Origin of the sequence: Aliidiomarina celeris, assembly GCF_003316875.1 — a bacterium.
Classification (GTDB): Bacteria; Pseudomonadota; Gammaproteobacteria; order Enterobacterales; family Alteromonadaceae; genus Aliidiomarina; species Aliidiomarina celeris.
Genome location: NZ_QMIL01000002.1, coordinates 402,248 through 517,590, shown reverse-complemented (window position 1 = coordinate 517,590; position 115,343 = coordinate 402,248). Strand labels below are relative to the sequence as shown.

Here is a 115,343-nt window from a genome sequence, read left to right as displayed (position 1 = left end):
GCCGAACGCTTCATTGCCACCGGTTCGCCCGCCACCTATGAGCAAACCATTGAGCTCGGTATGCGGGTAACTGCCAGCGCCGACAAAATAACCTACAATGCTACCGAGCGATTGCTCACACTCGACGGTAATGCAGAATTAATGCAAAGCGGCAACTCCGTGCGCGCATCACGCATTAGCTACGACCTAGAAAAGCAACAAATTACGGCACTACGAGGAACAGAAGACGGGCAGCGTGTGCGCACACGGCTACAGCCTCGTGATCCGAACGACACCAGCAACCAAGGGAATAATGAATAGCTATGGCGCAATTGCGGGTTGAACATATTGCCAAAGCCTACAAAGGCCGTACCGTTGTAACCGACGTAAGCCTCAGCGTAGATGCGGGCCAGGTGGTTGGTTTGCTCGGTCCAAATGGTGCCGGTAAAACCACAACGTTCTACATGATTGTAGGTTTAGTACCTAACGACAAAGGTAAAATTTGGCTTAATGACCAAGACATTACATTGTCGCCCATGCATGAGCGTGCACGCCGCGGTATAGGTTACTTACCACAAGAATCGTCGGTATTTCGTAAACTTACCGTGCGCGACAACATTATGGCGATATTAGAAACACGTAAAGACCTCAGTGCCGACGAACGCGAAAGCAAGCTCGACAGCTTGGTGAGTGAATTTAGTATTGGTCATATTGTAAATAGTTTAGGAATGGCGCTGTCGGGCGGTGAGCGTCGCAGGGTAGAAATTGCCCGTGCACTCGCCGCTGATCCCAAATTTATTTTGCTCGACGAGCCTTTTGCCGGGGTAGACCCTATTTCTGTGATCGACATCAAGAAAATTATTAACCAACTCAGGCAACGTGGCATTGGCGTGCTGATTACCGACCACAACGTGCGCGAAACCTTGTCGGTTTGTGAACAAGCTTATATTGTTAGTCAAGGGCAATTGATTGCACAAGGCTCGCCACAACAGGTACTGGCGAACCAAAAAGTAAAAGATGTTTATCTTGGTGACCAGTTTTCCTTGTAATTCACGGCAAAATCGCAATCATATAAAGTAACTGCCATCTCATTTGTGAGCGAATAAGAACTCGATATATGAAACAAAGCCTGCAGCTAAAATTTGGTCAACAACTTACAATGACGCCCCAGCTGCAGCAGGCGATTCGTCTTCTCCAGCTGTCGTCGATGGATCTTCAGCAAGAAATTCAAGACGCCCTCGATTCCAACCCGCTATTGGAGGTTGCAGAAGAATACGACGGCACTCCAGACGAGCCACAAGTTCGTGAAAAAGACACCAGCACCATGGAAACCTCAGACGCCATGGCCAGCAATGACATGCCCGACGACCTGCCCGTTGACTCCACCTGGGACGACACCTGGTCGGCAGGGTCGAGTTCGCGAACAGGGGGTGCTGCCGGCGTCGCCACCGACGAAGACTACGTTTACCAAGGCGAAACCAGCGAAAGCCTGCAAGACTATTTACTCTGGCAAATGCGTTTGTCACATTTCAGTCCCACCGACGAAGCCATTGCCGAAACCATTATCGACGCCATTGACGACGCCGGTTATCTAACCCAACCATTAGAAGATATTCTACTAGCGGTGCAACGCGACGACCCCGACATTGAGCTCGACGAAGTGGCAGTAGTGCTTAAACGCATTCAACATTTCGACCCATTAGGAGTTGGCGCGCGCGACGTAGGTGAATGCTTACTTATTCAGCTAAGCCACCGCCCCGAAAACACGCCCTATTTAGCCGAGACCCGCGACATTCTAAAGCACCACTTAAGCTTACTTGGCAACCGCGATTACCGTACCCTCGCGCGTAAAACGAAACTGAAAGAAGACGAACTGCGCGAGGTGATGAAACTCATTCACGAACTGCAACCTCGCCCTGGCGAAGACTTTATTCATCATGACTCGGAATATGTAATCCCAGACGTGTCGGTCACCAAACGCAACGGCCGTTGGGTAGTAGAGCTTAATCCAGACGCGTTGCCGAAGGTGAGAGTAAACGAAGAATACGCCGCACTTTCGCGCAATGCTCGCAACGCAGAAGACAGCCAGTACATTAAACAACACGTACAAGACGCCCGTTGGTTTATTAAAAGCTTAGAAAGCCGAAATGAAACTTTATTAAAGGTTGCTAATTGTATTGTTCAGCGGCAACAGGCATTCTTTGAGTATGGCGAAGAAGCAATGAAACCAATGGTGTTAAATGATGTCGCAGAAAGTATAGAGATGCATGAATCCACCGTGTCACGAGTGACTACACAAAAATTCATGCATACGCCGCGCGGCATTTATGAGTTGAAGTATTTTTTCTCAAGCCACGTCAGCACGGAAGACGGCGGCGAATGTTCCTCTACCGCCATTCGAGCCTTGGTTCGAAAGTTGGTAGCGGCAGAGAATCCCGCAAAGCCATTGAGCGACAGCAAAATAGCCGAACTTATGGCCGAGCAGGGAATTCAAGTGGCAAGGCGTACTATTGCGAAGTACCGGGAAGCATTAAATATCCCGCCTTCCAATCAACGCAAAAGTCTATTGTAACTCAGGCAACATAAGGAAGAAGCACTATGCAAATTAATCTGACAGGCCATCATATTGAAATTACAGAAGCGCTACGCGACTACGTAGACAACAAATTTGCGAAGCTCGAACGCCATTTCGACCACATTAATAATGTTCATGTGATTCTAAATGTTGAAAAACTCATTCAAAAAGCGGAAGCTACCCTGCACTTGAACGGTGGCGAGGTGTTTGCAACCTCAGAACATAGCGATATGTATGCCGCCATCGACGGCTTAATCGACAAACTTGATCGGCAAGTGATTAAGCATAAAGAGAAACTTAAACAACACTAGGTGAGTATGGAACTCCGTGACATTCTCAGCTTGGACTGCACACGTTGTGCAGTCCAAGAAACAAGCAAAAAGAAAATTTTAGAACTCATTGCGCACATGGTCGCCCCTAAGTTGGGTGGCGTTAGTCGCGACGATGTATTCGACAGCCTCTTACAACGAGAGCGTTTAGGAAGCACCGGCATTGGTTTAGGTATTGCCATTCCACATGGCCGTTTGTCGAATGCCAGCCATCCTGTAGCAGTGCTTATAACACTCGAGTCGGCTATCGACTTTGAAGCCATTGACAACCAACCGGTTGATATTATTTTTGCTTTGTTGGTACCTGAAAACGAGCCAGAAGCGCACTTAAAAACCTTACAAGCGGTTGCGCAAAAGCTCAATAATAGAGACTGCTGCCGTAAATTAAGGGCCGCCAAAACAGTCGACGAACTCTACCACCAGTTTCTAGAAAGCGACGCCACATGCAGCTAATAATTGTCAGTGGTCGTTCTGGCTCAGGCAAAACAATCGCCCTTCGGGTACTTGAAGATCTCGGTTTCTACTGTGTCGACAACCTCCCGTTACCCTTACTTCCGGCTCTTATTCACTCAGTCAGCGACTACGAGTCGGTTGCTGTAAGTGTTGACGTACGTAACGTACCCGAAGACGACGCAGCACTTGCCGACGCACTGGACTTTTTACCCGACCAAGTAAAGCCTGAAATATTTTTTATCGACGCGCAGCTCGACGTGCTGCTGCGCCGCTACGGTGAAACCCGGCGTGTGCACCCATTGTCTTACCTTGAAACGTCGCTACCCGACGCAATAGCGTTAGAAAGCAAAGTATTAGAGCCCTTAATAGCGCGTGCCACATGGCGAATCGACTCCAGTACGATGAGCGTTCATGAACTGAGTGAGTTAGTGCGCGAGCATGTGCTGGGGCATAAAACCAATACGCTCATTTTAAGCTTTTTATCCTTCGGTTTTAAATATGGTTTGCCGGCCAACGCCGACACTGTGTTCGACGCTCGTATCCTGCCGAACCCGCATTGGGTGCCGGAGTTAAAGCCCTACACCGGGCTCGACGAACCCGTTGCCCATTATTTAGCGGGCCAGCCGTTGATTACCAAGTTTATTCACCAAGTCGAAACCTTTATCGACACGTGGCTACCGTACTTTGAACGCAGTAATCGCAGCTATTTAACCATCGCGATTGGTTGCACTGGGGGCCAGCACAGGTCTGTTTACATTGCCGAAGAGCTCGGCAAACGCTTCCAAGACCGTATTCAGTCGCTTAAAGTTAAACACAGAGAGCTCGAGGCAAAGCATGCCAAATCTTAGCCGTACCGTAACCATTCGCAACAAACTGGGTTTACATGCACGCGCCGCTACAAAGCTAGCGAAACTGTGTCACCAGTTCGACGCCAGTATTAAAATTCGCCAAGATGGCAAAGAAGTGGACGCAAGTAGCGTGATGTGTTTAATGCTGCTAGCGAGCCAGCAGGGGCGGCAAATCGACATACTCACCACAGGCCCAGAAGCAGAAGCTGCCCTCAACGCCGTAGAGCAGCTTATTGAAGCTAAATTCGACGAGGAAGCCTAGCCTCCTCGTTCTCCTTATTCACCCGCTATTTTCATTTGCGCTAACAAAATAGAGCCAGTTTGCACGCCATGGCGATGGTCAACATCGTTGCCTACCGCAACAATTGACCGCAGCATGTCTTTCAAGTTGCCGGCTATGGTAACCTCGGTAACAGGAAACTGAATTTCGCCTCCTTCCACCCAGAACCCTGCAGCGCCGCGGCTATAGTCGCCAGTAACCATATTTACCCCTTGGCCCATTAATTCAGTGACCACAAGGCCGGTGCCCATACGTTTACAGAGTGCGGCAAAGTCGTCAGTACCGTGTTCCACCAGCCAATTATGAATACCACCAGCATGGCCAGTGGGCTCCATTTTGAGCCGACGTGCGGCGTAGCTGGTGAGTAAATAAGTTTCCAACACGCCGTTACGAATGATTTGCCGTGGCTGTGTGGCAATGCCCTCGTGATCAAACGGCGTGGACGCCAAGCCACCTTTAATCATCGGGTCTTCAAAAATATTGAAACTGTCGGGCAACACTTGTTGGCCAAGCTGGTCGAGCAAAAAACTGGTTTTTCGATACAAATTCCCACTGCTGATAGCTGCGACTAAATGGCCAATCAAACCATGGGCAATGTCGCGATGAAAAATAACCGGTGCATTGGTGGTCGCGAGTCGGCGCGCACCCAAACGTGCCACGGTCGCCTCAACGGCCTCTTTTGCCACCAACTCAGGCGCCACTAAATCACTTTGTTTACGCGCCAAGGTATACGCATAATCCCGTTCCATGCGATCGCCCTGTTTTGCAATAGGCATACAGCTTAAACTATTACGAGAACTTAAATAGTGGCCCAAAAAACCGTGGGAGTTGCCGTACATACGAAAACCACAATGGCTGGCATAACTCGCCCCGTCGCTGTTTACAATACGCTCGTCGGCATTCAGCATTGCACGCTCGCAAGTAAGTGCTTGCTCACTTGCAAATTCAGGGCTTTGGTCGGCAGGATAAAACAACTCTGGGTCTGCGTAGTCTTTTGCCATTAACTCTGCGGCTGCTAGCCCAGCGTACGGATCGGCTTCGGTCCAGCGTGCTATTTCACAGGCTTTCTCTACGGTAGCGGCCACCGCCTGCGGTGATAAATCAGCAGTACTTGCGCTGCCTTTTTGTTGGCCCCGATAAACCGTAATACCTAACCCGCCGTCTTGGTTAAACTCAACGGTTTCAATATCGGCCATACGCGTGCTTACCGACAACCCACGGCTATAGTTTAACGCGCATTCAGCCGCTGTGGCGCCGCGTTTCTTGGCCAGTTTTAGTGCTTCAGAAACAGCGCTCTGCGCTCTTTCTACATCTTGGTGTAATTGTTCTTTACTACTAATCACAAAAGCCTCTCTGCTTTGCTTCCTGTTTTCACAACCATAACACTCTCAAGTGCTTTCCTGATAAACTACAGAACTTGAACGTTCATGTTAGCCACGGAATATAATCATGTCCCAGGACGAATTTTTTGAAGACGACGATTCCCGTCTAAATAAGTCAGCGCGTAAACGCGAAGTGCACGCTATTACCGACCTTGGCGCCAAGCTCGTTGACATGCCACCGAGCCAAGTTGCTGAATTGCCTATCGACGGTCATATCCTTGAAGCCATTACCCTTGCGCGTAAAATTCGCAACAAGCATGTGGGCTTTAAGCGCCAAATTCAGTACATCGGCAAGCTACTTCGCAACAGCGACCCCGAACCCATTTTTGAGGCGTTGGCCGAGCGCGAACGAGCTCACTTACATGAGCAACAGCAATTTCACGCCCTTGAAAAATGGCGCGACCGGCTCATGGAAGAAGGCGACGACTGCATTCAAGCCGTTGTTGACGAATGGCCTCATGCCGACCGTCAACACCTACGCCAACTGATTCGTACCGCGCGCAAACAACGCGAGCTGAATAAGCCTCCAGCAGCATTTCGCGAGCTCTTTAAGTATTTGCGCGAGCTCGCAAGCCAATAGCTGTTTTTTAGTCGGTGCCACCCACGGTCATGCCGTCGATTTTCAAGGTCGGCTGGCCGACACCTACGGGCACACTCTGGCCGTCTTTACCGCACACACCAATACCGCTGTCGAGTTCTAGATCATTACCAACCATCGACACGCGGCGCATGGCGTCTGGGCCATTGCCAATCAACGTCGCACCTTTTAAGGGTGCGGTAATTTTCCCATTTTCAATCAAGTAGGCTTCCGACGCACTGAATACAAATTTACCGGAAGTAATGTCCACTTGCCCTCCCGAAAATTGCGGCGCATAAATGCCATACTGCACTGAGGCTATAATTTCGTCACGGGTGTGGTCGCCACCCAGCATATAAGTATTGGTCATGCGCGGCATCGGTAGATGGGCGTACGACTCACGCCGTCCGTTACCGGTAGGATTCACCCCCATCAGCCGAGCATTCATTTTGTCTTGCATGTAACCCACCAAACGGCCATTCTCAATCAATACATTGTTGCCGGTTTGGGTACCCTCGTCGTCCACCGATAACGAGCCGCGACGGTTCGCCAAAGTGCCGTCGTCAACAATGGTGCAGCCTTTTGCCGCCACCATTTCGCCCATCATACCCGAGTAGGCTGAAGCGCCCTTGCGGTTAAAGTCACCCTCTAACCCATGACCAACCGCTTCGTGTAGTAAAACGCCAGGCCAGCCTGCACCGAGCACCACCGGCAGTGTGCCGGCAGGCGCAGGGCGCGCTTCGAGCATAACCAAAGCTTGCCGTACGGCTTCTTCCACATAAGCCAAATAACGCGGTTTGTCGCCCACTTCAGGCGCCATAAAATAGTGGTAATCCATTCGCCCACCACCGCCGGAACTGCCTCGCTCTCGGCGCCCGTTTTGTTCCACTAACACAGTGCAATTCAAACGCACCAAGGGGCGAATATCCGTGGTAAAGGTACCGTCGGTTGCAGCCACTAAAATATGTTCCCAAACACCGGTTAAACTCACCGCAACTTCGCATACCCGCGGATCGAGCTTGCGTGCATGTTTATCCATACGCTGCAGTAATTCGATTTTCTTTGCTTCCGACAAACTCGCCAAAGGGTCGTCGGCCACATAAAGTGGCGCATGCACGGTTGGGGTTAAAATACGTACGCTTTTGTCTTGCCCTTGTTGTGTAATACCGCGCGCCGCATTGGCCGCGTCCAACAACGACTGTTCGGAAATACTGTCGGCATAGGCAAAACCCGTTTTCTCTCCGGTAATAGCACGAATGCCTAAACCCGCTTCAATGGTATAGCTACCACTCTTTACAATACCGTCTTCCAGCGCCCATGCTTCATGCACACTGTGCTGCAAGTAAATGTCGGCAAAGTCTATCGCCGAGCTGTACAGGGTTTTTAATCCTCGCTCTAAAGACGCTGCGTTCATGTTATTGCGCGTTAGCAGCAAATCAGTCACTTGCCGTTGCGCGCCGTTCGTAATGTCATTCAGGCTCAATGAATTTCACCTCAAATTGGTTATGTTGCTGCACAGGCATTTTTTCCCGCAGCGCGTGTAAAGCATTTAAGTCGAGTGTTGCTGAAACAAGGCCTTCACCCGCTTCCAGTTCATTCACTACTCGCCCCCAAGGGTCTACGATCATCGAATGGCCCCAGGTTTCCCGACCGTCGGCATGCTTGCCTTCTTGGTCTGGCGCCAACATATAAACTTGATTTTCGATGGCTCGGGCTTGTATCAGCGGCTGCCAATGCGCGGCTCCCGTAACCCGAGTAAAGGCCGAAGGCAGTGCAATAAGCTCAGCACCTTGTGCTCGAAGCGCGCGAAAGAGTTCTGGAAAGCGCAAATCATAACATACTGCTAGCCCAAGCTTACCCAAGGGTGTTTCAACCACCACAAGACGATTCCCCGGCCGAGTGTAGCGCGACTCTTGGTAGGTTTTTGTGCCGTCATTCACGGCTGCGTCGAACAAATGTATTTTATCATAACGCGCGACTTGCGCGCCGTTCGCGTTATAAAGCAAAGACGCAGCAGCATAACGTTCGCCTGCTTGCACCGGAATGGTGCCGGCCACTACCCAAACGTTATAGGTTCGCGCCAGCTGCGCAATAAACTGCTGCACCTCGCCACTGCCCTCGGCTTCTGCATAACGGCCAAGTGCCGACTCTCCAGCGCCAAAATGCGAGAAAGCTTCTGGAATGAGCACCAATTGGGGGCGTTCTGCGGGTAACTGGGCAAACAAACGCTGCAAGGTAGCCTGATTCTGTGGCCAATCGGCAGCACTGGTAAACTGCAATAAGGTTACAGTAGCCATCAACTAACCTCCTTCTTGCTCTGGCTCTTGCTCTGGCTCTGGTAAAACAGGTGGCTGCACGCTTTGTTGAATACGCTCAAGTTCTTCTTCTGGAATTTCTACGTCACGGGCGTCACGCTGAACCTCCGAAATAACAGGGTCGTCAATCGTTCCGGTTACCTGATACTGCAAACGCGAGATCACTTTCGCATCGTACAGCATGCGGTCAATAACCAAAGCCGCGATACCACTTGGCGGATTCACCATCCAGGCTAACAGAATTGGCAAACTTGAAGTTACCTTCGGGGTATAAGTGAGCTGGTAGTTCAAGCCTTGGCCAACTAAGTCGGTGGTTCCCCGTACCTCAAGGTCACCGGCCGAACCAATCATTTGGGTGTTGTCGGTCGACACCACCCCATTGTTCAACTTGAAGTTGCCATTAAAGCTCGAAAAGAACATTCCACGGGCAAAAATATCGCGAAAATCGAGCGTGAGTTTTCGCACTAAACTGTCGAGGCTTAAAATCGAGAACAAGCGCGCACCGCCGTCACTCACGTCGCGTAAATACCCAGCGCCTAACTCACTTTTAACCGTTCCGTTCAAATTTGCGACCTCTACGTCGAGCGGTGCGCCCAACCATTGCAAATCCACATCAACTTTCGCACTGGAGTCGCGCACCACAGAATTAAACCCCCATTCCTGCAGCAAAGCGCTAATGTTATTGCTATTAAATTGGCCTTTTAAATAGCTACTCAATTGGTTGTTATCAGTACCCCAGCCGCCACTCAATTCAAGCCGAGTGCCCGAACGCAGCAAACGAATATGACGCAGCTGATCCTGCTCCAAACGTGGGTCAATTCCCAAAGTCACCCGGCCTAGATCGCGCCCGTCATAACGGCAAATGCGGCACACAAATTCAAAGGGAGGTAAACGTGCTAGCCGATTAACGGTGTTCTGCTCGCTATTACTCGACTCATCCTCAGCAGCGGTTAAATGCTCTTTTTCAAAACGTTCAAGCTCAAGAAAGTCGGCGGTTATCAAGGTTGCGTCGCTATAGGTTGCCCGCTCTACTGTAAGGCGTGTTTGCGCCGCATTCACTTCACCCTGCCAGCCCTGCTCGGGATTATTGCCCTGCGCTAATTCACCTTTTACTTCAGTGAAGTTTTGCCCAAAGAGCTGAACGCTCTCAATATCGAAAGTAAGCTTATTCAATGCCGGAATACCCAATCCTGAAGTAGGTTCGGTATTCACGCTTTCCGGAGTTTGTAGCCCCAACAAAGGTCGCCATTCGGCATACCGAAACTCCGACAGGGCAACACCTAGCTCTAGGCCTACAGCGAGTGGTTCACTCGGTTCTAGTGCGTTACCAAGGCCCACCCACACCGACTGAAATTGCTGTTCGCCAATCGGCAAGTAGGCTTTTGCACGAAACTGTTCGTTCACTCCGGTGGTAAGGAGCAGCCGTTGCTCGTCACCCGTTATTTCCGTATTCCAAAACCATATTTCGCCCGGCGCTTTGCCGAACGGCAGCGGTAAACTACTTTCCAGCGCAGTTAAATCGCTACGTACATTCGCGCTGTAGGTAAATCCTTCGCCCGGCAGCGTTAACACGAACGAGCCTTGAGTGGCTAGTTCACCCTGCACTTGGTCGAGCCACGTTGCAGACGGAAAAGCCTGTTGAACCTGTTGGCTATTGTTTATGCCATTAAAAGCAACATTCACTTCGTAACCGGGAGGTGTTGCAGTTGTGGCAGAGCCCTCAGCTAGGGGTGGCGTGAGCAAGCCACCCGTAACCTCGAACGAAACGGGCAAGCCGCGATACAAGGCGTTTTCACTGTTAAATTGAATATTCGCGTTGTCGAAGTTTAAGGTGCCCGACACATTGTTCAATTGAGTTTGAATAGCGGCAATGGTTAGAGTTTGGTTGCGTAACCGGGCACTGCCAAAAGCACGCAGTTTACCATCACGGAATAACGGAATATCCAGCTGGAATTCGCCTGCAATAGCGCCGGCTACGGTGACCTGTTCAAGCGCAGCACCGACCGAGTTCGCCAGTGGGCTTTGGTCAAAGAGCGCCTTCACTTGTGCTGCTTCAGCCTCAGTTTGGGCGCGAATATGCAGCCAGCGATTGGGCGTGAGCATGTCGGGAAATTCAGCGCTAAGTGAGGTTGCAGCCACACCGGCAACTTCAGCGCCTTCACTTTGTATTTGCAGAATATCGTTTTCGAATAGAATGACGGCTTTGTTGGCACTTAACGCAGGCCAATCCGGCCTGAACTTAAATTCTAAGTCTTCAATTTCGGTGCGCGCTTGAAAGATACCTTCGCCCGAACGATAAGGAAAATCGGCTAATCGACCACGCCAGATCATATTCAACGAAGATATTTCACCACCTTGCACAGCGTCTACCAAATAGTTTGCTAAATCCTCACCAAGTTGCAAGGGAATCAGTGCCAAAGCGTCGAACGCGTTCATTGCACTTCCGCTGTCGGCAATTGACCACTCTAACCGAGGCGAACCTTGCCCGCCGCCGTCGAGCCGAAAACTCTGCACCACCTTCGCGTCGGGCAGGCTAAAACGCGCTTCCGGCATACGAATAGTCCAGCCACTTGCGCTGCGCTCCCAATAGCCCTGCCAATACAACTCCGAAAGTTGCTGTGCATCGGTGTATGTGCGCGGCGAATACAACGACACTTGCTCGCCAGACACTTCAAAACGGCCCGCGTTGCGATTGCTCCACATTTCAAAGTTTAGGCCAGAAACACCCGGAATACCCACGTGCGGTTGCCAGCTCAAATCGTCAGCAGAAATGTAAAACTGCAGCTCGCGTTCAGGTGTAAGCTGAACCTCAAACGCCGAGAGCGTACCTTGCGGTTGCAAACCTGCCGACCAGCTTCGCACTTCTTCGCCTGGCGACCCAAACAGGCTCCACACAGGCCCCATGTCGAGAATTTTAATGTTGTCGAAGTTCCACCGATGTCGACGGTTCAGATAATCCCAACGAATACCATCAACGGGCCATTCCATGCCGTCAATGTCAATGCGAATTGGCATGGAGTTCATTAACCAACCATTTTCTTGTGGCTCAAGTACCCAAGTGGTTGGGCTGGTGGAGAGTCGATGCCGGTCATCACCACGTCGCCATTCTAAAAAATTCTCGTCGAAATGCGCTTGGCCGCTAATAAATTGCCCTTGCTCAAAGTCCACCCACCCCCGCACGTTAAATTCCGCCCGTTCAATTTGCGCGGTAGACGTAAGCTGTTCCAGCCAAGGAGAAATGTCGAGGCGCATGGCTTCTAAATACAAACTGCCACTCAGTGCGTCCAAGTCGGCATTGTTAATTTCGGCAATAAAGTTGAGTTGGTTCGCAGTTACGTCGGGGACTTGCAATTGGCCGGTCGCTTGCCGCTTCCCGTTTCGGTTCAACCACCGCAAGTTGTCAACCAAAATAGTGCGCGTAGATCCATCGGTGCTATGAATGCGCACTTCGCTGTTACGTACCTGAAAATGCTCAAGTTGCCGCAACAAGAGGTGTTCAATAGCGTCAATAAAGGGCTGCTCGGGCAAGTTACCGCTACCCGAGGCAAAAAAATCGATACTCACGTCGTCGAGTACAAAGGTTTCAAATACCCATGCGCGCTCTACCAAAGACGACCAAAAAGACACCCGCAATTCGGTGCGGCCAATTTCAAAATTAACCGGTACATCGTCTTCCGTTAAAACCGCTAGCTCTTCGAGCACTAACACAGGCCCGCGCGAGCTCCACGCTGCGTCTAAACCACCAATGCGTACTTGCTGGCCATAATTTTGCTCAACCCAGGTTTCAATGTCTGCACGGAAATGATCAAGGTGCGGCAAGGCAAACCGCGCGGCAGAAAGTAGCACCGCAGCAATCACCACCACTACGGCTAAAGTGAGCCACAGTTTGTTGATTATGTATCCGAGCAGCCGCCAAAACTTCACTACATCATTACCACGTCGAATTGTTCTTGGTGATACATGGGCTCTGTTTTCACTTTCACCTGTTTGCCGACAAACACTTCAAGCTCTGCAAGTGCATGCGACTCGTCGTTTAGCAAACGTTCAGACACCTCGTTTGAGGCATACACCACAAATTGGTCGGCGTCGTAAGCGCGGTTCACCCGTACAATTTCACGCATAATTTCGTAACACACGGTTTCTACAGTTTTCATCGTGCCGCGGCCTTTACACACGGGGCACTCCGAACACAACACATGCTCTATACTCTCGCGCGTGCGCTTGCGAGTAAGCTCCACGAGGCCCAATGAGGTAAAACCGCTAATGCTCGTACGGGCGCGATCTTTGGCAAGTGCCACTTCAAGGCTGTGTAACACGCGGCGTTTGTGATCTTCATTTTGCATATCAATAAAGTCGACAATAATAATACCGCCCAAGTTCCGTAGCCTTAACTGGCGAGCAATTGCTTGGGTAGCTTCAACATTGGTATTGAAAATAGTGTCTTCAAGATTGCGGTGCCCCACAAAAGCACCGGTGTTAATGTCGATAGTGGTCATGGCTTCCGTTTGATCAATAATCAAACTACCACCCGACTTCAATGTTACACGGCGATCAAGCGCACGTTGAATTTCATTTTCAACGTCGAACAAGTCAAAAATAGGGCGGTCGCCCTCGTAAATTTCAACTTTATGGGTTAAGTCGGGAATAAACTCTTCCACAAACTCCTTCAGTTGCTGGTGGGCAAGGCGCGAGTCTACCCGAATGCGCTCTATTTCAACGCCTACCATGTCGCGCAGAACCCGTGCCGCAAGGTTTAGGTCTTGGTACAACATGCCGCCTTTGGCTTTGGTTTTCTTACGCTCTTGGATTTTCTTCCATAAACGCTTTAAAAACTCGGCGTCTTGAATGAGCTCCGCCTCTTCAGCCTTTTCTGCCGCCGTTCGCACAATAAAGCCAACTTCATTGTCGGCCTGCGCTGCGGCAATTGTTCTTAAGCGGTCGCGCTCATCTTCCGTGTCTATGCGTTGCGACACGCCAACTTGCTCAGAGCGCGGCATTAGCACTAGATAGCGCGAGGGAATGGTCACGTCGGTGGTCAGCCGCGCACCTTTAGTGCCAAGCGGGTCTTTCACCACTTGCACCATAATATGCTGGCCTTGCCGTACCAATTGCGAAATGTCTTTTACCGGCACCTGCTCACGGCTCAGTTCTTCTTCATGATCAATCTTAGTTAGAATGTCGGAGGCGTGTAAAAAAGCAGCTTTCTCCAAGCCAATATCGACAAAAGCCGCCTGCATGCCAGGTAGCACCCGGCTCACCTTGCCCATGTAAACATTACCCACCAAACCGCGGCGCGCTTCACGTTCAATATGAACCTCATGCAAAATGCCATTCTCAACCACGGCAACACGGGTTTCACTCGGCGTTACGTTTACAAGTATTTCTGCCGTCATTTCGTTTCTCCGCTTACCTTCGATGAGGTTGCTACAATGCCCACGCGCTCTAATAAGGCTTCGGTTTCGCACAACGGCAAACCCACAACCGCCGTATAACTGCCATTTATACTGCAAACAAAGCGTGCAGCTTTGCCTTGAATACCATAGCCACCGGCTTTGTCGAGCGGCTCACCCGTTTGCCAATACCATTCTAGGTCAGACGCCAAAAGTGGTCGAAAATTCACTTTTGTAACCATCAATTCAGTGTACTGCTGCGCGTTACTCACCACACTTACAGCTGTTAAAACTTGGTGCTCACGTCCCGAAAGGCGCGACAGCATACGCAAATAGTGTTGTTTATTTTCAGGCTTTTCCAAAATATCGCCGTCACAAACCACAATGGTGTCGGAGCCCAGTGCCACATCGGCCCCCGAACGCGCTAAACCGGCCATGGCTTTTTCGAACGCCAACCGCTGAACATAATCGGCAGCGCGCTCTTGCGGGTGAGGAAACTCTGGAATATCAACCGGTAATACATTGAACTCGACACCGAGTAAGGCGAGCAATTCGCGCCGGCGCGGGGAGGCAGAAGCCAAACATAAAGATTTCATTTCATTGCGAACCGACGTCTTATTTTGCGCAGAATTAAAAACAACCACGGCCACATTACCGCCGAACTCAAAACTGGCCAGAAGTAAGTGGGTGCTAACTGCGCGTCGTTCAAATAATATTCAAGCAGAAAAACCAGCGAGCGTTCAAGACCAATCAGAAACCCAATCAGCAGTGCTTGGTGTACCAACGAAAAGTTGCGAATACGTTGGTAATGGCGGGCAATAAAATAGGCCACCAATGCATATACGCCGGCATGAATGCCAAAGGTAGAGCCTAGTAAAATATCAACCGCCACCCCAAACAAAAAGGTAATGCCAATGCTCACCCGGTGCGGTAAAGCGAGCACCCAGTAAAGCATAATCATTAATGGCCAGTCCGGCCGCCACGGTGCTAAACCTACCGACATCGGGATCAACGCTAATGTTAGGGCAATGACTAAGGTAAGAAAAATCACTCCACGCTGAGTAAAGCTACTCGCCGTATCAATCATTCGTATCCTCCACGGCGTCGCTTGGCTGCGCATTCAATGCGTCTCTCAACGGCGTAAACACCGGTTGTCGTTCGTCGTCTGCACGCCACAGCAATAACAACATACGCAACCGGTCTAATTGCGCCACTGGCGAGGCGTACACTTCTGCAAAGGGTAAGCTTTCGTCGCGCACAATGCTGGTTATCTGCGCTACCGGGTAACCTTCTGGAAACACCCCCCCAAGCCCAGACGACAACAATAAATCGCCTTCAACCAAATCACTTGTATGCGGCACATGCATAAGTTCTAGCTGCTCCATATTGCCGGTACCTTGCACCACTACCCGAATACCGTTGCGCTCCGAGCGCGTAGGAATAGCATGGTTTTGGTCGGAAATAAGCAGTATACGCGCCGACGTTAAGCCTACACTTACCACTTGCCCCACTACGCCTTGATCGTCGAGTACCGGCTGGCCAATAAAAGCGCCGTGCGCAGTTCCCTTGTTGATAACCACTTGGTGAGAAAAGCTATTGGAGTCTACGGCAATCACTTCCGCCACCATGCGTAAACTGTCTTGCAAAGACTCCGACGCTAACAAATTGCGCAAACGCTCGTTTTCACGCAGCAACAACTGGTAACGTTGCATTTGCGCTTTCATGTCGAGCATATCGGTTTCCAGTTCAGCAATGTAAGCACGCATGGAACGGCGGCTTTGCAAGTTCTCACTGAGTCGGTCGAAGGTTTGTTCGGGCACTGTGGCAAGGTATTGCACAGGGCTAACAATGGAGTTAAGCACCACTCGCGTACTTTGCATTACATTGAGCTGGTGGTCTAAAACAATAAGCAAAAACGCTAGCAACAGGGCTAGCGTTAAGCGAAAGCGGAGTGAAATCGTGCGTATAAATAACGTGGTCACAATTAATCTTCGCTAAAGAGATCACCACCATGCTCGTCGATCAGCTCTAGCGCTTTTCCGCCACCCCGAGCCACGCATGTCAGTGGGTCGTCGGCCACAATCACCGGAATACCGGTTTCTTCCATTAGCAAGCGGTCGAGATCACGCAGCAAGGCACCACCGCCGGTGAGTACCATTCCACGCTCGGAAATGTCCGACGCCAGTTCCGGCGGTGACTGCTCCAACGCAACCATTACTGCACTCACAATGCCCATCAGTGGCTCTTGCAAGGCTTCCAAAATTTCCGCACTGGTTAGAGTGAACGAACGTGGCACCCCTTCCGCCAAATTACGACCGCGCACTTCTATTTCACGCAACTCGTCGCTCGGGAAGGCCGCACCAATTTCTTGCTTAATACGCTCTGCCGTAGCGTCGCCAATCAGTGAGCCAAAGTTGCGGCGCACGTAGCTAATAATGGCTTCGTCGAACTTGTCGCCACCAATCCGCACAGAGCTAGAATACACCACGCCATTTAACGAAATAATAGCGACTTCCGTGGTACCACCACCAATATCCACCACCATTGAGCCCGTTGGCTCCGACACCGGTAGGCCAGCTCCAATTGCCGCCGCCATCGGTTCGTCGATAAGCACCACGCGGCGCGCACCTGCACCTAGTGCAGACTCACGAATAGCACGGCGTTCAACTTGAGTTGCGCCATAAGGCACACACACCAGTACCATTGGGCTTGGGCGCAAGAAATTATTGTCGTGAACTTGCTTAATAAAGTACTGCAGCATTTTTTCCGTAACGTGGAAGTCGGCAATAACACCATCTTTCATTGGGCGAATGGCTTTAATGTTGCCTGGCGTACGGCCCAACATTAATTTAGCCGCATGGCCAACTGCCGCTACGCTCTTGTCGCCGCCTGCGCGATCTTGACGAATCGCAACAACCGAGGGCTCGTTCAGCACAATACCTTTATCTTTCACATAGATGAGAGTGTTTGCTGTTCCCAAGTCGATGGATAAATCGTTTGAAAACAGGCCACGCAGCTTCTTAAACATACTGAGGGAACCCCGTTGTTATTCTAATTATCAAAACCCGCTAACTTTAGCAAGGGCGCGGCTTAGGAGCAAGCGCGGAGGGCCTTTGATGGCACATTAATACAAAATGTTTACGCGCTCTTTTAACCTAACAAACGCCATCGCGAATAAAACCCTGACTTTGTACACAAATACTGCGGTTCTCGCTGCCGTTAAATTGCAACTCCACCGACCCTTGCCCGCACTCTTCCGCCACAGTGCTGTGGTTCGACGACACTGGGCAGCCTAACGCATTGAACAGAAAGCTAGACCCCGCACCAGCCAGTGGCGACTGCACCACCACATTCACATTCGGCGGTATGGCGAGCTGGCGATCCGCATTCGCCGCCGCGCCACAGTCGTTCGGGCTCACTTGGGCTGCACTAATTTGCACCCCATAACAAGGGTTCAAGGTGTCTTGCATAGCGCGCTGCTGCTGCAAACGCAGCAAACTAATACTTTGCGCCGCTAAAGTGGCCTCTTTCACCGCTTGGTCACCAAAAAAACGCGGCCCTACCGACACCGCCAAAATACCGAGTATCACGATCACTATGATCAACTCCACCAAGGTGAAGCCCTGCTCATCCGTTTGTGGGTTGTTTATAGTGACCATAGCGCGCCTTTCGTTCATAGAACTTACGGAAAAATGGCTGGGTAAAATTCACACTTCTTGTGTGCAGTTTAACCAAAAAAATGTAGTATGTAGAACACTATATACACTTTATTTGACACCCACTGCACGGTTTCATAGCGAGCAAGGATTATTCATGCCACCTGTGTTGCAAAAAACCAAACACCAACCAGCTCCGAGGGCGGCGCAGGGCGGCTTTACCTTGGTGGAAATTGTGGTGGGTATTGTAACCTTAGGCATTGCGCTGGTTACCCTCAGCGTATTGGTGTTTCCGCAAGCCCAGCGCAGCGCTGAACCTATACTGCAAGCGCGCGCCGCCGCTCTCGGGCAAGCCTTACTCGACGAAATTATCAGCAAAGGTTTTGATCAAAACAGCGACTTTACCGGCGGCATGCTCCGTTGCGGCGAAACCGGCGCCGACCCATGCACTTTGCCCGCTGCTCTAGGCCCAGACGGTGAAACGCGCGATCGCTTTAACGACGTAGACGACTACCATCTGTTGGAAGTGAACTTTCCCACCTTGGAAGACGCCCTCGGTAACGACCTCGCTGCCCGCTATACCAATTTCGACTTTGCCGTAGCCGTTTGCTACAGCAATAACCTTGGCGACTGCGACACCGTGGTTACACCATTTAAACGCATTGAAATAACCGTAACCACACCACTCGGCCAAAGCTTTGTGTTCTCTGCTATTCGGGGGAATTACTAATGCTCGGTACCCGTAAAAATAGAGGCTTTACCCTCGTAGAGCTCATTGTGGTCATTGTGCTGTTAGGCATTGTCGGCACCTTTACCTTTAGTTTTATTGGCACCGGCGCACGCATTTACCAAGACACCACCGAACGAGAACAACTGGTGGCCGAAAGCCGATTTGCCGTTAAACGCATTGCCAGTGAGTTACGCAACGCGCTACCGCGCAGCATTCGCGTATTAACGAGCGACCAAAACCGCTGCGTAGAATTTGTCCCTATTGTGAGCAGCAGCAACTACATTCAAATACCCCGGCCCGGCCCCACCGCCAGTGATGACTTTATTGGCATTTTACCCATTCGCAGCACCGAATTGTTAAACACCTATTTGTACGTGTACGCCACCAACGCTAGCTTTATTTATGGCAACAATGTAACGCGGCGCAAGCAAGTGGACACAGCACTTCTCGACACGCCCAGCGCTGGCCTAATCACACTCGATTACGCCGACACCCCACGCGCCTTTACCACCGAGAGCCCAGCACGACGATTTTATGCCACCAGCGAACCGATAAGCTGGTGCTACAACCAAGCACAAGGGCAAATTATTCGCTTCAGCGGCTACGGCCTACTGCCCACTCAGCCCAGTTTCGCCGCTCTCACCGCGAGTACAGGAAACCGCGAAGTAATGGCAACCCAGCTTGCGAATAACCTTACCGACACAGAGCAGTATCCGTTTCGCGTATTTGAAGCCACCTTACAACGTAGTAATCTAGTACAAATTGATTGGCGGTTTGAACGCGCCAATAGCGGCGAACGTTTACAAGTATTACACGAGGTACATGTTCCCAATGTTCCCTAACCGAAATGCAGCACAACAGCACAGCTTTGCTAAACAGCAACGCGGCAGCGCGCTGGTTATCGCGGTATTCATTATTGTGGTGATGAGCATTATTGGCATTGCCATGGTGCGTATTTTAAACGACAGCAGCCGCGCCACCGTAAGCGACGTATACGGCGCCCGCGCCTACGCCGCCGCCCGCAGCGGCGCCGAAGCTTTCCTCACCGAGTTATTTCCACTGAACGGCAGCACCAACAGCGCCCTGTGCGAGCCAAGAGCCGCCGCTCTGCCCATCAATACAGTATTCACCGGCACCTACAACCAACCCGGCCTAGTAAACTGCAGTGCCACCGTATACTGCGACCGACTCGAACTCAGCAGCCCCTTCAGCGGCACCCATTTCCGCATAATCACCGAAGGCACCTGCAGCGCCGGCACCATGAACTACTCAAAACAAATCATACTGGAGGCCAGCGATGGGATTTTTTAGGCTATTCAGTGGGATTGTTTTTGCTTTCTTCGCGCTTTTTAGTCATGCGGTACAAGCTCAACAAGCAATGCAATGCTCGCCACAAGCGCTCGATGTTTCAATTAACGAGGTATTTGGCGGTGGTGCGGGGCAAGGTAACTTAGAGTTTCTAGAACTCTATATTAATGAACCTACAGACATTTTAAATTTTCAAGTGCACTGGTATCAAAACAATTTTGTCGACAGCTTTTTTCTCGGGCGAGGAGCATTTGACGGTTATGCGGTATTGCCAGATGGAACGATTGTTCCCGATAATAATTGCCCTGCAAACTTATGCAGCACACCGACAACATTCCCGCGAGGCACATTTCTACTCTACGATTTAAAATCGGTAAGCCCGCAACGCGCAGAATTTTTGCTCACGGATAGCTCCAACTATGTTGCAGGAGCAACAGCTGATCAATTACGCAATTCTCTTGCTGCTAATCAGCCGCTTGCGGTCAATCATTTTTACTTTTATGCGAACTTTAATAATCGAATACAGAATTGGGTCACACCATTAGAGCCTGACGGTTGCGGAATTTTCACAGAAAAAGGGTCCAACGAAAGAGACATTTCAAGACTTACCGATGGCTCCGGCGATATGTTCACCGAATATCCAGATGGCTCAGCAGTACAACCAACAACAGGCGCCAGTAATATGGGGGGAAACGACAGTGTCGCTGAACAGTTTGACACCGCAGTTAACCTTGTCAAATTGGCGAATACAACTGAAGCCGCTCCTGGCGAAAGTGTTGAGTTCACTATTTCTGTTACAAACAATGGTCCTGTTACAGCAACCAATGTGGTTGTTACAGATATATTCCCCACTGGGCAGCTTACGTACGACGGCAATATTCGCTCGTTAGATGGGGGAGTCAATCAAAGTTTTGGTCAATTCGCAATCTCAGGCAACACATTCACATGGAGCTTTACCACATTACCCACAGGTAGCATAGCAACTCTAATTATCTATGCCACAGTTAGAGCCGGTGTTACAGGAAATATAACGAACACAGCGTCGGTAGACATAGCGCAAACAAATATTGGTAATCCAACGAATTTTGCAACTATTTCTGTGACTGCCAGTGACTTAAGCTACTTACAATTAAGTCACGTTGGTACAACGTCTGCCTGCTCTAGTTACGAAGTTAGCATTACTGCCTGTACCGGAGCGCTCAGCGAGAATTGCTCTGTACAATATACCGATGGCATCAGTGGAACCTTAGTTGCAGGCGCCAACTCGGTGCCCTTTTCCATTCCGAATGGTTCCAGTTCCACAGTGGTAGATATATTCGTTCCGTTTAACGGAGTTGCTGGCGACGCGCCTCAAACTGTCGTTCTCAGCACTCAAAATGAAACTGGCGTTCCATCAGACTCATCCTCACCTTATTGTCAGAAAAATAGCGGAACAATAAATAATACATCCGCGTGCGAAGTAACAGTGAGTGGAGCCGAACTTAGCTTTGATGTTCCAGATTTTATTTCCGGAATTGAACAAGGGCCTATTCAATTGTCTGCCATTGGGCTCGATGGCGGTCAACAGTGCGTGCCACTTTTCCAAGATGTTACCCGTGACATCGCGTTTACTAGCGATTACGTAAACCCAAGTACTGGAACGCTTCCGCTTGTTTTAAACAGTCAAAACCTAACTGGCTCCTTAATTCTTTCTTTGCCGTTTGACAGTAACGGCGTTACATCGATTGCGTCCTTAGATTACTTTGACGCGGGACTGAAACAACTTACAGCGACATACAATGGTTCTGCTGTTACAAACGACAATGGCATGGTCATTGTCGGTGAAGACAATTTTGTTGTGCGACCAGCCAGTTTCCAGTTCACCGATATTGTTTGTCCCGTAGGCTCTTCAAATGAAGTGACTAGCGCCTCAGGGCCAGGAGGGCTTTCTGCGTTTTGTCGAGCCGGAGAGGGTTTTGGATTTACTATTAATGCTATAAACGCGCTTGGCCAGATCACACCAAATTTTGGTAACGAAAATGTACCCGTAGCAGTTTCACTTTCCGCAACTCCGGTTTTACCAAGCCCTGGGAACGGTACTATTGGTGTGTTTACCAACCCAAGCCCCACCTTTATAAATGGAATAGCAAACGTCACTTCTGGCTATAGTGAAGTTGGAATTATTCAAGCGCAAGCCGAAACAGACAATGCTTACCTAGGTTCACAATTAGTATCTGGGCAGTCGCCCAATATCGGTCGCTTCATTCCAGCATATTTTGAGGTGAGTACAAATGTCCCTGAGTTTTCAGCACATCAACCTGGCGTTTTCCATTATCAGGGCCAGCCTATGGACTACTTCATCGAACCCATGGCCACTCTCATTGCTCGCAATATGCAAGGAAACATTACACTCAATTACTACAACACAAGTACCGGACTTTTTCGCTATGAAGTCCCCGCTATTGCAGAAATTTCAAATGCTAATTACGCAAGCATCCCTAACATCAACAGCGCAGTTCCGAATGTTGGTACTATCGCGTTAGAGCCGATCGTCGGGAATGAGCACGACGTCGTATTGACCCAATCCACCTTTGCTTTTCTGCGCTCTCCGACGGACTTACGCGCGCCCTTCAACCCTGCAAATGTAGATTTAACACTAGAACTTAATGCTGCTTGGTTTATAGACGATGATGGCGTGTGTATACGAAACAATGCAAACGCTGCGAACTGCGAACCCGTTGTGTTTAATGTCGAGTATTCAGAGCAGCGATACGGTAGGCTTGTTTTAGAGAACATTTTCGGGCCAGAAGACCAAGTTTTAGATATTAAAGCCTACATCGAGTATTGGGACGGTACACGTTTTGTACCAAACGAAGATGACGACAACACCAGTCTGAACCCATTACGATTTACTATTTTGTCATCGCCCTTTGTAACCGATCCGACCATTTTAGGAGGAGCGACTACAGTTCAAAACGGGGCCCTACCCCCCCTGTCGATGAGTTGGCAAAATGAGGATGCGCCCGACATTGGCGAATTTGAATTCAGCTATATACTCGGCGACGACAACCTAAGCACCTTATCTTCAACCGACCAGCCATGGTTAAAATTTAATTGGAGTTACACGCCTGCTACTTTAGGTGCATTCGACAACCCTCGTGCATTCGCAAGCTTTGGTCAATACCGCGGCAACGACCGTATTATTTTCTGGTTAGAGCTGCGGTAGACACAAGTTAAGCACACAAGAATATTGTCTATTGCCTCCTCAACGTACGGATGAAAAGCGTTTCACTAGCGAGTTTAGCTCTTCAATTGTATTTTCTAAGCGCTTTGCGCTTTCCAACATAGCAGTAACGTTATCGGACGCCTGCACCGAGCCGTCGGCAATATCCGTAACTTGCTGATTAATATGTTCAGCCACGTTGCTCTGCTGCTCTACCGCTGCCGCCATGCTTTGGTTGCCTTCGGCAATAGTTTGCATGGCAACGCGAATTTCATTGAGCGCTTTTTCCGTTTCGCGCACCATCTTCACACCGTCGTCGGCAGCGTGAATTCCATCTTCAGAAACCTCAACGGCGTTATTGGTACGGGCTCTAAACTCGGCAATGATTTTATGAATCTTGTCGGTGCTTTCGCGAGTTTTCGACGCCAAGGCACGCACTTCGTCGGCAACCACACTAAAGCCGCGGCCATGTTCGCCCGCTCGCGCAGCTTCAATAGCGGCATTTAATGCCAATAAGTTCGTCTGCTCCGCAATAGCAGTAATAATGTCTGCAGCTTGCCCAATAGTGTTAGTGGAGTCCGCCAGCTCATTCACGGTTTGAGAAATGGTGCCAACAGTTTCGCTTAAACGGTCAATAGCGGCCAATGCTTGCTCGGCAGTTTTTGCGCTACTGTTTACATGCGACAGTGCTTCGTCTGACTTGCTAGCGTTAATTTCTACGTTGTCGGCCACTTCATTAATAGACGTGCTCATTTCATGAATCGCCGACGCCGCTGTTTGTGTCGCATTGCCCTGCCGTTCAATAAGCAATTTACTCTCTTCCGCTTGCTCGCGAGAGTCCGTCACCCGCGCATATAACTGCTCAGTAGCGTCTTGAATCCGGGTTAACGCCGTGCGATTACGCGAGAGCTCACTGCGAATCATCAGCTCCGCCACCGACTTCGCACCCACGGATTTCGAGTACGTTCGCGCCACTAAGGGGTTATTAAAGCCCTCGGGCATAAGCTCTAAAATACCCTTCCAATTCGTTTCTTGCTGCAGGCTGGCCGCAATCATTGCCACCAGGCCAGTAACGAGCGCTAAACTTGCTACACCGCCGCCCCACACTAAACCACCAATAAGCGCAGCAATAGCACTTGGAATCCAAATGCTGCTGTGGCTCAGAGCCAACACCTTCAGTTCATGAGTGCGGCTTAGCGGGCGTTTTCCTGCACGCATACGGGCGTATACTTGCTCCGCCATTTGCTTTTGCTCTGCGCTCGGTACTACACGCACCGACTCATAACCCACAACTTCACTGCCCTGGAAAATGGGCGTTACGTACGCGCTCACCCAATAATGATCACCATTTTTCCGCCGGTTTTTCACCAAGCCCATCCAAGGCTTGCCTTGTTTCAGCGTTTTCCACATATTTTCGTACACCGCGGGCGGCATATCCGGGTGGCGAACAATATTATGCGGAGAGCCTGTTAGCTCTTCTGCAGAAAAGCCACTTACCTCACGAAAGGCATTGTTGAAATAGCGAATCACGCCACGGGTATCGGTAGCAGAAATCAGCCGTTGGTGATCAGGGAACGTATATTCACGTTGAGTAACAGGTTGGTTATTTCGCATGGCAAGCCCTTAGTTTAACGCGCAAGGAAGTCGCAAATTACTTCTTTATGAGCATATTAACTAAAGTATCGGCTTGTGGCGATGAAGAATGAGCGAAATATTACAAATGGCGAATATAGTTATTCGTCATTGTTAGTTTTGAATTGAAGTTGCTTTAGACTTTGCTTGCGTCGAACAACATACGTGCCAAGGTAGGCACCGCCGTTGCTTTTAGCATTTTCAGGCGTTGGTCACGATCACTCGGCCGCGTAACATGAATTGCCGTAGCCCCTTCCACCGTAGCCGCAAGGAAATAGACCACCGACATAAAATTTGCGTAACGTTGATCACTTGGCAAAATACCAATAGAACGCGCAAAAGCACACGCCGTGTCGTCGTAAAGTTTATGCATGGCATGAGCAACATCGTCGTTATGATTCGACAGCGCCCATAGTTCTGGAATAACCCCCGCCGTTTTACCACAGGTCGCGTCGTCGATTAACCAGGTTACAATTTGCTCAAAACCTGCAAGATCGAGAGTATCCAGCTTTTCATAAAAGGCAGAAAAGGCAACCGCATATTCCTCCACAATAGAGTCTGCAACCGCCAATACCAAGTCGTCTCGATTCGGAAAATAGTAAGTTAAATTACCCTGCGAAATACCCGCTTGTTTCGCCACACGAGGCGTTGAAAAGCCAGCAAAACCAACGGTTTCTAATACAGTTTTCGCCGCACTGAGAATATGCTCACGAGTAGAAGCCCCACCCGCGGTTAATTTATGCCGAGTCGCCACCGAGTTTCCTTTTAAAAGAACACCAACAAAGAGCCAAAGAACATGCTTATAAAGCGCGTAAAGGGTAGTCTGTTATGCGCAAAACTGCAATATTCTATTTCTTTCGAGGTAGCAATTTATACAACCCACAAAGACTTAGGGTCCGGCAGGTTTCACGCGCGGCTCTTAGTTTTGAAAAACATCCTCAACAGTAGACGCCTGCAACGTGTTCATGAGCCAACGCTCAAGCTCTTCAGGAGAAGCGCTCTCAATTTGTGTAACATACGCATCCGGCAAATGGACAAACTTCGCTTGAAGTAGCGCTAACAGCATTTCGCGCTGACCTTCTGCTCTACCTTGTTGCAGTCCCTGTTGCAGGCCCTTCTGCATCCCTTCAGCAAGCCCTTCCTTTTTCCAGTTTTGTTTCCACTCTACAACCGTTTCTTCTAACATGCTGTGCACTCCTTCTAGGTCATCAACCTGCTCAAAGTCGATATGCTCCCACCTCGAAGGTAATAATACCCCTTTCATCCACGCAAGAAAGGCCTTGTTCAGCGATTTTTGCTCTTCTTGCTCCAACCAATGCTTAACCGCTTCAAATGCATGTAAAAGATCATCTTCCCCTTGGCTGGTTTCCAGCTTGAAAAGCGCCGCCACAAGGTTACGCGTCGCCGGCAGTGGGTGATCTTTGTATTTATGCTCCTCGAGCAACAGAAAATCAAAGCGAGGAATAAACTGCTCAATACCCCCCGGAATTACGTCAATCAAATCGTACAGCTGTGTGGTGAACTTCCACGGTGATTTACCATTGTACAGCACCATCGGCAGCACCGGAGGCAGTTTATCTTTTCGCGTGCAGCCATTCACTTTCACAATTTCTTCGTACAATAAACCAAGGTAAGTCATCATTCGCAGCGGCATCAGCCAATCCGCCTTCGATTGAAACTCCAGCACCACATAAACATACAACCAGCGCTTGGTACCCTGCCACAAAACCCGCCAAATACAGTCGTTGTGGCGTTGGTGCAAACGCGAGCTCACAAAATTGGTCGGCACCTGCTCCAGCGTCGAAAAGTCGAGTTGCTCAATCCACTCCTGTTTTACATAGCCTTTGAGTAAATCAATCACCATCGTGGGCTGGCTAAACAACAACTTATAACTTGCGTCAATGGACTTGCGCTGCTGCTCCCGTGTGCCTTTTCTACTGGTTTTTCTTCCCGTAGGTTTTGAAGCGTCCATGCCACCGTTCTCCGTGTTTAACTAACACAAAGAAGCTTAGAAAAAGGAGTGCGCAAGCGCTAATCAATTCAGCCATAACCCCGTGAATCGAAGGGTAAATGTGCGGCGGTGCGCAAAACGAACCCCAGCCACCGGCACGCGGGCGTGTGAAAGGAGATCCGGTGTTGAATTCAACCTCGGTGTCAATATAAGCGGAAAGGTGGGGCTCGATGCCCTACCTTTTCGCATGATCACCCAACCTTGTTGACCCTCCCATGCAGCCCGCAGAGGGGGATGGGGATCGGGTTGCGCAACGTGGAGCGCAGCCTACGGCACGCGGGCGTGTGAAAGGAGATCCGGTGTTGAATTCAACCTCGGTGTCGACAAAAGCGGAAAGGTGGGGCTCGATGCCCTACCTTTTCGCATGATCACCCAACCTTGTTGACCCTCCCATGCAGCCCGCAGAGGGGGATGGGGTTCGGGTTGCGCAACGTGGAGCGCAGCCACCGGCACGCGGGCGTGTGAAGGGAGAGCCGATGTTGAATTAGAATTCGGATTAAAGCGCGGCGGTGCACGCGCCTACGCATGTGCGCAAAACGAAGCCCAACCACCGGCACGGGGGCGTGTGAAGGGAGATCCGGTATTGAATTCAACGGCGGTTTCACGCGCGGCGGTGCACGCGCCTACGCATGTGCGCAAAACGAACCCCAGCCACCGGCACGCGGGCGTGTGAAAGGAGATCCGTTGTTGAATTCAATCTCGGTGTCAACAAAAGCGAAAAGGTGGGGTTCGCGGCCCTACCTTTTCGCACGATCACCCAAACTTGTTGACCTGCCCATGCAGCCCGCAGAGGGGGATGGGGTTCGGGTTGCGCAACGTGGAGCGCAGGGACGCGCGAAACGTAGCCTACACGGACGTACTTGCGGCGGTGCGCAAAACGAAGCCCAACCACCGGCCAGCGGGCGTGTGAAAGGAGATCCGGTGGTGAATTCAACCTCGGTGTCGACAAAAGCGGATTCGCACGATCACCCAACCTCGTTGACCCTCCCATGCAGCCCGCAGAGGGGGATGGAGTTCGGGTTGCGCAACGTGGAGCGCAGGGACGCGCGAAACGTAGCCTACACGGACGTACTTGCGGCGGTGCTCAAGGGAGCCTTCAGGTTACGGTAAGCGGGCATGTGAAAGTAGATCCGATGCTAAATTCTGAGCACAAAAAAGGGGCCGAAGCCCCTAGATATAGTAAGTTACTCCGCAATTAACAACCAGTAGTATTGATTGATATATCTGGTGGTGTGTTAGCGTTAGCCGCCGTTGCATCATATTCTACATAACACTCTATAATACTAGTGGGAACAGCAGGATCAAAACTAGCGTTACCGGTTCTTCCAGGAATTGCAAAGCGAATCACCTCATTGAGTACCGCGAAATCCCAATCACCAGCGGTAATATTTGCTGCTGCTGTTATCTGAGAAGCTGTTGGATATGCAGGTGTTCCAGCAATCGCATTATTCGCGTACTCAACTTGTGCAGCACCTTGAATTGCACCCTGTAAACCACTTAGCGCAGCCTCTCGAGCCTGTTGCCCAAAATCAAAAAACCGTGGTGCTGCGGTTACCGCCAAAATACCCAAAATAATGATCACAATGATCAATTCGATCAATGTAAAACCTTTTTGTTGTTTCATAAGAGTTTCCCCTGATTTGCCTATTTAAAGTTAAAGTTCCATGGCAGTAACGCCTGCCTGCTAGTTGCTACGATTGAGGTTAACGTTCACATTACCAGTTCGTGGGTTGTACACGAAGTTGTTACCAACCGTAAGATAATCGTCACCCTCTGGTGCTGCTAACAGGCTTTTTAAGGTACTCGCCTGATAATACACGCAGATATCGTTGGTGCCGTTGTTTTCCGCCGTAACAAAGAACCGAACACGTTCAATGTCTGCGAAAAGGGTGCTGGCTGTCGGTGCGCCTTGCAAAATCGCCGCAAAAAGGCTCCGACAGTCGTCTGCATTCATGTTTAAGTCGTGTGCCGCTGGGTTGTTGGTACCACTCACCGGGTAACCGCGGTTGCCGTCTACGTACACTTCAATACCGTCAACCACAACCAGCGCGCCTTCGCCGGTAGTCTCGTCGAGCCCAACTGGGCGGCCGTCGAGTTCCCATTGGCCACGCACAATACCCACAGCGCTGGCTAAACCACCCGCCACGCCTTCTATCGACGCGTCTTCCGCGTCGCCAGCAATATTAATAAAACGGGGAAGGGCTGAGGCTGCCAGTAGGCCAAGAATAACCACCACAATAATCAGTTCAATAAGCGTGAAACCGCGTTGCGCACGAAATCCTTGCAAACTACTTCCGTTCATACTCGTTCCTTGCACGTTATTTTCATTATGTTGTTGCTGCATAACACGAACCCCATATTCCAGTGAGTATATCAATGAAAAGCAATCCTCATCGCTATACCAAACGTTATAAAACACACAATTTTTTGGTACATATACTTAGATAATTTGCTCAACCCTGCCGTTTTCCGGCGAAAACACAAAACGTAAGCGTTTTAAAAAGTAAAAATGACATTGTTCCACTTCAAATTTCACCTTCACTTGGCTGTTCACAACACCCTGATTCAGCTCCGGCCGCCCTAACAAATGCCACAACTCCAAACAGCCCGCCTCGCCCTTTCCGCGCGCCAACGGCCACCCCTCTCGGCTCATGGGAACGCGAGCAATACCCGAACTGCGAATAACCGGTTCATTCTGCGCATTCAGTTCCGCCAAACTTAGCCGTACTTCTGCCGGTTGCCCTTGCCGAATCCATTCCGCACGCGCCAGCATAACGTTGTACTGAAAGCGATTCACCGTAGCTTCAAATTCCGCGTTCTTCCAACTAGCCTCGGGCCGAAACATAAACCATGCAAACCAACTGGCAAACAAAAAAACCAAGGTAACCGCTACCAGCGTAATAATAAGCCTGCGCTGCGCGGGTGGGGCTTGTTCATCGCCACCAGAACTACTTTCACCTGCCGTCGGCAACACCACGGCTTACATGCCTCCAGCCATTTCCATCATGCTCCACATTGGCAGGAAAATACCCATGGCCAGCACACCCACCAAAATAGCAACGCCACCAATCAAAATCGGCTCAATTTTCGACAGTACGTTCTTCAGATCGTAGTCGACTTCGCGCTCGTAATATTCCGCCGCTTCCATCAGCAATTCGTCGATACTCCCCGTTTCTTCACCGACGGAAATCATTTGTAACACCAAGGGGCTAAACATGTTACTTACTTTACTTACTTTCGACAGCGACTCACCGCGCTCTACACCACGGCGCATGTCAATAATACGCTTGCCCATGTAACGGTTGTCCAGTGCGTCGGACACCAAATTCAATGCCTGGGTAAGCGGCACACCGGAATTCAGCATTACACTAAAGCTACGGCAAAAGCGGGCTAATAACGAACGTTCAATAATGTCGCCCACCGCAGGTACTTTGGTTTTCCAATAGTCCCACTTTTCTTGCCCTGGCTCCGTGCGCAGCCAATACTTCACCCCCACAATACTGGCAATTACACCCAAAATAAGCGCCCACCAATACTGAATAAAAAAGTTGGAACTCGCCAACAACATGCGCGTAACCAAGGGCAATTCCACATTCATGCTGGCAAACATACTGGCAAAGTTTGGAATCACCAAAATATTCAATAGCGTAATGGCAATCACCAAGGTTATTACCACAAAGCTCGGATAACGCGTGGCTTGCTTGAGCCGTTTGCGGGTTTCTTGTTCGTTCTCTAAATAAGACGCCAACTGCGAAAAACTTTCTTCCAACCGCCCTGTGTTTTCTCCTACATGCACCACGGCTACCACTAAGCGCGGGAAAATTTTCGGGTGATCCGACATTGCCGCCGACAAACTCCGCCCCCGCTCCAGTTGCGCCGTAATGTCGTTTAAGCCTTTGGCTAACTGCTTATTACTGGTGGTGTCGGCAAGCCCCTGTACGGCGCGCAACATGGAAATACCGGCTTTTGTAAGCGAGTACATTTGGCGAATAAACATCACCAATTCAGGCAAGGGTAACGGCCGTTGTAGCCATTCGCCGAGATCAATATTGAGGCCGCCGCTACTGCTTTTCGCGCTGCCCCCCGGCTGAATGGCCAAGGGTACAATGCCTTGGCGCAACAGTTGGTCTGCAACCGCGCCTTCATTCGCTGCCGACAATACCCCTTTAACTGATTTACCGTTTCTATCCCGCCCGTTATAAGAAAACTCAGCCATGCTCTGAGTCCTCGGTTTCAACTTTTTCAGGGTTCAACAGCTCTTCTTCGTCGAGATACGGCAAACCAGCAACCAGGGTGGTCACTTCTTCAATAGTGGTAATGCCCTGCGCGGCGAATTCCAAAGCAACTTCCGCCAAGCTCTTAAACGACTGATTGGCTTTCACCGCCTCGGCAAAGGCTTGGGTGTCGCTCTCGCGCAGCGCGATCATCATCGGCTCGTCAATTTCCAGCAATTCAAAAACACCTACACGGCCACGATAGCCCGTGTAGTTGCAGCGTTGGCACCCTCGGCCTTTCTTAAATTCGGCATGCTCGGGCACACAACCCACCAAGGCTTTTACCAAGGCTAATTCTTGCCGATCCGCTTGGTGCGCACCCGAGCAGTTGTCGCAAATACGCCGTAACAGCCGCTGCGCGAGTACCGCGCGTAACGCACTCGCTACCAAATAGGGTGCCGCGCCCATGTCGATCAAACGCATAGCGCTGGTGGCCGCGTCGTTGGTGTGCAACGTCGACAACACCAAGTGACCGGTAATGGAACCACGTAGGCCAATTTCTACTGTTTCCTGGTCGCGCATTTCCCCCACCATAATAATGTCCGGGTCTTGCCGCAACGTGGTGCGCAACACACGGCCAAAGGTGAGGCCAATTTTGCTATTGACCTGCACCTGCGAAATCCGCGACATGCGATATTCCACTGGGTCTTCAACGGTAATAATCTTTTTGTTCGGCTGGTTGAGCTCACTCAATGCAGCGTAAAGCGTGGTGGTTTTACCCGACCCGGTGGGCCCGGTAACCAAAATCATGCCGTGCGGCCGAGTAAGGTGGTAGCGCAACCGTTTCATAATGTGCGGCGGCATACCGGTTTGCTCCAAGCGCAGCAAACCATTCGACTGGTCGAGCAAACGCATAACGCACGCTTCGCCGTATTGCACTGGCATGGTCGACAAACGCACGTCTATTTTGTGCTTCTTCACCACCATTTGAAAACGGCCGTCTTGGGGCAAGCGTTTTTCGGAAATATCCAGCCCCGCCATAAGCTTAAGCTTAAGTACCAAGGCGCCAGCAATGTTTTTCTCGTCGAGCACGTTTTCTTGCAGTTGGCCGTCTACCCGTTGGCGAATGCGCAAGCCGTTTTCGTCGGGCTCTAAGTGAATATCCGAGGCGCGAATCTGCACTGCGTCAGCAAAAATAGACTGCAGCAAGCGGGCTACGGTTACGTCGCCTTCGTCGCCTTGTTCGCTTAAGTTGTTAAGGTCGAATTCTTCTTCGGTGCCGCTTTCTTCTTGCAATTGCTGTGCGAACTGCTCAATTTCTTGGGTGCGCCGGTAGAGGTTGTCGAACGAGTCCATAAGCTGCCCTTCGGCAACTACAGCAAGTTCTACCACGCGCGGCGACACAATGGCACTAATGGCGTCTACGGCGTTTAAGTCGGCGGGATCACTCATGCCCACGAGTGCGCGGTCGTCGTCGGCTTCCAATATCAGTGCGCGGTGCCGGCGGGCTTGAACTTCGGGTAAAATACGCGCTACGTTCGGGTCGAGCCGCTTTTCGCTAATGTCGACCAAGGGCACGTTCAGCTGTTGCGCCAAAAACGCCAGCAGCTGTTGCTCAGAAAGGAAACCGAGTTCAGTAAGTACATAACCGAGCTTTTGCCCGGTATTGCGCTGCTCTGCTAAAGCTTTTTTCAGCTGCTCTTCTTTAATCACGCCTTCGTGAACAAGCAGGTCGCCTAAACGCATTTTTAAGCGTGGACGCGCCATAATTACAATGCCTCCAAGCGTTGCTGAATAAAGTTTCGGCTGGCTTGCGTTAAGCGGTTGTCATTCAACGCCTGCATATAAGCCCGCACCGCTTCTTCCGGCTGTTGGTTTTGCTCGTAGGCAATACCCAGCCCCAACCACCAGCGGCCTTCTTGCGCACGCCACGCCACTAAGCCTTCATAAGTGGTAATGGCTAATTCAAAATCGCCTTCGTCGGTGGCTAAGGCGCCACGTAAAATAAGTGCGTCGGCATACTGCGGCAGCCGAATGGGTAATGGCCGTAACACCTCTAACGCCAGCGCTGCTTGGTCTGACCGCTCCAGCAGTCGCGCCTGTAATAACAGAAAACGCTCTTCGTTGGGGCTTATGTTTAAGCCTTGCTCGAGCACTCGCAAGGCGTCGGACAAAAAGCCTTGGCTAAAATAAAGTACCGCTAGCTGCTCACGCGCCTCAACAAAACGAGGCTGTAACAACAGGGCTTCTTGAAAGCGTTCTTGTGCTTCGCGGGTACGCCCTGCCTCTAAGGCACGCATGCCCCGATCAAACTGGCGACTCGCAAGCTCTGCGGGATTGGTGCTGCTACGCTCGATGGTCATTTCGCCGGCGGGCTGTTGTTCAGCGGCCGAGGGCTCTTGCTGCCGCGCTGAAGGCTCTTGTTGGGCAGCTGAGAGCTCTTGCTCACCCGCTGAAGGCTCTTGTTGCCGGGCTGAAGGCTGTTGTTCACCCGCTGAGGGCTCTTGTTCACCGGCTGAAGGCTCTTGAGCGCGTACCAGTGGGGGGACGGGCCGGGTGAATTGGCGCACGCTTGCGCTCTGTGGTTCGCTGGTGCTGACTTCTACTTCCGCAGCGTCTGCGTTCGCATTGCTTACCTCAAGGCCTTGCTCGTTAGCCACTGGGGTTTGTTGTACCTGCACTACTTCAGCATTCTGGCCATTACCATTCAGCGTGCGCAGTACCAATAAAACGATCAACACCACCACCACACTACTAAGCACACCAATAAGCACGAACAGCCATGGCGCTAGCGGTTTGCGGCCAGCTTCGTACACCGAGGTACTGCGCCCAGCCCGTGCATTGTCGCGGCCACGCTCGTCGATGTCTTTTAGCATTTGATTAATTAAACTCATACAGGCAACCACCCTAACACCCAAGCCAGCACAAGCACCAGCGCTATACCTACCGCACAGCCCAATAACAACCACAGCCACGTAGGCGCGCCAAGGCCACTTGCGTCTTCGGTGTCGGCAACCGCGGCTTTAACGTCTTGTGTGAGTACCACATGCCGCCCCGCGCCAAACGCCACCAACAAGGCTTTATGGCAAATCACATTGGCCAAACGGGGCACGCCTCGGCTAGCTTTGTGAACTAAATGCACCAAGGGCGCAGGAAAAAGCGGCGGCCCTTTGTAGCCCGCAATTTGAATGCGGTGGTGTAAATAGCGGCCGAGCTCGTCATTGTTCAGTGTACGCAGCTGATAGGCGAAGGTAATGCGCTGGCGTAACTGGCGTAATTCGCGCGTGGCTAACCGCTCGTCGAGCTCCGGCTGACCAAACAACACCAAATGCACAAGTTTGCGGGTTTCTGTTTCTAAGTTCGAAAACAGGCGCAGGGCCTCTAAACTTTCCGTCGGCAGCGCTTGCGCTTCGTCGAGCAACAGCACAACACTGCGGCCACTTTGGTTAATGCGTAACAATTCCCGCTCAATGGCCTGTGTGAGTTTATGTTGATCGAGCGTGTCGGCACCTTCAATATGCAACTCTGCCGCTATGGCTTGGCGCAACTCCGCCGGCTGCAAATAAGGGTTTGGCACATAGGCGGTAACAAAGTGATCGGGAATTTCATTCAGCAATTTACGGCACAGCAGGGTTTTACCGGTACCCACTTCGCCGGTCACTTTAATAAATCCTTCACCGGTTTTTAGTGCAGTCAGCAGTACTTCTAGTGCCTCATGGTGCACCTTTAAGTCGCAATAAAAACTGGTGTTCGGCGTGAGCGTAAAGGGTAACTCGCGCATACCGAAATGGTATAAATACATAAGCCTGTGCTAGTCCACTTCGTACCAACGGCGCAGCAATTCACGCGACCGTTCGAGTTCTGTATTCCACGTGTCGACACCCACTACCGTTGGCCGCAACATAATCACCAATTCTTTTTTGGTTTCGCGCTGGCGACGGTTGGTGAACAGCTCGCCCAAAAACGGAATGTCACCCAACAAGGGAACTTTACTTACGTCGTCTGAATAGCCACTTTGCATGAGGCCGCCAATAATCACTACCTCGCCGTCGCGGGCGCGAATAATGGTGTCGGACTCGCGAATATTGCTTCGCGCCAGCGGCAAACGGAAGGTTTCTTGGTTCAAAGAAATAACTTTCTCTTGCTCTGTGGTTTCGGTTACTGAGGGGTGCACATGCAAGGTAATTTGCCCGTCTTCGCCAATTTGCGGCGTTACGTCGAGCGCTATACCCGAGAAAAACGGCGTGAGCTGAATGTTCGGCGTTGAAGTGGTGGCGGTACCTGTAACCGTCGTGGTGGAAACATCAGTTACGAAATATTCGTCTTCGCCAATTTTAATCACTGCTTTTTGGTTGTTGGTGGCGGTTACACGTGGGCTCGACAGCACCTGCACCTGGCCTTGCGTAGACAACATTTCGACCATACCGCTAAAGGTTTGGTTACTAAACGACAAGCCAAACACACCACCAATACTGCCCGAACTTAGCTGACCCCCACTCATGGATATTTCGGTAACACCTGAGCCCACACGGCTGGTAATGCGCGACCAGTCGACACCTTGCTGGTAGTCGTCGTTCAGTGAAACTTCCACAATACGTGCTTCCAACACCACTTGCCGCTGCAAACTGGTTTCCGCCACTTTTAAAAAGTCGCGTACTGCACGAATTTCATGTGGGTATGCCCGCACCGTGGCGAGGCCTGCTTGCGCCGACACCACAACTTGGCGACCAGCGCCGTCACCGATAATGCCCTCTAATACCTGTTGTAAGTCGTTCCAGAAGTCGGTTTCCGAGGTTGTAGAAATGCTACTGCCCGCTTGCCCCGTGCCTGATCCCAGCGCACCACCGAGTGGCGGGTTTTGTAAGCCTTGGTTGTTAATCACGTCGGAGCCTGCATAAGCACCTGTAGCACCGCTGGCACCACGGCCACCCACGTTCCCTTGTTGCGCGACACCACCCGAGGTAATTTGCGTTTGGCTATTGCCTTGGCGGCGTAACGCAAGGTAGTTCAAAGGGATAGTTTCAGTACGCAAACCCGCGGGAAATACCCGATAAATACGGCCTTGCTGGCGAATATCGAAACCATAGATGTCCTGCACCACGTCGAAGGTTTCTTGTAGGGTTACGTCGCGCAGGCTTAAGGTAATTTGCCCCCGCACGTCGGGGTGCACCACCACACTGTAAGGGGTTTCAGAAGTAAGCTGAGCAAAAAAGTCGGCCACAGCCATTTGCCGCGCTTGAATAGAGAAGCGCGGCGCTTCGAGTAACGCATTTACCGAACTTTCCCTTGGGTTGATCGACTCACGTAATTGCGCACGTATGTCGCTCGGTAATACATTGCCGGCTTGCGAGCGCTCTGGCTCACCTGTTTGCAGCATGGCTTCGGCTTCACGCGCCAGTTGCTCTGGAGGCCTCGACAAACACCCCGAGAGCAGCGCTAAACACAGCACTGGTATGCTTAATCCTGTAACTACACCTTTCACTGTCATTCTATTTCCCTGCTTCGAGTGAGTGTTTGGAAGTCAAAAACTCGCAGTAATACGCGTTCGTTGTCGCGTTCGAGCTCAACAGACTCTGGCGAGATCACGATCACCGACCAACTACCCACGCGGTCACCCTCGCGATACATAGTGTCGTCGATTTGTGCGCGTGAACGCCCTTCACTATAAAAAATACTTTGCAAATTCAGCCTTGGAGCGCCCCGGCTTGAGGTTTCCCCAACCGGCTCGACTGCGCGCAAAATACGCTCCGGAGGCCGTGTGGGGTCTACGCGTTCACTCGCCGAGCTGGCCTGCTGCGCAGATGCAGGTACAAGCACCGGCGCGAGCAACAAAGAGGCCATCAACACAAGCCCGAGCGCTAATTTCATGACGCCTCCCCAGAATAACTTAAGGTAAAGAGTTCAAGCTTCACAACTGCAGTTGGATACTCTGTTACCTGATACTCAAACCCTTGCCAATAAAACGAAACTGGCAACTCTGAGAGCTGCTCCATGTAGTCTCTTATGGCAAAAAAGTTGCCTTGGAGGGTAACGCTGACCGGGTGCTGATACACCTGCACCAGAATATCGTTACTGGCTTGCGCTTGGGTTTGGCTCTGGCTTTGTAAAAACGGAACCGCTGCGCGCGTATCGAAGGCTTGTAAGCTCAACCCTTCGCTCGACTCGAGCAAGAGCTGCATCCAAACCAGCAGGGTTTCGGGGTCTACAAACTCGGCTTTTTCCGCCAATTGATTGCCTAAGCGGAGTTTTTGCCGTTCAAGTTGGCTGCGCCGCGCCTCTAATTCTTCGTTCGGATTAATCTGGGCTTGCGTACGTAGCTCTGCTAACTGCCCTCTCAGCTCTGCAATACGTTGCTGCGCGGTGGTGTTCTGCGCATCGGTTTCGCTAATGGTCTGCTGCGCCGGTTCAACCAACAACAACCATGCACACCAACCGGTAACCGCCACCATTAAGCCAGCAACAAGCCACTGCTCGCGTTTTTCACGGCCAGCTAACCACTGGTTAAAGCGTTGCAGTAGTGCCTTCATCGTTCGGCTCCTTCTGTACTACCCGCACTCGGCTCTGGTTCTGCTTCTGGTTCTTCGTCGCTTTCAGGAACCGTGGCTACAGTGGCGGTACTGCCTTGATTGCGGCTTATCAATGCAAAATTAAGTAGGTCTTGGTCGTCGCGGCGCAGCTCGACCACAGAAAACTGGAACGGCGACAAGGTTTGGGTGTTTTCAAAACCACGCATCCATTGTGGAATTAACACCGCACTGGTGGTTCGGCCGTGTAACTCAATGCCTTGCGCACTAATGGAAATACGCGTTAACCACAACCCGTCGCGGTGAATGCTGGCCAACTCATGCAACAACGGCGAGTAATTCACATTGCGAATTTCGCCGCGCCGTTGAAACTCCTGCAACAATGCACGGCGCGCGGTTACGTCACGCTCCAAATTCGCAACCTGTGTTGAAAGTGCCCGGTCTAACCGGCGCTGGCCTATGGCTTGGCTCAACGACGTCATGTCGCTGCGCTGCTGCTCTTGCTCTGCGGCCAACGCGCGGGCTTCACTCAGTACCGCACGATGCTGAATTTCTAGCACGCCGCGCCAGCCCAGCATAAGCACCACAACTACAGCCACAGCCAACAGCACTCGGCTCCCAGTAAGCACTTCACGTACAGGCTGCAGCGAACTGTGATAAAGGTTAATGTGCTGCGCTTTCATTTGGCTCATGCAACGGCACCCTCACCCGCGTTTGCCGGGGTGGTTTCGGTTTCATCGCCGTCTTGTTGTACGCTGTCGAATGCATACATAAGCCCCGACAACACCGCTAAGTCAGTGTAATCACCTGCTTTTAAGTCGTTTACCCAGGCGGGATACTTCAATACGCTACTTTGCGTGCCTAACTGCGCACCAATAATTTCAGCGAGCTCCGTTACGCGCGGGTGAGCAACCGCCAATACAATTTCCGCCAAAGGTGGTTGCCGTAACTGGCCGGTGTAAAAGTCGAGCGAGCGCTGTAACTCCAAGGCTAACGCTTCGAGCTCGTCCATGTCGTCTGGCGCTATGCCGCTAATCGGTTTAATTCGATTTAATTCGCGGTACACCACCAATTGATTCTTACTGATAATTTGCAACTGGTTTGACTCTTGCCCTGTATGGCAAACCAACATAAGCCGTTCGTTTGGTTCGAACCATTGCGACATGGCAAGGTCTGCATTCACAATTCCCTGAATCGAAAACTCTGCAGCATGCAGCGGTGCTAAACATTCGGCTAACAGCCCACGACGCGCTGCAACCACATTAATTTTTTTTGCCCCTGCAGCTTGTACAGCGGGGTTGTAAAAGTCGGTAATTAAATCTGCGGCGGGAATGCTCACTAAATCTTTCAAAGTCCATTGTAAGGTTGCAGCAATGTCGGCTTCTGGGAGATCGGGCTTTTCAATTGCGACCTGCTCCACTAACGCGGGGCTTAACACTAATTGTAACGGCTGGTGTTTCGACTCGAAGCGTTCGTAGCGCTGCAGTAAAGCCTGAATAGCATCGCCATAAGCTTCGCCCGTAACCTCAATGTCGTCGTTGACCACGAGTTCCCATTGCTGTTGCTCTTGCGCTCGCGTGGCCGTTAAATAGGCGGCGCTTGAGGAGGCTTCGGCAACTGCTCTTAAAATAGCAATATGGACTGCGTTTTTGTGCACGCTGACAGCATAAACATAATGTTTATTTTGTTTTTTAGTCCATTTAAACACAGTAGCCCCTTTTTGCCGAAACGCGCTGTTCAGCCCTGAACATTCTTATCATTATTTGAGTTTATTATTTATTATGAATTACAAACACATAATTTCTTACAAACACGTTTCTAGCTTATTTAACCTAGTGTCAATTATGTTACCTGTATGACTGTAAAATGTCTTGTTTTTTTAGCATAACGTATAGAATAAACAAAATCGAAATAAACGTTAAAAAAAAGAGCCTGTATAACAACGTATACAGGCTCTTTTGGCTGACATCTCGGGCTAGGTTACCCGTTAAATTCTAAAGCGTTTCACCAACTGTTGTAAGTTACCGGCCAGTTGTTGCAACTGGTGTGCCGTAGCGCTGGTATGGCGCGTGGCGTCTTGGTTCTGCTCGGCGCTCGCCGCGAAGCGTTCAATATGCCCGGCCACTTCTTGGCTCGACGCATTTTGCTCATTGAGTGCCGACGAGATTTCCTGCACCACCGCCACAACACGTTCAAAGCTCTCGCGAATGGTGCCTATTGCGGTACTGGTTTGACGCCCAAGCTCCATGCCTTTGTCGACTTCGATTACGCCATTTTCCATTTCGGTAACAGCGTCTTGGGTGCCTTTTTGAATTTTCGCGACCATGGTTTCTATTTCGTCGGTAGACGCACTGGTGCGCTGCGCCAAGCTCCGAACTTCGTCAGCCACCACCGAGAAGCCACGCCCCTGCTCACCGGCTCGCGCCGCTTCAATGGCCGCATTCAAGGCAAGCAAGTTGGTTTGATCGGCAATCGACTTAATCACATTCACAATCGAGTTTATTTGCTCCGACTGCACGCCTAACTCTTTCACTTCTTCCGAGGCGCTGCGTACCACTCGAGCTATGCGTTCCATGCTATGCACCGCTTGTTCTACCACTGCAGCACTTTGATGCGAGTTTTCACCCGAACTGGTCGCAATGCGTTCGGCTTCATTGGCGTTGTCGGCAACCGACTGAATGCTGGCACTTAATTGCTGAACCGCTGCCGCTATCGACTGCGTTACATTGGTTTGCTCGTCGGAGGTTGCTGACAGTTCTTCCGCAGTGCTCGACACCGACTGGCTGGCATCGTTCAGTTCTATTGCCGAACTATTGATTTCGGTGAACATTTGCCGCAATTGGGTTTGCATATTACTCATCGCTGAGAGCAACACCGCTACTTCGTCGTTACCTCCCTCGTCGATACGGGTAGTCAGGTTGCCGTCGGCTATGGAGCCCGCAACAGAAATCGCCGCGTCGAGCCGCTGGTTTAAGCGTTTACGCACATACAGTGCCGCACCCACCGCAATTAAGAGAATGAGAATGCCGCCAAAAACGGTAATACCACGGGTTTGATTCGCTTGGCTCGCTGCATTCGCCTCGCGCTCACGAATTAACCGTTGCTCAGCCTGTTGAAACGCGTCCATTATGCTCAGAATGCGCTCACGGCCCTCGCGGCCACGTTCTTCGGTAACAATAGCCACCGCCGCGTCTACACCGCGATCACGACGCGCAGTAATAACAGGGTCGAGGCTTTGCATCCAAGTTTGGTAGGCACTATTCACTTCACGCAAACGCTGTTGTTGCTGAGTATTATCTTGCGTAAGTTGCAGTAGCTCTCGGTGCAGGCGGGCAAAGTCTTGTTTGCCTTCCTCATAGGGGGCAAGAAAATTCTCATTCCCAGTAAGCGCAAAACCGCGCTGCCCATTTTGTATGTTTAGCAGCGACTCATTCAGCCGCTCTGTTGCTACCAATACATCGTAAGAGTGAACAACCCGTTGAATTGCTGTTTGGTTGGCCCCCAAGCCAACAAATACGGAAATAATTACTGCCGCAACAACGGCGACAATGACCGCAAACGCGACCATTAATTGCTGAACGAGCTTCATATAGTGGTTCTCCAAGCGCAAAGCTCAGATCAGGCAACTCAGGTCGCTCCAGTCACTGCGCTATGCAAAGTTTAGGTACGGCTGTGGTGTTGTCCTCTTCGGAGGCTTCTTATTCCAACACACCCATCGCAAAGGCATATTGACCACAATTCGACCTAAAGTATATCACTAATTGGTTAATTCCGAACCCGCCACTGCAAGGTTTCGCCTGCCCAATAAGGCACAAAAGGCTCGCCCCCTGCCGTAACGGTGGCGGGCACCTGCCAAGGCGTTTGCACCAGCGTAATCGTGGTTTCGTTCACCGGTAAGCCATAAAATTCGGCGCCAAAACGGCTGGCGAAATTCTCCAATTTATCGAGCGCGTCCATACGGCTAAAGAATTCGGCGTAGAGCTCTATTGCAGCAGGGGCGGAATAACAGCCGGCGCAGCCGCAGGCGGTTTCTTTTTTATGCTGCACATGGGGCGCAGAATCGGTACCGAGGAAAAACTTCGGGCTGCCACTAATCGCTGCTTGTTGCAGCGCCTCTTGGTGAGTGCGGCGTTTTAACACCGGCAAACAGAAGTTATGCGGGCGAATTCCGCCTACTAACAAATCATTACGGTTCATCAATAAGTGCTGGGGCGTAATGGTAGCGCCCACACGCGCATGGGCTTCGTTCACAAACTGTGCTGCGTCGGCGGTGGTAATGTGCTCTAAAATCACCGTGAGTTGCGGGTGCTGAGCAACAATGTGGCGTAAATAGCGGTCGATAAATACTTTTTCGCGGTCGAAAATATCAATTTCCGACTCTGTCACTTCGCCGTGAATGAGCAGCGGTACACCATGTTCAGCCATTGCTTCAAACGCTGGAGCCATGTCATTTACCGCGGTAACACCCGCTGCCGAATTGGTCGTGGCCCCAGCCGGGTAAAGTTTAAAACCAATCACATGTGGATTAGCTGCTGCCGCTCGAATTTCGTCGACCGAGGTAGTTTGCGTAAGATACAGCGCCATCAGGGGCTGAAAACTGTGTTGCGGAGGAACGGCAGCCATAATGCGTTGCCGATATTCAAGCGCGGCGCTCACTGTTGTAACCGGCGGCACTAAGTTGGGCATAATCACGGCACGGTGAAACACCTTACTGGTTTCCGGCACAATGTCGGCGAGTACCGCTCCGTCGCGCACGTGTAAATGCCAATCGTCGGGGCGAAGAATAGTAAGCTGCTGCATGGGCGTCCTCTTTTAGTGAAGGGTTCAGCACAAAGGAGCGCCCAGTATACCTCAAGCCTTACTCGCTAAGAAGCGCCTGCACCGGATCTAGTTGCGCAGCTTTACGCGCCGGCACGAAACCGAAAATAAGCCCGGTTAAGAATGCGCAGCCAAAGGCCATAATAATCGGCGACAAGCTATACACCACCGTGGTGCCGAGCGACGCAATCACCCAAGTAACGGCTACACCAATGGCAACACCCAACAAGCCGCCTATTAACGCCACCGTAACCGCTTCAATGAGGAACTGTTGCTGAATTAGCCCAGGTCGCGCGCCCACCGCCATGCGAATACCAATTTCACGCGTGCGTTCGGTAACGCTTACCAACATAATGTTCATTACGCCAATACCACCCACCAACAGCGAGATCACGGCAATTACGCCCAGCAGCACGGTCATGGTATTTTGCGTTTCTGTGGCGGTTTCAATAATCGACGCCATATTGCGAATGCTGAAGTCTTCTACGCCGTGGCGCTCAAGCAACAACGCATGCACGCTGTCTTGCACCTGCTGCATCATAACGGGGTCAGCCGTTTCGACCGCTACTGTTACATTGCGTAAAAATCGTTGCCCAAAGAGCCTGAGTGACCCTGTACTGTAAGGCACAAACACTACGTCGTCTTGGTCTTGCCCCCAAGGTGTTGCACCGCGCTCCTCCATAACGCCAATAACACGGAACAGGACGTTGTTTATGAGCATAACCTCGCCCAATGGATTGCGGTCCGGGAACAGCTGTCGTTTCACGGTTTGGCCAATCACCGCTACTGTGGCGTACAAGTCTTCGTCTTCCTGAGTAAAGAAGCTGCCCTCGGTAAGGTTCCATTGCCGCGCAATAGGAAACTCTGCATACGTAGCGTTTACCTGTGCTTCTTTGTCGAAGCCTTCCCGGCGTAACGTACGGTTACCAGTTAACTCGGGCACCGCCGCCAAAATATTTGGCAATTCGTTTATGGCGTCTACGTCTTCGGGTACCAGCGTGGCCACCGACCAACGCCCGCGAGAGTTAGGTGCGCCGGGAAATACCGACAACAAGTTCGAGCCCATGGCGCTAATACGATCCACCACTTCTTTTTGCGCACCTTGGCCAATGGCCAGCATTGAAATAACCGCGGCCACACCAATAACAATACCCAGTAACGTAAGTGCGGTACGGAAAATATTGGTGCGCAGCGAGGTTAGCGCGGTAATTAACGAGCGCCAGCTGCTTTGCAAGGCCGTTGGGGCGACGGGTGCCTTGCTAAGTCGCTTGCCCGCAGGCCGCTCTGCCCCCAATTCACCGTCACTTGTTTGGTGTGCTGAGGCATTATTGCGGGTGTCACTTTGAATATGGCCGTCACGAATTTCAATCACGCGGTCGGCATGCGCCGCTACTTCCGCGTCGTGGGTAATAAGAATAATGGTGTGGCCTTCATTGGAAAGCTCTCGCAAAAGCGCCATTACCTCTTTACCGCTAGTGGTGTCGAGCGCGCCAGTCGGCTCGTCGGCGAGAATTATGTCGCCGCCGTTCATCAGCGCGCGCGCAATTGACACCCGCTGTTGTTGGCCGCCAGAGAGCTCACGCGGCCGGTGGTGCATGCGGTCGCCTAAACCGAGGCGCGTGAGCAGCGATTGTGCACGCTCGGCCTGCTCTGTTTTAGAGGCACGGGTATAGTTAGCCGGCAGTTCCGCATTGCCCTGAGCAGTAGCGCCCGCCAACAAATTATATTGTTGGAATACAAAGCCAAAGGCTTCACGTCGCAAGCGCGCGAGCTCGTCGGCCGACATATTCGCTACTTTTTCGCCACGAAACCAGTAGTCGCCGCTGGTCGGTTTGTCGAGGCAGCCAAGAATATTCATCAGCGTAGACTTGCCCGACCCCGACGAGCCGACAATGGCCACAAACTCTCCAGCCTCAATGTCTAAGTTGATACCATGTAGCACTTGCGTACTGAGCGCACCGGTTTGAAAGCTGCGAGTAATGCCTCGTAATTTAATCAGCGGCGTGTTGTTCATACCGACTCCTTAACGCATGCCGCGCGGCATACCGGCTGGCATACCCGCTGCACCTACATTCAGCAGTACGGTGTCGCCTTCTTCAAGCCCAGACTTAATTTCCACATGAACCCTGTCCGACAGGCCCGTCTCTACCGTTATGGTTTCAATTTGCATGTTCGGCGCTGTGCCGCGTTGTACCCGCACTTCCGCTCGGTTCGGGCCGCGCGGGCTCACTGCAGCTGCAGGAACCGACAGCACATTTTCCGCTTGGTTAATCACAAAGAATACTTGCGTGGTCATTTGCGGCAGCAACCGCCGCGCCGTGTTGTCCACGTCGAATAGCGCGTTGTAAAGCACCACGTTGTTTTCCACTTGCGGAGTGGGCTCAATTAAGTCAAGCGCACTGTTCCAGCGCTGGCCACGGTTGCCCAAGGTTGTAAAATACACCTCTGTGCCTTTACTTAAACGGCTAATGTCGGCTTCCGAAACCTGCGCCTGCACGCGCATAATCGACAAATCCGCAATAGTAAGAATGGTTGGCGTGGTTTGCGACGCGTTTAAGGTTTGCCCACGGCGAGCAGCCATGCTCACCACCGTACCGCTCATGGGCGCGAAAATGCGAGTGTAGTTTAGGTTCGCTTCGTCGGCGCGCAACGACGACTCGGTTTGCTCAATTTGTGCTTGAATAGCGCGTACCCGTGCCGCTTCAGCTGCAGCTTGCGCTTGCGCAGCTTCAAGTGCTTCTTCAGAGGTGGCGCGGTCTTCGCGCAACCGCACTTGCCGGCGCAAGTTGAGTTCCGCTTGAGTTTTCAGGGCTTCACGTTCAGCAAGCTGTGCCTGTTGATACTTCAACTGCGCACGAACACCGTCGAGCCGCGCTTCAAGTACTGTCGCGTCTATTTCAGCAAGCAGTTGACCGGCTTCAACATTATCACCCACTTCCACATGAATTTTTTCCAACTGGCCCGAAACCTGGGCACCCACGTCGACGAACTCTTTCGGCTGAATACGCCCGGTAGCGGTAACCACTTGCTGAATGGTACGCACCTCTACTTTTGCAGTAGGCGCTTGCATGCCCTTGCTGTCATTTTCTGGCCAGAACCACCATGCCGCGGCAGCGCCAGCCACCAAAACAACACCACTCCAAACCATCCACTTCTTCATGTTACTACTCCAATCCAGCAGGGTGAGCCCCTACTTCTGCTAATGCCTCTGCCCAATGCTTTCGACAGCATGAGATATACCGTTCGTTACCACCAATAGCGATTTGCTCGCCGTGCTTTACTGCATTTCCGTGCTCGTCGACCCGTAGCGACATAATGGCTTTACGGCCGCAGTGACAAATTGTTTTCATTTCTGAGAGTTTATCGGCAACGGCTAACAGCACAGCGCTGCCCTCAAACGCCTGACCAAAGGCGTCGGTTCGTAAGCCGTAGCACATTACTGGAATATTCAGCTCGTCGACCACCCGAGTAAGTTGCCATACTTGTTCAGCCGACAAAAATTGCGCTTCGTCCATAAGCACGCAGTCGATTCGTTGCTGTTGTGCACTGTTGCCAATGAGCGCAAACAAATCGTCGTTGCGGGCAAAAATACGTGCCTCTCTGTCAATGCCTAAACGCGAATGTATTTTTCCTACCCCTGCTCTGTTGTCGAAGGCAGGCGTAAGCAGTAACACCTGTTGATCACGCTCTTCGTAATTATGAGCAACTTGCAGCAATGAGGTGCTTTTCCCCGCGTTCATTGCTGAGTAGGTAAAATAGAGTGCAGCCATTTTTCGTTCCGTAAAACTGGTGAAAGCTTGGTTATAAAAGGTTAAGTTCACGTTAAGGGCGCACCATACCTAAGCTGCTCCCTCTCTGCAATTCGTTAACCGAGAAACGGCGGTAATTTTGCGGTATACTGCGTGGTTAATAAATTTCTGTTCGCATTCCTTCCCTGCAATCTACAGGAGCACGCCATGGCGCATTCTTCATCCGACAGCCTTCAAACTACTTATTCTCTTGATTTTATTCGTGAAATGCCAAAAGCCGATTTGCATTTACACCTCGACGGCAGCATGCGCATGGAAAGCCTTATCGACATGGCGAAAACCGCCGGCATTACGCTTCCCGCCACCACGGTTGAAGGCTTAAAAGAAGAAGTGTTCAAGTCGCATTATGCCAATTTGGGCGAATACCTGAATGGCTTCCAATACACCTGTGCGGTGCTGCGTAATCTGGAAAATATGGAACGCGCTGCCTACGAACTGGCGGTAGACAACCAAGAAGAAGGCGTAAATTACATTGAGGTGCGCTTTGCGCCGCAATTGCTCATGGATCCAGAGAATAACATTAGCTTCGACGACGTTATGCACGCCGTAAACAATGGCTTAAAACGTGCTAAGAATGAGTACAACGCGCGCCCAGACGTGGGCCTTACCAGCGGCCAAAAACCACCTTTCGAATATGGCATTATTAACTGTGCAATGCGCATGTTCGGTAAAAAGGGCTTTTCGCCCTACTACACGCATTTGTTTAATTTACTGCGTGAACACGACGACATGAGTGTTATTAAAGCCGCTGCTATGGAATTAATTCGCGCCAGCGTACGCATGCGTGACGAAGACGGCCTGCCCATTGTTGGGCTGGACATTGCGGGCCAAGAAAACGGTTATCCGGCGCATAAATTTAAAGAGGTGTACGAGTTTGCACACCAAAACTTTTTGCTGAAAACCGTGCATGCCGGCGAAGCCTACGGTCCCGAGAGTATTTTCGATGCCCTCACGCAATGTTATGCCGACCGTTTAGGCCACGGCTATTCATTGTTTTCTCCCGACATGATTGAAGACCCAAGTATTACCGACAAAAAGGCCTACAGCGCACATTTAGCGTCGTACATTGCGGATCGGCGCATTGCCATTGAAGTATGCTTAACCAGTAACTTGCAAACCAACCCAAGCATTGGCGACATTAAAAACCATAACTTTAAATACATGCTGGAAAACCGCATTGCCACGGTAATTTGCACCGATAACCGGCTGGTGTCGCAAACCACGCTGAGTGACGAGTACAAACTTGCCCTCGACAACTTTCCAGTACCGCTGAAGCGCTTGAAAGATATGGTGGCTTACGGCTTTAAAAAGAACTTTTTCCCGGGCAGCTACATTGAAAAACGCGCCTATGCGAAGCACACCTTGCAGTACTTCGACACCATTGCGCGTAAATACGGCTTTATTTAACCGAGCGGGCTAGAACCATTTGTGCCGCCAGCTCGCAATGTCGAGCGGGCGGTCATAAAAGTAGCCTTGCGCCCACACTCCGTTTTCCTTACAGAAATCAGCTTGGCCGCGGGTTTCTACACCTTCTGCAACAATGCGTAAATCGAGATTCTGCGCCACCGAAATAATGGTGTTCACCATGGCCAAGTCGCCTTTGGCATGAGGTAAACCGCGAATAAAGCTTTGATCAATTTTTAATTCGTGCACCGGCAATTGCCGAATATAGGCCAGCGACGAGTAACCGGTACCAAAGTCGTCGATTGAAAACTGAATGCCAAGGGTACTTAGCGCTTTCATTTTCGCAATACTGCCCGCCACGTCTTCAACCAAGAGCCCTTCGGTTACCTCCAATACTACTTCATGCGGGTTCACACCGGTTTGCGCGAGAATACGCTCAACATCAGCCACAAAGGTGTCGCGGCGAATATGGCGCGGGCTTAGATTGATCGACATGGTGAGCGCCCGCCCTTGATCTTGCCATTCGCGCAGCACCGTTAGCGCCTCCTGCAATACCCATTGGTCTAGTTCTACAATTAAGTCTGACCGCTCTGCGACCGGAATAAAGTCGCCCGGCGACACCATGCCATGCTCAGGGTGTTGCCAGCGCACCAGTGCTTCAGCGCCAGCTAATTTGCCTTTTTCGTCTACTTGCGCCTGCAAAAAGCAGCGCAGTTGATTACTCCGCAAAGCTTCTCGTAGTTCGCCTTCTAACCGAAAGATACGCTCGGCTTCGGCGCCATCGGTGTCACGGTACACAAGGCTTTGATTTCCCCCCTTGTTCTTCGCATTGTGCAGGGCCGTTTCGGCGCTACGAATAATCAGTTCAGCACTTTGCTGCTGATCACCCATAATGCTAATGCCTACGCTTATCGTGAGCGCTACCCGCTCTCCTTTAATATCGAGTGGTTCGCTGCACGCAGCCATAACACTATTTGCAGCTTCTTCCGCTACTTGTTTTGCTTGAATATTGTCGCGATAACGCGCAGGTAAAATCACACAAAAGGTGTCCGCGCCTAAATGCCCAACGGTACCCAGCTTTTGTGGTTGGTCGAGTAGCCGCGACGACAATGCGAGTAGCACTTCATTACCGTAGTCGTAACCGCGAGCGTCGTTAATGCTCTTCATACGGTCGATATTCAACAACAGCAAAGCGCCGCGTCGGTTTGTACGCACACCTTCTTGAATTTCAGCACTGAGCATATCGAGCACACTGACACGATTTGGCAAATGGGTAAGCATGTCAAAATATGCAAGAAAGTGGAGCCGCTCTTGAATTGATTTTTGCTCGGTAATATCCTGCTTCACACCCAAATAATGTGTTACTTCTCCCACGTTATTGCGCAGCGGGGTAATGGTTTGCAGCTCTATATATTCGCTCCCATCTTTGCGCCGATTGTAAAGCTCACCAGTCCAAGCCACACCTTTGCTCAGCCGCCCCCACATAGTTTTAAAGGTACTTTGCGGCGTATTACCCGAAGCCAAAATACGTGGGTTATTACCAATCAGCTCATCGTGGCTGTACCCGGTGTTGTCCACTAATGCTTGGTTAACATATTCAATAACCGCTTCGGTATTGGTAATAATTATGCCTTCGTTGCTTTGCTCTACCGCCGCCGATAGTTTTTTCAGCCGAGACTCGTCGGCCTCGCGTTGGCCGAGCATGGTTCGAATCGCTTTTGCAAGAATTACAAATTCATTGTTGGCGTTTAATCTCGGCACTGGGAATTGCTCTGGCCCGCTACGCTGGTTCACTGCGTTCACCAACAGTTCTGCCGGCCGTGCAATGCGCCGCTGCAAAAATACGAACACTAACGCTGCAAAACCGAGCAGAAATAAAGCAGCCATAAGAATATTAGGCAACCGTGCAATAAAGGCGTCGTACCAAGTGAAGTCGTGAATATAATTAAAAACCAGAACCCCGTTCTCTGTTTCCCCTAATATGTTGCCGCCAGCCACCACAGGTACATACACCTGATAAGCGCGTGACGGCTGATGATAAGCAAACTGAATGAGGCTAGAATTGGCGACACGCACTACAGTGGTGTGGTCTATATTGGGGCGAAAAGCTTCTATGTATTCCGCTCGGTAACCTAAACTTTGGCTGCGCACCAGCTCACCGTCGACCGACTTCATCAGCACCGCGGTTATGTTCCTGTGGGCGGCAATTTCCGCCATAATTTCTTCCACCGCTTCATTTAGGTCGTAGCGCAATGCACGGTTAACCGAGCCTTGCACTAGGGTTGCAAGCATTCGAACCTCGCGAATGGTGTGCCGATGCTCCTGCTGCTGTTGTTCCATAACAATCACAGCAGTAGAGGCCACAATAGAAACCAAGCCAATACCCAGCAGAAGTATAATTAATTGGCCACGTAAACTGGTGAAACTGAACAGGGTGAGCCTTCTCATCATGGTTTAGTCGGCCTCGCTGCACAAGGTTAACGGCTCTGCAGGAAAGGCGCGCCCCTGAGCTTGCATGAAGCTACCGATACGATCTACCGCAGTTTGTAAACTCACGCTTTGCGTTTCATCCGGAGTAATAAAGTGAATGCCCGCTAGCGAGCGCCCGAGCTCAACGCTAGACAATTCGGTCTGCTGGCTCAGCCAACGCATGGTTTCTTCGTTGCCGCTGCTCAGCGCAGCCAGTCCTGCCGGCCAAAAATTAGTTTCTAACCACTGCAAGAGCGGCTTATGCTCGCGCCAAACTGCGCGGGTAACCACCAATACATCGAGCACTTCACCCGGAATATCCGCACTACTGAAGACCACTTGTGCGCCCTGCCCACGCAACAAGGAAATATAGGGTTCGTAGCTGACCACTGCGTCTATTTCATTTTCTAACAGTGCATTAACGTGGGCGCGAGGCACCACAAACTCAGTTTCAATATTATCGCTTGACCACCCAAGCACTTGTGCTGCGCGGCTCGCCATATAGCCACCCAATGCCGTTTGCTCGTACCCAAACCGTATTTTTTGGGTCGCATCAAAGTTCGGTAACGTGAGCACCGCGTCGGCACCCTCGGAGTAACTCAGCACTTGCGCTACGCACAGATCCATATTGGTGCGGCGCTGCAAGTTTAAGGCTTCGTCGAGGGTAAGTAGGGCGCCGTCGAGCTCGCCCGTGGTGAACAAGCGCAGCGTGAGCGACGTAGAAGGGAGCATAGTAAAGTTAAGCGGCACTTCATTGCGATAAACCCTGCGGTGTTCGCAGTTTTTACATAGGTTCATGCCATGGGCGATATACATTGGCTGGTAACCCAACCACGTGTTGCCAGCAATATTTAACGGCGTTTTCGCCGGTGTACAGCCGGCTAAAAATAAGCTGACCACTAACAAAAACGGGGCGCCTAGAGCAATTGATAAATGCTTGGGTTTTGGCATAACGCTAACCTTCATAACAGCCTTTTAATGTGCTTACCCTACGGCGAATCATATACCCATTAGGCACGGCTTCCTAGTGAAGATTCTAGATCGCTAATTTAAGCTTTACCTTATGTATTTCGGCAAGTTATCTGCTTCATTTGTCGCGTAAAGTGTTTTTCCTTAGGCAAAGTATGATAAAAAGCTAGGCAACCTTGTAGTGCTCAGTAACGAGCGAAGTATCGGCCATGACAGGACCTTCATTTATTGACCCGGAACGTCACCAAAAAACCCTCTTGCGGGTTACCCTTGCTGTGGTTATCTCGCTTTCATTACTCGCCGGCAGTATTAACGTGTTTTTCCTCGACTCATTTCGGTTGGCGTTTTTTAATGGCTTGAGCATTAGCTTTGCCACGCTTATTAGCCTATATTACTGGCGCTCGCAAAATTTAAAAATAGCGTCGTGGGCGCTCATCTCTACCATTCTTTTTAACCTCATTGCGGTGATGCTGATTGCCAAAGGTGGTGCTTACTCACTGATGTGGGTAACGGTACTGCCACCCTTTGCCTTTTTTCTTCTTGGCCGCAAGGCAGGTGCTTGGGTAACCGCTATTACCTTTATTTCAGCGGTCATTTACATGTATTTCCAAATGCCGCATTCAAAGCCACGCCCGCTCACAGTAGGCGCCCTGCTCAACGTAATTGAAGTACTCATTGTGCACTTTTTTATGTTTTTGCATTACGAGCGTTCACGCGCAGACGCCTATCGGGAGGTCGAGAAAATGTCCATGCGCGACCGCCTCACCGGGCTCTACAACCGCGGCAAATTAGACAAAGAACTAGCGCACGCCCTTGCACATTTAAAGCGCAACAACCAGCCCCTCTCCATTATTTTGGTTGATATTGACCACTTCAAACAAGTGAATGATAAGCACGGCCATTTAAGCGGCGACCTTGTGCTTGAAGTTTTTGCAAAGCTGTTACTGGCACAGCGGCGCGAAATTGACATTATTGGCCGTTGGGGCGGCGAGGAGTTTTTAATCATTTGCCCCAACACAGATAAGAAAGAAGCTGCACAATTCGCTGAGCGGCTGCGCTCCGCAGTGCGAGATCAGACAATAGCCGAGCAGATTAACATTAGCGCCAGCTTCGGAGTTACCGAAGCCAGCGGCGAACATAGCGCCGAATTAATCGTAAACGAAGCCGACCAAGCGCTTTATCAAGCCAAAGCGCTAGGCCGCGACCAAGTGGCCGTTTACGCCAGCAGCTAATTACTGCTGCTGAATCTGCTCAATCATTTGATCGAGCTGACCAAGCACCTGATCAGACGCCTCCATAAGCTCTTGCGCTAACTCCAGCTTTTTGCCCACTGTGAGGCTACTGCTTTCTTTCACGAGGCGTATGCCGATGTCGTGCACGCGCGGGTGTGAACCACTATGAAGCGCTTGAAATTGGTGAAAATGGGCTACCGTAGCGCGGCCTCGGTCGGAGTTTAAAAATTTACCCAACCGGCATTGGTTGCAGTCACTCAGCTCATTCGCACGCAATGTTTCCTCACCGTACAGTACCTGCCGTAGAACTCGATCCACCCAAATTACATGATCGCTCTTTGCCACCGTTAACAACATTACCGGACTTTCTACCGGCAACATGCCTATAAGTTCAGCCTGCAGCGAGCGCATTTTTGCGTTGGTATTGGCAATCATTTCAAAAGTTGCAACGGCCTCACGAACTTCATTCACACTGTGCTGCAACCGGCTTGCCATTTCGCTAGAAACCTCCGACTGCTCAGATGTTGCTTGCTTTATGGTGCTGGTTAAGTTGGCGTTCTCATTTGCCGCTTCCAAAGATTTATTCAGCGCGTCATTCACTACCGAAGCCGTGTTGCTGGCCTCATCGAGCGATTGGTTGGAGCTATTCACCACATTCTGAATACGGTTCGCCCCGCTCACTACATCGTCGACTATTTTATTGATTTCAATAGCCGCTTGAGCACTGCGCCGAGCGAGTTCGCGCACCGAATCGGCAACCACGGCGAAGCCTCTTCCGGCTTCGCCGGCCCGAGCCGCTTCAATGGCTGCGTTTAACGACAGCAAGTTTGTTTGGTCCGCAATGCCATTCACTACCTGCGCAAGCTCACTAATTTCGCGCGTACGGTCCATAAAGTCACCCATAAAAGAGGTCACTTCATGAATAGACGTGGTGGCCCCTTCTACCGCTCTATTGAACTGGTGAAAGGTGTCGACCCCCTTGCCGGTTTCTTCTAGGCTTTCCTGCGCAAGTTGCCCCAACGATTCGGCTTGCACAGCAACCTGAGACGCCGAATGCGACATTTCCTCTACCGCCGTAGCCAGTTGATCCAGATCCGACTTTAACGATTCTATTTGTTTCTGGAATTCAAGCCCTTGCTGGCCAGAGCGCGACAAGGTTTTCAGCGACTCCGTTGCACGTTGCGCAACTTGAGTAAAAACCCGCACGCAGGCCAGTTCCTTTTTTTGCTCGGCTTGCACAATGATCTGCTCAAGCTTTGAAGAGGTCATCCACATAAAAAATGTCACCTTAAACATTAGGCTTTGATAATTTTTAAACGTTACCTAAATATGTCGGCTTTTTCTAGTCAAACTTAAACAAAGAAAGCCGCAATATATGCGGCTTTCTTTGTGCTCGAGCAACTTGATCTCAATCAAAACGGTATGTCGTCGTCGAAGCTGGTGTCTGGCGCTGTAGGCTGTGGCTTTGGTGCCGGCGCCGGTTGCTGTGCAGATTGTTGGGCGGGTTGCTGCGGAGCGGGCTGATGATAAGTGGTTTGCGGGCTCCCTTGCTGACCACCGTAGTTACCACCCTGTGCACCGCCCTGCTGACCACCGTAGTTGCCACCTTGTGAACCGCCCTGCTGGCCACCATAGTTACCACCCTGTGAACCGCCCTGCTGGCCACCATAGTTACCACCCTGTGCACCGCCCTGCTGGCCACCGTAGTTACCGCCTTGTGCACCGCCCTGCTGGCCACCGTAGTTGCCACCTTGTGAACCGCCGCCGAAGTCGCCACCGCGGCTGTCGAGCATTTGCAGGTCGTTACACACAATTTCCGTGGTGTAGCGGTCTTGCCCGTCTTGGCCCTGCCATTTCCGGGTTTGTAAACGCCCTTCAATATACACTTTTGAGCCTTTTTTCAGGTACTCACCGGCAATTTCCGCGAGCCGACGATAGCAAACCACGCGGTGCCATTCAGTTTGCTCACGTTGCTCACCGGTTTGCTTGTCTTTCCAGCTTTCACTGGTGGCTACGCTCAAGTTGGCAATCGCCTGGCTACTTTGGGTATAGCGAACTTCTGGATCAGCACCTAAATTACCGATCAGAATAACTTTATTAATTCCGCGACTTGCCATGTTGTTCTCCTATCATGCTGTTTACTTGCTATTCGTTACTTTTTTTCACTGCTGCTATTACTGTTCTTGTTCGAAACGCGCCAGCGCGCTTTGCACTTGTTTCGCTTGATAATGATTGCGATCAATTTTTAAATAAGCGGCGTGCTCTTGCGCAATAATAACCGCCTCTTCAATGCCCGGTTGCTGCACGAGTAGATCGGCTAAAGCCGCCGGCTTCGCGAGCATGGCATTGCTTAGGGTTAAGGTAACACGAGTAGTTGCCGAAACGTGTCGCAGCCCTAAAGTTAAAATGAACCAACATAGTAGCAGTGCCACGCAAAAAAACATAACCGCTTGAATGCCCCCGAACTGAAGCAATGCGCCGCCACTTACGCCGCCTAAAAACGCACCGAAAAACTGGAATGTAGTATAGATTCCGCTGGCAGAGCCTTTATTTCCGGCGGGTGCGTGCTGGCTCAGCATTGACGGCAGGCTCGCTTCGAGAAAGTTAAAACCGACAAAAAACAACCAAACGGCCACGACCAATAGGGGTAATTGCTGATCATTTACCGCAATAACCAACAAACTTAACAGCAGAAATACGATAGCAATACGTTGTCCTTGCACCGGTTTCTCTTTGCGGATGCTCCACAACATAAGCGGGATCATAAGAGCAAACGACAACAGTAAGGTGGGTAAATAGAGCCAGCTGTGATGCTCCGCATTCAAACCCGCGTCTACTAATTGTAACGGCAGGGTAACGAACCACGCGGTGAGCACCAAGTGCAAAACAAATACACCCATATTGAGGCGTTGCAATTGCATATTACTCAGCAGCCGTTTCATTTCTTGCGGCACGGGTAAAATGTCGCGCGACGGCACCCGCTGTGTGGGCACCGGTAAAATTTTAAGCACCGCGACAATCGACACCAGAGTTAAGCCAAAGGTGAGCCAGAACAGCCCAGAAATACCCGCCACCGATCCCAACAACGGTGCAATTATCAGCGCCAGCACAAAGCTAAGGCCAATGCCCATGCCAATAATGGCCATAACTTTCGGCCGTTGTTCTTGTCGTGCACTGTCGGCAGCGAGCGCCAGCACTGCACCTGCTATGGCGCCGGCGCCTTGCAATACACGCCCAACCACTACCCACGCAAGGGTGTCGGCGAGTGCGGCCACCGCACTACCGAGGGCAAAAATAGCGAGCCCGGCGAGAATAACGGGCTTACGGCCGAGGCGGTCGGACAACCAACCCATAGGAATTTGCAATAAGGCTTGGGTGAGGCCGTATGCGCCAATGGCGAGGCCTACCAGCATGGGTGTGTAGTCGGGATAGCTTTGACCATAAATAGCCAATACGGGCATGATCAAAAACAGCCCCAACATACGTAACCCGAATATAGAGGCTAAGGCGGCGGCGGCTTTTTTTTCAGTAGCGTTAAGACGGCTAGGCTGGGTCACGCGGGTTACTTTCCTTCATTGCGCTTTCCGCTGATACGGAAATAACAGATTTACGAATAGTTGAGCGTGCAGAGTTTAGCAGATTGAAGCACTCTACGTCAGCCGCAATATCCACCTTCAACATTGTACAAGCAATGTGCGATAATAGCCGATTCTCTTTTCTTCAGGCAGCAGTTGTAGGACGGTATGGATAAGATCGAAGTTCGGGGTGCGCGCACCCACAATTTAAAAAACATTCATCTGGAAATTCCACGCGACAAGCTGGTTGTGATTACCGGCCTGTCGGGCTCGGGCAAGTCGTCGCTGGCGTTTGATACGCTTTATGCAGAAGGGCAGCGGCGCTATGTAGAGTCGCTTTCCGCCTATGCGCGCCAATTTTTAAGTTTAATGGAAAAGCCCGATGTAGACGCCATTGAAGGGCTGTCGCCGGCGATTTCGATTGAGCAAAAGTCGACCTCGCACAACCCACGCTCTACCGTGGGCACCATTACTGAAATTTACGACTATTTGCGCTTAATGTTTGCGCGGGTGGGTGAACCCCGCTGTCCAACCCATGGCGAAGTGCTGGCTGCACAAACCGTAAGCCAAATGGTCGATTTAGTTTTAACCTTACCGCAAGACAGCAAACTCATGTTACTTGCACCAGTAGTGCAGGCGCGTAAAGGTGAACACCAGAAGACCCTTGAAAACTTGGCCGCGCAAGGCTTTTTGCGTGCCCGTGTCGACGGCAATATCTGCGACTTGAGCGACCCTCCTACCCTAGAGCTGCAAAAGAAACACGACATTGAGGTTGTAGTAGACCGCCTAAAAGTGCGAGAAGGCATTGAACAGCGCTTGGCGGAGTCGTTTGAAACCGCACTGGAATTAAGCGGTGGCATTGCCATGGTGGTGCCCATGGACAATGAGCAAAGCTTTGAGCCTATGTTGTTTTCGGCAAACTTTGCCTGCCCCCACTGCGGTTTTAGCATGAAAGAGCTAGAGCCCCGTATGTTCTCCTTTAATAACCCTGCGGGAGCATGCCCGTCTTGCGACGGTTTAGGCGTTGAGCAATACTTCGACGCCGACAAGGTGGTGACCAACGCTGAACTGAGCCTTACCGGCGGTGCCATTCGCGGGTGGGACAAGCGCAATTTCTATTATTACCAAATGCTACGGTCGCTGGCTAAACACTATGAGTTTGACCTTAACGCGCCATTTGAGTCGCTTACCAGCGAAGTGAGAGAAAAAATTCTTTACGGCAGCGGCAAAGAAGAAGTGAAATTCACCTACATGAACGACCGTGGTGACACTGTGGTTCGTAACCATCCATTTGAAGGCATTGTGCCCAATATGCAGCGCCGGTACAGAGAAACAGACTCTAACGCGGTGCGTGAGGAACTGTCGAAATATTTAGCCACCAAACCCTGCCGCAGTTGCGGTGGTGCACGGTTACGCGAAGAAGCACGCCATGTGTTTGTAGCGAACACCACGCTACCCGAGGTGGTGGAACGTTCAATTGCCGACGCCCTTGGCTTTTTCAGTGCCCTCGAGCTGGAAGGTCAGCGCGCTAAGATTGCCGAAAAAATATTAAAAGAGATTAACGACCGCCTTCGTTTTTTAGTAAACGTGGGGCTGAATTATTTAACCTTGAGCCGCAGCGCCGAAACCCTCTCGGGTGGCGAAGCCCAACGCATTCGCTTAGCCAGCCAAATTGGCGCGGGCTTAGTGGGCGTTATGTACGTACTCGACGAACCTTCAATTGGCTTGCACCAGCGCGACAACGAACGCTTGCTCGAAACCCTCACCCATTTGCGTGACTTGGGCAATACGGTGCTGGTTGTAGAGCACGACGAAGACGCCATTCGTGCGGCAGACCATGTGATTGATATTGGCCCTGGCGCTGGTGTGCACGGCGGTGAAGTAGTCGCACAAGGTAAAATGCAGGACATTATTGACAGTGAGCGTTCACTTACTGGCGATTACCTGTCGGGCAGAAAGCGTATTGAGCTGCCGAGGAAGCGGAACAAACCTGGCAAACACTGGATTGAAATAGATGGCGCGCGTGGTAACAACCTTAAGAACGTAAACTTACGACTACCGATTGGTTTAATGACCTGTGTGACCGGCGTGTCAGGGTCCGGCAAGTCAACGCTAATCAACGATACATTATGGCCGCTTGCCCATATTGCGCTGAATGGCGCCACTAGCGACGTTGCCGCGCCGCACGACGAAATTCGCGGGCTTGAGCACCTCGACAAGGTAGTGGATATTGACCAGAGCCCGATTGGCCGTACGCCGCGCTCGAACCCCGCAACCTACACCGGAATTTTCACACCCATTCGAGAGCTTTTTGCCGGCGTACAAGAAGCTCGAGCGCGAGGTTACAAGCCGGGGCGCTTTAGCTTTAACGTGAAAGGCGGCCGCTGTGAAGCCTGCCAAGGCGACGGCATGATTAAAGTTGAAATGCACTTTTTACCCGACGTGTATGTGCCCTGCGACATTTGTAAAGGCAAACGCTATAACCGAGAAACCTTAGAAGTTCGCTACAAAGGTAAAACGATTGACGAAGTGCTGGGCATGACTGTAGAAGACGCTCGCGACTTCTTTGCCGCCGTACCCGCTATTCACCGCAAACTACAAACCCTGATGGACGTCGGCCTTTCCTACATTCGTTTGGGGCAATCTGCAACCACCCTTTCGGGCGGCGAAGCGCAGCGCGTAAAACTTGCACGCGAACTCAGTAAACGCGACACGGGCAAAACACTCTATATTCTCGACGAACCCACTACGGGGCTGCACTTCCATGATATTCAGCAGCTGCTCGATGTACTGCACCGCTTGCGTGATCACGGTAATACCATTGTGATTATTGAACATAACCTCGACGTTATAAAAACTGCAGACTGGATTGTGGATCTCGGCCCAGAAGGGGGTAGCGGTGGCGGAGAAATACTGGTGGAAGGTTCGCCAGAGTTAATCTGTGAGCATAAAGGTTCGCATACTGCGCGTTTCTTAAAGCCGTTTTTGAAACAGGTGTAAGCAATGGAAGGTACTCTGCAACGCCCTAAGCATACCGCCGAGCTCTTGCAGGACATTCTCGAGCGGGCCAAAGCGCTGCCCGAGCAAGGCAAGGTGGCGGATTATATTCCGGCCCTTGCCGAAGTAAATCCCGACTATACGGGCATTGCCGTTGCAGAACTCGACGGCAATGTGCATATAGCCGGCGACGCACAGATTCCTTTTTCGATTCAAAGTATTTCGAAAATCTTTGGCTTAACGCTCGCCATGGAGCGTATGGGCGACGCATTATGGCAGCGAGTGCGCATGGAGCCTTCTGGGCAAGCGTTCAATTCCATTATGCAGTTAGAGTGGGAGCAAGGCATACCGCGGAATCCGTTCATTAATGCCGGAGCCATTGTTGTAGCAGACACGCTGGTGAGTCATTACTCAGCGAGCAGAACCGCGCTCATTCAGTTTGTTCGAAGTTTAGCGAATAACCCACTTATACACGCCGACGAAACGGTATGGCAGAGTGAGCGCGAACATGGTAGCCGTAATGCAGCATTAGCGTACCTTATGAAAAGCTTTAACAATATTGAGGCCGACGTTGAAACGGTTCTCGATCACTACTTTTACCAGTGTTCACTGAACATGAGCTGTGTAGACGTGGCGCGGTCGCTCGCATTTTTGGCGAATCGAGGGCTACAACCCAGCTCCCGCGAGATTATCTGCGACCCACGTTCTACGCACCGCATTAATGCCATGCTCTCGACCAGCGGCATGTATGACCAATCCGGTGAGTTTGCATTTTCTGTTGGCTTACCCGCGAAGAGTGGTGTCGGCGGCGGGCTTGTTGCAGTAGTTCCCGACTACGGCGTGATATGTGCGTGGAGCCCGAAGTTAAATCGGTTTGGTAACAGCTGTCGGGGTATGTATATGGTCACACAATTGGCTGAAGAGCTTGGCTTATCGGTTTATAGTTAATGGCTGTGGTCGCACGGCTGTGTATTACCAAAATACAATGAATCACGAATATTAAAGTCTGCGAACAGCTGCTGCAAAAGGCCCTCGTTAAGCATGTCTTTTAGCAAATTGTCGATAAAAGACGGCGCCAACAAACCACTGCGCTTAACCACGTACCGCGTGTGATAATGGTGGTCCGCCATTTCTGCACCCATAAGCGCCAAAGCACTCGGTTGGCCTAAATGCTGTCGCCATTTTACAAACTCGTCGTTCAGTAATGCCAGTTCAATCCGCTCTCGGTCGAGCATTTGTAACAGCGAGCCCGGCGTGTCGGTACTGTAAAGATTGTAGTCGACTTCTAGGGTTGAGCGATCGGTTTTAAAGTTAGCAAATTCGTAGTGGTAGCCAAGCACTCCGCCAATACGCTGGGCGCCGGGCGTAGAGAATGAAACTTCGCCACTTTCAATTCGCGCTTTCAGCGCGTAAAACCGTTCCGTGCCTGTCGTCAACGCAGAACTCCATACATAGTCACGCGACTGCGGCCAACCCCATTGCGGCGCTTCGAAAAAGAGAATGTCGCAGCAGCCTGTTGGCGACACCGCTTGGTAGCGCTCTGAAGGCCTAATTTCGCGAATAACAAACTGGAATTCGCTTTGCCGTTGATTTAATTGCGCAACGAGTACAGAGGTTAAATCTTGGCTTTCGCGGGTAGAAAAATAAGGAGGAAAGTCATACGCCGCAACATAGACTACCCGTGGTTGCGAAGCGCTTTCAGCATAAAGTGTTCCAGGCAAAGAAAAAAATAAAGCGACTGTAAGAAGTACACGAACAATCGGTTGTTTTAACATGGAGTCAGCCCAGCACTTTAGAGATTACAAACACTGAAATAGTGCCTGCAATCTCTAATCGTTGTCAAGTTAGGCTGAAGGCGGCGTGTAGAAGGTTTCAGCGCCAGGTCCAACTGGCATGCCTAACGCGAATACCCAGATATAGAACAACGCTACCCAACCGACCATGAAGATTAAGGTATAGGGCAGCATAATAGAAATGAGCGTTCCAATACCTAGGTTCTTCTGGTACCGCGCTGCCACCGCCAAGATCAAACCGAAGTAACTCATCATCGGCGTAATAATATTGGTTACAGAGTCGCCAATACGATAGGCCGCTTGAATAAGCTCTGGCGCATAGCCAATCAGCATTAACATTGGAACGAAAATCGGTGCCGTTACCGCCCACTGCGCGGACGCAGAACCTAACATAAGGTTCACGAACGCACACATGAGTATAAAGAGTACAAAAACGCCTGGTCCCGTTAAATTAATGCTCTGTAAGAAGTTCGCACCATTCACCGCTAGGATGGTGCCAAAGTTGGTCCAACCAAAGAAGGCTACGAACTGTGCTGCAAAGAACACCAGCACAATGTAAAGCCCCATAGAGCTCATACTTGCCGCCATAGCGTTAATCACGTCGCGGTCTGAACGCATGGTTTTGGTTACAAAACCATAAACAAAGCCCGGTATTGCGAAAGTAATAAAAATGAACACCACAATACCGTTTAAGAACGGTGAACGTGCAATGCCACCGGTTTCCTGGTTTCTCAGTACGCCATTCTCAGGAATGATGGTAAGCGCAAGAATAGCAAGCAAACCTAAGAAGGTAAGCCCAGCAGCAACCAGCCCCATTTTCTCAGCTCGGCTTAGCTTGTCCATTTTTACATTGCTGTCGATATCCGCATCGGGGTCCATGTCGTTTTTATTGTATGGACCAAGCTTAGGCTCCACAATTTTCTCGGTTACAAAGGCACCCAAGCCGGCAATGAGAAAGGTTGAAACGAACATAAAGTACCAATTCATTTCTGGGCCAACAATGTAGTCCGCGTCGATCAACTGCGCCGCCGAGGTGGTAAAGCCCGCCAGCAACGGGTCAACCGTACCAATGAATAGGTTTGCACTATAACCCGCAGAAACCCCGGCAAAAGCCGCGGCTAAACCCGCTAACGGGTGGCGCCCAAGCGAATGGAATATCATTGCAGCCAGCGGAACCAAAACCACATAGCCTAATTCAGAAGCGGTATTCGACACCACACCGGCAAATACAATAGTTACCGTAACCATACGTGGCGATGCGTTCATGACCATTCCGCGCATCATGGCTTCTAGTAGTCCACTGCGCTCCGCAATACCCACCCCCAAAATGGCGACCAAAACCACACCGAGCGGCGGGAAGTTTGTAAAGTTGGTCACAAGGTTACTCACCATCCAGCGCAAGCCTTCTGCGCTCAGTAAGCTGTTTACGTAGATCTCTTCACCAAAGGTAGCAGGCCGTGGGTCGAGCACACTTAACCCCGCCCAACCGGCAACGCCACTGGCAACAACGACTAATAACGCGAATAGTGCAAACAGTGTAACCGGATGAGGTAAAAGATTTCCCAGCCACTCTACGGTATCGAGGAATTTTGTAAACCAACCGCGTTGCTCAATACTAGTTTTATTCTGCGAATTCGGAGCAGACATTGAATTCTCCTTTTGGGAACGCCGCGCAACGACATATTATTCTAATTTTAAGAAGGCGAAACATTCTAACGGAAACACATGACTCTTGGTAGCACGTGGCTATAATGAACTAACTTTTGGCGACGAACAACGGAGTTTTTTAATGGCTTTGCATGTAATTCAGCACCCATTAGTGCAACACAAACTGGGCCTTATGCGTGAAGAGGGGATAAGCACCAAGAGTTTTCGCGAGCTTGCGAACGAACTTGGCAACTTACTCACCTACGAAGCAACCAAAGATATGCCACTCGAAACACGAGAAATAAAAAGCTGGAGTGGTAACCCCATTAAGGTAAAAACCCTGAAAGGCAAGAAAGTAACCGTAGTTCCCATACTGCGCGCCGGCATTGGCATGCTCGACGGCGTACTTACGCTCATTCCCAGTGCTCGCGTGTCTGTTGTTGGCCTTTATCGCGACGAAGAAACCCTTGAGCCGGTCTCTTATTTTGAAAAATTCGCGGGTAACATTGAAGAGCGGTTTGCTTTGGTAATTGACCCTATGTTAGCAACCGGCGGCTCAATGATCGCCACCCTCGACATGCTAAAACGCCATGGCTGTCGAGAAATTCGGGTATTGGTGCTGGTTGCAGCTCCGGAGGGCGTTAAAAAAGTACAAGCGGCACACCCAGACGTAGATATTTATACCGCCTCGCTCGATTCACACTTAAACGAGCACGGTTACATTATCCCTGGCTTAGGCGACGCGGGCGACAAGATATTTGGCACCCGCTAGTATTGCGCAACGTTCTATTCGGATGGCTCCCCGCTACTGGCGGGGACTGTTACATTTACTTGAATGCCTTTACCATGCTGCTTAGTGACACTGAGCGAACCTTCATAATCCGCTACAATACCTTGCGCAAGTCGAAAACATTGCGTTGTTAAAGTGACACCGTTTGTTTGTAAACCGGTTTCGTCATCTTCGCCGTTGCTGGTAAACAAAAATTGTAGAGAATCACTCTGGCGAACCAGCTTTACGCGCATTTTGATGCCCTTCGATCGTGCCTCAACCAAACCAACAAGAACCGCGATAAACACAATACGAACTTGACCGTGCACCGCCCGCAACATACAACCTTGCTCTAACTCGAGCGGCAACACGGTGAGTCGCGCACCATAACGTTGCTGTATGAGTTTGAGCGTTTCGGTGAGTGCGTCGCTTGCGTTTAAGTTCGCTAATTGTTCGTCTGCGCAGGTAGAATAAATCTCGTTTACGGCGGTTAGCGCGTGTTTAAAACTGTCGGCGTCTGTTTCGTTCAGAGATGCCGTTACAGCGGAGAAATCTGTTACCAATCCAGTTGCCGCCGCACCAACGGTAGCGAGCCGCTCAGCATTCAATAACCGATTTCGGTTCGCCTTAAACCGTTCAACTAAACTCAACAGCTTGCCATTTCGCGCTCTTAAATGAACTTGTTTGTCCGCCAACTTTGTGCGTAATCTATTCGCTTCGGAAAACAACGAACGTAGCTCGATTTCATCTACCACTACCCTTGCCAGCCGCTTTAATTGGTCTTTTTGATCATCGGTTAAGGTTTTGGGTTCGTGCGCGATAATACATAAGGTACCAATGATAAATTTGTCTTTGAGTAACAGCGGTGCACCCGCATAAAACTGAATGGGGTCTTTTTCGGCAGTTACCAATGGATTGTCCTTAAAGCGTTCATCGGCTTTTGCGTTTTCAATGACTAACATTTCCGACGTTTCTACAACGTGGCCACAAAATGAGATATCGCGGGGGGTTTCTGCCGACTCCAAACCACACTTCGACTTGAACCACTGGCGGTTCTCGTCTACCAAGCTGATCAGCGCAACGGGCACTGAAAAAATATTGGTGGCAAGGGCGGTAATGTTGTCGAAACGCTCTTCTGGGTAGGTGTCGAGAATTTTCAGCGCTCTTAAAAACGCTAAACGTTCGGCTTCATTCTTTGCTGGTTTTGGTGCCTGCATGCATCGCTCCGTGAGACGGCGTTTATTAAAACCCGCTTAGGTTAAAATCCACTTACGTTAAACGGCTAAGGTTTGAACGACTTACGTTAAAACGAAAGTTCTTCAAAAGTAAGCAGCGAGTTACCGCTAGTCAATGTTACCTAGCATAAAGACTGCACCAAAGCAGTGCAATGCTATTTACCTTAACCTTTCGCTGTTTATCGTTCCAGATAAGGTCGCCTGTGGGCGTTGGGCATTTCGCGGGCAGGCCCTCTGGCGGCATGGATGCCGAAAAGGAAGGTGGGAGGCTCTGGCTTTTCTTCCGGCTAAGGGCATTGGTTTTCTGGGGACGCCGTGACCCCATCCATGGGGGCTTCTCTTCGGCATCCATGCCTCAGAGACCCCAGCAAACCAATACCCTCAAAAGTACCGCCAGCGCTAACAGGAATCTGTCGAAGCGATTGCGTTCGAATTCAAAGGTCGCCTGCGGGCGTTGGGCATTTCGCGGGCAGGCCAAAAACAAAAAAGGCGCCCGTAGGCGCCTTCTCTATCTTGGTGAGCGCGGCAATACCGCCCTCGTGTATCCGATTCTTAGTCTAGAATCTTAGATACTACGCCCGCACCTACAGTACGGCCACCTTCACGGATTGCGAAACGCAAACCTTCGTCCATCGCGATTGGAGCAATCAGCTCTACAACAAACTTAATGTTGTCGCCTGGCATTACCATTTCAACGCCTTCTGGAAGCTCTACCGCACCCGTTACGTCTGTTGTACGGAAGTAGAACTGTGGACGGTAGCCTTTGAAGAATGGAGTGTGACGTCCACCTTCTTCTTTGCTCAATACATACACTTCTGCTTCGAACTTAGTATGCGGAGTGATTGAACCTGGCTTCGCCAATACCTGACCACGTTGGATATCTTCACGCTTCGTACCACGCAACAACGCACCAATGTTCTCACCCGCACGACCTTCGTCAAGCAGCTTACGGAACATTTCTACACCTGTTACTGTAGTTTTCGTGGTGTCTTTCAAACCAACAATCGCTACTTCGTCACCTGTGTTCACGATTCCGCGCTCAACACGACCGGTAACTACCGTACCACGGCCTGAAATTGAGAATACGTCTTCGATAGGCATCAAGAATGGCTTGTCGATGTCACGCTCTGGCTCTGGAATGTAAGAATCAAGCGCTTCTGCTAGCTCAAGAATCTTCTTCTCCCACTGCTCTTCACCTTCCAACGCTTTCAACGCTGAACCTTGAATTACTGGCAAGTCGTCACCTGGGAAGTCGTACTCAGAAAGAAGTTCACGTACTTCCATCTCTACCAATTCCAACAACTCTTCGTCGTCTACCATGTCACACTTGTTCATGAATACAACGATGAAAGGTACACCTACCTGACGTGACAACAAGATGTGCTCACGGGTTTGTGGCATCGGACCATCTGTAGACGCAACTACCAAAATCGCGCCGTCCATCTGTGCAGCACCGGTAATCATGTTCTTAACGTAGTCAGCGTGACCTGGGCAGTCTACGTGCGCGTAGTGACGCGTAGGCGTGTCATACTCAACGTGTGAGGTTGAGATAGTAATACCACGCTCACGCTCTTCTGGCGCGTTATCGATTGATGCGAAGTCTTTCGCAGCTCCACCGTAGGTTTTTGCCAATACAGTAGTGATTGCTGCAGTTAAAGTGGTTTTACCGTGGTCTACGTGACCAATGGTGCCCACGTTTACGTGCGGCTTTGAACGTTCAAACTTAGCTTTTGCCATGACTATATCTTCCTTTCTAAAGTTAAAAGCCCGGCCCTAGAGGACCGGGACCAGACCTCAACTATTCTTTGTCTTTCACGTTACGAGCAGCAATAACTGCTTCTGCAACGTTGTTTGGAGCTTCTTGATACTTCAAGAATTCCATCGCGTATGATGCACGACCCTGCGTTTGTGAGCGCAAGTCGGTAGCATAGCCGAACATTTCAGCCAAAGGTACTTGCGCACGAACTTGCTTCAGTCCACCTGGCGCGTCTTCCATGCCTTCGATCATACCACGACGACGGTTCAAGTCGCCCACTACGTCACCCATGAAATCTTCAGGAGTAACAACTTCTACTTGCATGATTGGCTCAAGTAGAGCTGGCTTCGCTTGCAACGCACCTTTCTTAAAGCCCATGCTGCCTGCGATTTTAAACGCCATTTCGTTTGAGTCAACATCGTGGTAAGAACCATCGAACAAGGTTACTTTAACGCCCAATACTGGGAAGCCTGCAAGTACACCGTTGTTCATCTGCTCTTGACAACCTTTGTCAACTGCAGGGATGTATTCTTTCGGTACCACACCACCCACGATTTCGTTTACGAATTCGTAAGTAGCACGCTCTTCTTCGTCTTTCTTCGCTGGTGAAGTATCAAGCTCTAATGGCTCCATACGTAACCAAACGTGACCGTACTGACCACGACCACCAGACTGACGAACAAATTTACCTTCCACTTCAACTTTCTGACGGATGGTTTCACGGTAAGCAACCTGAGGTTTACCTACGTTACACTCAACCTTAAATTCACGCTTCATACGGTCAACAATGATATCGAGGTGAAGTTCACCCATACCAGAGATGATCGTTTGGCCTGACTCTTCGTCAGTTTTAACGCGGAATGAAGGATCTTCTGCAGCCAATTTACCCAGCGCAATACCCATCTTCTCTTGGTCAGCCTTAGTTTTTGGCTCAACCGCAACAGAGATTACTGGCTCTGGGAACTCCATACGCTCAAGTACAACGATACGCTCGTGTGCACACAAGGTGTCACCCGTAGTTACGTCTTTCAAGCCGATCGCAGCGGCGATGTCGCCTGCACGAACTTCTTTAAGCTCTTGACGATCGTTTGCGTGCATTTGCACGATACGACCGAAACGCTCTTTCTTCTGCTTCACAGCGTTGTATACAGACTCGCCTGCATTAACCACACCTGAGTATACGCGGAAGAAGGTTAAGGTACCTACGAACGGGTCAGTTGCGATTTTGAACGCTAACGCAGCAAAAGGCTCGTCGTCGCTCGACGCACACGTGGTTTCTTCACCGTTTTCAAGCACGCCACGAATATCCTTTACTTCGGTTGGCGAAGGTAAGTATTCGATTACCGCGTCGAGTACAGCTTGAACACCTTTGTTTTTGAACGCTGAACCACAAAGAACAGGTACAATTTCGTTATTCAATGTACGCTGACGAAGACCTAATTTGATCTCTTCTTCAGTCAATTCACCGTCTTCTAAGTACTTGTTCATGTACTCTTCGTTCGCTTCGGCTGCCGCTTCTACAAGCTCTGCATGAAGCTCTTCCGCTTCGTCTTGCAGATCTTCAGGAATAGGCTCGTAAGTGAACGTCATGCCCTGATCGTCTTCATTCCAGTTGATGGCCTTCATTTTTACAAGGTCAACAACGCCTTTGAAGTCTTCTTCAGCGCCGATTGGAATTTGTAACGGTACAGGAACAGCGGCCAAACGGGTTTTCATTTGCTTCACAACGTTCATGAAGTCTGCACCCATGCGGTCCATTTTGTTCACGAATACCATGCGTGGTACTTCGTATTTGTTCGCCTGACGCCAAACCGTTTCGGTTTGCGGCTGAACACCAGAAGACGCACACAATACAACAACGGCACCGTCAAGAACACGTAGCGAACGCTCTACTTCAACAGTAAAGTCTACGTGACCAGGGGTGTCGATGATGTTAATGCGGTGCTGTGGAAACTGCTGATCCATACCAGCCCAGAAGCTAGTTACAGCTGCAGAGGTGATAGTAATACCACGCTCTTGCTCTTGTTCCATCCAGTCCGTGGTGGCTGCGCCGTCATGTACTTCACCCAGCTTATGCGATAAACCGGTATAGAAAAGTACACGCTCGGTGGTGGTGGTTTTACCGGCGTCTACGTGAGCACAGATACCGATATTACGGTAGCGCTCAATCGATGTTTGTCTTGCCACAATTGCTTCCTCTTAATTTCGAATTGGGAGCGTTAATTTCGGTGTTGCTAATGCGAATTTTATCACGCAAATAGCAACACCGACTAGCTAGCGCACGCTTACGCGCGACTGTTTACCAACTGGATTACCAGCGGTAATGCGCGAACGCTTTGTTCGCGTCAGCCATGCGGTGAACGTCTTCACGTTTCTTCACTGCAGAACCTTTGTTCTGTGAAGCGTCAAGCATTTCGCCAGCAAGGCGCTGAGCCATTGATTTTTCACCACGGGTACGAGCCGCGTCCACCATCCAGCGCATGGCTAGGGCGTTACGACGCACAGGGCGAACTTCTACAGGTACTTGATATGTAGAACCACCCACACGGCGAGATTTAACCTCAACCGCAGGACGGATGTTGTCTAGAGCACCTTCAAATACTTCTAGGTGATCTTTACCAGCTTTTTGTGCAACGATGTCTAAAGCACCGTATACGATTTTTTCAGCGACTGATTTCTTACCATCAACCATGACAACGTTGATGAACTTCGCCAACAACTCTGATCCGAACTTAGGGTCCGGCAGGATTTTACGTTGACCTATGACGCGTCTTCTTGGCATTAGATTTCTCCGATATCTTCAGGGATTTACCCAAAACGTTACTATTCAGTTTGGCCTTACTAAAAACGGAGAACCGTTAAGACTTAGGCCGCTTCGCGCCGTACTTAGAACGGCCTTGTCTACGGTCGTTTACGCCCGCACAGTCAAGTGCGCCGCGAACCGTGTGATAACGAACACCTGGCAAGTCTTTTACACGACCGCCGCGGATCAATACCACACTGTGCTCTTGCAAGTTGTGGCCTTCACCGCCGATGTATGAGCTTACTTCGTAGCCGTTCGTTAAACGAACACGGCAAACTTTACGAAGTGCTGAGTTTGGTTTTTTAGGGGTGGTAGTGTACACACGTGTACAAACACCACGTCTTTGTGGGCATGCTTGCAACGCCGGTACGTTACTTTTTTCTACCGGCTTTTTGCGTGGCTTGCGCACTAATTGGTTTACTGTTGCCATGGTTTCTCCACTTCTAGCATGTATATTTGCAACAAACGAACGCGCCCGAGTGGTTTAGCCACCCAAGCGCCGCTTCTGCTTTCATGGTCTCAGTCGCTAAATCAGGACCAAAAAACAAGTTAATTCCCCAAAATGAGGAGGGCGAAGTTTATAGTTCATTTAATAAACTGTCAAGCAGGTAGGGTGATATATGCGGTTATCGATTAGGCTCAGAGCGAGCCTTATCATTTACGGTTCATTTAGCGATTGCTCGTGTTCGATGGTTGCACCGTCACGTTTCGTACGTACAGTAACAACTTAAACGTCGAATAATTCACCATTGGCGTTAAAGAACGGGCAAGTTGTGACCAGCAAAATCTCGGTAGACGTGCCCACTCAAGGCTGTTTTTTACAAAGGCGCCAACACGTATCAACAGCGCTTTACCAAATGAGCAATAAAAAACCCAGCCGAAGCTGGGTTTTTTTAAGTTCGCATATTCGATTATGTATGCTTACGCGTCGTTATTATCTGCATTGTCTGCGCTTTCATTTAATGCATCAGAAAGCGCCTGTTCTGCATCGGCTGCGGTAACTGGCGTTACCATCGCTGCGCGGCGTTTACGCTGACGCTCCTGATGATAGGCGTAACCGGTACCCGCTGGGATCAAGCGACCTACAATAACGTTCTCTTTCAAGCCACGTAATGGATCGTATTTTCCTTGAACCGCTGCTTCGGTAAGTACCCGCGTTGTTTCTTGGAACGAGGCCGCTGAAATAAACGACTCTGTTGAAAGTGACGCTTTGGTAATACCCAGCAACTGACGCTCGTAAGTTGCTGGAATTTTACCCGCGGCTTCAAGCTCACGGTTTACTTCCACCACTTTCGAGAACTCAACCTGCTCGCCTTCAAGAAGGTCGGTGTCGCCTGCACGCAAGATAATGACCTTACGCAGCATCTGACGCACGATAACTTCAATGTGCTTGTCGTTAATTTTTACACCTTGCAGGCGGTAAACTTCCTGCACTTCGTTGGTGATGTAATTCGACACTGCAGACACACCACGTAAACGCAAGATGTCGTGCGGAGCTTCTGGACCATCGGCAATAACTTCACCTTTTGTCACTTGCTCACCTTCGAACACGTTCAACTGACGCCACTTCGGAATCATCTCTTCGTAGTGATCACCACCTTCTAATGGGGTGATCATTAAGCGCCGCTTACCTTTAGTTTCCTTACCGAAAGACACGGTACCGGTAACTTCGGCAAGAATCGCTGGCTCTTTTGGCTTACGCGCTTCGAACAAGTCGGCAACACGTGGTAGACCACCGGTAATGTCTCGAGTTTTCGAGCCTTCCTGTGGAATACGGGCCAAGGTGTCACCCACGTTTACTGGCAAGCCATCGGCGAGAGATACGATTGCACCACCTGGCAAGAAGTATTGTGCAGGCATATCGGTACCCACGATGTTGACGTCATTTCCTTTTTCGTCAACCAATTTCACCGCCGGGCGCATGTCTTTACCGGCGCTGGTACGTTCACCTGTTTCCAACACAACAACGCTGGTTAAACCGGTGAGTTCGTCGGTTTGGGTACGCATAGTCACACCGTCGATCATATCGACAAATTTAATCTTACCTTTTACTTCGGTAATAATTGGGTGTGTATGCGGGTCCCAGTTCGCCACGATTTCGCCGGCTTCAACTTCAGCTTCGTCACCTTTCTTCAGAACGGCACCATAAGGAATCTTATAACGCTCGCGCTCTGCGCCGTGTTGGTCAATTAAGGTCAACTCGGCTGAACGTGAAGTAATAACCGGTAAGTTATCTGAGTTTTCAACGAATTTCGCGTTGTGAAGCTTAATACGACCGGCGTTTTTCACCTGTACGTTGTTTTCCGCAGAAGCTCGCGATGCCGCACCACCAATGTGGAAGGTACGCATGGTTAACTGCGTTCCAGGTTCACCGATAGACTGAGCAGCGATAACACCGACCGACTCACCTTCGTTCACCAAGTGACCACGCGCTAGGTCGCGGCCATAACAGTTCGAGCACACTCCGTGAATCGATTCACAGGTAATAACAGAGCGTACTTTTACTTCGTCGACTGAATTCGCTTCGAGCACGTCACACCATTTCTCGTCGAGCATGGTGTTACGCGGAATCAATACTTCTTCAGTACCCGGCTTTAGTACGTCGTCACACACGACACGACCCAGCACGCGCTCACGTAACGGTTCTACTACGTCGCCGCCTTCAATCAATGGCTTCACGTAAAGACCGTCGTAGGTTCCGCAGTCTGGTTCACTGATCACTAAGTCTTGTGCTACGTCTACCAAGCGGCGTGTCAGGTAACCTGAGTTGGCTGTTTTCAGTGCCGTATCAGCCAAACCTTTACGCGCACCGTGGGTTGAGATGAAGTACTGGAGTACGTTCAAACCTTCACGGAAGTTTGCGACAATTGGCGTTTCAATGATTGAGCCGTCTGGCTTGGCCATTAGACCACGCATACCAGCGAGCTGACGAATCTGCGCCGCAGAACCCCGTGCGCCCGAATCGGCCATCATAAATACAGAGTTAAATGCTTTTTGCTCTTCTTCTTCGCCTTTAGCGTTGATCACCGTTTCTTTCGAGAGGTTTTCCATCATGGCTTTCGATACTTTCTCGTTGGCCGTTGACCAAATATCGATAACCTTGTTGTACTTCTCACCCGCAGTTACTAGGCCTTGCTCAAATTGCTCCTGAATTTCAGCAACCTGACCTTCGGCGTCTTCAATAATGTCGGCTTTCGCTGTTGGAATTTCCATGTCATTAATACCAACAGAAGTTCCCGAGATCATTGCGTAATGGAAACCGGTGTACATCAATTGGTCGGCAAAGATTACCGTCGGTTTCAAACCACAGTCACGGTAGCAACGGTTCAACAAACGTGAAATTTGCTTTTTACCCATGTCTTGGTTAATCGCGTCGTACGGCAAGCCTTCAGGCAAAATCAATGAGAAGATTGCGCGACCTACTGTTGTTTCAACAATTTTGGTTTCACGAATCATTTCACCGTCGTCGTTATAATACGCATCATTGATACGCACTTTAACGCGAGCATGAAGTTCCGCCTTACCCGCACGGTACGCTTTTTCAGCTTCTTTCGGGCTCTTAAATACCATGCCCTCGCCTAAGCCATTCACTTTCTCACGGGTCATGTAGTACACGCCCAAAACAACGTCTTGAGAAGGAACGATAATCGGCTCACCACTTGCAGGTGACAGGATGTTGTTCGTTGACATCATCAACGCCCGCGCTTCCATTTGCGCTTCGAGCGTTAACGGAACGTGAACCGCCATTTGGTCACCGTCGAAGTCGGCGTTATAAGCCGCACACACTAATGGGTGCAACTGAATCGCTTTACCTTCAATCAGCACCGGCTCAAACGCTTGAATACCCAAACGGTGAAGGGTTGGTGCACGGTTCAATAACACTGGGTGCTCACGAATTACTTCATCGAGAATATCCCAAACTTCTGCGGTTTCACGCTCAACCATTTTCTTGGCAGCTTTAATGGTTGTGGCTAAACCACGCCCTTCAAGTTTGCCGTAAATAAATGGTTTGAATAGCTCAAGTGCCATCTTCTTGGGAAGACCACACTGGTGCAAACGTAGCTTCGGACCTACTGTAATTACAGAACGGCCTGAATAGTCAACACGCTTACCAAGAAGGTTCTGACGGAAACGACCCTGCTTACCTTTGATCATGTCGGCCAAAGATTTCAATGGACGCTTGTTCGAGCCAGTGATAGCACGACCGCGACGGCCGTTGTCTAACAGCGCGTCTACCGCTTCTTGCAGCATACGTTTTTCGTTGCGCACAATAATGTCCGGCGCCGCGAGGTCTAATAGACGCTTCAAACGGTTATTCCGGTTAATGACGCGGCGATACAAGTCGTTCAAATCAGAGGTTGCAAAGCGACCGCCGTCCAAAGGTACTAACGGACGCAAATCAGGTGGCAATACTGGCAATACTTGCATGATCATCCACTCTGGCTTGTTACCAGACTGGTAGAACGACTCAAGCAATTTCAAACGCTTGGTAATTTTCTTACGCTTGGTTTCTGAATTGGTTTCAGGCAGCTCTTCACGCAACATGCGAATTTGGCCTTCCAAATCCAAGGCACGCAATAAATGCAGAATCGCTTCCGCACCCATTTTTGCCGTGAAGTCGTCGCCGTGCTCTTCGAGCGAGTCGAGGTAATCTTCTTCGCCGAGCAATGAACCCACTTCCAGATCAGTCATACCGGCGTCGATCACCACGTAGCTTTCGAAGTACAGAATGCGTTCGATGTCACGCAAGGTCATGTCGAGCATCAAGCCAATCCGGCTTGGTAACGACTTTAAGAACCAAATATGTGCCACTGGGCTCGCGAGTTCAATGTGACCCATGCGCTCACGGCGCACTTTCGTGAGGGTTACTTCAACGCCACACTTTTCACAAATTACACCGCGGTGCTTGAGGCGCTTGTATTTTCCACACAAACATTCGTAGTCTTTTACTGGCCCAAAAATACGAGCACAGAAAAGCCCATCACGCTCGGGTTTGAACGTACGGTAGTTGATCGTTTCCGGCTTTTTAACTTCACCGAACGACCAGCTACGAATTTGGTCTGGCGACGCCAAACCAATGCGAATGCGGTCGAACTCTTCAACTTCTTTTACGGGCTTCAGAAACTTCAATAAATCTTTCACGTTTCGTCTCCTGTCGGAGTTAACTCTTGCCAGGGGGCGACAATCGCCCCCTGTACCGGGGTCTTTATTCGTCTTCTAACTCGATGTTGATACCGAGCGAGCGAATCTCTTTCAACAATACGTTGAACGACTCCGGCATGCCTGGATCCATCTCATGGTTACCATCGACGATGTTCTTGTACATTTTGGTACGGCCGTTGACGTCGTCTGATTTCACCGTCAGCATTTCTTGCAACGTGTACGCTGCGCCGTATGCTTCAAGTGCCCACACTTCCATCTCACCGAAACGCTGACCACCGAACTGCGCTTTACCACCCAGCGGCTGCTGAGTAACAAGGCTGTACGATCCCGTAGAACGCGCGTGCATCTTGTCGTCTACTAAGTGGTTCAGCTTCAACATGTACATGTAACCCACAGTTACTGGGCGCTCGAACGAATCACCGGTACGACCATCGTACAGTTTGATTTGTCCAGACTCAGGTAAATCTGCAAGTTTTAGTAACCCTTTGATTTCTGATTCAATAGCACCGTCGAATACAGGCGTTGCAATCGGTAAACCTTTTTTCAGGTTCTCCGCTAAACGCAATACTTCTTCGTCGCTAAACTCGTCGATATTTACTTCCTGACGGCCTTTGCCTAAGTCGTATACGTTTTGCAAGAACTCGCGAAGCTCAGCAAGTTTGCGTTGTTCCGCAAGCATGGTGTCGATCTTACGACCAATACCACGCGCCGCTGCGCCTAAGTGAGTTTCAAGGATCTGACCCACGTTCATCCGCGAAGGTACACCCAATGGGTTCAATACGATATCTACAGGCTCGCCTGTTTCGTCGTACGGCATGTCTTCTACTGGAACAATGGTAGAGATTACACCTTTGTTACCGTGACGACCGGCCATTTTATCACCCGGCTGAATGCGACGCTTCACCGCAAGGTAAACCTTTACAATCTTTAATACGCCCGGCTGTAAGTCATCGCCTTGAGTAATCTTACGACGCTTCTGCTCTAAACGTTTGTCGTAATCGGCACGAATTTCTTCGTGCTGAGCAGCAAGCTGTTCAAGGTCTTGCTGCGCCGACTCGTCTTTCAAGTTCTGCGTTAACCATTTTGAACGGTCAATTGCAGCTAACTTAGACTCGTCGAAACCATTGGCTAGCAATAAGTTACGCACACGGGTGTAAATACCGTCTTCAAGAATCTTGAACTCGTCGCCGAGGTCTTTCTTCACTTGCGCAAGCTGCATTGATTCGATATCGAGGGCACGCTGATCTTTCTCAACGCCGTCACGAGTAAACACTTGCACGTCGATAACAGTACCGTTCACACCATTAGGCACGCGCAATGAGCTGTCTTTTACGTCAGACGCTTTCTCACCGAAAATTGCACGCAGGAGCTTTTCTTCTGGCGTAAGCTGAGTTTCGCCCTTCGGCGTTACCTTACCGACCAGAATATCGCCACCTTTTACTTCCGCACCGATGTAAACAACACCCGAGTTATCAAGCTTACCTAATGCAGACTCACCCACGTTCGGAATATCTGCGGTAATCTCTTCAGAACCCAGTTTTGTGTCACGCGCTACGCAGCTCAGCTCTTGAATGTGAATCGTGGTTAAACGGTCTTCGTCTACCACGCGCTCACTAATAAGAATCGAGTCTTCGAAGTTGTAACCATTCCACGGCATAAAGGCTACGCGCATGTTCTGGCCAAGTGCCAATTCGCCCAGGTCGGTTGAAGGACCGTCGGCTAACACGTCGCCGCGCATTACCGGTTCACCCGGGTTCACGCATGGTTTTTGGTTAATACAGGTGTTTTGGTTCGAACGTGTGTACTTAGTAAGGTTATAAATGTCGATACCGGCTTCGCCAGGTACCATTTCTTCTTCATTTACCTTTACGACAATACGGGCAGCGTCTACGTAATCAATCACACCACCCCGCTTGGCCACTACGGTTACACCCGAGTCAACCGCTACCGTACGCTCAACACCCGTACCTACTAATGGTTTGTCGGCACGTAAGCCAGGCACTGCCTGACGTTGCATGTTCGAACCCATCAATGCACGGTTGGCGTCATCGTGTTCTAAGAATGGAATTAAGCTGGCGGCAATCGATACGATTTGCTGCGGCGCTACGTCCATAAACTGAACTTGATCGCGGTTCATCAGCGTAAATTCATTATTGTGACGTGAAGGTACGAGGTCTTCTACAATCTCGCCTTTCTCGTTCAACTGAATGTTCGCCTGCGCGATTACATATTTGCCTTCTTCAATTGCCGACAAGTATTCAACTTCGTCTGTTACCACACCGTTTTCAACACGACGATAGGGCGTTTCTAAGAAGCCATATTCGTTGGTGCGCGAGAAGGTTGATAACGAGTTGATCAAACCAATGTTTGGACCTTCCGGTGTTTCGATTGGACACAAGCGACCGTAGTGCGTTGGGTGCACGTCACGTACTTCGAAGCCCGCACGCTCACGTGTCAAACCACCTGGACCCAAAGCAGAAATACGACGCTTGTGCGTAACTTCTGACAACGGGTTGTTTTGGTCCATAAACTGAGACAACTGGCTTGAACCAAAGAACTCTTTCACTGCCGCCGAGATTGGCTTGGCGTTGATCAAGTCTTGTGGCATAACCGCGTCTAAATCGCCTTGGCTTAAGCGCTCTTTTACAGCGCGCTCTACACGAACCAAGCCTACACGGAATTGGTTCTCTGCCATTTCACCAACAGAACGAATACGACGGTTACCAAGGTGATCGATATCATCCACAACGTCTAAACCGTTACGGATTTCGATCAGCTTTTTCATAACCTCAACGATATCTTCGCGGGTTAAGGTACCAGAACCCGTTTCTTCGCTGCGCCCTAAACGACGGTTAAACTTCATGCGACCAACAGTCGACAAGTCGTAACGGTCTTCAGAGAAGAACAAGTTCTCGAACAAGCTTTCTGCTGCATCTTTGGTTGGCGGCTCGCCTGGGCGCATCATGCGATAAATTTCGACCAACGCTTCAAGTTTATTTGTGCTTGAGTCGATACGAAGCGTTTCACTGATATAAGGACCATGATCGAGGTCGTTAATGAACAGTGTTTCGAATTTCTTAAAGCCTGCTTCGGTTAACGCAGCTAACAGCTCTAAAGTAACAATGCTGTTTGCAGTGGTAACAATTTCGCCGGTTTTTTTGTTCACGTAATCTTTAGCGAGGACTTTGCCCACGAGGTAGTCGTGCGGCACTTCCATTTCACTAATAGCAAGATCAGTAATTTGTTTAATGTGTCGAGCCGTTACGCGACGCCCTTTCTCCACAATTAAATCGCCGTCTGGTGATTTAATGTCGAAAAGTGCAGTCTCGCCACGTAAACGCTCTGGAACAAGCGTCATAAACAGCTTGTTGCGACGAATCTCAAATTGAGTTTTGTCGAAGAACATATCGAGAATCTGCTCGTCGGAATATTCCAATGCGCGCAAAATAATAGACGCAGGAAGTTTACGACGGCGATCGATACGCACGAATACGTTGTCTTTCGGGTCAAACTCGAAGTCGAGCCATGAACCACGGTAAGGAATAACCCGTGCGTTATATAAAACTTTACCTGACGAGTGTGTTTTGCCTCGATCGTGATCGAAGAACACACCTGGTGAACGGTGCAGCTGAGAAACGATGACTCGTTCCGTACCGTTAATTACAAAGGTTCCGTTATCGGTCATGAGCGGAATTTCGCCCATGTAAACTTCCTGTTCCTTGATGTCTTTTACGGTGCCCGCGGGTGCGTCTTTATCGTACACCACTAAACGCAGCTTAACGCGTAACGGTGCAGAGTAGGTAACGCCGCGAATTTGACACTCATTTACATCAAATACAGGTTCTCCAAGACGGTAGCTGACGTATTGCAGCTCAGTATTGCCGGAGTAGCTCGAGATTGGGAAGACTGACCGAAATGCAGCTTCGAGACCATACTGGCCTTCTGGATCTGCTTCGATAAACTTCTTAAATGAGTCGAGCTGAATTGAGAGCAAGTAAGGTACTTCTAGAACTTGGGGACGTTTCCCGAAGTCCTTACGAATACGTTTTTTTTCAGAGTAGGAGTACGCCATGGGGTTCCTCAGCTAGCTGATTTCTGACCCAAGCTGCCTATAGTGGCAGCAGCCAACGGAGTTTGTCACAATCCGTCCGCCTGTGATTGGTTGTAGAACAGTTGGGGACACAGGAAACCCGACTATCCTTTTTAGCGCAAAAAGGCTGGTGACTAAAAAGTCACCAGCCTAAAGCCATTTCTGGCCTTATTGCAAGTTAAGCGAATTACTTAACTTCAACTTCCGCACCAGCTTCTTCAAGCTCTTTTTTCAGTGCTTCAGCTTCGTCTTTGTTCACGCCTTCTTTAACAGCTACAGGTGCTGATTCAACCATTGCTTTGGCTTCTTTCAAGCCTAGGCCAGTTGCTGCACGTACTGCTTTGATAGCTGCTACTTTGTTAGCGCCAGCTGCTTTAAGAACTACGTCAAATTCAGTTTTCTCTTCTGCAGCTTCAGCAGCGGCAGCAGGGCCAGCAGCTACTGCAACAGCAGCAGATGCGTCAACACCGAATTTTTCTTCAGCAGCTTCGATCAATTCAACCAGTTCCATAACTGGCATTTCAGCGATCGCGTTTAAAATATCTTCTTTAGTCAGAGCCATTTCTCTAAACTCCTGGGTTTAAGTAAATAAAAATAAATTGTTAAGTCGCTTATTTGGCGTCTTTGATTGCTGACAAAACGCGTACAAATTTTGTAGGTACTTCGTTGATAGTACGAACAAATTTCGATACAGGCGCTTTGAAGGTAGCAAGCAATTTGGCCAACGCTTCGTCGCGTGTTGGAAGTGATGCAACTGCGTCCAATTTTTCTGGACCCATAAGGCCATTTCCAATCGACAATGCCGTTACTTTCAGAACCTTGCTTTCTTTGGCGAAATCTTTGAACAAGCGAGCAGCGCCGCCTGGTGCATCGATTGAGAAGCCATAAACAAGAGGACCTGTCAGTGCTGGTTCAATGTCTTCAAACTTCGTGCCTTGTAAAGCACGCTTCGCTAATGTGTTCCGAATTACCTTCAGATATACACCTTGCTGGCGCGCTTGGACGCGAAGTCGGGTCATGTCCGCAACTTCCATACCACGATACTCAGCAACAGCGACGGATAGAGCTTCTGAAGCTACTTCGTTAACTTCTTTAACGATCAGCTTTTTTGCTTCTAAACCTAGTGCCACTAGTATCACCTCTTTTTACTGAGGAACCGGAAAACCGGCCTCAACGTTCCAATGTGACAAGTTTGCTCACGCTCCCTTGCCGCTTTGTCACGGTGAATCTCTTACCCAGAGAGTCTGAGTCGGATATCACCATCTGCGCAGGCTCTTTCAGGATTGAAAGAAATTAAGCTCTTACCTCACGGTATGAACACCTGCGGTCTTGGATGGGAGCCACTTCAACAACAAGTGAGGAGGCGACTCCAACCCTAAAACCTTCAAGCTTTTCTTGGTTTCGGCTTACGCGCGAACGTCCAATGAAGCTTGGTCAACACGTACGCCCGCGCCCATAGTGGTCGACAAGCTTACACGTCCAATAAATGTACCTTTTGCTGAAGAAGGCTTGGCTTTCTTCAGCGCCACAATAAGGGCTTCAAGGTTTTCTTTCAATTTCGCGTCTTCGAAGTCTACACGACCGATGGTGCAGTGAATGATACCATTCTTGTCGTTACGGTAGCGTACCTGACCCGCTTTTGCATTTTTAACTGCAGTTGCTACGTCTGGAGTTACAGTACCAGTTTTCGGGTTTGGCATAAGACCACGCGGACCTAATACCTGACCTAATTGACCAACAACGCGCATTGCGTCTGGAGAAGCGATAACAACGTCAAAGTCCATTACGCCTTTCTTCACTTGCTCAGCTAGGTCTTCCATACCGACTAAGTCAGCACCGGCTTCTTTCGCTTTGTCAGCATTCGCGCCTGAGGTAAATACAGCAACGCGAACGTCACGGCCAGTACCGTTCGGCAGTACGGTAGCACCACGTACGTTTTGGTCTGATTTACGAGCGTCAATGCCAAGGTTCACAGCAACGTCTACGCTTTCAGTGAACTTTGCAGTTGCAAGTTTCTTTAATAATGCGATTGCTTCGTTGATTTCGTAGTCACGCGTGTTATCAACGGCTTCGCGGATTGCTTTCATGCGCTTAGTTAAACGTGCCATCTGCTTAGCCCTCTACCTTAAGACCCATAGAACGCGCAGAGCCAGCGATAGTACGTACCGCTGCTTCCATATCTGACGCAGTCAGATCCGGTTCTTTGGTTTTTGCAATTTCTTCGAGTTGTGCGCGGGTAACAGTACCCACTTTCTCAGTGTTAGGACGACCTGAACCGCTCTTAATGCCAGCTGCTTTTTTCAACAAGAATGCCGCAGGAGGCGTTTTAGTGATAAAGGTGAACGAGCGATCTTCAAACACAGTGATTTCAACAGGAACAGGAGCGCCTTTTTCAAGTTCGCCTGTAGAAGCGTTGAACGCTTTACAGAATTCCATGATGTTAACACCGTGCTGACCCAACGCTGGACCAACGGGTGGTGAAGGGTTTGCCGCACCAGCTGCTACTTGCAGCTTGATGATGGCGGAGACTTTCTTAGCCATGATAAACCTCTGTAATTATGGGTGAAACGCCTCGTAGACCAAGAGGAGACCTACTCAAACGGCTACCCGAATATGAAAAACGGAGGCGGATTGTATAGGAATCCGCCAACAGGATCAACCTTTTTCGACTTGGCTAAAATCCAAATCAACTGGCGTTGAACGACCAAAAATTGAAACCGAAACTTTCATGCGGCTTTTATCGTAATCCACGTCTTCCACAGTACCGTTGAAATCGGCAAAGGGTCCGTCGGTTACGCGAATAACTTCGCCCGGCTCGAACAAAGTTTTCGGACGCGGTTTGTCTGCAGACTCTGTTAAACGGTTTAAAATTGCGTCTGCTTCTTTCTGCGTTATAGGTGCTGGGCGTTCAGCCGTGCCACCAATGAAGCCCAACACACGAGGTGTACTCTTCACTAAGTGCCAGGTTTGGTCATCCATCGCCATTTCCACCAGTACGTAACCAGGGAAGAACTTACGCTCGCTTTTACGCTTTTGAGTACCGCGCATTTCTACGACTTCTTCGGTCGGTACAAGAATTTGACCGAAGCGATCTTCCATACCATGCAGCTTAATTTGCTCTTGCAAAATTTTAGCTACGCGGCCTTCAAAACCAGAGAAAGCTTGAACGACATACCAACGCTTTTTAACTTCTTCAGTCATGTTGCTTTCCCCTGTAATTAAACGCTAACACCAGTTGCAAAGCCCACTACCCGGACTAAAATCCCGTCTAAGCCCCACAAGATAAGCGCAACAATTACCGTAGCGCCTAATACGATGAGTGTGGTTTGGGTGGCTTCTTTGCGCGAAGGCCATACCACTTTACGAACCTCGGTACGGCTCTCTTTTGAGAACTTAATGAATTGATCGCCCTTTGCTGTACTCGCCGCAACAAATGCCGCCGCCACAACTAAAACAATCACACCGATAGCACGCACGACAACGGAAACATCGCCTAACATGTAGTTTCCTACCACCGCTGCGGCAAGAAGACCAATGGCAATAATCCACTTTACGCTGTCCATAGGATTTGCTGCATTTTCTGTTGTATTTGCACTCATGATACTAAGTCCTGCACCTTACGCTATCGTATTGGGTGCGTTTACACACCGCTAAAATTCTGGCAGGGGTGGAGGGATTCGAACCCCCAACCATCGGTTTTGGAGACCGCTGTTCTACCAATTGGAACTACACCCCTAGAACATGTTTTCCATTCGGCCGATACACTAACCTTGTGCGTTTCAAGGCAGGCAAGGGAGTTATTGAGGAAGCGACCAGAATGGACGCGTCATTATACCGATCAAACGCTTAAAAGCAAGATTAGATTCGGTTAAAACCGATAGCCTAGTTGCAGGCCTGCGGGTGTTGCGTTGGCGTCGCTATTTGCCCCATATCCGAGGAAAGCGCCAACATGAAAACCCCGGTCATGGAAGCCATTAAAAAAGTAATTGTAGGTTAACGCTGCTCCGTAAAGTGGCTCATAACGGTAACCCCCTAAACCGAAATTATCGAACCTTGTACCCACAGTGCCTGCATAAAGACCAAATGCGTGCTTTTCTGGGTTGTCAAAGTATTGACTCAATAGGTCGTTACGTTGATAGGAAATACCACCACCAAAATGCTCGCCATATATCCGTGACGATGTCATTAGCCCAGCCGAAACTGAAATACTACTGTGTTCCCAAGAATAACCCACAGCGGCCCCATAACCGGTATAATTTATACCCGCGCCAACTGAGATAGAGATAGGATTATTAGCCGCCGCAACTGGTAACGCATACAACAAAGGCAGCAAGCAAGAAACCCACAATAAGCGCGTGTACATATTAATCGTCTCCCAGCAGTAGGAATGAATCCGCCTTTAAGTGTGCATGGTTTGTCAGTAGTTGGTCAACATTGGCTTGCAACGCTTTCTTATGGTCGGCGTCTGTTTCTGGAAGATATCCAATCACTTTAGCATTCTGTTGATGGAAACGTTTTACTAAATTTTCATTTAAGATAGGAACGCCGGCAATACGCGGTGGTACGGCATAAGCTTGCCCCGCTTGAATATTGCCGAGGGTGGGCACTCCAAACAGAGAGGCGACACCTGCTCGATAGCAAGCCCGGTCTCGAGCAAGGCAGGTGGCATCTGGTAGTTCGCTCGTTAAATGCTGCTCATGTTTCGCGTCCCAGAATAAATATCGGGCGCGGTTTGCTAGGAATTCGGCAACTGCTGGATCACGGCTCCAAGTGCTGAGTACCTCAATGGTTCGCGAGGCGTGCTCGGGCTTGATGTCGAGAATCCAATTTAAATGAGAAAAATGCTCCAAGAATTGGTCGAAAAACAAAAGCCGCTCGCCGTGTAGTAAACGCTCGTTTGCTAATTCCTTGCGAGACATTTCGTGAATTGCTCTCGTGCTACCCGACACGCGGTTTAAATCTGGGTCGTGACATAGAACAATATGGCCGTCTTCGGTTGTTCGCAAATCCGTTTCTAAGTGGTCAAAACCAAACTCAATTGCGGCGTGAAAAGCTTCCGCTGTATTCTCAGTGTTCTGCGCTTCGTTCGGCTTTCCGCAAAACCCGCGGTGGCTGATCCAAGTGGTCATCAGAAGCCCTTACATTTGTTAAGCAACCCTTAGAGTATACAGCTGAATTTCACATCGCGAAACGCGCGGCATTGCTGCGCGTTCATCGGGATTTAAATTCACCATCGCGCAATGTACGGCGGTGCCGGGATTGGTATGCATTCAACATCGTGCAATGTACGGCGGTGCCGTACCTACGCAAACAAAAAAGGCGCCCGTAGGCGCCTTCTCTATCTTGGTGAGCGCGGCAATACCGCCCTCGTGCATCCGATTCTTAGTCTAGAATCTTAGATACTACGCCCGCACCTACAGTACGGCCACCTTCACGGATTGCGAAACGCAAACCTTCGTCCATCGCGATTGGAGCAATCAGCTCTACAACAAACTTAATGTTGTCGCCTGGCATTACCATTTCAACGCCTTCTGGAAGCTCTACCGCACCCGTTACGTCTGTTGTACGGAAGTAGAACTGTGGACGGTAGCCTTTGAAGAATGGAGTGTGACGTCCACCTTCTTCTTTGCTCAATACATACACTTCTGCTTCGAACTTAGTATGCGGAGTGATTGAACCTGGCTTCGCCAATACCTGACCACGTTGGATATCTTCACGCTTCGTACCACGCAACAACGCACCAATGTTCTCACCCGCACGACCTTCGTCAAGCAGCTTACGGAACATTTCTACACCTGTTACTGTAGTTTTCGTGGTGTCTTTCAAACCAACAATCGCTACTTCGTCACCTGTGTTCACGATTCCGCGCTCAACACGACCGGTAACTACCGTACCACGGCCTGAAATTGAGAATACGTCTTCGATAGGCATCAAGAATGGCTTGTCGATGTCACGCTCTGGCTCTGGAATGTAAGAATCAAGCGCTTCTGCTAGCTCAAGAATCTTCTTCTCCCACTGCTCTTCACCTTCCAACGCTTTCAACGCTGAACCTTGAATTACTGGCAAGTCGTCACCTGGGAAGTCGTACTCAGAAAGAAGTTCACGTACTTCCATCTCTACCAATTCCAACAACTCTTCGTCGTCTACCATGTCACACTTGTTCATGAATACAACGATGAAAGGTACACCTACCTGACGTGACAACAAGATGTGCTCACGGGTTTGTGGCATCGGACCATCTGTAGACGCAACTACCAAAATCGCGCCGTCCATCTGTGCAGCACCGGTAATCATGTTCTTAACGTAGTCAGCGTGACCTGGGCAGTCTACGTGCGCGTAGTGACGCGTAGGCGTGTCATACTCAACGTGTGAGGTTGAGATAGTAATACCACGCTCACGCTCTTCTGGCGCGTTATCGATTGATGCGAAGTCTTTCGCAGCTCCACCGTAGGTTTTTGCCAATACAGTAGTGATTGCTGCAGTTAAAGTGGTTTTACCGTGGTCTACGTGACCAATGGTGCCCACGTTTACGTGCGGCTTTGAACGTTCAAACTTAGCTTTTGCCATGACAGCCTCTCTCTCGAAACGCGCTGACTCAAACAGCGATGCTTCTTGGTGTTGAAAATAAAATTCAAGTATAGCAGGAGAGTTAGACGTGTCTGCAAAACTGGTGCTGATAGGCGGATTTGAACCGCCGACCTCACCCTTACCAAGGGTGCGCTCTACCGACTGAGCTATATCAGCATGGACAAGTTTTTGGAGCGGGTGGCGGGAATCGAACCCGCGTCATCAGCTTGGAAGGCTGAGGTAATAGCCATTATACGACACCCGCATTCAGAACTGGGCTACCTCGGACCTGCAAAAAATGGTGGAGGGGGCAGGATTCGAACCTGCGAAGGCTGAGCCGTCAGATTTACAGTCTGATCCCTTTGACCGCTCGGGAACCCCTCCACGAATTTTTAAAGTTGGTGCCGGCACCAAGAGTCGAACTCGGGACCTACTGATTACAAGTCAGTTGCTCTACCAACTGAGCTATGCCGGCACCACCGGTTAGGTGGAGCGCATTCTATGGGATACTTTCGGTGGTTGCAACTCTAAAAAGGGATTTTTTTATGATTTTTCGTTCAACTGGTCAAAAAATAGAAAAGGCGCTTAAAAAAGCGCCTTTTCTCATCTTTATTAAGCTTATACCGCTTTAAATGGATGCCGCAAAATAATGGTTTCCACACGGTCTGGGCCAGTAGAAATAATATCAACAGGCACACCTAACAGCGCTTCAATGCGCGCGATATAGGCTAAAGCATTACTTGGCAACCCTTCATGTTTGGTGACGCCTTCAGTTTTCTCGCTCCAGCCCGGCATAGTTTCATATACAGGCGTTACTTGTTCATAATCTTCAGCTGCCATTGGCGGCAGTTCCGTAACGGTGCCGTCGGGTAGCTTGTAGCCTGTACAAATTTTCACTTCGTCTAAGCCGTCAAGCACGTCGAGCTTGGTCAAGCACAAGCCACTGATAGAATTAATTTGTACCGCACGGCGCATGGCAACCGCGTCGAACCAACCGGTACGGCGCTTACGGCCCGTTGTTGCGCCAAATTCGTGCCCTGCAACGCCTAAATGTTGGCCGACATTACAGCCGAGCTCGGTTGGAAATGGCCCAGAGCCTACGCGCGTGGTGTATGCCTTCACAATACCCAGCACATAATCGAGATAACGTGGGCCAAAACCAGCACCCGTGGCAACGCCACCCGCTGTGGTGTTAGAAGACGTTACATACGGATAAGTACCATGGTCGATGTCCAGTAACGTACCTTGCGCACCTTCGAACATAATGGAGTGACCTTCTTTGCGCGCTTTGTCGAGCAAGCCAGGTACGTCGGCAATCATCGGGCGCAGTATAGTCGCCAACTCGTGACAATGGGCAATCACGTCTTCTACGTTAATTTCGCTTTGCTTGTAGTACTCGCGCAACATGAAGTTATGGGTTTCCATTACTTCGCGTAGTTTTTCTTCCATCCGCACGGGGTGGAACAAGTCACCCACGCGTAATGCACGGCGAGCAACTTTGTCTTCGTAAGCAGGGCCAATACCGCGACCGGTAGTGCCAATGGCTTTTTTGCCACGCGCTAGCTCGCGCGCTTGGTCGAGCGCAATATGGTAAGGCAAAATTAATGGGCACGACTCACTGATCAGCAACCGTTCGCGAACCGGAATACCACGCTTTTCGAGCATGGTCACTTCTTCCATCAGGGCGTCGGGCGAAAGCACTACGCCATTGCCGATCACGCAGGTGACGTTGTCACGCAGAATACCGGAAGGAATTAAATGAAGTACCGTTTTTTCACCGTCAATAACAAGGGTATGACCTGCATTATGGCCACCTTGGTAGCGCACTACGTAGGTTGCTTGATCGGTTAATAGATCGACGATTTTGCCTTTGCCTTCGTCACCCCATTGGGTGCCGAGAATCACTACATTCTTGCCCATGATACTCTTTCAACGTTGAGGAGGAATTTTAGGCCGCGATTCTACCAGAAATTACGGCCCAGTTTGCAGATTTTTTATTCAGTCGAACTCAATTTGCTGATAATCCTCGGCGTTATGGTAAAGCGCAAAGCCAAACCGTAAGCGATCATTTCGAAAATCCGTAGCCACGCCTCGTTCACGCAAGTGTGCGGCTAATTCAGTAACCTGTTCGGCATTGCCCCAGCGAAAGGTAAAAAAGTGACCATGGCGTTCTAGGTCATGCGCTAACAGAGTGTCGCGGTTCACCCGAGGGTCTTTCAATGTATCGATGTGTTGTAAAAAGGCTTGTTGTAGATCACGAACGTAACTCAATATTCTGGCCGGTGTCAGCCCTTCAGTTTGCCATAGCTTGAGCACTGCTTCGAACCGATAGAGCGCACTTAAATCGACGGTAGCTCCCGCCATACACATACCGTCGTTGGCGTAACCCACCGACCCTTCTTGTGGTTTGGCCAAGCTACTAAAGTCGGCAAACCAACCGGTGTATTCCGGTCGAAACACATGGTTGCTCGGCACTACGGCGAAACAGCAGCCCTCGCCGGCTTGCGCGTATTTGTAGGCTCCCGCTAAATAAAATACCCGATCCGCATAGGGCGACCAATCCGTAGGTAATGCACCGAAGCCATGGTATCCGTCCACCATAATCAGGGTGTCGTCACCACGCACGGCATCGAGCCATTGCTTCGGTTCTGGGGAGGCTACACCGGAATTATAAAAAATTTGGCTGATAAAAATCATGTCCCACTGCCGCGAGGCCACGGCGTCGCGCCATCTTTCGGCGAAGGTTGCAAAGGGTTCAGTAGATACTCGAACTACTTCTACATTGCCACGCTCTTCTAACCGGCGGCTTTGTCGATTAAAACTATGGAACTCTGCATCGGTCGTCAAAATCGCTAGGTCGCGGCCATAACGAAAGGTCGTAATTGCCCGGTACAGCAACTCGTGGGTGTTGGGTGCGAATACAATTTGTTGCGGATCGGTAAGATTAAGTATTTTTGCAATGCCTTGCTGCACCGCAGGTACCTTCTCGGCAAATAAATAGCCCCATTTGTCGTCAGCCATAGCGGCAGAGTCGTCCCAATAACGCAGTTGGGCGTCGCGGGTTACGTCCGGCCAATAATAGTGGCTATGAGGGGCGCAGTGCAGCAGACCCGGGCGGGCGGCTAAAAATCGAGAATAGTGCTTCTTATACATGTCACGTTCTCTCTTCGGTTCTGTACTTATGGATTCACACGGTAAATCACGTTCACCGTTTTCGAAATATCAATCGACTGAGGAATAAACAACGGCGGTTGCCCTGAGTCGGCCAGTCGCGAACCCGTGACCCTGATACGCTCATAGCCACCCGCTCCGCTTCCACCCAGCCCAAAGGTGGCAAAAAAGTTGGTGAAAGAGCCACTGTCGTTGAAGGCAAATACATCGCCAAGCGCAACACCAAGGCCTAAGGCCATTTGCTGCGCTTTTTCTTTGGCCTTCACGGCGGCTTCTGTGGTTAATTCCAGCTCAACTTCGGCGCGTTTCGAATAATCGAAGTGCGTGCCATTAAAGCTTAGGTTTTCCGTGGCAAATAACGCTTTCGCAATATCCGAGTATTTGGCTATTGAATGAATGTCTACCGTGAAGTTGCGGCGAAACTCGTAACCCAAAATACCAGTACTGTTGTAGGATTCATCGCGGTTTCTACGAACACTGCGCTCAATTTCATAGGAACGAATAGCACCGGCAGCAATACCATTTGTTTCGAGAATATCGAGCACCTTACGGGTTACTCGATGTAATTCTGCCTCCCCTTCTGGCGCCGCTTCATGATAAGCAAACACGGTAAAATTAAGCGTCGCTTGGTCGGGCTGAATACCGCGTTCGGCCGTGCCCGAAACCGTCACAAAAGGAAAGTCTGGTAATGGCGAGCCTTGAACCTGAATACTCAAGAACGCCAGTAACGCTATACCCATGCCTTGTAACTTATGCTTTACCATAAAAATATCTCGCTTGATGAACTGAACTATAGCTTACCACGGTCTGTCGCTATCGCTAGCGTGGCGATGTTGAAATTAACGTTATCTTAATGCGGTTCGAGCAAGGGTCTTGCTCACCGCTCATGACGCACCCACACAAAAAAAAGCCTGCGTTTTTACACGCAGGCTTTCCATTGTTTGAACGCACTTCAAGTTTGTCGTTCTACTCGGTGGTTAATGCACCAAAATACTTGAAGAAGTCACTGTCGGGGCTAATCACCATTACGTTGTTGCCTTCGCCGAAGCTCTTAGTGTAAGCCTCTAAGCTACGAATAAAGGCAAAAAACTCAGGGTCTTTACCATAGGCTTGGGCATAAATTTGCGCCGCCTCGGCGTCACCTTCACCCCGAATTTGTCGTGCTTCACGCTCCGCGTCGGCCAGCATTACGGTTACTCGAGCGTCGATGTCTGCACGAATAATTTCCGCCTGCTCACGACCTTCAGAACGATGCTCTCGAGCCACAGCGTCGCGCTCGGCACGCATGCGGTCGAAAATGGCGGCACTCACTTCGGTGGGTAAGTTAATTTGCTTCACCCGCACGTCGAGCACCTGAATTCCCAAGTCGTTGGAGCTTTCAGAGGCCTGAATTAATGCCTGCTCCATAAGCTCGTCACGCTCACCCGACACGATGTCGCGAATGGTGCGGCTACCAAACTCGGCCCGTAAACCTGCGTTAATTCGACGAGTTAACAGCGACTCAGCTTGTATTTGATTACCACCACCTGTCGACAAGTAATACTTCTCGAAGTCTTGTATACGCCATTTCACAAAGGCATCTACAATCAAGTCTTTCTTCTCGCTGGTGATAAAGCGGTCGGCTTGGCCGTCGAGCGTTTTAATACGCGCGTCTAGTTTCACAATGCGTTCAATAAACGGCATTTTGAAGTGTAAACCAGGCTGGTAGACCAAGGCTCCACCGGTTTCGCTTTGCGCTACTTTACCAAAGCGAATGACAATACCGCGCTCACCTTCAGCGATGGTAAACAAAGACGAATAAAGTAGTGCCGCAAGTGCCACGATGATCACTAATACAAAGTTTTTCATGATTAGTTACTCCCCCGTGAGCTGGTTCGTGTTGCTGTTCGGCCATTTGTGTCAGTACTCGAACGTTGTTGCGTGTTCGGTGAAACACTGTTTTGCCCCGTAGGTAACATAGGCGCAGGTGTAGTAGCTCGGCCATTATTCTGCAAAATTTGATCTAAGGGTAAATACATCAAGTTGTTATTCCCTTCAGTATCAATAAAGATTTTTGCGTTGTTTGCATAGATACGCTCAAGAGTTTCTAAGAAGATACGTTGACGCGTTACTTCTGGTGCCGCTTGGTACTGTGGCAGCAATTCGTTGAAACGTGCAACTTCACCCTGAGCTCGCAATACGGTTTGCTCTTTATAGGCTTGTGCTTCTTGTTGCATACGGCGCACTCGACCACGCGCTGTCGGTTCGATTTCACGAGCATACGCTTCAGCTTCACGAATGAAACGCTCTTCGTCTTCCTGAGCACGAATGGCATCATCGAACGCGTCGCGCACCTCTTCCGGTGGTCGTGCACTTTGGAAGGTCACATCAATAACACTCAAGCCCACGTTGTACCGCTCGATTAATCGGTCGACAATTTCCCACGTTTGTTGGCGTACTTCTTCCCGGCCTACGGTTAGAATATTGTCCATAGTGTTGTGACCAATAACGTAGCGTAGAGCACTGTCGGTAATTTGCGACAAGCTCGACTCTGGGTTCTCTACGTTAAACATATAGGCGCGAGGGTCTACAATTCGGTACTGCACACCCAGTTCCACACGCACTACGTTTTCGTCTTCCGTAAGCATGAAACCCGTGGTTTGCATTGTGCTTACGTTATTCACGTCGATATTGGTTACGGTGTCGATCAAGGCTGGGCGCCAATGCAAGCCCGAGGTGACTTCTGAATGGTAGGCACCAAAACGCTGAATAACGCCGCGCTCTGCTTCTTTCACGGTATAGAAGCCGGCAATAAACCAAACAACTAAGAGCAGACCGACTACAAAACCGACCCCTTTCGCCGGAAGGCTGCCGCCCGCGTTTGAACCGCTCCCGCCTTTGCCGCCTTTACCGCCGCCAAGACCAAGCTTGCCCATTAAGTTTTTCAGTGCTTCATCTAAATCAGGTGGCCCCTGATCTTTACTGCCGCTATTGCGGCCACCCTTGTTGTTACTACCCCAAGGGTCGCGGTCGTTGCCGCTGTTTCCCGGTTCGTTCCAGGCCATTGACTACTCCAAGTTTTACTAGTTTCGTAATCGTTTATTGGTGCTCAGCTGCACTGCTAAACACATCTAATTTTTCCGCATAATGTTTTTTCAGCTTCTGCCACTCAATGAAGGGCAACCGCACAGATAATAACATATCTCCGTTATCCTGCACCTGCTCTCGCTGCACACACTGCAATTGATAGAGCGCGCCGCGTAATTTACCTTCCGCCGGTGGCAAGCAAAGTAGCGTTTCGACCATTTTTGGCGCTAAACGTTCCCGCAGTACTTGCTCTAAGAGCTCCAACCCAGCACCGGTTGCTGCCGACACCCAAACCCGTTCTGGAACGCCCTCTTCGTTGTACTCAATGCGAGGGGAAACCCCTTCAAGTAAATCGAGCTTATTGAAAACCAAGAGTTGCGGAATTTCGAGCGCGTCTATTTCTTCTAATACGGCGTTCACCTGTTGGCGGTTCTCAGCTTGTCGCTCGTCCGCCGCATCAATAACATGAACCAACAGGTCTGCGTCTCGTGTTTCCGTTAAGGTTGCTTTAAACGCAGCCACTAAGTCGTGCGGCAAATGGCGAATAAAACCCACAGTGTCGGCAAAAATAACCGGCCCAATGTCACCCAAGTCAAACTTCCGCAACGTTGGGTCGAGCGTGGCGAATAACTGGTCCGCGGCATACACCGCCGACTGCGTAATCTTGTTAAACAGCGTTGACTTACCCGCATTGGTGTAACCAACGAGTGCAAGCGTGGGTATTTCTGCACGCTTGCGAGAACGGCGGCCCTGCTCCCGTTGTTTTTCAACTTTTTCCAACCGTTTCAAAATATGCTTAATGCGTTCTCGTAACAAGCGACGGTCGGTTTCCAGCTGGGTTTCACCCGGCCCGCGCAACCCTATACCGCCCTTTTGCCGTTCAAGGTGGGTCCAGCCGCGAATAAGCCGCGTTGAAATATGCCGAAGCTGCGCCAACTCCACCTGCAATTTACCTTCGTGGGTGCGTGCGCGCTGGGCAAAGATGTCGAGGATGAGGCCGGTGCGATCAATCACTCGACATTCAAAAATTCGTTCTAAATTTCGTTCTTGAGAGGGGGTGAGCGCGTGATTGAAAATCACCACGTCGGCGTGCATTGCCTTTACTAAACTGGCAATTTCTTCTGCTTTTCCGCTGCCAACAAAAAGCCGTGCGTCTGGCGCGTTACGTGCGCCAGTTACAACGCCAACGGCTTCAACGCCCGCTGAGGAAACAAGCAGTTTTAATTCTTCGAGATCTTCACGTGCTGATTCTGTAATGAAATTTACATGAACCAGAACGGCTTGCTCACCACCCTGATACCTATCAAACAAGCAAGCCTACTCCTTCATCTGTAGCCCGTAGCTTACAGATGATCGTTATGATCGTCGTGATCTGTGCCACCTTGAGGCGGATACTGACTCGGAATGCGCGAAGGCACCACAGTAGAAATGGCGTGTTTGTACACCATTTGGCTTACCGTATTCTTCAACAGCACCACGAACTGATCGAAAGATTCAATTTGACCCTGTAATTTAATGCCATTCACTAAATAAATTGACACAGGAATACGTTCCCGGCGCAGTGCATTTAAGAATGGGTCCTGTAATGTTTGTCCCTTTGCCATATTTTTATTCCTATTCTTGTTATTAGTATAAATGGTCATAGTTCCTACCGCGTCCTCGGAACGAGGTAAGTCTAGCAAAACTTTAAAACTTTTGTGAAAAAACCGTGTTTACACTGAGCATAAATGCAACGAATGTCACTATTACAAATGTCAGTGCATACGCCAACGCTTAGCCGCTGAGCAAATCACCCCCATATATCGGCACTACTGGGCGCTTGCTGAATTCTTTTCAATGCAGCAGGCAATAGTTCCGTTTGGGTTGGATCAAGCCAATTTAGCTCGGGCCAACTGCGTAACCACGTTATTTGCCGCTTCGCTAATTGGCGAGTGGCTATAATGCCACGCTCTCGCATTTCTTCATAACTGAGCACACCGTCTAGAAACTGCCACATTTGCCGATACCCTACGCAGCGCATCGACGGCATGTCGAGATGTAAGTCGCCACGCTGCCGCAATTTTGCAACTTCCTGCTCAAAGCCGCTCGCAAGCATTTGCTCAAATCGATCAGAGATACGCTGATGAATGATTTTCCGATCAGTCGGCGCTACCGCAATTTGCCAGGTTGGAATTTGTAAGCCGGGCTTCTGTTCTGCTGTCAGCTCGGTAAGTGTGCGCCCACTTACATCATAAACCTCAAGTGCCCGCAAGAGCCGCTGCGGATCGTTCGGGTGAATACGCGCGGCGCTTACTGGATCAATCGCGGTGAGCCGCTGATGAAGTTCTGCCCAGCCAAGGCTTTCGGCTTGCGCTTGCAAGCGTGCTCTTACCTTTGCATCGGCTGCCGGCAAACTCGACAAACCCGCCAATAGCGCCCGATAGTAAAGCATGGTTCCGCCGACCATTATGGGGGTTTTGCCGCGCCCAATAATAGCGTGAATGAGAGACTCAGCTTGGCGAGCAAAATCGGCTGCAGAATAAGCGTCTGCTGGATCTAGAATATTCACCAAGTGATGCGGGTATTGCGCCAACTCGGCTGCCGTGGGCTTAGCAGTGCCAATGTCCATGCCCCTGTATATGAGCGCCGAGTCAACACTAATAATCTCACTCGGAATACGCTCGTAAAGGGCCATGGCTAATGCTGTTTTACCGGCAGCGGTTGGCCCTGAGATACAAATAACACCGTCGCCGGCAGTTACACTACTCATACGCTTTGCTGCCAGTCTAGAGGAACAATAGTAGGCCGGTGAGCGGGAGCAAGTTCAGCCCAAAGTTTGCTCACTTGCGCTAGGGTTAACGGCGTTGACTGCGCGCCACTGTCGGTTGCGAACTGCACCAATAATTCCACCACATCAGTTCGCTCCATCATAGGTAGGTCGGCCGGCTGCGCCTGTAACCGGTCGAGTAGCGCGGGAACGCTCTGAGAAATAACCGTTCTGCGCATTACCGCTGGCACCTGCAATACCGCACATTGGTTCACTTTTACCGCTCGTAACTGCACACCTAGGCGCGCGAGTACATTCGAGTAGCTCGCTAAAATAGTATGAATGTCGGGGTATTCTATTTGGGTGGGCAAGAGCAGCGGCTGACCACTCAGCCCTTGTTCAATACCAGTGCTAATTTGCAACGCCACAGCCTTTTTTTGCAGCGCATGAGAGCATACCAAACCCAACGCCGCCGACGACTCTGCTCGTTGCATAACCAACGCCCAACGATCATCGAGCATTGTCACTATTTGCCAGTCGGTCGTGGTGGGCAGTGGTGTCGCTAACATTTGCCCCCATGCTTGCACAGCGCCAGCGGTCAGGTTAGTGCTAGGTCCACGCGCGCGTGCTTGGTTTGTCTGAGGTGCTGAACTTACCTGAAATGCACTTTGCGGCCTTGATCCCTGATACGCTGCAGCGCTACTCGGTGCCGATATAGTAGGTTGAGTCGCGCTCACATTGACTTCTTGAAGAGGCGAGCTTTGCACAAAGGGTTGCTCCCCAGCTCGCCCTTGAGCGACAGCCTGATACCGAGAAGGGTCCGGTGCTTGATAGTGGTGGGTTTTCTCTACAGTGGGAGCTATGTAGTCAGCCAAGGCACGGCGCAGGGTGGCAAGCACAAAGTCGTGCACATGGCGCGATTGATGGAAACGAACTTCATGCTTGGCCGGATGCACATTCACGTCTACATCGCGCGCAGGCAGTTGAAAGTAAATTACAAATGACGGCTGGCGGTCGTCGGCTAAACTCTCACCGTAGGCTTGGCGCACCGCATGGTTCAACAACCGGTCACGCATCATACGGCCGTTCACATAAAAATACTGCACGTCGTTTTGGTGCCGACATACTTCCGGCGGCGACACCCAGCCGGACAACCGATAATCGCCTTGCTCCGTATCAAACACCACAGCTTCGTCGGCGAAGCGTTTACCAACGACCTTGGCAATACGTTGCTCGGGCGCAGCGAAGGCTGGAAAGTTGCGTACTAACTGGCCATTGTGAACGAGTTTAAAACTCACCTGTGGCTGGGCTAAGGCAATGCGTCGAACCACTTCTTCAATGTGCGAAAACTCTGTTTTTTCGGTACGCAAAAACTTTCGCCGCGCGGGAGTATTAAAAAACAAGTCTTCCACATCTACAGTGGTACCCACTGGGTGTGACGCGGGCTCCACTCGCACAGCCATGTCGCGGCCTTCACAAAACGCACTAAAGGCACTGTCCTGCTCCGCTGTTTTCGCCGTAAGCGTAAGGCGCGAAACGGAACTGACACTGGCTAAGGCTTCGCCACGAAAACCTAAACTCAGAATGGCTTCTAAGTCGTCTAGTGTTGAAATTTTACTGGTCGCATGGCGACTTAATGCCAGGGTAAGTTCGCCCTCAGGAATGCCAGCACCATTGTCGCGCACGCGAATGCGTCGGCTACCGCCCTTCTCAATATCGATTTGAATTTCGCTAGCGCCAGCGTCTATGCTGTTTTCAACCAACTCTTTGACTACCGACGCGGGCCGTTCCACCACTTCCCCGGCAGCTATTTGGTTCGCCAATTGAGTGGGTAATAATTGTATAGGCATAGCAACTCTATGTTATGGGAATTTGTAGTTCTTGGCCTACACGCAAAACGGTACTGGTAAGCTCGTTTACTTCCATAATGGCGTCTACTGTAGTGCTATAGCGGTCCGCTAATACCGACAGCGACTCTCCGCTACGCACAATGTGACGCTGAAAGCTCTGATTCGCCAACAGTGTACCGGGAATAGGGTGGCGAATAAAATGTTGGCGAACGCCACGGTAAAGGGCGGTAGCTAGCTTTTCTTGGTGATTTGCATTGCGCAATAAACGTTCCTTTTGCGGATTAGAAATAAACCCAATTTCCACCAGCACAGAAGGCGTTCCGATATTGCTGAGCACTGCGAAACTTGCGCCTTGCGGTTGCCGACGATGCAAGTTAGTCACCTTGCCGAGCTCAGACAGAATAAGCTCTGCGGCCAGCGAGCCGTCATTCATAGAATCGTCGCGACGCATATCTAACAGCGCCCGCGCGAGGTTTGGGTCGTTATTATTGCGATCAAGGCTCGGTTCCAGTTCATACAACTCTTCACTTAAACGTTCCTTGTTTTCCAACGCCCTACCAAGCTCGGTGTCGGAGCGGCGACGCGACAGCACCCAAACCGAAGCACCACGCGGCTGCGGCGAGGTAAACGCGTCGGCATGAATGGAAATGAAAAAGTCGGCGCGGGCTTGGCGAATGGCACGGGCGCGTTGGCTTAAAGACAAACTGTAATCACCCGTTCGCGTGAGCACGGCTTGCATGGTGGGGTCGGCATTTATTTTTGCGGCCAAGCGCTGTGCCACCGCTAAGGTAACGAGCTTTTCAAAGGTTCCCGCGGGCCCAATTGAACCCGGGTCTTGCCCCCCATGGCCGGCGTCGATGGCCACCACAACCGGCCGAAACTCAGTGGTTTCGGCGGTACGAATAACGCGTGCGGGCTGTACTTCTGGAATTAATGAGCGGCCGGGCAGATCAACTACAATACGGTGCCCATAACGCTCTTTAGGTTCAAGTGAAAATACCTTCGCTTCGGTTTTGTCGGTAACTTCAAACACTACGCGGGTCACGTTGTCGGCGGGCGGCGCACTCGGCCGTATTAACCGCAAGAGCAACGACTCGGTTTCAACGTTGCTCAGTTCAATTGAATTTTCAACATCGTGCAAGTCGAGCACCACGCGCAAGGGCCCGCCGTCGTACAAGGTAAAATAACTAAACCGAGCCGCAGCAGAGAGGTCGAACACCACCCGTGTGTTCTCTGGCGAAGGGTAAACACGCACATTTTCAATGGTGGCAGCGTTTCCAGCAAATGCTGTACACAACACAAGAAAACCTGCCATCAGCGCATAAACGCGGGCGGATAATCGTTGCTTCATTGTGCGGGTTACTTTCATGTTCACTCTCTTGCTTGCCATGTTGTACTTGCGCTTAGCCGTGAGCCCACTCGCTCAATAGCTGCTCGCCGGTTTGCGTATGGGCGGTGACTGTGGCTTCGCGCGCCACTTCGCCATGAACAGTCTTATGCGGCTTCAATTGCACGGAAATGTCTGCCGGCGGCAGTATACCAGCGCCACGTTCAGGCCATTCAATTAAACACAGGCTGTCGGCAGAAAAGTAATCACGAATGCCCATAAATTCAAGCTCTTCAGGGTCGGCCAACCGATATAAATCAAAATGATACACGCGCCATTGCCTGAGTTCATAGGGCTCAACCAAAGTATAGGTCGGGCTTTTTACTGCGCCCTCATGGCCAAGCGCCTGAATGAAACCGCGGGAAAAAGTAGTTTTGCCCATGCCAAGGTCACCGTGCAATGAAATTACGGTGGGTTTGCTGCAAAGGCGAGCGAGGCCAGCACCAAGAGCAACAGTAGCAGCTTCGTCGGCAAGATTTAACACTTTAACGATCGGCATTGGGGTTCATTCCTACAACAATATACGGTAATAAATCGGACGCCAAAACACCTCGAGTATTGGCACCTGCCGCCAGTTCACCGGCTTTCGCGTGCACCATTACTGCAGCACAAACACTCTGCCAAAGCGACAACTGTAAGACGTTCGCTTGGGCGACCACAGCGCTTATAATACCCGTTAACAGGTCGCCCATACCAGCGGTAGCCATGGCAGGCGTTCCCATTGGACATAATGCGCGTGTTTCAGGGCCATAAATAAGGGTTCCACTTCCTTTTAACACCACAACCGCAGAAAATTTTTGCTGCAAGGCTGCGGCAGCTTGCCAGCGGTTGCCTTGTACCTCACTCGCCGATACAGGCTTGCTATCGCCGCTGAGTAGCCGTGCGGCTTCGCCCGGGTGTGGCGTGAGTATCCACTGCAAATTCGTTGCAGCTTCGACCCTTTCGTTAGCCAATAGGTTCAATGCATCGGCGTCAATAATCAAGGGCTTACCATTATTTTTACTCGCCGCTTTCACTACCAGCCACCACGCCGCCCCCCATTCCAGCGCCATCTCGTTTTGCGAGCTTTGCGTTGCGCCCAAGCCGGGGCCAACCGCAAGCACCGACGCCTGCGCAATCAGCGCACGTGCTCGCGGACAATCACTCTTCGCGCCGAGCACCATTAATTCGGGTGTAGTGGCAACTATTCCCTCTTGGCCCGGTTCACAAATAATCGAAACCTTACCAGCACCTGCGCGTAAACAGGCTTCACCTGCCAGTCGAGCGGCGCCGGCCATTCCGCGTTGTCCGCCAATGATCACGACATGCCCTGAATTGCCCTTGTGGCTGGCATGGTCCCGCGGCGGTAACCACATAGCGAGCACATTAGCGTCGAGTTTGATGGTGTCGGTAAGCACGTGCTGCGCAAATGCGTTCCCGAGACCCAGCTCAGCCAGCCAAAGTTGCCCTGTGTAATCACGCGCAGACCCGGTAAGTAAACCGCGCTTTGCCGCCACCATAGTGACTGTATGCTGGGCACGCACCGCCACACCAAGCGGTTGGCCCGTATCGGCGCACAGCCCAGACGGCACGTCGGCCGCAATAACTGGAACCGAGCTTTCGTTCAGTGTTGCGATCACATGAGCGTGCAGTTTGTCTACATTCCGTTGTATGCCTGTACCGAATAGCGCGTCTACAACGACGTCAGCGTCGAGGCCTTGTTCGAATAGCTGCTCGAAAGGCGCAACCTGCCCGCCCTGCGCTTGCCATTCCTGCCACGCGCGTCGCGCATCGGCGGTTTTGGGTGGCCCAGCCGCATACACACAAACCGCCACTCCTGCTTGTTTGGCAAGCCGCGCAAAGACATAGCCGTCACCGCCGTTATTGCCGCTCCCGCAAAGTACAACCGTGCTCGCTGCCGTGCCGTAAAAGCGCTGCTGGGCAGAAAATAATGCTTCACCCGCCCGCACCATTAATTGCCACAGGTCAACGCCTTTGCTGGTAGCCACTTGCGCTTCATGCGCACGAACCTGTTCGGGCCGATACAGCGCCTGTGGTATGCTTTTTAAAATTTCATCTGGCATAGCGTTTCTAGCACCCTTATGGCACAGCTCATTGACTATCAACAGCTCGCAACCCTAATCAAGCAATGGGGTGTAGAGCTTGGCTTTCAAAAAGTAGGTATTACCGATCTCGACCTTAGCCGCCATGAGGCGAGCTTGCAAGCATGGCTCGACAAACAGTATCACGGTGAAATGGATTACATGGAACGCCATGGCATGTTGCGTGCGCGCCCCGCCGAGCTTCATCCGGGCAGTGTTCGCGCAATTTGTGTGCGTATGGACTATTTACCCCGCAATGCTAAATTCGCCCATGTGCTGAAACAACGTGAGCTGGCCTACGTTAGCCGTTATGCCTTGGGCCGAGACTACCATAAGCTCATGCGTAAACGCCTCAAAAGCTTGGGCGATCGCATTAAAAACTATTGTGCGGAACATGCCCACACCAACGCCGACTTTCGCCCATTCGTTGACTCTGCGCCTATTCTTGAACGCCCGCTGGCGGAAAAAGCAGGGTTGGGTTGGACCGGCAAACACAGTCTGCTGATGGACGACAAAGATGGCTCTTGGTTCTTTTTAGGCGAGCTGTTAATTAACCTGCCGCTACCGGTCGACCAACCCATGCAAGAGCGCTGCGGCAGTTGCACCGCTTGTATAACTATTTGCCCAACGCAAGCGATTGTCGAGCCTTATGTGGTCGACGCGCGCCGCTGTATTTCCTATCTCACTATTGAGCATGCGGGGGTTATTGCCGAAGAGTTTCGCGAAGCTATGGGCAATCGAATTTACGGCTGCGACGACTGTCAGCTTATTTGCCCTTGGAATCGCTATGCCACCCCCACCAGTGAACAAGACTTTGTTCCGCGGCACGAGCTGCATGCTCCCAAGCTCCTTGAACTCTGGGCGTGGAGCGAGGCGCAGTTCTTAAGCAAAACAGAAGGCTCGCCCATTCGCCGCATTGGCTTTGAAAAATGGCAGCGGAACTTAGCCATTGCACTGGGTAATGCACCACCATCGCAGCACATCATCAACGCACTCGAGGAACAGCTTACGCAATGCTCGGACATGGTAAGGGAACACATTGACTGGGCACTCGAGAAACAGCGCGGTGGTGTATTGAAACAGTCGCGGCAGGAGCAGCGCCTTATTCGAGCCATTGAAAAAGGGCTCCCCCGCGACGCCTAAGTACACCCTAGAAACAACGTTAGGGTTTAAAAATGCCGATCACACTGTCGGCATTTGGCCGTTTCGTTGCACTCTGCGCACTGGCTGAATCCGGTTCACTCATTTTATAGCCACACTGAACGCATTCCACATGTTCCTTGTTGTCTTCCACAAATAGCATAAGGGTGTCTTCTGCCTTACATTTTTCGCAGGTTGCGCCTGCAATAAAGCGTTTTTTTGTGCGCGCCATTTAAACCTCTTTTACCGCTAAATACATTGCCTTTCGTGGGAAATGAACCCAAAAAGCAGTATCATGCGCAGTATTCATTTTGTTAAAAATTGCAGCAGGCATGATACAAGCAGAACAACTGAGTTTACTTCGCGGAAGCAAGCAACTTCTGAATAACGCACAGTTTACCATTTTTCCCGGCCAACGTGTCGGCTTAGTAGGTGCCAACGGCACCGGTAAATCGTCGCTGTTCGCATTGATACGCGGAGAACTCAAAGAAGATCAGGGCAGCCTGCACATTCCCAAAAGCTGGCGTATTGCCAGTGTAGCGCAAGAAACTCCGGCCCTCGACACCGCCGCACGTGACTATGTTATTACTGGCGACAGCGAATATGTGGCGGTACACGCAGCGCTAAAAGAAGCCGAGGCCAACAACAATGGCGAAGCTATAGCGCGCTTACACGGCCAGCTCGACGCCATTGGCGGCTACCAAATTGAAGCCCGTGCGTCGGGCTTACTTGCCGGGCTTGGATTTACCCCAGAACAATTTATGGCGCCAGTGCGCTCTTTTTCTGGCGGATGGCGCATGCGTTTGAACCTTTCGCAAGCCTTAATTGCGCGCGCCGACTTACTACTACTCGACGAACCCACCAACCACCTTGACCTCGACACTATTATTTGGCTCGAGCAATGGTTACTGCGCTTTGAAGGCACGGTGATTGTGATTTCTCACGACCGGGATTTTCTCGACGGGGTAATCTCACACACCATTCATATTGAGCAAGGCACAACGCACTGCTACCAAGGCAATTATTCAAGCTTTCAGCGCCAGCGCACCGAGCGCCGCGCCCAAGCACAACAAAAATTCGCAAAAGAGCAAGAGCGTAGAGCGCATTTGCAAAGCTTCGTAGACCGCTTTCGTGCCAAAGCCTCGAAAGCAAAGCAAGCCCAAAGTCGCCTGAAAGCCTTAGAAAAACTGACCGCAACCGAACCACTCGACGAGAACCATCGATATGACTTGAGCTTTCCACCACCGGAAAAGCTGCCGAATCCATTAATTCAGCTAGAACAAGTACAAGCCGGTTATGGCTCCGCTGTTATTCTTGAAGCCATTCAGTTTAATTTAGTGCCGGGCAGCCGCATTGGTTTGCTCGGCCGAAATGGCGCGGGTAAGTCGACGCTCACGAAATTACTTGCCGGCGAACTGCCGCCCCTGCAAGGCAGTCGCGAAGCCAGTGCGGGGCTTGCCATTGGCTATTTTGCACAACATCAGCTCGACACCCTACGCATTCAAGATACCGCAATGGAGCACCTGCAACGGCTCGACCCAAAGGCCACCGAACAAAGCCTGCGTGACTTTTTGGGTCGCTTTGGCTTTCAAGGTGACCGCGCCTTTGAGCCCGTCGGCCCTTTCTCCGGTGGCGAAAAAGCCCGCTTGGTGCTTGCCTTGCTCGTCTATCAACGGCCGAATCTGCTGCTCCTCGACGAACCGACCAACCATCTCGACTTAGATATGCGGGAAGCCTTAGTCGCCGCCTTACAAGAATTTTCTGGAGCCATGGTCGTGGTGTCGCACGACCGACATTTTTTACGCGCCACCGTCGACGACTACTACCTGGTCGCCAACCAAAATGTTGAGCCTTTCAAAGGCGACCTCGACGACTACAGTGCATGGCTCACTGCACAAACTCAGGAAACAACGGCAGCTACAAAAGCAACAACAGAGCCAAAAGACGCAAAGAAAGCACAACGGCAAGCCGCAGCTGCGCAGCGGTTGCAGCTTAAGCCATTAAATGATCGACTAAAAAAGGTAGAAGCCGCAATGCAAAAGTTAACGCAGGAACTCGCCACGTTGAATGCGCGGCTTGCAGACCCCGATCTTTATCAGCAAGAGAGCCCCACAGCGCTGAGTGCTTTATTTCAACAGCAAGGGCAACTTGAGAAAGAACTCGAAGCTGTGGAAGCCGAGTGGCTCGAACTCGAAACCGAGCTCGAGCTGTTACGCGACACTTAAGGGAAGGTTTGCCAACCGGTGGTGTTTGAAAACGGCTCTTGCTGAAACTCGCTGCCACGAATTTCAATGCGTACACGGGCATTTTCCTCACTTAACCATTGTTGGTAAATTGCCAACAATTCTTCTTTAGTCATCGCTTCAACTAATGCAATTTGCCGTTGCCGACGATCGTACATGGGTTCCGCGCGACTCCACTCTTGGCTCAGCTCACCCGCCTCTTCGTTCAGGTTTTGTGGCGGCTGACGCAGGTCACCAATAACCGCGTCTTGGGTTTGTGCAAAACGCTCGGCTGGCAACGCTTCAAGATAGTCTGAGAACTCGGTTTTAAACTGTTGAAAACGCTCGGTGAGAGCACCCGGCCCCCGCACGGGGCTCTGAATGAACAAGCCAATTCCTGGATACTCTTGCACATTTATACCGGTAACACCCACGGCATAACCTAACTGCTCCTCGGTACGCAGCTGATTAAAGGCTCGGGTATTCATTAACTCGCGCAGTATACGCAAAGCCACCTGAGTTTTTAATGACGTGTCGCGCAAAAAACTGGCTTCTAAAACAGCGCTATCACTCACGCTGGTGTCTTGTTGGTAACTCAGCGGGAAACCGCCCGGCAACGATCGCGTGGGTTCAAACTCCTCATACGTGCGTTCAGGGTCTAAACGAGCGAAAGAACGCAACGAATTCGCGATGCTCAAAGCACTGTCTTCCGTATGATTACCGAAAATGAACGCGCGCAGCAGCACGTTGTCGAGCAACTGATTCCGAACCGCCATTAGGTTAGCTTTGGTTAGGTCGCGTAAGGCTTCAAGTTGTTCTGCATCGGTATGGTAATTGAGCGGCAGAATACGATTAAAAGCTGGCCAGAGCCGCTGTATAGGGCGTTGCCGGTCGCGGTTTTCGATCTCTCGGCGCATGCGATCACGAGAGCTTTCAATTTGTTCTGCGCTAGGTTCAAATTCAGCAAAGCGGGCCATTACCGTTTGCGCTAGCTCCTGCTGCTTGTCGTCAAACCCCGACAGCAACAACGTTAGTCCGCGGTTATAACTTAAATTAAAACCCAGTCCGGCAATTGCAGACTCGCGTGCCAAGCCACTCTGACTCAAACGAAATGCGTCGAGCAAGAGCTCCGCGGCGAGTTGATCTTGCCAACTCATTTCATGATTCGGCTTAAAGTATTGCGCCAGCACCACCGCACGGGGCTCGGCAAAACGATTACTACGCTGATAAGCAACCGACATACCGTCGCTGTTTAACAGCTCAACGGGTTCGGGCTGAATTAAGCCCTCAACCACATGCAAACTCTCGGGAAGGAAACGATTCACTGCAGGTAAGCGAATTCCAATTGGAGATGACAAGTTTTGCCACTCAACCAACGTGGACTTCGCTAGCTTCTCAATTCGATACTGAGCGGGGAAGTAGTGCATTGACTGGTCGGTTTCAACATGGGGTGCAATGACGAAAATACGCGCATTTTCTACCGTAAGCGCATTCAGTACACGCGTTGTCGCCGCTTCGTCATAGCTGTCGAGTCGGTAGCGGTAATCAATCGCATTTTGTGTTGGGTAATGCTGCATGGCGTCGGCCAAGGTTGCAGCATAACTAAAGGCACTCTGCCCCCTTAGGAACTGAAACTCATTATTTAGAACTGTACGGAGTTCGTTCACGTAGGCTTCGTCAACACCTTGTTGGCGAAGCATATCGAAATATCGGAACATCAACCCAATAACCCAGTTACGCTGCTCGTAACCTTGTTCGGTTAAGGTAATGGTGACCCGCAATAACCCAGCGTTGCTATACATATTCGACTGCCCCCATGCGCCCATTTGCTCTATCAAGCCGGCTTCACGGAGCACGGCAGCGGGCGTACCTGGCATTTCCGAAGCAATTAAATAGGCAACGAGGCTTTCTGGCTTACTGGCAAAAGCTTCACTTTGATTGGGAATTACGAAGTCGATCATGAGCGTGCGCATTTCAGCTTGCGGCTGGTAATAAATAATTTGCTGCAGTTGCTCGCCAGTTGCCGCTGGCACGTCAATGGCTGGAACTGTTGCGTTAAAGTTCGGAATGTCAGCAAAGGCACCTCGGGCTAATTCTTCTAGCTCATTCAAACTCCGATTGCCGATCACCGTAGCCGTCATTAAGTTTGCCGAATAATAGCGCTGATAAAACTCCACCATGCTCGCCAGTAGCTCGCTATTCGGCTTGTTACTTAACGATTCATTATTACCAATTCGAAAGCGCGTAATGGGGTGTTCAGGGTTTAAGGTTTTATTATTTAAGGCATGCAAAATATAGCCGTCGTTCTCACGCTGCATAGACCACTCGGAATGCACCGCGTTAACCTCTTTTTCCACATACTCGGGAGTAAATAGTGGAGCCTTGAAAAAATCGGCGAAGCGGTCAAGCGCCTCCGGCAGCGCATTATTGTTCACCTCAAACATGTAGTTGGTAACGTTGTCGTCGGTGTAGGCGTTTTGGCTACCGCCATGGCGAGACATAAACTCCGAATATTCATCGGGATCTGGATATTTCTCGGTTCCTAAAAACAACATATGCTCGAGAAAATGAGCCAACCCTTGCTGGTCATCAGGGTTCTGCAAGCTTCCCACGCCCACCGCAAGGGCCGCAGCCGACTTCTCAGTTTCACGATCGGTCACTAAAATAACCCGTAAACCATTCTCTAGCGTTATTTCGCGATAATCCCGTGTATCATAGGGGCTTGCATACACGTCGGGTTCGCGTTCAATCGCACGGGGTTGCGACGCCGGACTACATGCCGTAAGCAGCAATAGCGACAGCATTAAACCCGTGAAAAAGAGTTGATGAACGCGCGGGTAAACCTTAGCAACTGTCATGAGTGTTCCGTTTTAGAAAAATGAAGGACAATATTGGAATTATGCAAAGCAACAGCCACACATGCAATGCTACTTTTCAGGCACCCTTATTATTACGCAACCCTCACGTACAAACATTGTGGTCGCGGCTGAGTAAATACAAGCCAAGTAGCCTACTGCATGTTGAAACCATTCGCACCTACGACAATGACTTTATTGATTTAGCGTGGAGCCATTCTGCGGCACAGGTAAAAGCCAGCGCTGCACCCATTGTTATTATTTTTCATGGCCTCGAGGGCAGTGCGAAGTCCGCGTACGTAGACCAGCTCATGCAGGCGGCTTGTGCGCAACAATGGCAAGCTGTGGTTATGCAGTTTCGCAGCTGTTCAGGCCGCATGAATGCTACCGCACGCGCTTATCATTCTGGCGACACGCAAGACGCTCTTGAGTTCATACAGCGATTACGCCAGCGTTATCCCGAGCGCAAACTCTTTGCCGCTGGGTTTAGCTTAGGTGGCAATATGCTAGTGAAGTTACTTGGCGAGCAGGGCCATAGCCCGTTGCAAGCCGCTGCATGTATTAGCGCGCCATTAGCGCTCGGCCCGAGCTCAGAGCGTATTAACCGCGGTATATCGCGGCTCTACCGAAACCATTTACTCAACAGTTTAAAGCACAAAACCTGGCAGAAGATCGAAGCAGGGCTCATTACTCATCAAGTGAAATTGAGCCAACGCGCACTTTTCTCAATCCGTACCTTTGCGGAATTCGATCATGAAGTAACAGCGCCTTTGCACGGTTTTGCCGGCGCCGACGACTACTACCAAAAGTGCAGTGGTTTGGCTTTTTTACCGGCTGTGCGCACACCGCTTTTGGTTTTGCACGCAAAAGACGACCCATTTACCTGCGATGCCTGTATTCCAGCCCCCGCGCAAATACCCCCTGCAGTTCGTTATGAGCTGCAACAACATGGCGGCCATGTGGGCTTTTATACACAACTAAGCGCCCACCGCACTGGGCAACTGCAGCCGTGGCTGCCGCATAAACTCATGCATTGGTTTAAGGAGTTTTGAACATGTTAATTCCATGGCAAGATCTCGCGCCCGAAACACTTGCAGCACTGATTGAACAATTTGTACTGCAAGAGGGTACCGAGTATGGCGAGCATGACGTGCCGTTGGCGACAAAAATTGAGCAAGTAAAAGCACAATTGAAAAACGGTAGTGCCATTATTGTTTGGTCTGAACTCCATGAAAGCGTGAATATTGTGGCCAAAGACACTTATGTCGACGACTCGGCAAGCGAGCCTTAACGCAAATGTTCGGGCAGCAACGCCGGCCAGTCGACACGCGGGTCACCAAGCACTAGAAAATTAGGATTAACCGGGTGAGCAGTGCGGTTGTACGTGAGTGGATTAAAATTTTCGTCGACTAAACTGCCGCCCGCTTCCTGAACCAAAATTTGTGCCGCTGCCGTGTCCCACTCGCCCGTTTCACCCACCCGAATAAAACAGTCGGCACTGCCCTCGGCAACTAAGCACGACTTTAACGTGCAACTCCCTGTTTTTACATGTTCAATTACACGCTCGCCATGACTCATACGCGACAAAATGCGTTCTACAGGCTGCCGACGACTCAAGGCTACGGTAATAGCGTCGCGTTGTGGGTTTTGCAAACGACGCACACTAATATTTTCTTGCTTAGTACCTACCCTACGCCATGCGCCTTGTGATTTCGCAGCATAGTAAAGCGCGTCTTCAGCTGGCCAGTAAATCACCCCAAGCACGGGCTCGTTGTGGCTCACTAAGGCAATACTCACCGCAAAATCCGGGCTGCCATAAATAAACTCTTGGGTTCCATCAAGTGGGTCGACTAACCAATACGACGGCCAGTCGCGACGTTCATGCCAAGGCTTGAGTGCTTCTTCCGTTAACACCGGAATATGCGCACTGGTTTTGAGTAGCTGCTGGCTAATCAGTTCACTGGCGGCGAAGTCTGCAGAGGTTACTGGCGAATGGTCATTTTTCTCCTGCACTTCATAACTACCTTCGCGCTGTCGTTGCAGTAGCAATGCACCAGCTTCCGCCGCAATGTCAGCAGTGTCTTGTAATAGATTGGCTAGCTGTTCAATGCTGGGCGGTTCACCTTCCAGAAACCGACTCATGTAAGCTGTCCTCCTTGCGCAAACCAACGCTGCATCAAGAGTAATGCCGCAACGCTGCGGGCTTCAGTAAAGTCTTCTTGTAACAGTAAAGCATCCAGCTCGGAAATTTTCCATGGTACCAGTTCCAACGGTTCGGGCTCGTCACCCACCAGCTTCTCGGCGTATAGGTCGTAGCCTAAATACAAATGCATAGTGGCTGAGAAAAACGCCGGCGCCATCGACACCGACTTGAGCGGCACCAAGCGCTTGGCGCCAAAGCCTATTTCTTCTTTTAACTCGCGCACTGCAGCCTGTTCGGGACTCTCGCCGGGGTCAATTAAGCCTTTTGGAAAACCCAGTTGGTAATTGTGTAAACCCGCCGCGTACTCACGAACAAGTAGCATAGTTTCGGGGTCTTGTAGCGGAACGACCATAACAGCACCGCGGCCGCTGCCTTGCATGCGTTCATACTGGCGCAATTCGCCATTGCTAAACTTTAAATCAACAGCTTCAATGCGAAGTAAGCGACTTTTCGCTACAATGCTTCGCGACAAAATGGTAGGAACCTGCTTGGCGGCCATAATACTTCTGCTTCTACTCGGTTGACAGTGTAAACATACACATAAATAAAGGGCGAGAAAACCCCATGCTGAATTGGAATTCCATCGACACCGTGCTTTTAGACATGGACGGAACCTTACTTGACTTGCATTACGACAATCATTTTTGGCTCAATTACTTGCCAGAATGCTTTGCCGTACAGCATAACCTGCCCCTAGCAGAAGCAAAAGATCAAATTAATCAGAAGTTTGCCGAAGTGGCGGGCACTTTAAACTGGTACAGCCTCGACTATTGGGAACGCACTCTAGGCTTGCCGATTCGGCAATTAAAGGCGCGCTCTGTAAACAAGATCAAGTATCGTGCCGACGCACCCCATTTTTTAGAATCTTTGCGTAGCGCGGGCAAGCAGGTGGCACTCGTTACCAATGCCCACCCTGACGCCTTAGCATTAAAAAACCAACACACCGATTTGGCTCAGCGCTGCCCACTGCAATTTTCCACTCATGAATTTGGTTATTGCAAAGAATTCCAAGAACTTTGGCAAGGGCTGCAGCAGCGCCTTTCCTTTGACCCCGCGCGCACCTTATTTGTCGACGACGGTGAGCATATTCTCGACAGTGCCGAGCGTTTTGGAATTCGCTATACTTTAGGCATCCGTACACCAGACAGCCAACAAGCGGAAAAGGTCTTTGTAACGCATGCAAGCGTGGATCTATTTTCCGAACTGCCGGCGCTTACAGAGCTCTGACGATTAGCCGTTGCGTTAAACACCGTTTATTTTACTGAATAAGGAAAATCTTATGGCCGCAGCAAAAAGCCCGAAAATTGCCGCTGAGTTTCATACCGTTGTGATCGGTTCCGGTCCCGCGGGTGAAGGTGCTGCTATGATGTTGGCTAAACGCGGCATGAATGTGGCCATTGTTGAAGCCTACCCGCGCTTGGGGGGTGGTTGCACGCACTGGGGTACTATTCCGTCAAAAGCGCTACGCCATTCAGTAAGCCGTTTAATTGAGTACAACTCTAGCCCGCTCTTTAAACAAGACCAAGTAGCGCTAAAACTTACCTTTTCCGAAATTCTTCGCCATGCCGAGGGAGTTATTCGCAAACAGGTGTCGTTACGCAGCTCATTTTATGTTCGCAACGACGTCACCGTTATTCACGGAAAAGCAGCATTTGTAAACGCTCATTTGTTAGAAATTGCCAAGCCAGACGGCTCCATTGAGCACATCAAAACCCAGAATGTCGTGTTAGCAACCGGGTCAAGACCCTACCGGCCGCCTCATGTCGATTTTAGTCATCCACGAATTTACGACTCCGACACGGTACTGCAGTTAAAACATGATCCTCGTTCCATTCTCATTGTAGGTGCTGGCGTTATTGGTTGCGAATATGCCAGTATCTTTAGAGGCTTGGGGGTAAAGGTTGATCTCATCAACAACCGCGACCGGCTGCTCTCTTTTCTCGACACCGAAATTTCCGACGCCCTTAGCTACCACTTACGCAATAGCGGCGTGGTGATTCGTCATGGCGAGGAATTTAAAAGCATTGAAGGCCGCGAAGACGGTGTAGTGCTTACCACCGAATCTGGTAAGCGCATGTTTGCGGACTGTTTACTTTACGCCAACGGGCGCTCGGGTAATATAGAACACCTCAATATCGATGCTGTGAATCTGAAAGCTAATTATCGAGGTCAGCTTGAAGTCGACGCGAATTACCGCACCGAGGTTGAAAACATTTATGCCGTTGGCGACATCATAGGCTACCCAAGTTTAGCCAGTGCAGCCTATGATCAAGGCCGCATTGCGGCCACAGCGGTGCTCGACGGAGCCTGTGAAAGTAAACTTATTTCCGATATACCTACGGGCATTTATACCATTCCGGAAATTAGTTCCGTGGGCGCCACTGAGGAGCAACTTACCAGCGAAGGTATTCCCTACGAAGTGGGGCGCGCACAATTCAAACATTTGGCCCGCGCTCAAATTGCCGACAGCCATGTGGGCAGCTTAAAGCTTATTTTCCATCGCGAAACCAAAGAAATTCTCGGCATTCACTGCTTTGGTGAGCGGGCGTCTGAAATTATTCACATTGGGCAGGCCATTATGGAACAAAAAAATGGCGGCAATTCTATTCACTACTTTATTAACACCACGTTCAATTACCCTACTATGGCTGAGGCGTACCGTGTGGCTGCGCTAAACGGCCTGAATCGGGTTGCGCCGAGCGACTAGCCGACGCGTTTGCGCTCAACCGGCAACTTCACACGAACCGAAAAGCCACCCTCAGGGTGGTTTTTCGCTTCAATTAAACCTTGGTGTTGATCAACAAAGCGCTTCACAATGGCTAAGCCCAAACCGGAACCTTCGCCGCCGCGCGCTACATCACCTTGGGTAAAGGGTTTAAACATGTCTTCCAATTTATGCTCTGGAATACCAGCGCCGGAGTCACGCACCTCAAACCATACGCCTTTGCCACGATTTAACAGGCCGGTGCTCACTTGAATAGGCGCAGCGCCGTACTTACGAGCATTTACAATTAAATTTGTGAGCACACGTTTCATGGCGGTGGGTTGCATGTATACCGGCGGCAATTTGTCGCTTAACACCAATTGTAGGCGGTCGTCTTCGGTATATTCGTTGGTAAGCACGAGATCGTGAATGAGGGTGTTGATATTCTTCCATTCAAAGTCGGTTAAATCAGGCGAACGCACAAAATCCACAAATTGGTCGATAATCGAGTTCATGTCGTCAATGTCTTGAATAATACCTTCACACAGCAAGTCTTCTTTGTTTTGCATCATTTCCGCTGCCAGCCGAATTCGGGTGAGCGGTGTTCTTAAATCATGAGAAATGCCCGCAAGCAGCAAAGAACGGTCGGCTTCCAGCTGCTGTATGCCACGCGACATGCGGTTGAACGCTCGAGTAACGTTCATAATTTCACTCACGCCACCCTCAGGCAAGGGTTCATGATAAATGCCACGGCCAATGTCCAGCGCGGCATGTTGTAAACGCCGCAATGGTCGGTTTAGCCAACGTGCAAACCAAGCGCCACCCAACACACTCAGCCCACCAATAAGAATTAAATAGAACAGCAAGGGCGAAAATTGTCGTTCGTCGAGGCCGCTCATCGGCACCCGATACCAAAGCCCTTCTTGCTCTACGTAAATCCAAATATAAATTTGCCCAGATTGGCTGACACGAACTTGGGTTTGCGTTTGCAAAAGCGAACTAATTTCCGACGACAAAAAAGCATAAGGCGTTGCCGCTTCCACGCCTTTGTCGCGCGCTTCGCCGTCGTTCATAATTTCAATACCCGAAATTTCCTGGTACCGATAACGTAAACGAGGCAGCAGGCGCTGTTCGGCAATAATTTGGTGCGCTTGTACTTGTCGCGCAACAAGGAAGCTGAGTTGTTCCACCGTGGGCTTTACCACGTACATGGTGATCAGCAAGTACGACACCACTTGGTTAATGACCAAAATAAAGGCAATTAACGCTATGGTTCGAGCAAAGGCGGTACGGGGCGCAAACCTCATCGTTAGTCGCGCACTGAACCGTCAGGCACAAATACGTAGCCTAAGCCCCAAACCGTTTGCAGATAGCGTGGATTGGCTGGATCGGCTTCAATCATGCGCCGTAAGCGCGACACTTGAACGTCGATGCTGCGCTCCATGGCACTGTAATCTCGGCCCCGAGCAAGGTGCATAAGTTTGTCGCGCGACAAGGGCTCGCGCGGGTGGCTCACAAGCGCCTTTAACACCGCAAACTCTCCGCTGGTAAGGGTAATGGGTTGGTCGCCGCGCTGGAATTCGCGGGTGCCCATGTTGAACCAAAACTCACCAAACTTCACCACTTTATCTTGCGCTGACGGTGCGCCCGGCGCTTCTTGCGACTGCCGCCTTAATACCGCTTTAATGCGGGCTAGCAACTCGCGCGGGTTAAAAGGCTTGGGCATGTAATCGTCGGCTCCTACTTCTAAGCCAATAATACGGTCTACTTCGTCGCCTTTTGCGGTCAGCATAATAATAGGGATAGCGTTCTCTTTGCCGCGTAAGCGTTTGCAAATAGAAATACCGTCCTCGCCCGGCAGCATGAGGTCTAACACCATCAAGTGAAAAGTTTCACGCACCAACAAGCGGTTCATTTGTTCGCTGTCGGCCGCTGTGCGGACAAGAAACCCTTGCTCGGTGAGATAGCGCTCAAGCAACGCTCGTAGTCGAACGTCGTCGTCCACTACCAAAATTCGACTCGCTGTTTTTGTCATTGCGGGTACACCATTCCAGTTACATTAAGAACAGTGTAAAACGCCCCCGTTACAATGCCAACGATTTCGCCTTGCAACAGGGGTTTCTTTTGTTACGGATTATTACCAACCCCGTCGTCTTCCAATAATTCGGCGACACTGGTGGTTTGTTTGCGTGGCGGATTAATCCAAATAACGCGAGTGGCCATTTGGCTCTTTCGGCTCGCGCGCTCAATTGCCTCAACTTGTTCCCAATCAATTTCAGTGGTTGCTGTTCGACTTCCTGTGCTTGCACATCCCATGAGGGTGAGGGCAACCGCTGAAAGCATGAATAACTTAAACATGACATACCTCCAAACGATTCAGGCATACAATTGCCTCCCTACAGTATAGTAAATGTACAATTTTTTGGATTGCTTAAGCGCCCCATTGCTGCGACTAAGCGCGCGGAAATTACGCCCAATGCTTGGATTACGCGCGAACGTACTCAATACGCTCAATGTACCAGTGCTTGGTGCCGCCTTGCGGCAGGCGTACTGTTATCTCGTCGCCTTCTTCTTTTTTTAACAATGCACGCGCCATGGGAGCGTCGATTGACACATAGTCATTGCGGCCATAAATTTCTTCCGGGCCAACAATACGAAAGCGTTTTCGTACGCCCTCAACGTCTTCAATTTCCACCCAAGCGCCGAAAAACACCTTGCCTTCTTGTTGCACAGAATAGTCGACTATTTGCAGCTCTTCTAAGCACTTACGCAAGAACCGCACGCGTCGGTCAATTTGCCGCAGTAACTGCTTGTTGTATTTATAGTCGGCATTCTCGCTGCGGTCGCCGAGGCTCGCTGCCCAAGCTACTTTTTTGGTCACCTCAGGGCGCTCTGTGCGCCATAAATGGTCGAGTTCTTTTTGCAGTTTTTCGTAGCCTTCACGGGTAATAAGCTGGGTTTTTGCCATAACAACCTGTTTTATAGATAAAGGTGAATACATGCGGGCTTATGTTGGTCTTTATCGACCTGCCAGTTATCTCATTTCGCTCGCTATTTTTGCCTATTCGCGGTTGGATAGGAGTTTACGAAACTCAATCGGTAAGCGCCAACAAAAGGAGCTGTATTGTGAAATCTGTTTTAATGAGAACAGGGCTTGGCAGTATTTTTACTGCTGCTCTGCTACTGGTTACGCCGGTAACCGCCAACCAAGTTGACATTGGTTATCAGGAGCCGGCCCAAGAAATTATTGATATTGTCGATGCAGCGCCCGCCCCGGCAGCAGCTGTTGCACCTGGCGGAAAAATTCTGCTGGTTGCGGGCTACCCTGCACTGCCTTCAATAGCCGACCTTGCCGCGCCAGAGCATCGTTTGGCCGGTCGCCGTATTAATCCAGACAACAATTCCATAAGCCAAGCGCGGTTTATGAATGCACTATCGTTTATTGATATTGCCAGTGGTGAAGCCCAAAGCATTCGTGGTTTGCCGCGTAATTTGCGGGCTATTTATCCAAGCTGGTCGAGCGATGGCAAATATTTAGCCTTCATTCAGCTCGAAGAAACAGAAGCACAACTTTGGCGCGTAGACATGGACCGCGGCCGAGCAGAGCGTTGGAGTAACCTCAAAGCCAATGCGGTATGGGGTAACCCAATTCAATGGGCGGCAGACAACGAAACTGTTTATTTGCTTGCGGTACCGAAAAACCGGGGCGCTGAGCCGGCAAAGCCACGAGTTCCCGTAGGCCCTATTGTAACTGAGAGCCGCGGCCGTACTGCCCCTGCGCGCACGTATCAAGACCTGCTGCAAAATGAACACGACGAAAAGCTGTTCGACCACTATTTTAGCAGTGAAATTGTACGCGTGAATCGTCGCGGTCGTACAACGGTGGTTGCTGATACCGCCGTCTATTCCGATGTTAGCCTGTCGCCAGACAGCGACTACATGCTGGTAACCTATTTACAGCGTCCTTATTCATACTCTGTACCGCTGTTCCGCTTTGCGCGCACCACCGACGTATTGAACAGCAAGGGTGAGCAGGTATTCCGGGTAGTAGAGCAACCGCTCGCCGACAACTTACCCATTGCCTTTGATGCTGTTGTCGACACGCGCCGCAGCATTAGCTGGCGGAGCGACGCAGACGCGACCTTAGTGTGGACTGAAGCGCAAGACGGTGGTGACCCACGCCAAGCAGCTGAAGTTCGCGACTCCGTGTTTCAACTCGCCGCACCTTTCCGTGCCGAGCCGCAAAAGCTGGTTGACCTAAGCATGCGTTATGCGGGCCTAGTCGCCGCCAACGAAGAACTCGCTCTGGTATATGAGCGCATGTGGAGTGACCGTACTGAAAAGCTCTGGCAAGTTGATCCAAGTGGAAAGAAAAGCCCAGTACTCATGTGGGAGCGCTCTTGGGAAGACCGCTACAACGACCCAGGTTCACCACTGATGACCCGCAATGAAGAAGGGCGCTCAGTATTGTTGGTGAACAACGGCCATATTCTTTTAACGGGCGCGGGAGCGTCTGACGAAGGTGAACGGCCGTTTATCGACCGCCGTGAATTAGCAACGGGCGATACCGAACGGTTATGGCGTTCAGAAGCACCTTATTACGAAGTGCCACAAACTGCACTCAATGCCGCTGAAGGTCTGTTCTTAACGCGCAGAGAAGGCGTGAACACGCCTCCCGACTTTTTTGTTCGGGATCTGAACAACGACAGCTTACGAGCACTGACCAACACACCACACCCGATGCCACATACGGTCGATATTTCTCGTGAGTTAATTCATTACGAGCGTGAAGACGGCCTCCCCATGTCGGCGACACTATTTTTGCCTGCAGGCTATGACGCCGAACGCGACGGCCCATTGCCCACTATTATTTGGGCTTACCCACGTGAGTTCCGCAGCAATGCAGCAGCGGCTCAGGTGTCGGGTTCTCCTTACGAGTTTAACCGCATTAGCTATTGGCGCCCGCAATTCCTTGCCACTCAGGGCTATGCAGTGCTCGACAATGCGACTATGCCGATTGTAGGTATGGGCGACGAGCTTCCTAATGACAGCTTTATTGAGCAGTTGTTGATGAATTCAAGAGCAGCGATTAAAGCGGGTGCAGACCGCGGCGTAACAGACCCGAACCGCGTGGCCCTCGGTGGTCACTCGTACGGCGCTTTTATGACCGCAAACGTTTTAGCGCACAGTAATTTATTCCAAGCAGGTATTGCGCGCAGCGGTGCGTATAACCGCAGCCTCACGCCGTTTGGCTTCCAGCGCGAAGAGCGTACCGTATGGGACGACCCAGATTTATATATTCGCATGTCACCGTTCTTTGCGGCACACCAAATTAAAACGCCGTTACTGATGATTCACGGTACTGACGACAACAACTCGGGCACCTTCCCCATGCAGAGCGAACGTTTGTATCAGGC

The 115,343-nt window shown here is 50.6% G+C and carries 97 protein-coding genes and 5 tRNA genes (2 of these 102 running past the window's edge); 24 read left to right on the top strand and 78 right to left on the bottom strand.

The features are described from left to right. The 7 genes from lptA to DQW12_RS06615 all read left to right on the top strand — a co-directional run. Positions 1 to 300: the 3' portion of a lipopolysaccharide transport periplasmic protein LptA gene (gene lptA, locus DQW12_RS06645; RefSeq protein WP_113907049.1), read on the top strand. The gene continues 258 nt to the left of window position 1, outside the view; only the last 300 of its 558 coding nucleotides appear in the window; the start codon falls outside the window, past its left edge; it ends in the stop codon at positions 298 to 300. Between the two features lie 2 nt (positions 301 to 302). Further along, positions 303 to 1,028 (top strand): LPS export ABC transporter ATP-binding protein, encoded by a 726-nt coding sequence (gene lptB, locus DQW12_RS06640; protein ID WP_113907048.1) that lies wholly within the window; start codon positions 303 to 305, stop codon positions 1,026 to 1,028. Between the two features lie 68 nt (positions 1,029 to 1,096). Then, positions 1,097 to 2,551 (top strand): RNA polymerase factor sigma-54, encoded by a 1,455-nt coding sequence (locus tag DQW12_RS06635; protein WP_113907047.1) that lies wholly within the window; start codon positions 1,097 to 1,099, stop codon positions 2,549 to 2,551. Positions 2,552 to 2,577: 26 nt separating this feature from the next. Further along, complete coding sequence (gene hpf / locus DQW12_RS06630) at positions 2,578 to 2,865, top strand: ribosome hibernation promoting factor (RefSeq protein ID WP_113907046.1); 288 nt, start codon at positions 2,578 to 2,580, stop codon at positions 2,863 to 2,865. Between the two features lie 6 nt (positions 2,866 to 2,871). After that, positions 2,872 to 3,336, top strand: a complete 465-nt coding sequence (gene ptsN / locus DQW12_RS06625) for a PTS IIA-like nitrogen regulatory protein PtsN (RefSeq protein ID WP_113907045.1) — start codon at positions 2,872 to 2,874, stop codon at positions 3,334 to 3,336. Further along, positions 3,327 to 4,184 (top strand): RNase adapter RapZ, encoded by an 858-nt coding sequence (gene rapZ / locus DQW12_RS06620; RefSeq protein WP_113907044.1) that lies wholly within the window; start codon positions 3,327 to 3,329, stop codon positions 4,182 to 4,184. The genes ptsN and rapZ overlap by 10 nt, the downstream gene beginning before the upstream one ends. Then, positions 4,171 to 4,446, top strand: a complete 276-nt coding sequence (locus DQW12_RS06615; RefSeq protein ID WP_113907043.1) for an HPr family phosphocarrier protein — start codon at positions 4,171 to 4,173, stop codon at positions 4,444 to 4,446. The genes rapZ and DQW12_RS06615 overlap by 14 nt, the downstream gene beginning before the upstream one ends. Before the next feature lie 14 nt (positions 4,447 to 4,460). Here the strand turns inward: DQW12_RS06615 and pmbA are convergent, their stop codons facing one another. Further along, positions 4,461 to 5,807, bottom strand: coding sequence for a metalloprotease PmbA (gene pmbA, locus DQW12_RS06610; RefSeq protein ID WP_113907042.1), 1,347 nt, complete (start codon positions 5,805 to 5,807; stop codon positions 4,461 to 4,463). 106 nt (positions 5,808 to 5,913) lie between these two features. On the opposite strand from pmbA, the gene yjgA reads away from it, so the two are divergent. Beyond that, positions 5,914 to 6,426 carry a ribosome biogenesis factor YjgA gene (gene yjgA / locus DQW12_RS06605; RefSeq protein WP_113907041.1) on the top strand — a complete coding sequence of 171 codons (513 nt, stop codon included), beginning with the start codon at positions 5,914 to 5,916 and terminating at the stop codon, positions 6,424 to 6,426. 7 nt (positions 6,427 to 6,433) lie between these two features. Here yjgA and tldD read toward each other — a convergent pair whose 3' ends face one another. The 9 genes from tldD to DQW12_RS06560 all read right to left on the bottom strand — a co-directional run bounded on the left by tldD (position 6,434) and on the right by DQW12_RS06560 (position 17,787). Next, complete coding sequence (gene tldD / locus DQW12_RS06600; RefSeq protein ID WP_370444353.1) at positions 6,434 to 7,906, bottom strand: metalloprotease TldD; 1,473 nt, start codon at positions 7,904 to 7,906, stop codon at positions 6,434 to 6,436. Continuing rightward, the gene (locus DQW12_RS06595) at positions 7,893 to 8,720 is read right to left on the bottom strand and encodes a carbon-nitrogen hydrolase family protein (protein ID WP_113907040.1); all 828 of its coding nucleotides are present in this window, start codon (positions 8,718 to 8,720) and stop codon (positions 7,893 to 7,895) included. The genes tldD and DQW12_RS06595 overlap by 14 nt, the downstream gene beginning before the upstream one ends. Positions 8,721 to 8,723: 3 nt before the next feature. Continuing rightward, positions 8,724 to 12,662, bottom strand: coding sequence for a YhdP family protein (locus tag DQW12_RS06590; RefSeq protein ID WP_157957866.1), 3,939 nt, complete (start codon positions 12,660 to 12,662; stop codon positions 8,724 to 8,726). Then, on the bottom strand, positions 12,662 to 14,131 hold the full coding sequence (gene rng / locus DQW12_RS06585) for a ribonuclease G (protein ID WP_113907038.1): 1,470 nt from the start codon (positions 14,129 to 14,131) through the stop codon (positions 12,662 to 12,664). The genes DQW12_RS06590 and rng overlap by 1 nt, the downstream gene beginning before the upstream one ends. Continuing rightward, positions 14,128 to 14,724, bottom strand: coding sequence for a Maf family protein (locus tag DQW12_RS06580; RefSeq protein WP_113907037.1), 597 nt, complete (start codon positions 14,722 to 14,724; stop codon positions 14,128 to 14,130). Before DQW12_RS06580 ends, rng begins: the two co-directional genes overlap by 4 nt. Further along, positions 14,721 to 15,215 (bottom strand): rod shape-determining protein MreD, encoded by a 495-nt coding sequence (mreD, locus tag DQW12_RS06575; RefSeq protein WP_113907036.1) that lies wholly within the window; start codon positions 15,213 to 15,215, stop codon positions 14,721 to 14,723. Before mreD ends, DQW12_RS06580 begins: the two co-directional genes overlap by 4 nt. Then, positions 15,208 to 16,110: a rod shape-determining protein MreC gene (mreC, locus tag DQW12_RS06570; RefSeq protein ID WP_113907035.1), complete on the bottom strand. Its 903-nt coding sequence runs from the start codon at positions 16,108 to 16,110 to the stop codon at positions 15,208 to 15,210. The genes mreD and mreC overlap by 8 nt, the downstream gene beginning before the upstream one ends. Positions 16,111 to 16,112: 2 nt before the next feature. Then, on the bottom strand, positions 16,113 to 17,156 hold the full coding sequence (locus DQW12_RS06565) for a rod shape-determining protein (protein WP_113907034.1): 1,044 nt from the start codon (positions 17,154 to 17,156) through the stop codon (positions 16,113 to 16,115). A 127-nt stretch (positions 17,157 to 17,283) separates the two neighbouring features. Continuing rightward, the gene (locus DQW12_RS06560; RefSeq protein WP_157957865.1) at positions 17,284 to 17,787 is read right to left on the bottom strand and encodes a prepilin-type N-terminal cleavage/methylation domain-containing protein; all 504 of its coding nucleotides are present in this window, start codon (positions 17,785 to 17,787) and stop codon (positions 17,284 to 17,286) included. A gap of 154 nt (positions 17,788 to 17,941) precedes the next feature. Between DQW12_RS06560 and DQW12_RS06555 the strand changes: the two genes are divergently transcribed. The 4 genes from DQW12_RS06555 to DQW12_RS06540 are packed head-to-tail and all read left to right on the top strand — an operon-like array spanning position 17,942 to position 23,027. Beyond that, the gene (locus DQW12_RS06555) at positions 17,942 to 18,514 is read left to right on the top strand and encodes a type IV pilus modification PilV family protein (protein ID WP_113907032.1); all 573 of its coding nucleotides are present in this window, start codon (positions 17,942 to 17,944) and stop codon (positions 18,512 to 18,514) included. Beyond that, the gene (locus DQW12_RS06550; RefSeq protein ID WP_113907031.1) at positions 18,514 to 19,356 is read left to right on the top strand and encodes a PilW family protein; all 843 of its coding nucleotides are present in this window, start codon (positions 18,514 to 18,516) and stop codon (positions 19,354 to 19,356) included. The genes DQW12_RS06555 and DQW12_RS06550 overlap by 1 nt, the downstream gene beginning before the upstream one ends. Continuing rightward, positions 19,346 to 19,825, top strand: a complete 480-nt coding sequence (locus DQW12_RS06545) for a type II secretory pathway protein (protein WP_113907030.1) — start codon at positions 19,346 to 19,348, stop codon at positions 19,823 to 19,825. Before DQW12_RS06550 ends, DQW12_RS06545 begins: the two co-directional genes overlap by 11 nt. Continuing rightward, entirely contained in the window at positions 19,812 to 23,027 is a 3,216-nt protein-coding gene (locus DQW12_RS06540) for a DUF11 domain-containing protein (protein WP_113907029.1), read from the top strand. The genes DQW12_RS06545 and DQW12_RS06540 overlap by 14 nt, the downstream gene beginning before the upstream one ends. Before the next feature lie 39 nt (positions 23,028 to 23,066). On the opposite strand, the gene DQW12_RS06535 is transcribed toward DQW12_RS06540, so the two are convergent. The 20 genes from DQW12_RS06535 to DQW12_RS06435 form a co-directional block, all read right to left on the bottom strand. Next, positions 23,067 to 24,638 (bottom strand): methyl-accepting chemotaxis protein, encoded by a 1,572-nt coding sequence (locus DQW12_RS06535; RefSeq protein ID WP_113907028.1) that lies wholly within the window; start codon positions 24,636 to 24,638, stop codon positions 23,067 to 23,069. 154 nt (positions 24,639 to 24,792) lie between these two features. After that, positions 24,793 to 25,410 (bottom strand): TetR/AcrR family transcriptional regulator, encoded by a 618-nt coding sequence (locus DQW12_RS06530; protein ID WP_113907027.1) that lies wholly within the window; start codon positions 25,408 to 25,410, stop codon positions 24,793 to 24,795. 165 nt (positions 25,411 to 25,575) lie between these two features. Continuing rightward, on the bottom strand, positions 25,576 to 26,628 hold the full coding sequence (locus DQW12_RS06525; protein WP_113907026.1) for an Rpn family recombination-promoting nuclease/putative transposase: 1,053 nt from the start codon (positions 26,626 to 26,628) through the stop codon (positions 25,576 to 25,578). A 1,234-nt stretch (positions 26,629 to 27,862) separates the two neighbouring features. Further along, on the bottom strand, positions 27,863 to 28,291 hold the full coding sequence (locus DQW12_RS13695; RefSeq protein WP_113907024.1) for a prepilin-type N-terminal cleavage/methylation domain-containing protein: 429 nt from the start codon (positions 28,289 to 28,291) through the stop codon (positions 27,863 to 27,865). Between the two features lie 60 nt (positions 28,292 to 28,351). After that, entirely contained in the window at positions 28,352 to 29,011 is a 660-nt protein-coding gene (locus DQW12_RS06510; protein ID WP_306418742.1) for a type II secretion system protein, read from the bottom strand. Positions 29,012 to 29,107: 96 nt separating this feature from the next. Then, entirely contained in the window at positions 29,108 to 29,644 is a 537-nt protein-coding gene (locus DQW12_RS06505; RefSeq protein WP_113907023.1) for a flagellar basal body-associated FliL family protein, read from the bottom strand. A 3-nt stretch (positions 29,645 to 29,647) separates the two neighbouring features. Beyond that, on the bottom strand, positions 29,648 to 30,883 hold the full coding sequence (locus tag DQW12_RS06500) for a type II secretion system F family protein (RefSeq protein WP_113907022.1): 1,236 nt from the start codon (positions 30,881 to 30,883) through the stop codon (positions 29,648 to 29,650). Then, positions 30,876 to 32,648, bottom strand: coding sequence for a GspE/PulE family protein (locus DQW12_RS06495; RefSeq protein WP_113907021.1), 1,773 nt, complete (start codon positions 32,646 to 32,648; stop codon positions 30,876 to 30,878). Before DQW12_RS06495 ends, DQW12_RS06500 begins: the two co-directional genes overlap by 8 nt. Positions 32,649 to 32,650: 2 nt before the next feature. Further along, positions 32,651 to 33,775, bottom strand: coding sequence for a tetratricopeptide repeat protein (locus tag DQW12_RS06490; RefSeq protein ID WP_113907020.1), 1,125 nt, complete (start codon positions 33,773 to 33,775; stop codon positions 32,651 to 32,653). Continuing rightward, the gene (locus DQW12_RS06485; RefSeq protein ID WP_113907019.1) at positions 33,772 to 34,683 is read right to left on the bottom strand and encodes an ExeA family protein; all 912 of its coding nucleotides are present in this window, start codon (positions 34,681 to 34,683) and stop codon (positions 33,772 to 33,774) included. Before DQW12_RS06485 ends, DQW12_RS06490 begins: the two co-directional genes overlap by 4 nt. Positions 34,684 to 34,692: 9 nt before the next feature. Next, positions 34,693 to 36,369, bottom strand: coding sequence for a pilus (MSHA type) biogenesis protein MshL (gene mshL / locus DQW12_RS06480; RefSeq protein ID WP_113907018.1), 1,677 nt, complete (start codon positions 36,367 to 36,369; stop codon positions 34,693 to 34,695). Further along, positions 36,366 to 36,749 carry a hypothetical protein gene (locus DQW12_RS06475; protein WP_113907017.1) on the bottom strand — a complete coding sequence of 128 codons (384 nt, stop codon included), beginning with the start codon at positions 36,747 to 36,749 and terminating at the stop codon, positions 36,366 to 36,368. Before DQW12_RS06475 ends, mshL begins: the two co-directional genes overlap by 4 nt. After that, a complete protein-coding gene (locus DQW12_RS06470; RefSeq protein WP_113907016.1) occupies positions 36,746 to 37,408 on the bottom strand; it encodes a type II secretion system protein M in 663 nt (220 codons plus the stop codon). The genes DQW12_RS06475 and DQW12_RS06470 overlap by 4 nt, the downstream gene beginning before the upstream one ends. After that, complete coding sequence (locus DQW12_RS06465; protein WP_113907015.1) at positions 37,405 to 38,097, bottom strand: PilN domain-containing protein; 693 nt, start codon at positions 38,095 to 38,097, stop codon at positions 37,405 to 37,407. Before DQW12_RS06465 ends, DQW12_RS06470 begins: the two co-directional genes overlap by 4 nt. Then, the gene (locus DQW12_RS06460) at positions 38,094 to 39,113 is read right to left on the bottom strand and encodes a type IV pilus biogenesis protein PilM (RefSeq protein WP_113907014.1); all 1,020 of its coding nucleotides are present in this window, start codon (positions 39,111 to 39,113) and stop codon (positions 38,094 to 38,096) included. The genes DQW12_RS06465 and DQW12_RS06460 overlap by 4 nt, the downstream gene beginning before the upstream one ends. A gap of 279 nt (positions 39,114 to 39,392) precedes the next feature. Beyond that, positions 39,393 to 40,994, bottom strand: coding sequence for a methyl-accepting chemotaxis protein (locus DQW12_RS06455; RefSeq protein ID WP_113907013.1), 1,602 nt, complete (start codon positions 40,992 to 40,994; stop codon positions 39,393 to 39,395). A 176-nt stretch (positions 40,995 to 41,170) separates the two neighbouring features. Continuing rightward, positions 41,171 to 42,205 (bottom strand): dihydroorotase, encoded by a 1,035-nt coding sequence (gene pyrC, locus DQW12_RS06450; RefSeq protein WP_113907012.1) that lies wholly within the window; start codon positions 42,203 to 42,205, stop codon positions 41,171 to 41,173. Between the two features lie 58 nt (positions 42,206 to 42,263). Beyond that, entirely contained in the window at positions 42,264 to 44,237 is a 1,974-nt protein-coding gene (locus tag DQW12_RS06445) for a MacB family efflux pump subunit (protein WP_113907011.1), read from the bottom strand. Positions 44,238 to 44,246: 9 nt separating this feature from the next. Beyond that, the gene (locus DQW12_RS06440) at positions 44,247 to 45,383 is read right to left on the bottom strand and encodes an efflux RND transporter periplasmic adaptor subunit (protein ID WP_113907010.1); all 1,137 of its coding nucleotides are present in this window, start codon (positions 45,381 to 45,383) and stop codon (positions 44,247 to 44,249) included. Between the two features lie 4 nt (positions 45,384 to 45,387). Next, positions 45,388 to 45,993, bottom strand: a complete 606-nt coding sequence (locus tag DQW12_RS06435) for a thymidine kinase (protein WP_113907239.1) — start codon at positions 45,991 to 45,993, stop codon at positions 45,388 to 45,390. Between the two features lie 186 nt (positions 45,994 to 46,179). Here DQW12_RS06435 and DQW12_RS06430 point away from each other — a divergent pair, with 186 nt between their 5' ends. Then, the gene (locus DQW12_RS06430) at positions 46,180 to 47,439 is read left to right on the top strand and encodes an adenosine deaminase family protein (protein WP_113907009.1); all 1,260 of its coding nucleotides are present in this window, start codon (positions 46,180 to 46,182) and stop codon (positions 47,437 to 47,439) included. Between the two features lie 9 nt (positions 47,440 to 47,448). Here the strand turns inward: DQW12_RS06430 and DQW12_RS06425 are convergent, their stop codons facing one another. Both DQW12_RS06425 and DQW12_RS06420 read right to left on the bottom strand, forming a co-directional pair. After that, positions 47,449 to 49,887 carry a putative bifunctional diguanylate cyclase/phosphodiesterase gene (locus DQW12_RS06425; RefSeq protein WP_113907008.1) on the bottom strand — a complete coding sequence of 813 codons (2,439 nt, stop codon included), beginning with the start codon at positions 49,885 to 49,887 and terminating at the stop codon, positions 47,449 to 47,451. Between the two features lie 3 nt (positions 49,888 to 49,890). Beyond that, a complete protein-coding gene (locus tag DQW12_RS06420; RefSeq protein ID WP_113907007.1) occupies positions 49,891 to 50,856 on the bottom strand; it encodes a type 2 periplasmic-binding domain-containing protein in 966 nt (321 codons plus the stop codon). 227 nt (positions 50,857 to 51,083) lie between these two features. On the opposite strand from DQW12_RS06420, the gene DQW12_RS06415 reads away from it, so the two are divergent. Further along, positions 51,084 to 52,106 (top strand): GGDEF domain-containing protein, encoded by a 1,023-nt coding sequence (locus DQW12_RS06415; protein ID WP_113907006.1) that lies wholly within the window; start codon positions 51,084 to 51,086, stop codon positions 52,104 to 52,106. Here DQW12_RS06415 and DQW12_RS13835 read toward each other — a convergent pair whose 3' ends face one another. The 3 genes from DQW12_RS13835 to DQW12_RS06400 all read right to left on the bottom strand — a co-directional run bounded on the left by DQW12_RS13835 (position 52,107) and on the right by DQW12_RS06400 (position 55,663). Then, positions 52,107 to 53,381 (bottom strand): methyl-accepting chemotaxis protein, encoded by a 1,275-nt coding sequence (locus DQW12_RS13835; protein WP_232819908.1) that lies wholly within the window; start codon positions 53,379 to 53,381, stop codon positions 52,107 to 52,109. It lies immediately after the preceding gene. Positions 53,382 to 53,518: 137 nt separating this feature from the next. Continuing rightward, entirely contained in the window at positions 53,519 to 54,223 is a 705-nt protein-coding gene (gene ssb / locus DQW12_RS06405) for a single-stranded DNA-binding protein (protein ID WP_113907004.1), read from the bottom strand. A gap of 57 nt (positions 54,224 to 54,280) precedes the next feature. Beyond that, the gene (locus DQW12_RS06400; RefSeq protein ID WP_232819907.1) at positions 54,281 to 55,663 is read right to left on the bottom strand and encodes an MFS transporter; all 1,383 of its coding nucleotides are present in this window, start codon (positions 55,661 to 55,663) and stop codon (positions 54,281 to 54,283) included. A 186-nt stretch (positions 55,664 to 55,849) separates the two neighbouring features. On the opposite strand from DQW12_RS06400, the gene uvrA reads away from it, so the two are divergent. Both uvrA and glsB read left to right on the top strand, forming a co-directional pair. Beyond that, positions 55,850 to 58,681, top strand: a complete 2,832-nt coding sequence (gene uvrA, locus DQW12_RS06395) for an excinuclease ABC subunit UvrA (protein ID WP_113907003.1) — start codon at positions 55,850 to 55,852, stop codon at positions 58,679 to 58,681. A gap of 3 nt (positions 58,682 to 58,684) precedes the next feature. Beyond that, positions 58,685 to 59,626 (top strand): glutaminase B, encoded by a 942-nt coding sequence (glsB, locus tag DQW12_RS06390; protein ID WP_113907002.1) that lies wholly within the window; start codon positions 58,685 to 58,687, stop codon positions 59,624 to 59,626. On the opposite strand, the gene DQW12_RS06385 is transcribed toward glsB, so the two are convergent. Together DQW12_RS06385 and DQW12_RS06380 are read right to left on the bottom strand one after the other, a co-directional pair. Then, positions 59,623 to 60,453 (bottom strand): hypothetical protein, encoded by an 831-nt coding sequence (locus tag DQW12_RS06385; RefSeq protein WP_113907001.1) that lies wholly within the window; start codon positions 60,451 to 60,453, stop codon positions 59,623 to 59,625. The two genes, glsB and DQW12_RS06385, sit on opposite strands and share 4 nt — an antisense overlap. A gap of 69 nt (positions 60,454 to 60,522) precedes the next feature. Then, a complete protein-coding gene (locus DQW12_RS06380) occupies positions 60,523 to 62,118 on the bottom strand; it encodes an AbgT family transporter (RefSeq protein WP_113907000.1) in 1,596 nt (531 codons plus the stop codon). Between the two features lie 142 nt (positions 62,119 to 62,260). Here DQW12_RS06380 and upp point away from each other — a divergent pair, with 142 nt between their 5' ends. Beyond that, positions 62,261 to 62,890: a uracil phosphoribosyltransferase gene (gene upp, locus DQW12_RS06375; RefSeq protein WP_113907237.1), complete on the top strand. Its 630-nt coding sequence runs from the start codon at positions 62,261 to 62,263 to the stop codon at positions 62,888 to 62,890. Positions 62,891 to 62,904: 14 nt separating this feature from the next. On the opposite strand, the gene DQW12_RS06370 is transcribed toward upp, so the two are convergent. The 33 genes from DQW12_RS06370 to DQW12_RS06205 all read right to left on the bottom strand — a co-directional run bounded on the left by DQW12_RS06370 (position 62,905) and on the right by DQW12_RS06205 (position 98,784). Beyond that, entirely contained in the window at positions 62,905 to 64,104 is a 1,200-nt protein-coding gene (locus tag DQW12_RS06370; protein ID WP_113906999.1) for a GAF domain-containing protein, read from the bottom strand. A gap of 570 nt (positions 64,105 to 64,674) precedes the next feature. After that, positions 64,675 to 65,859, bottom strand: coding sequence for an elongation factor Tu (gene tuf, locus DQW12_RS06360; RefSeq protein ID WP_113906984.1), 1,185 nt, complete (start codon positions 65,857 to 65,859; stop codon positions 64,675 to 64,677). 61 nt (positions 65,860 to 65,920) lie between these two features. Further along, positions 65,921 to 68,065 (bottom strand): elongation factor G, encoded by a 2,145-nt coding sequence (gene fusA, locus DQW12_RS06355; RefSeq protein ID WP_113906997.1) that lies wholly within the window; start codon positions 68,063 to 68,065, stop codon positions 65,921 to 65,923. Positions 68,066 to 68,189: 124 nt separating this feature from the next. Then, positions 68,190 to 68,660 carry a 30S ribosomal protein S7 gene (gene rpsG, locus DQW12_RS06350; RefSeq protein WP_113906996.1) on the bottom strand — a complete coding sequence of 157 codons (471 nt, stop codon included), beginning with the start codon at positions 68,658 to 68,660 and terminating at the stop codon, positions 68,190 to 68,192. Positions 68,661 to 68,736: 76 nt separating this feature from the next. Beyond that, positions 68,737 to 69,111 (bottom strand): 30S ribosomal protein S12, encoded by a 375-nt coding sequence (gene rpsL, locus DQW12_RS06345; protein WP_113906995.1) that lies wholly within the window; start codon positions 69,109 to 69,111, stop codon positions 68,737 to 68,739. Positions 69,112 to 69,602: 491 nt separating this feature from the next. Next, positions 69,603 to 73,823, bottom strand: a complete 4,221-nt coding sequence (gene rpoC, locus DQW12_RS06340) for a DNA-directed RNA polymerase subunit beta' (protein ID WP_113906994.1) — start codon at positions 73,821 to 73,823, stop codon at positions 69,603 to 69,605. 64 nt (positions 73,824 to 73,887) lie between these two features. Next, positions 73,888 to 77,916 carry a DNA-directed RNA polymerase subunit beta gene (gene rpoB, locus DQW12_RS06335; protein ID WP_113906993.1) on the bottom strand — a complete coding sequence of 1,343 codons (4,029 nt, stop codon included), beginning with the start codon at positions 77,914 to 77,916 and terminating at the stop codon, positions 73,888 to 73,890. Positions 77,917 to 78,121: 205 nt separating this feature from the next. Next, positions 78,122 to 78,496, bottom strand: coding sequence for a 50S ribosomal protein L7/L12 (rplL, locus tag DQW12_RS06330; RefSeq protein WP_113906992.1), 375 nt, complete (start codon positions 78,494 to 78,496; stop codon positions 78,122 to 78,124). A gap of 49 nt (positions 78,497 to 78,545) precedes the next feature. Beyond that, a complete protein-coding gene (rplJ, locus tag DQW12_RS06325) occupies positions 78,546 to 79,064 on the bottom strand; it encodes a 50S ribosomal protein L10 (RefSeq protein WP_113906991.1) in 519 nt (172 codons plus the stop codon). A gap of 276 nt (positions 79,065 to 79,340) precedes the next feature. Next, positions 79,341 to 80,042 carry a 50S ribosomal protein L1 gene (gene rplA, locus DQW12_RS06320; RefSeq protein ID WP_113906990.1) on the bottom strand — a complete coding sequence of 234 codons (702 nt, stop codon included), beginning with the start codon at positions 80,040 to 80,042 and terminating at the stop codon, positions 79,341 to 79,343. 4 nt (positions 80,043 to 80,046) lie between these two features. After that, positions 80,047 to 80,475, bottom strand: a complete 429-nt coding sequence (gene rplK, locus DQW12_RS06315; protein ID WP_113906989.1) for a 50S ribosomal protein L11 — start codon at positions 80,473 to 80,475, stop codon at positions 80,047 to 80,049. A 114-nt stretch (positions 80,476 to 80,589) separates the two neighbouring features. Beyond that, a complete protein-coding gene (gene nusG / locus DQW12_RS06310) occupies positions 80,590 to 81,135 on the bottom strand; it encodes a transcription termination/antitermination protein NusG (protein ID WP_113906988.1) in 546 nt (181 codons plus the stop codon). A 17-nt stretch (positions 81,136 to 81,152) separates the two neighbouring features. Further along, positions 81,153 to 81,533, bottom strand: a complete 381-nt coding sequence (secE, locus tag DQW12_RS06305; protein WP_113906987.1) for a preprotein translocase subunit SecE — start codon at positions 81,531 to 81,533, stop codon at positions 81,153 to 81,155. Between the two features lie 60 nt (positions 81,534 to 81,593). Next, positions 81,594 to 81,670, bottom strand: a tRNA-Trp gene (locus DQW12_RS06300). Between the two features lie 132 nt (positions 81,671 to 81,802). Further along, a complete protein-coding gene (locus tag DQW12_RS06295; RefSeq protein WP_198683914.1) occupies positions 81,803 to 82,168 on the bottom strand; it encodes a hypothetical protein in 366 nt (121 codons plus the stop codon). Positions 82,169 to 82,298: 130 nt separating this feature from the next. Then, positions 82,299 to 83,063 (bottom strand): glycerophosphodiester phosphodiesterase, encoded by a 765-nt coding sequence (locus DQW12_RS06290; protein WP_113906985.1) that lies wholly within the window; start codon positions 83,061 to 83,063, stop codon positions 82,299 to 82,301. A gap of 253 nt (positions 83,064 to 83,316) precedes the next feature. Next, on the bottom strand, positions 83,317 to 84,501 hold the full coding sequence (tuf, locus tag DQW12_RS06285) for an elongation factor Tu (protein WP_113906984.1): 1,185 nt from the start codon (positions 84,499 to 84,501) through the stop codon (positions 83,317 to 83,319). A gap of 101 nt (positions 84,502 to 84,602) precedes the next feature. Next, positions 84,603 to 84,678: transfer RNA gene (locus DQW12_RS06280), tRNA-Thr, on the bottom strand. A gap of 13 nt (positions 84,679 to 84,691) precedes the next feature. Further along, a tRNA-Gly gene (locus tag DQW12_RS06275) sits at positions 84,692 to 84,766 on the bottom strand. Between the two features lie 34 nt (positions 84,767 to 84,800). Further along, a tRNA-Tyr gene (locus DQW12_RS06270) sits at positions 84,801 to 84,885 on the bottom strand. 15 nt (positions 84,886 to 84,900) lie between these two features. Further along, positions 84,901 to 84,976 (bottom strand) — tRNA-Thr (locus DQW12_RS06265). 143 nt (positions 84,977 to 85,119) lie between these two features. After that, positions 85,120 to 86,421: an adenylosuccinate synthase gene (locus tag DQW12_RS06260; protein ID WP_113906983.1), complete on the bottom strand. Its 1,302-nt coding sequence runs from the start codon at positions 86,419 to 86,421 to the stop codon at positions 85,120 to 85,122. A gap of 78 nt (positions 86,422 to 86,499) precedes the next feature. Beyond that, positions 86,500 to 87,654, bottom strand: a complete 1,155-nt coding sequence (locus tag DQW12_RS06255) for an aminotransferase class V-fold PLP-dependent enzyme (protein WP_113906982.1) — start codon at positions 87,652 to 87,654, stop codon at positions 86,500 to 86,502. Positions 87,655 to 87,680: 26 nt separating this feature from the next. Beyond that, a complete protein-coding gene (locus tag DQW12_RS06250; protein ID WP_113906981.1) occupies positions 87,681 to 88,436 on the bottom strand; it encodes an SIMPL domain-containing protein in 756 nt (251 codons plus the stop codon). Between the two features lie 202 nt (positions 88,437 to 88,638). Then, complete coding sequence (gene hflC, locus DQW12_RS06245) at positions 88,639 to 89,520, bottom strand: protease modulator HflC (protein ID WP_113906980.1); 882 nt, start codon at positions 89,518 to 89,520, stop codon at positions 88,639 to 88,641. A 2-nt stretch (positions 89,521 to 89,522) separates the two neighbouring features. After that, on the bottom strand, positions 89,523 to 90,716 hold the full coding sequence (gene hflK, locus DQW12_RS06240) for an FtsH protease activity modulator HflK (protein ID WP_113906979.1): 1,194 nt from the start codon (positions 90,714 to 90,716) through the stop codon (positions 89,523 to 89,525). 34 nt (positions 90,717 to 90,750) lie between these two features. Next, positions 90,751 to 92,049, bottom strand: coding sequence for a ribosome rescue GTPase HflX (hflX, locus tag DQW12_RS06235; protein WP_113906978.1), 1,299 nt, complete (start codon positions 92,047 to 92,049; stop codon positions 90,751 to 90,753). A gap of 32 nt (positions 92,050 to 92,081) precedes the next feature. After that, positions 92,082 to 92,342, bottom strand: a complete 261-nt coding sequence (gene hfq, locus DQW12_RS06230) for an RNA chaperone Hfq (RefSeq protein WP_113906977.1) — start codon at positions 92,340 to 92,342, stop codon at positions 92,082 to 92,084. Positions 92,343 to 92,527: 185 nt separating this feature from the next. Beyond that, complete coding sequence (gene miaA / locus DQW12_RS06225; protein ID WP_113906976.1) at positions 92,528 to 93,487, bottom strand: tRNA (adenosine(37)-N6)-dimethylallyltransferase MiaA; 960 nt, start codon at positions 93,485 to 93,487, stop codon at positions 92,528 to 92,530. After that, positions 93,484 to 95,334 (bottom strand): DNA mismatch repair endonuclease MutL, encoded by a 1,851-nt coding sequence (gene mutL, locus DQW12_RS06220; RefSeq protein ID WP_113906975.1) that lies wholly within the window; start codon positions 95,332 to 95,334, stop codon positions 93,484 to 93,486. The genes miaA and mutL overlap by 4 nt, the downstream gene beginning before the upstream one ends. Positions 95,335 to 95,341: 7 nt before the next feature. After that, entirely contained in the window at positions 95,342 to 96,685 is a 1,344-nt protein-coding gene (locus DQW12_RS06215; RefSeq protein ID WP_232819906.1) for an N-acetylmuramoyl-L-alanine amidase, read from the bottom strand. Between the two features lie 52 nt (positions 96,686 to 96,737). Continuing rightward, positions 96,738 to 97,220 carry a tRNA (adenosine(37)-N6)-threonylcarbamoyltransferase complex ATPase subunit type 1 TsaE gene (gene tsaE / locus DQW12_RS06210; protein ID WP_113906974.1) on the bottom strand — a complete coding sequence of 161 codons (483 nt, stop codon included), beginning with the start codon at positions 97,218 to 97,220 and terminating at the stop codon, positions 96,738 to 96,740. Then, complete coding sequence (locus DQW12_RS06205; protein WP_113906973.1) at positions 97,207 to 98,784, bottom strand: NAD(P)H-hydrate dehydratase; 1,578 nt, start codon at positions 98,782 to 98,784, stop codon at positions 97,207 to 97,209. The genes tsaE and DQW12_RS06205 overlap by 14 nt, the downstream gene beginning before the upstream one ends. Positions 98,785 to 98,802: 18 nt before the next feature. Between DQW12_RS06205 and queG the strand changes: the two genes are divergently transcribed. Next, a complete protein-coding gene (gene queG / locus DQW12_RS06200; protein WP_113906972.1) occupies positions 98,803 to 99,945 on the top strand; it encodes a tRNA epoxyqueuosine(34) reductase QueG in 1,143 nt (380 codons plus the stop codon). Positions 99,946 to 99,964: 19 nt separating this feature from the next. Here queG and DQW12_RS06195 read toward each other — a convergent pair whose 3' ends face one another. Next, the gene (locus tag DQW12_RS06195) at positions 99,965 to 100,174 is read right to left on the bottom strand and encodes a YheV family putative zinc ribbon protein (RefSeq protein ID WP_113906971.1); all 210 of its coding nucleotides are present in this window, start codon (positions 100,172 to 100,174) and stop codon (positions 99,965 to 99,967) included. Positions 100,175 to 100,274: 100 nt separating this feature from the next. Between DQW12_RS06195 and DQW12_RS06190 the strand changes: the two genes are divergently transcribed. Continuing rightward, entirely contained in the window at positions 100,275 to 102,167 is a 1,893-nt protein-coding gene (locus DQW12_RS06190) for an ATP-binding cassette domain-containing protein (RefSeq protein WP_113907235.1), read from the top strand. Here the strand turns inward: DQW12_RS06190 and DQW12_RS06185 are convergent. Further along, on the bottom strand, positions 102,164 to 105,022 hold the full coding sequence (locus tag DQW12_RS06185; RefSeq protein WP_113906970.1) for an insulinase family protein: 2,859 nt from the start codon (positions 105,020 to 105,022) through the stop codon (positions 102,164 to 102,166). The genes DQW12_RS06190 and DQW12_RS06185 overlap by 4 nt on opposite strands. Before the next feature lie 41 nt (positions 105,023 to 105,063). Here DQW12_RS06185 and DQW12_RS06180 point away from each other — a divergent pair, with 41 nt between their 5' ends. Together DQW12_RS06180 and DQW12_RS06175 are read left to right on the top strand one after the other, a co-directional pair. Next, positions 105,064 to 106,071, top strand: a complete 1,008-nt coding sequence (locus tag DQW12_RS06180; protein ID WP_157957864.1) for a hydrolase — start codon at positions 105,064 to 105,066, stop codon at positions 106,069 to 106,071. Positions 106,072 to 106,073: 2 nt separating this feature from the next. After that, positions 106,074 to 106,310 carry a YheU family protein gene (locus DQW12_RS06175; protein ID WP_113906968.1) on the top strand — a complete coding sequence of 79 codons (237 nt, stop codon included), beginning with the start codon at positions 106,074 to 106,076 and terminating at the stop codon, positions 106,308 to 106,310. Here DQW12_RS06175 and cysQ read toward each other — a convergent pair. Beyond that, positions 106,307 to 107,161, bottom strand: coding sequence for a 3'(2'),5'-bisphosphate nucleotidase CysQ (gene cysQ, locus DQW12_RS06170; protein WP_113906967.1), 855 nt, complete (start codon positions 107,159 to 107,161; stop codon positions 106,307 to 106,309). The genes DQW12_RS06175 and cysQ overlap by 4 nt on opposite strands. Next, positions 107,158 to 107,721, bottom strand: coding sequence for an ADP compounds hydrolase NudE (gene nudE, locus DQW12_RS06165; RefSeq protein ID WP_113906966.1), 564 nt, complete (start codon positions 107,719 to 107,721; stop codon positions 107,158 to 107,160). The genes cysQ and nudE overlap by 4 nt, the downstream gene beginning before the upstream one ends. 65 nt (positions 107,722 to 107,786) lie before the next feature. Between nudE and yrfG the strand changes: the two genes are divergently transcribed. Both yrfG and sthA read left to right on the top strand, forming a co-directional pair. After that, the gene (gene yrfG, locus DQW12_RS06160) at positions 107,787 to 108,449 is read left to right on the top strand and encodes a GMP/IMP nucleotidase (RefSeq protein WP_113906965.1); all 663 of its coding nucleotides are present in this window, start codon (positions 107,787 to 107,789) and stop codon (positions 108,447 to 108,449) included. A gap of 52 nt (positions 108,450 to 108,501) precedes the next feature. After that, positions 108,502 to 109,929: a Si-specific NAD(P)(+) transhydrogenase gene (gene sthA / locus DQW12_RS06155; RefSeq protein ID WP_113906964.1), complete on the top strand. Its 1,428-nt coding sequence runs from the start codon at positions 108,502 to 108,504 to the stop codon at positions 109,927 to 109,929. Here the strand turns inward: sthA and envZ are convergent. The 4 genes from envZ to greB form a co-directional block, all read right to left on the bottom strand. Next, positions 109,926 to 111,233: a two-component system sensor histidine kinase EnvZ gene (envZ, locus tag DQW12_RS06150; RefSeq protein ID WP_113906963.1), complete on the bottom strand. Its 1,308-nt coding sequence runs from the start codon at positions 111,231 to 111,233 to the stop codon at positions 109,926 to 109,928. The genes sthA and envZ overlap by 4 nt on opposite strands. A gap of 2 nt (positions 111,234 to 111,235) precedes the next feature. Further along, on the bottom strand, positions 111,236 to 111,961 hold the full coding sequence (gene ompR, locus DQW12_RS06145) for an osmolarity response regulator transcription factor OmpR (protein ID WP_113906962.1): 726 nt from the start codon (positions 111,959 to 111,961) through the stop codon (positions 111,236 to 111,238). 92 nt (positions 111,962 to 112,053) lie between these two features. After that, the gene (locus DQW12_RS06140) at positions 112,054 to 112,284 is read right to left on the bottom strand and encodes a hypothetical protein (RefSeq protein ID WP_113906961.1); all 231 of its coding nucleotides are present in this window, start codon (positions 112,282 to 112,284) and stop codon (positions 112,054 to 112,056) included. A gap of 127 nt (positions 112,285 to 112,411) precedes the next feature. Beyond that, a complete protein-coding gene (gene greB / locus DQW12_RS06135; protein WP_113906960.1) occupies positions 112,412 to 112,894 on the bottom strand; it encodes a transcription elongation factor GreB in 483 nt (160 codons plus the stop codon). A 158-nt stretch (positions 112,895 to 113,052) separates the two neighbouring features. Between greB and DQW12_RS06130 the strand changes: the two genes are divergently transcribed. Then, on the top strand, positions 113,053 to 115,343 hold the 5' portion of the coding sequence (locus DQW12_RS06130) for a S9 family peptidase (RefSeq protein WP_232819904.1). 151 nt of this gene lie beyond the right edge of the window; only the first 2,291 of its 2,442 coding nucleotides appear in the window; its start codon is at positions 113,053 to 113,055; its stop codon lies off the right edge, out of view.

Bases quoted from the DNA above. Each gene is read 5' to 3' on its own strand.
- lptB (WP_113907048.1), top strand. From the start codon at position 303: ATGGCGCAATTGCGGGTTGAACATATTGCCAAAGCCTACAAAGGCCGT.
- DQW12_RS06635 (WP_113907047.1), top strand. From the start codon at position 1,097: ATGAAACAAAGCCTGCAGCTAAAATTTGGTCAACAACTTACAATGACG.
- hpf (WP_113907046.1), top strand. From the start codon at position 2,578: ATGCAAATTAATCTGACAGGCCATCATATTGAAATTACAGAAGCGCTA.
- ptsN (WP_113907045.1), top strand. From the start codon at position 2,872: ATGGAACTCCGTGACATTCTCAGCTTGGACTGCACACGTTGTGCAGTC.
- rapZ (WP_113907044.1), top strand. From the start codon at position 3,327: ATGCAGCTAATAATTGTCAGTGGTCGTTCTGGCTCAGGCAAAACAATC.
- DQW12_RS06615 (WP_113907043.1), top strand. From the start codon at position 4,171: ATGCCAAATCTTAGCCGTACCGTAACCATTCGCAACAAACTGGGTTTA.
- yjgA (WP_113907041.1), top strand. From the start codon at position 5,914: ATGTCCCAGGACGAATTTTTTGAAGACGACGATTCCCGTCTAAATAAG.
- DQW12_RS06595 (WP_113907040.1), bottom strand. From the start codon at position 8,720: ATGGCTACTGTAACCTTATTGCAGTTTACCAGTGCTGCCGATTGGCCA.
- rng (WP_113907038.1), bottom strand. From the start codon at position 14,131: ATGACGGCAGAAATACTTGTAAACGTAACGCCGAGTGAAACCCGTGTT.
- DQW12_RS06580 (WP_113907037.1), bottom strand. From the start codon at position 14,724: ATGAAATCTTTATGTTTGGCTTCTGCCTCCCCGCGCCGGCGCGAATTG.
- mreD (WP_113907036.1), bottom strand. From the start codon at position 15,215: ATGATTGATACGGCGAGTAGCTTTACTCAGCGTGGAGTGATTTTTCTT.
- DQW12_RS06565 (WP_113907034.1), bottom strand. From the start codon at position 17,156: ATGTTTAAGAAGCTGCGTGGCCTGTTTTCAAACGATTTATCCATCGAC.
- DQW12_RS06560 (WP_157957865.1), bottom strand. From the start codon at position 17,787: ATGGTCACTATAAACAACCCACAAACGGATGAGCAGGGCTTCACCTTG.
- DQW12_RS06555 (WP_113907032.1), top strand. From the start codon at position 17,942: ATGCCACCTGTGTTGCAAAAAACCAAACACCAACCAGCTCCGAGGGCG.
- DQW12_RS06550 (WP_113907031.1), top strand. From the start codon at position 18,514: ATGCTCGGTACCCGTAAAAATAGAGGCTTTACCCTCGTAGAGCTCATT.
- DQW12_RS06545 (WP_113907030.1), top strand. From the start codon at position 19,346: ATGTTCCCTAACCGAAATGCAGCACAACAGCACAGCTTTGCTAAACAG.
- DQW12_RS06540 (WP_113907029.1), top strand. From the start codon at position 19,812: ATGGGATTTTTTAGGCTATTCAGTGGGATTGTTTTTGCTTTCTTCGCG.
- DQW12_RS06535 (WP_113907028.1), bottom strand. From the start codon at position 24,638: ATGCGAAATAACCAACCTGTTACTCAACGTGAATATACGTTCCCTGAT.
- DQW12_RS06525 (WP_113907026.1), bottom strand. From the start codon at position 26,628: ATGGACGCTTCAAAACCTACGGGAAGAAAAACCAGTAGAAAAGGCACA.
- DQW12_RS13695 (WP_113907024.1), bottom strand. From the start codon at position 28,291: ATGAAACAACAAAAAGGTTTTACATTGATCGAATTGATCATTGTGATC.
- DQW12_RS06510 (WP_306418742.1), bottom strand. From the start codon at position 29,011: ATGCAGCAACAACATAATGAAAATAACGTGCAAGGAACGAGTATGAAC.
- DQW12_RS06500 (WP_113907022.1), bottom strand. From the start codon at position 30,883: ATGGCTGAGTTTTCTTATAACGGGCGGGATAGAAACGGTAAATCAGTT.
- DQW12_RS06495 (WP_113907021.1), bottom strand. From the start codon at position 32,648: ATGGCGCGTCCACGCTTAAAAATGCGTTTAGGCGACCTGCTTGTTCAC.
- DQW12_RS06490 (WP_113907020.1), bottom strand. From the start codon at position 33,775: ATGAGTTTAATTAATCAAATGCTAAAAGACATCGACGAGCGTGGCCGC.
- DQW12_RS06485 (WP_113907019.1), bottom strand. From the start codon at position 34,683: ATGTATTTATACCATTTCGGTATGCGCGAGTTACCCTTTACGCTCACG.
- mshL (WP_113907018.1), bottom strand. From the start codon at position 36,369: ATGACAGTGAAAGGTGTAGTTACAGGATTAAGCATACCAGTGCTGTGT.
- DQW12_RS06475 (WP_113907017.1), bottom strand. From the start codon at position 36,749: ATGAAATTAGCGCTCGGGCTTGTGTTGATGGCCTCTTTGTTGCTCGCG.
- DQW12_RS06470 (WP_113907016.1), bottom strand. From the start codon at position 37,408: ATGAAGGCACTACTGCAACGCTTTAACCAGTGGTTAGCTGGCCGTGAA.
- DQW12_RS06465 (WP_113907015.1), bottom strand. From the start codon at position 38,097: ATGAGCCAAATGAAAGCGCAGCACATTAACCTTTATCACAGTTCGCTG.
- DQW12_RS06455 (WP_113907013.1), bottom strand. From the start codon at position 40,994: ATGAAGCTCGTTCAGCAATTAATGGTCGCGTTTGCGGTCATTGTCGCC.
- pyrC (WP_113907012.1), bottom strand. From the start codon at position 42,205: ATGCAGCAGCTTACTATTCTTCGCCCCGACGATTGGCATTTACACGTG.
- DQW12_RS06445 (WP_113907011.1), bottom strand. From the start codon at position 44,237: ATGAACAACACGCCGCTGATTAAATTACGAGGCATTACTCGCAGCTTT.
- DQW12_RS06440 (WP_113907010.1), bottom strand. From the start codon at position 45,383: ATGAAGAAGTGGATGGTTTGGAGTGGTGTTGTTTTGGTGGCTGGCGCT.
- DQW12_RS06435 (WP_113907239.1), bottom strand. From the start codon at position 45,993: ATGGCTGCACTCTATTTTACCTACTCAGCAATGAACGCGGGGAAAAGC.
- DQW12_RS06430 (WP_113907009.1), top strand. From the start codon at position 46,180: ATGGCGCATTCTTCATCCGACAGCCTTCAAACTACTTATTCTCTTGAT.
- DQW12_RS06425 (WP_113907008.1), bottom strand. From the start codon at position 49,887: ATGATGAGAAGGCTCACCCTGTTCAGTTTCACCAGTTTACGTGGCCAA.
- DQW12_RS06420 (WP_113907007.1), bottom strand. From the start codon at position 50,856: ATGCCAAAACCCAAGCATTTATCAATTGCTCTAGGCGCCCCGTTTTTG.
- DQW12_RS06415 (WP_113907006.1), top strand. From the start codon at position 51,084: ATGACAGGACCTTCATTTATTGACCCGGAACGTCACCAAAAAACCCTC.
- DQW12_RS13835 (WP_232819908.1), bottom strand. From the start codon at position 53,381: ATGTGGATGACCTCTTCAAAGCTTGAGCAGATCATTGTGCAAGCCGAG.
- ssb (WP_113907004.1), bottom strand. From the start codon at position 54,223: ATGGCAAGTCGCGGAATTAATAAAGTTATTCTGATCGGTAATTTAGGT.
- uvrA (WP_113907003.1), top strand. From the start codon at position 55,850: ATGGATAAGATCGAAGTTCGGGGTGCGCGCACCCACAATTTAAAAAAC.
- glsB (WP_113907002.1), top strand. From the start codon at position 58,685: ATGGAAGGTACTCTGCAACGCCCTAAGCATACCGCCGAGCTCTTGCAG.
- DQW12_RS06385 (WP_113907001.1), bottom strand. From the start codon at position 60,453: ATGTTAAAACAACCGATTGTTCGTGTACTTCTTACAGTCGCTTTATTT.
- DQW12_RS06380 (WP_113907000.1), bottom strand. From the start codon at position 62,118: ATGTCTGCTCCGAATTCGCAGAATAAAACTAGTATTGAGCAACGCGGT.
- upp (WP_113907237.1), top strand. From the start codon at position 62,261: ATGGCTTTGCATGTAATTCAGCACCCATTAGTGCAACACAAACTGGGC.
- DQW12_RS06370 (WP_113906999.1), bottom strand. From the start codon at position 64,104: ATGCAGGCACCAAAACCAGCAAAGAATGAAGCCGAACGTTTAGCGTTT.
- tuf (WP_113906984.1), bottom strand. From the start codon at position 65,859: ATGGCAAAAGCTAAGTTTGAACGTTCAAAGCCGCACGTAAACGTGGGC.
- rpsG (WP_113906996.1), bottom strand. From the start codon at position 68,660: ATGCCAAGAAGACGCGTCATAGGTCAACGTAAAATCCTGCCGGACCCT.
- rpsL (WP_113906995.1), bottom strand. From the start codon at position 69,111: ATGGCAACAGTAAACCAATTAGTGCGCAAGCCACGCAAAAAGCCGGTA.
- rpoB (WP_113906993.1), bottom strand. From the start codon at position 77,916: ATGGCGTACTCCTACTCTGAAAAAAAACGTATTCGTAAGGACTTCGGG.
- rplL (WP_113906992.1), bottom strand. From the start codon at position 78,496: ATGGCTCTGACTAAAGAAGATATTTTAAACGCGATCGCTGAAATGCCA.
- rplA (WP_113906990.1), bottom strand. From the start codon at position 80,042: ATGGCACGTTTAACTAAGCGCATGAAAGCAATCCGCGAAGCCGTTGAT.
- rplK (WP_113906989.1), bottom strand. From the start codon at position 80,475: ATGGCTAAGAAAGTCTCCGCCATCATCAAGCTGCAAGTAGCAGCTGGT.
- nusG (WP_113906988.1), bottom strand. From the start codon at position 81,135: ATGACTGAAGAAGTTAAAAAGCGTTGGTATGTCGTTCAAGCTTTCTCT.
- secE (WP_113906987.1), bottom strand. From the start codon at position 81,533: ATGAGTGCAAATACAACAGAAAATGCAGCAAATCCTATGGACAGCGTA.
- DQW12_RS06290 (WP_113906985.1), bottom strand. From the start codon at position 83,063: ATGACCACTTGGATCAGCCACCGCGGGTTTTGCGGAAAGCCGAACGAA.
- tuf (WP_113906984.1), bottom strand. From the start codon at position 84,501: ATGGCAAAAGCTAAGTTTGAACGTTCAAAGCCGCACGTAAACGTGGGC.
- DQW12_RS06260 (WP_113906983.1), bottom strand. From the start codon at position 86,421: ATGGGCAAGAATGTAGTGATTCTCGGCACCCAATGGGGTGACGAAGGC.
- DQW12_RS06255 (WP_113906982.1), bottom strand. From the start codon at position 87,654: ATGTATAAGAAGCACTATTCTCGATTTTTAGCCGCCCGCCCGGGTCTG.
- DQW12_RS06250 (WP_113906981.1), bottom strand. From the start codon at position 88,436: ATGGTAAAGCATAAGTTACAAGGCATGGGTATAGCGTTACTGGCGTTC.
- hflC (WP_113906980.1), bottom strand. From the start codon at position 89,520: ATGAAAAACTTTGTATTAGTGATCATCGTGGCACTTGCGGCACTACTT.
- hflK (WP_113906979.1), bottom strand. From the start codon at position 90,716: ATGGCCTGGAACGAACCGGGAAACAGCGGCAACGACCGCGACCCTTGG.
- hfq (WP_113906977.1), bottom strand. From the start codon at position 92,342: ATGGCAAAGGGACAAACATTACAGGACCCATTCTTAAATGCACTGCGC.
- miaA (WP_113906976.1), bottom strand. From the start codon at position 93,487: ATGAGTAGTGTAACTGCCGGCGACGGTGTTATTTGTATCTCAGGGCCA.
- mutL (WP_113906975.1), bottom strand. From the start codon at position 95,334: ATGCCTATACAATTATTACCCACTCAATTGGCGAACCAAATAGCTGCC.
- DQW12_RS06215 (WP_232819906.1), bottom strand. From the start codon at position 96,685: ATGAAGCAACGATTATCCGCCCGCGTTTATGCGCTGATGGCAGGTTTT.
- tsaE (WP_113906974.1), bottom strand. From the start codon at position 97,220: ATGCCGATCGTTAAAGTGTTAAATCTTGCCGACGAAGCTGCTACTGTT.
- DQW12_RS06205 (WP_113906973.1), bottom strand. From the start codon at position 98,784: ATGCCAGATGAAATTTTAAAAAGCATACCACAGGCGCTGTATCGGCCC.
- queG (WP_113906972.1), top strand. From the start codon at position 98,803: ATGGCACAGCTCATTGACTATCAACAGCTCGCAACCCTAATCAAGCAA.
- DQW12_RS06195 (WP_113906971.1), bottom strand. From the start codon at position 100,174: ATGGCGCGCACAAAAAAACGCTTTATTGCAGGCGCAACCTGCGAAAAA.
- DQW12_RS06190 (WP_113907235.1), top strand. From the start codon at position 100,275: ATGATACAAGCAGAACAACTGAGTTTACTTCGCGGAAGCAAGCAACTT.
- DQW12_RS06185 (WP_113906970.1), bottom strand. From the start codon at position 105,022: ATGACAGTTGCTAAGGTTTACCCGCGCGTTCATCAACTCTTTTTCACG.
- DQW12_RS06180 (WP_157957864.1), top strand. From the start codon at position 105,064: ATGCAAAGCAACAGCCACACATGCAATGCTACTTTTCAGGCACCCTTA.
- DQW12_RS06175 (WP_113906968.1), top strand. From the start codon at position 106,074: ATGTTAATTCCATGGCAAGATCTCGCGCCCGAAACACTTGCAGCACTG.
- cysQ (WP_113906967.1), bottom strand. From the start codon at position 107,161: ATGAGTCGGTTTCTGGAAGGTGAACCGCCCAGCATTGAACAGCTAGCC.
- nudE (WP_113906966.1), bottom strand. From the start codon at position 107,721: ATGGCCGCCAAGCAGGTTCCTACCATTTTGTCGCGAAGCATTGTAGCG.
- yrfG (WP_113906965.1), top strand. From the start codon at position 107,787: ATGCTGAATTGGAATTCCATCGACACCGTGCTTTTAGACATGGACGGA.
- sthA (WP_113906964.1), top strand. From the start codon at position 108,502: ATGGCCGCAGCAAAAAGCCCGAAAATTGCCGCTGAGTTTCATACCGTT.
- envZ (WP_113906963.1), bottom strand. From the start codon at position 111,233: ATGAGGTTTGCGCCCCGTACCGCCTTTGCTCGAACCATAGCGTTAATT.
- ompR (WP_113906962.1), bottom strand. From the start codon at position 111,961: ATGACAAAAACAGCGAGTCGAATTTTGGTAGTGGACGACGACGTTCGA.
- DQW12_RS06140 (WP_113906961.1), bottom strand. From the start codon at position 112,284: ATGTTTAAGTTATTCATGCTTTCAGCGGTTGCCCTCACCCTCATGGGA.
- greB (WP_113906960.1), bottom strand. From the start codon at position 112,894: ATGGCAAAAACCCAGCTTATTACCCGTGAAGGCTACGAAAAACTGCAA.